At 67.9% G+C, this 111851-nt stretch carries 126 protein-coding genes and 1 pseudogene (1 of these 127 running past the window's edge); 105 read left to right on the top strand and 22 right to left on the bottom strand.

The window, feature by feature from the left end; genetic code table 11:
- Positions 1 to 1558 carry the 3' portion of a hypothetical protein gene (locus tag CSR00_RS03020; protein ID WP_141564248.1) on the top strand. The gene continues 245 nt to the left of window position 1, outside the view, so 1558 of the gene's 1803 nt are visible here — the last part of the coding sequence; the start codon falls outside the window, past its left edge; it ends in the stop codon at positions 1556 to 1558.
- A gap of 152 nt (positions 1559 to 1710) precedes the next feature.
- Here CSR00_RS03020 and CSR00_RS03015 read toward each other — a convergent pair whose 3' ends face one another.
- The 3 genes from CSR00_RS03015 to CSR00_RS03005 form a co-directional block, all read right to left on the bottom strand.
- Entirely contained in the window at positions 1711 to 2139 is a 429-nt protein-coding gene (locus tag CSR00_RS03015; protein WP_099020968.1) for a hypothetical protein, read from the bottom strand.
- A gap of 32 nt (positions 2140 to 2171) precedes the next feature.
- Positions 2172 to 2759 (bottom strand): nucleotidyltransferase domain-containing protein, encoded by a 588-nt coding sequence (locus tag CSR00_RS03010; RefSeq protein WP_218014408.1) that lies wholly within the window; start codon positions 2757 to 2759, stop codon positions 2172 to 2174.
- Positions 2760 to 2912: 153 nt separating this feature from the next.
- Positions 2913 to 3296, bottom strand: coding sequence for a hypothetical protein (locus CSR00_RS03005; RefSeq protein WP_099020921.1), 384 nt, complete (start codon positions 3294 to 3296; stop codon positions 2913 to 2915).
- Positions 3297 to 3432: 136 nt separating this feature from the next.
- Between CSR00_RS03005 and CSR00_RS03000 the strand changes: the two genes are divergently transcribed.
- From CSR00_RS03000 to CSR00_RS02985, 4 genes are all read left to right on the top strand, one after another.
- Positions 3433 to 3702, top strand: a complete 270-nt coding sequence (locus tag CSR00_RS03000) for a hypothetical protein (RefSeq protein ID WP_099020920.1) — start codon at positions 3433 to 3435, stop codon at positions 3700 to 3702.
- 118 nt (positions 3703 to 3820) lie between these two features.
- The gene (locus CSR00_RS02995) at positions 3821 to 4840 is read left to right on the top strand and encodes a hypothetical protein (RefSeq protein ID WP_099020919.1); all 1020 of its coding nucleotides are present in this window, start codon (positions 3821 to 3823) and stop codon (positions 4838 to 4840) included.
- Positions 4841 to 5001: 161 nt separating this feature from the next.
- Positions 5002 to 5868, top strand: coding sequence for a DUF2637 domain-containing protein (locus CSR00_RS02990; RefSeq protein ID WP_245905801.1), 867 nt, complete (start codon positions 5002 to 5004; stop codon positions 5866 to 5868).
- A 230-nt stretch (positions 5869 to 6098) separates the two neighbouring features.
- Positions 6099 to 6761: an HNH endonuclease family protein gene (locus tag CSR00_RS02985; protein WP_245905800.1), complete on the top strand. Its 663-nt coding sequence runs from the start codon at positions 6099 to 6101 to the stop codon at positions 6759 to 6761.
- Positions 6762 to 7187: 426 nt separating this feature from the next.
- Here CSR00_RS02985 and CSR00_RS02980 read toward each other — a convergent pair whose 3' ends face one another.
- Both CSR00_RS02980 and CSR00_RS02970 read right to left on the bottom strand, forming a co-directional pair.
- Entirely contained in the window at positions 7188 to 8222 is a 1035-nt protein-coding gene (locus CSR00_RS02980; RefSeq protein WP_141564247.1) for a hypothetical protein, read from the bottom strand.
- A 1515-nt stretch (positions 8223 to 9737) separates the two neighbouring features.
- Positions 9738 to 10370 carry a hypothetical protein gene (locus tag CSR00_RS02970; RefSeq protein ID WP_099020915.1) on the bottom strand — a complete coding sequence of 211 codons (633 nt, stop codon included), beginning with the start codon at positions 10368 to 10370 and terminating at the stop codon, positions 9738 to 9740.
- Between the two features lie 346 nt (positions 10371 to 10716).
- Between CSR00_RS02970 and CSR00_RS02965 the strand changes: the two genes are divergently transcribed.
- Positions 10717 to 11598, top strand: coding sequence for an MPT63 family protein (locus CSR00_RS02965; protein ID WP_099020914.1), 882 nt, complete (start codon positions 10717 to 10719; stop codon positions 11596 to 11598).
- Between the two features lie 57 nt (positions 11599 to 11655).
- Here CSR00_RS02965 and CSR00_RS02960 read toward each other — a convergent pair whose 3' ends face one another.
- Complete coding sequence (locus CSR00_RS02960; RefSeq protein WP_099020913.1) at positions 11656 to 12102, bottom strand: helix-turn-helix domain-containing protein; 447 nt, start codon at positions 12100 to 12102, stop codon at positions 11656 to 11658.
- Between the two features lie 371 nt (positions 12103 to 12473).
- Here CSR00_RS02960 and CSR00_RS02955 point away from each other — a divergent pair, with 371 nt between their 5' ends.
- The 11 genes from CSR00_RS02955 to CSR00_RS31520 all read left to right on the top strand — a co-directional run bounded on the left by CSR00_RS02955 (position 12474) and on the right by CSR00_RS31520 (position 17863).
- Entirely contained in the window at positions 12474 to 13688 is a 1215-nt protein-coding gene (locus CSR00_RS02955) for a PE-PPE domain-containing protein (RefSeq protein WP_176561873.1), read from the top strand.
- Positions 13689 to 13789: 101 nt separating this feature from the next.
- Positions 13790 to 14011: an antitoxin gene (locus CSR00_RS02950; RefSeq protein WP_099020911.1), complete on the top strand. Its 222-nt coding sequence runs from the start codon at positions 13790 to 13792 to the stop codon at positions 14009 to 14011.
- The gene (locus CSR00_RS02945) at positions 14008 to 14391 is read left to right on the top strand and encodes a type II toxin-antitoxin system VapC family toxin (RefSeq protein ID WP_099020910.1); all 384 of its coding nucleotides are present in this window, start codon (positions 14008 to 14010) and stop codon (positions 14389 to 14391) included. Before CSR00_RS02950 ends, CSR00_RS02945 begins: the two co-directional genes overlap by 4 nt.
- An 11-nt stretch (positions 14392 to 14402) precedes the next feature.
- A complete protein-coding gene (locus CSR00_RS02940; RefSeq protein ID WP_099020909.1) occupies positions 14403 to 14633 on the top strand; it encodes a hypothetical protein in 231 nt (76 codons plus the stop codon).
- Between the two features lie 35 nt (positions 14634 to 14668).
- Complete coding sequence (locus tag CSR00_RS02935; RefSeq protein ID WP_099020908.1) at positions 14669 to 14938, top strand: hypothetical protein; 270 nt, start codon at positions 14669 to 14671, stop codon at positions 14936 to 14938.
- Between the two features lie 264 nt (positions 14939 to 15202).
- Complete coding sequence (locus CSR00_RS31140; protein WP_245905799.1) at positions 15203 to 15694, top strand: hypothetical protein; 492 nt, start codon at positions 15203 to 15205, stop codon at positions 15692 to 15694.
- A gap of 2 nt (positions 15695 to 15696) precedes the next feature.
- The gene (locus CSR00_RS31135) at positions 15697 to 16383 is read left to right on the top strand and encodes a hypothetical protein (protein ID WP_245905798.1); all 687 of its coding nucleotides are present in this window, start codon (positions 15697 to 15699) and stop codon (positions 16381 to 16383) included.
- Positions 16384 to 16408: 25 nt separating this feature from the next.
- Positions 16409 to 16771, top strand: a complete 363-nt coding sequence (locus tag CSR00_RS02920) for a hypothetical protein (protein WP_099020907.1) — start codon at positions 16409 to 16411, stop codon at positions 16769 to 16771.
- Between the two features lie 27 nt (positions 16772 to 16798).
- The gene (locus CSR00_RS02915; RefSeq protein ID WP_141564246.1) at positions 16799 to 17089 is read left to right on the top strand and encodes a hypothetical protein; all 291 of its coding nucleotides are present in this window, start codon (positions 16799 to 16801) and stop codon (positions 17087 to 17089) included.
- A complete protein-coding gene (locus tag CSR00_RS31130) occupies positions 17082 to 17612 on the top strand; it encodes a hypothetical protein (protein ID WP_245905797.1) in 531 nt (176 codons plus the stop codon). Before CSR00_RS02915 ends, CSR00_RS31130 begins: the two co-directional genes overlap by 8 nt.
- Before the next feature lie 116 nt (positions 17613 to 17728).
- Entirely contained in the window at positions 17729 to 17863 is a 135-nt protein-coding gene (locus CSR00_RS31520; RefSeq protein ID WP_281259662.1) for a hypothetical protein, read from the top strand.
- Between the two features lie 162 nt (positions 17864 to 18025).
- Here CSR00_RS31520 and CSR00_RS02905 read toward each other — a convergent pair whose 3' ends face one another.
- The 6 genes from CSR00_RS02905 to CSR00_RS02880 all read right to left on the bottom strand — a co-directional run bounded on the left by CSR00_RS02905 (position 18026) and on the right by CSR00_RS02880 (position 23869).
- Positions 18026 to 18916 carry a hypothetical protein gene (locus CSR00_RS02905; RefSeq protein ID WP_141564245.1) on the bottom strand — a complete coding sequence of 297 codons (891 nt, stop codon included), beginning with the start codon at positions 18914 to 18916 and terminating at the stop codon, positions 18026 to 18028.
- Between the two features lie 704 nt (positions 18917 to 19620).
- Entirely contained in the window at positions 19621 to 20307 is a 687-nt protein-coding gene (locus tag CSR00_RS02900) for a Crp/Fnr family transcriptional regulator (RefSeq protein WP_099020904.1), read from the bottom strand.
- Between the two features lie 7 nt (positions 20308 to 20314).
- Complete coding sequence (locus CSR00_RS02895; RefSeq protein ID WP_099020903.1) at positions 20315 to 21718, bottom strand: cytochrome P450; 1404 nt, start codon at positions 21716 to 21718, stop codon at positions 20315 to 20317.
- Positions 21719 to 21720: 2 nt separating this feature from the next.
- The gene (locus CSR00_RS02890; RefSeq protein ID WP_099020902.1) at positions 21721 to 22917 is read right to left on the bottom strand and encodes a DUF6545 domain-containing protein; all 1197 of its coding nucleotides are present in this window, start codon (positions 22915 to 22917) and stop codon (positions 21721 to 21723) included.
- Positions 22914 to 23414 (bottom strand): hypothetical protein, encoded by a 501-nt coding sequence (locus tag CSR00_RS02885; RefSeq protein ID WP_099020901.1) that lies wholly within the window; start codon positions 23412 to 23414, stop codon positions 22914 to 22916. Before CSR00_RS02885 ends, CSR00_RS02890 begins: the two co-directional genes overlap by 4 nt.
- A gap of 5 nt (positions 23415 to 23419) precedes the next feature.
- Entirely contained in the window at positions 23420 to 23869 is a 450-nt protein-coding gene (locus CSR00_RS02880; RefSeq protein WP_407662391.1) for a helix-turn-helix domain-containing protein, read from the bottom strand.
- 208 nt (positions 23870 to 24077) lie between these two features.
- Between CSR00_RS02880 and CSR00_RS02875 the strand changes: the two genes are divergently transcribed.
- The 10 genes from CSR00_RS02875 (at position 24078) to CSR00_RS31710 (ending at position 30860) form a co-directional block, all read left to right on the top strand.
- Positions 24078 to 24353, top strand: a complete 276-nt coding sequence (locus CSR00_RS02875) for a hypothetical protein (RefSeq protein ID WP_099020899.1) — start codon at positions 24078 to 24080, stop codon at positions 24351 to 24353.
- Positions 24354 to 24675: 322 nt separating this feature from the next.
- Positions 24676 to 25224 (top strand): ASCH domain-containing protein, encoded by a 549-nt coding sequence (locus CSR00_RS02870; protein ID WP_099020898.1) that lies wholly within the window; start codon positions 24676 to 24678, stop codon positions 25222 to 25224.
- 8 nt (positions 25225 to 25232) lie between these two features.
- Entirely contained in the window at positions 25233 to 25754 is a 522-nt protein-coding gene (locus CSR00_RS02865) for a hypothetical protein (RefSeq protein ID WP_141564244.1), read from the top strand.
- The gene (locus CSR00_RS02860) at positions 25747 to 26493 is read left to right on the top strand and encodes a hypothetical protein (RefSeq protein ID WP_141564243.1); all 747 of its coding nucleotides are present in this window, start codon (positions 25747 to 25749) and stop codon (positions 26491 to 26493) included. The genes CSR00_RS02865 and CSR00_RS02860 overlap by 8 nt, the downstream gene beginning before the upstream one ends.
- The gene (locus tag CSR00_RS29955) at positions 26480 to 26725 is read left to right on the top strand and encodes a hypothetical protein (RefSeq protein ID WP_141564242.1); all 246 of its coding nucleotides are present in this window, start codon (positions 26480 to 26482) and stop codon (positions 26723 to 26725) included. Before CSR00_RS02860 ends, CSR00_RS29955 begins: the two co-directional genes overlap by 14 nt.
- On the top strand, positions 26725 to 27864 hold the full coding sequence (locus tag CSR00_RS02855) for a DUF5131 family protein (RefSeq protein WP_099020895.1): 1140 nt from the start codon (positions 26725 to 26727) through the stop codon (positions 27862 to 27864). Before CSR00_RS29955 ends, CSR00_RS02855 begins: the two co-directional genes overlap by 1 nt.
- Complete coding sequence (locus tag CSR00_RS02850) at positions 27861 to 28241, top strand: hypothetical protein (RefSeq protein WP_099020894.1); 381 nt, start codon at positions 27861 to 27863, stop codon at positions 28239 to 28241. Before CSR00_RS02855 ends, CSR00_RS02850 begins: the two co-directional genes overlap by 4 nt.
- A gap of 6 nt (positions 28242 to 28247) precedes the next feature.
- Complete coding sequence (locus tag CSR00_RS30505) at positions 28248 to 29147, top strand: hypothetical protein (RefSeq protein ID WP_176561872.1); 900 nt, start codon at positions 28248 to 28250, stop codon at positions 29145 to 29147.
- A gap of 58 nt (positions 29148 to 29205) precedes the next feature.
- Positions 29206 to 30126: an alpha/beta fold hydrolase gene (locus tag CSR00_RS02840; RefSeq protein WP_245905796.1), complete on the top strand. Its 921-nt coding sequence runs from the start codon at positions 29206 to 29208 to the stop codon at positions 30124 to 30126.
- Positions 30123 to 30860 carry a DUF4031 domain-containing protein gene (locus CSR00_RS31710; protein ID WP_099020893.1) on the top strand — a complete coding sequence of 246 codons (738 nt, stop codon included), beginning with the start codon at positions 30123 to 30125 and terminating at the stop codon, positions 30858 to 30860. Before CSR00_RS02840 ends, CSR00_RS31710 begins: the two co-directional genes overlap by 4 nt.
- Before the next feature lie 32 nt (positions 30861 to 30892).
- On the opposite strand, the gene CSR00_RS02830 is transcribed toward CSR00_RS31710, so the two are convergent.
- Together CSR00_RS02830 and CSR00_RS02825 are read right to left on the bottom strand one after the other, a co-directional pair.
- On the bottom strand, positions 30893 to 31387 hold the full coding sequence (locus tag CSR00_RS02830; RefSeq protein WP_099020892.1) for a type II toxin-antitoxin system VapC family toxin: 495 nt from the start codon (positions 31385 to 31387) through the stop codon (positions 30893 to 30895).
- Positions 31384 to 31668 (bottom strand): type II toxin-antitoxin system Phd/YefM family antitoxin, encoded by a 285-nt coding sequence (locus CSR00_RS02825; RefSeq protein ID WP_099020891.1) that lies wholly within the window; start codon positions 31666 to 31668, stop codon positions 31384 to 31386. Before CSR00_RS02825 ends, CSR00_RS02830 begins: the two co-directional genes overlap by 4 nt.
- Before the next feature lie 135 nt (positions 31669 to 31803).
- On the opposite strand from CSR00_RS02825, the gene CSR00_RS02820 reads away from it, so the two are divergent.
- From CSR00_RS02820 to CSR00_RS02805, 4 genes are all read left to right on the top strand, one after another.
- A complete protein-coding gene (locus tag CSR00_RS02820; protein ID WP_099020963.1) occupies positions 31804 to 32019 on the top strand; it encodes a hypothetical protein in 216 nt (71 codons plus the stop codon).
- 17 nt (positions 32020 to 32036) lie between these two features.
- The gene (locus tag CSR00_RS02815; RefSeq protein ID WP_099020890.1) at positions 32037 to 32339 is read left to right on the top strand and encodes a hypothetical protein; all 303 of its coding nucleotides are present in this window, start codon (positions 32037 to 32039) and stop codon (positions 32337 to 32339) included.
- Positions 32340 to 32624: 285 nt separating this feature from the next.
- Positions 32625 to 34790: an ADP-ribosyltransferase gene (locus CSR00_RS02810; RefSeq protein WP_099020889.1), complete on the top strand. Its 2166-nt coding sequence runs from the start codon at positions 32625 to 32627 to the stop codon at positions 34788 to 34790.
- An 88-nt stretch (positions 34791 to 34878) separates the two neighbouring features.
- The gene (locus CSR00_RS02805; protein ID WP_046361146.1) at positions 34879 to 35064 is read left to right on the top strand and encodes a helix-turn-helix domain-containing protein; all 186 of its coding nucleotides are present in this window, start codon (positions 34879 to 34881) and stop codon (positions 35062 to 35064) included.
- Positions 35065 to 35108: 44 nt separating this feature from the next.
- Here CSR00_RS02805 and CSR00_RS02800 read toward each other — a convergent pair whose 3' ends face one another.
- Complete coding sequence (locus CSR00_RS02800) at positions 35109 to 35492, bottom strand: hypothetical protein (protein ID WP_141564241.1); 384 nt, start codon at positions 35490 to 35492, stop codon at positions 35109 to 35111.
- Between the two features lie 318 nt (positions 35493 to 35810).
- Here CSR00_RS02800 and CSR00_RS02795 point away from each other — a divergent pair, with 318 nt between their 5' ends.
- The 13 genes from CSR00_RS02795 (at position 35811) to eccE (ending at position 54578) form a co-directional block, all read left to right on the top strand.
- Positions 35811 to 36569, top strand: coding sequence for a hypothetical protein (locus tag CSR00_RS02795; RefSeq protein WP_099020887.1), 759 nt, complete (start codon positions 35811 to 35813; stop codon positions 36567 to 36569).
- 62 nt (positions 36570 to 36631) lie between these two features.
- On the top strand, positions 36632 to 38488 hold the full coding sequence (locus CSR00_RS02790) for an AAA family ATPase (RefSeq protein WP_099020886.1): 1857 nt from the start codon (positions 36632 to 36634) through the stop codon (positions 38486 to 38488).
- Positions 38489 to 38502: 14 nt separating this feature from the next.
- Entirely contained in the window at positions 38503 to 40086 is a 1584-nt protein-coding gene (eccB, locus tag CSR00_RS02785) for a type VII secretion protein EccB (protein WP_176561871.1), read from the top strand.
- Positions 40086 to 44267: a type VII secretion protein EccCa gene (gene eccCa, locus CSR00_RS02780; protein WP_176561870.1), complete on the top strand. Its 4182-nt coding sequence runs from the start codon at positions 40086 to 40088 to the stop codon at positions 44265 to 44267. The genes eccB and eccCa overlap by 1 nt, the downstream gene beginning before the upstream one ends.
- Before the next feature lie 146 nt (positions 44268 to 44413).
- Positions 44414 to 44710, top strand: a complete 297-nt coding sequence (locus CSR00_RS02775; protein WP_141564238.1) for a PE domain-containing protein — start codon at positions 44414 to 44416, stop codon at positions 44708 to 44710.
- Between the two features lie 69 nt (positions 44711 to 44779).
- Positions 44780 to 46099, top strand: coding sequence for a PPE domain-containing protein (locus CSR00_RS02770; RefSeq protein ID WP_099020882.1), 1320 nt, complete (start codon positions 44780 to 44782; stop codon positions 46097 to 46099).
- A gap of 111 nt (positions 46100 to 46210) precedes the next feature.
- Complete coding sequence (locus CSR00_RS02765; protein ID WP_176561869.1) at positions 46211 to 46540, top strand: hypothetical protein; 330 nt, start codon at positions 46211 to 46213, stop codon at positions 46538 to 46540.
- Between the two features lie 48 nt (positions 46541 to 46588).
- Positions 46589 to 46885: a WXG100 family type VII secretion target gene (locus CSR00_RS02760; protein ID WP_099020880.1), complete on the top strand. Its 297-nt coding sequence runs from the start codon at positions 46589 to 46591 to the stop codon at positions 46883 to 46885.
- 145 nt (positions 46886 to 47030) lie between these two features.
- Entirely contained in the window at positions 47031 to 47885 is an 855-nt protein-coding gene (locus CSR00_RS02755) for an ESX secretion-associated protein EspG (protein WP_099020879.1), read from the top strand.
- A 182-nt stretch (positions 47886 to 48067) separates the two neighbouring features.
- Entirely contained in the window at positions 48068 to 49618 is a 1551-nt protein-coding gene (locus tag CSR00_RS02750; protein WP_099020878.1) for a CpaE/TadZ family protein, read from the top strand.
- Positions 49619 to 49636: 18 nt separating this feature from the next.
- Complete coding sequence (eccD, locus tag CSR00_RS02745) at positions 49637 to 51196, top strand: type VII secretion integral membrane protein EccD (RefSeq protein ID WP_099020877.1); 1560 nt, start codon at positions 49637 to 49639, stop codon at positions 51194 to 51196.
- The gene (gene mycP / locus CSR00_RS02740; protein WP_099020876.1) at positions 51193 to 52620 is read left to right on the top strand and encodes a type VII secretion-associated serine protease mycosin; all 1428 of its coding nucleotides are present in this window, start codon (positions 51193 to 51195) and stop codon (positions 52618 to 52620) included. Before eccD ends, mycP begins: the two co-directional genes overlap by 4 nt.
- The gene (eccE, locus tag CSR00_RS02735) at positions 52620 to 54578 is read left to right on the top strand and encodes a type VII secretion protein EccE (RefSeq protein WP_099020875.1); all 1959 of its coding nucleotides are present in this window, start codon (positions 52620 to 52622) and stop codon (positions 54576 to 54578) included. Before mycP ends, eccE begins: the two co-directional genes overlap by 1 nt.
- Before the next feature lie 79 nt (positions 54579 to 54657).
- On the opposite strand, the gene CSR00_RS02730 is transcribed toward eccE, so the two are convergent.
- A complete protein-coding gene (locus tag CSR00_RS02730) occupies positions 54658 to 54945 on the bottom strand; it encodes a hypothetical protein (RefSeq protein WP_099020874.1) in 288 nt (95 codons plus the stop codon).
- Between the two features lie 351 nt (positions 54946 to 55296).
- On the opposite strand from CSR00_RS02730, the gene CSR00_RS02720 reads away from it, so the two are divergent.
- From CSR00_RS02720 to CSR00_RS02670, 11 genes and pseudogenes are all read left to right on the top strand, one after another.
- A complete protein-coding gene (locus CSR00_RS02720) occupies positions 55297 to 56148 on the top strand; it encodes a ParA family protein (protein WP_099020872.1) in 852 nt (283 codons plus the stop codon).
- A 55-nt stretch (positions 56149 to 56203) separates the two neighbouring features.
- Positions 56204 to 56566, top strand: coding sequence for a hypothetical protein (locus CSR00_RS02715; RefSeq protein ID WP_141564236.1), 363 nt, complete (start codon positions 56204 to 56206; stop codon positions 56564 to 56566).
- A gap of 69 nt (positions 56567 to 56635) precedes the next feature.
- A complete protein-coding gene (locus tag CSR00_RS31120) occupies positions 56636 to 57031 on the top strand; it encodes a helix-turn-helix domain-containing protein (RefSeq protein ID WP_245905794.1) in 396 nt (131 codons plus the stop codon).
- A gap of 231 nt (positions 57032 to 57262) precedes the next feature.
- On the top strand, positions 57263 to 58291 hold the full coding sequence (locus CSR00_RS02705; RefSeq protein ID WP_099020870.1) for a hypothetical protein: 1029 nt from the start codon (positions 57263 to 57265) through the stop codon (positions 58289 to 58291).
- A gap of 316 nt (positions 58292 to 58607) precedes the next feature.
- A pseudogene (locus tag CSR00_RS02700) lies at positions 58608 to 58883 on the top strand (WhiB family transcriptional regulator); the annotation flags it as partial.
- Between the two features lie 83 nt (positions 58884 to 58966).
- A complete protein-coding gene (locus CSR00_RS02695) occupies positions 58967 to 59695 on the top strand; it encodes a hypothetical protein (RefSeq protein WP_099020868.1) in 729 nt (242 codons plus the stop codon).
- The gene (locus tag CSR00_RS02690) at positions 59692 to 60045 is read left to right on the top strand and encodes a hypothetical protein (protein ID WP_099020867.1); all 354 of its coding nucleotides are present in this window, start codon (positions 59692 to 59694) and stop codon (positions 60043 to 60045) included. Before CSR00_RS02695 ends, CSR00_RS02690 begins: the two co-directional genes overlap by 4 nt.
- Positions 60042 to 60308 carry a Fur family transcriptional regulator gene (locus CSR00_RS02685; protein ID WP_099020866.1) on the top strand — a complete coding sequence of 89 codons (267 nt, stop codon included), beginning with the start codon at positions 60042 to 60044 and terminating at the stop codon, positions 60306 to 60308. Before CSR00_RS02690 ends, CSR00_RS02685 begins: the two co-directional genes overlap by 4 nt.
- Entirely contained in the window at positions 60305 to 61195 is an 891-nt protein-coding gene (locus tag CSR00_RS02680; protein WP_099020865.1) for a DUF6551 family protein, read from the top strand. The genes CSR00_RS02685 and CSR00_RS02680 overlap by 4 nt, the downstream gene beginning before the upstream one ends.
- Positions 61196 to 61306: 111 nt before the next feature.
- Complete coding sequence (gene dnaB, locus CSR00_RS02675; RefSeq protein ID WP_099020864.1) at positions 61307 to 63415, top strand: replicative DNA helicase; 2109 nt, start codon at positions 61307 to 61309, stop codon at positions 63413 to 63415.
- Positions 63416 to 63497: 82 nt separating this feature from the next.
- The gene (locus tag CSR00_RS02670) at positions 63498 to 64244 is read left to right on the top strand and encodes a hypothetical protein (protein ID WP_099020863.1); all 747 of its coding nucleotides are present in this window, start codon (positions 63498 to 63500) and stop codon (positions 64242 to 64244) included.
- A 983-nt stretch (positions 64245 to 65227) separates the two neighbouring features.
- On the opposite strand, the gene CSR00_RS02660 is transcribed toward CSR00_RS02670, so the two are convergent.
- Positions 65228 to 66178 carry a hypothetical protein gene (locus CSR00_RS02660; RefSeq protein WP_099020961.1) on the bottom strand — a complete coding sequence of 317 codons (951 nt, stop codon included), beginning with the start codon at positions 66176 to 66178 and terminating at the stop codon, positions 65228 to 65230.
- A 141-nt stretch (positions 66179 to 66319) separates the two neighbouring features.
- Positions 66320 to 71011: a DUF8437 domain-containing protein gene (locus CSR00_RS02655; protein ID WP_099020861.1), complete on the bottom strand. Its 4692-nt coding sequence runs from the start codon at positions 71009 to 71011 to the stop codon at positions 66320 to 66322.
- A gap of 283 nt (positions 71012 to 71294) precedes the next feature.
- Here CSR00_RS02655 and CSR00_RS02650 point away from each other — a divergent pair, with 283 nt between their 5' ends.
- The 26 genes from CSR00_RS02650 (at position 71295) to CSR00_RS02525 (ending at position 92039) form a co-directional block, all read left to right on the top strand.
- Positions 71295 to 71597 carry a hypothetical protein gene (locus tag CSR00_RS02650; RefSeq protein WP_099020860.1) on the top strand — a complete coding sequence of 101 codons (303 nt, stop codon included), beginning with the start codon at positions 71295 to 71297 and terminating at the stop codon, positions 71595 to 71597.
- Positions 71594 to 73426 carry a hypothetical protein gene (locus tag CSR00_RS02645; RefSeq protein ID WP_099020859.1) on the top strand — a complete coding sequence of 611 codons (1833 nt, stop codon included), beginning with the start codon at positions 71594 to 71596 and terminating at the stop codon, positions 73424 to 73426. Before CSR00_RS02650 ends, CSR00_RS02645 begins: the two co-directional genes overlap by 4 nt.
- Positions 73423 to 74187, top strand: a complete 765-nt coding sequence (locus tag CSR00_RS02640; RefSeq protein ID WP_141564235.1) for a hypothetical protein — start codon at positions 73423 to 73425, stop codon at positions 74185 to 74187. The genes CSR00_RS02645 and CSR00_RS02640 overlap by 4 nt, the downstream gene beginning before the upstream one ends.
- A gap of 107 nt (positions 74188 to 74294) precedes the next feature.
- Positions 74295 to 74495 carry a hypothetical protein gene (locus tag CSR00_RS02635; protein ID WP_099020857.1) on the top strand — a complete coding sequence of 67 codons (201 nt, stop codon included), beginning with the start codon at positions 74295 to 74297 and terminating at the stop codon, positions 74493 to 74495.
- Between the two features lie 131 nt (positions 74496 to 74626).
- Positions 74627 to 75004: a hypothetical protein gene (locus CSR00_RS02630; RefSeq protein WP_099020856.1), complete on the top strand. Its 378-nt coding sequence runs from the start codon at positions 74627 to 74629 to the stop codon at positions 75002 to 75004.
- Positions 75005 to 75122: 118 nt separating this feature from the next.
- Positions 75123 to 75758: a hypothetical protein gene (locus CSR00_RS02625; RefSeq protein WP_099020855.1), complete on the top strand. Its 636-nt coding sequence runs from the start codon at positions 75123 to 75125 to the stop codon at positions 75756 to 75758.
- A gap of 216 nt (positions 75759 to 75974) precedes the next feature.
- Positions 75975 to 76229, top strand: a complete 255-nt coding sequence (locus CSR00_RS02620) for a hypothetical protein (protein ID WP_245905793.1) — start codon at positions 75975 to 75977, stop codon at positions 76227 to 76229.
- Between the two features lie 132 nt (positions 76230 to 76361).
- A complete protein-coding gene (locus tag CSR00_RS02615; protein WP_141564234.1) occupies positions 76362 to 76682 on the top strand; it encodes a hypothetical protein in 321 nt (106 codons plus the stop codon).
- A 128-nt stretch (positions 76683 to 76810) separates the two neighbouring features.
- Positions 76811 to 77911 carry an AAA family ATPase gene (locus CSR00_RS02610; protein WP_328514682.1) on the top strand — a complete coding sequence of 367 codons (1101 nt, stop codon included), beginning with the start codon at positions 76811 to 76813 and terminating at the stop codon, positions 77909 to 77911.
- Positions 77908 to 79179 carry a vWA domain-containing protein gene (locus CSR00_RS02605; RefSeq protein WP_099020851.1) on the top strand — a complete coding sequence of 424 codons (1272 nt, stop codon included), beginning with the start codon at positions 77908 to 77910 and terminating at the stop codon, positions 79177 to 79179. Before CSR00_RS02610 ends, CSR00_RS02605 begins: the two co-directional genes overlap by 4 nt.
- A gap of 123 nt (positions 79180 to 79302) precedes the next feature.
- A complete protein-coding gene (locus tag CSR00_RS02600) occupies positions 79303 to 79491 on the top strand; it encodes a hypothetical protein (protein ID WP_099020850.1) in 189 nt (62 codons plus the stop codon).
- Positions 79488 to 80651, top strand: coding sequence for a hypothetical protein (locus CSR00_RS02595; RefSeq protein ID WP_099020849.1), 1164 nt, complete (start codon positions 79488 to 79490; stop codon positions 80649 to 80651). Before CSR00_RS02600 ends, CSR00_RS02595 begins: the two co-directional genes overlap by 4 nt.
- 4 nt (positions 80652 to 80655) lie before the next feature.
- Positions 80656 to 81978, top strand: a complete 1323-nt coding sequence (locus CSR00_RS02590) for an AAA family ATPase (protein WP_099020848.1) — start codon at positions 80656 to 80658, stop codon at positions 81976 to 81978.
- 206 nt (positions 81979 to 82184) lie between these two features.
- Positions 82185 to 82436, top strand: coding sequence for a hypothetical protein (locus tag CSR00_RS02585; protein ID WP_141564233.1), 252 nt, complete (start codon positions 82185 to 82187; stop codon positions 82434 to 82436).
- Positions 82436 to 82657 carry a hypothetical protein gene (locus CSR00_RS02580; protein WP_099020846.1) on the top strand — a complete coding sequence of 74 codons (222 nt, stop codon included), beginning with the start codon at positions 82436 to 82438 and terminating at the stop codon, positions 82655 to 82657. The genes CSR00_RS02585 and CSR00_RS02580 overlap by 1 nt, the downstream gene beginning before the upstream one ends.
- Entirely contained in the window at positions 82654 to 83205 is a 552-nt protein-coding gene (locus tag CSR00_RS02575; RefSeq protein ID WP_099020845.1) for a hypothetical protein, read from the top strand. Before CSR00_RS02580 ends, CSR00_RS02575 begins: the two co-directional genes overlap by 4 nt.
- A 65-nt stretch (positions 83206 to 83270) precedes the next feature.
- Complete coding sequence (locus CSR00_RS02570; RefSeq protein ID WP_099020844.1) at positions 83271 to 83600, top strand: hypothetical protein; 330 nt, start codon at positions 83271 to 83273, stop codon at positions 83598 to 83600.
- A 106-nt stretch (positions 83601 to 83706) separates the two neighbouring features.
- Positions 83707 to 84012 (top strand): KOW domain-containing RNA-binding protein, encoded by a 306-nt coding sequence (locus CSR00_RS02565; protein WP_099020843.1) that lies wholly within the window; start codon positions 83707 to 83709, stop codon positions 84010 to 84012.
- A complete protein-coding gene (locus CSR00_RS02560) occupies positions 84009 to 84494 on the top strand; it encodes a DUF6884 domain-containing protein (RefSeq protein ID WP_141564232.1) in 486 nt (161 codons plus the stop codon). Before CSR00_RS02565 ends, CSR00_RS02560 begins: the two co-directional genes overlap by 4 nt.
- Before the next feature lie 111 nt (positions 84495 to 84605).
- Positions 84606 to 84854: a hypothetical protein gene (locus CSR00_RS02555; RefSeq protein WP_141564231.1), complete on the top strand. Its 249-nt coding sequence runs from the start codon at positions 84606 to 84608 to the stop codon at positions 84852 to 84854.
- 209 nt (positions 84855 to 85063) lie between these two features.
- Positions 85064 to 86815, top strand: a complete 1752-nt coding sequence (locus tag CSR00_RS02550; protein ID WP_141564230.1) for a helicase HerA domain-containing protein — start codon at positions 85064 to 85066, stop codon at positions 86813 to 86815.
- Between the two features lie 149 nt (positions 86816 to 86964).
- Complete coding sequence (locus CSR00_RS02545) at positions 86965 to 87153, top strand: DUF4236 domain-containing protein (protein WP_114739608.1); 189 nt, start codon at positions 86965 to 86967, stop codon at positions 87151 to 87153.
- 98 nt (positions 87154 to 87251) lie between these two features.
- On the top strand, positions 87252 to 88304 hold the full coding sequence (locus CSR00_RS02540) for a DNA cytosine methyltransferase (RefSeq protein WP_141564229.1): 1053 nt from the start codon (positions 87252 to 87254) through the stop codon (positions 88302 to 88304).
- Positions 88305 to 88480: 176 nt separating this feature from the next.
- The gene (locus tag CSR00_RS02535; protein ID WP_099020838.1) at positions 88481 to 88777 is read left to right on the top strand and encodes a hypothetical protein; all 297 of its coding nucleotides are present in this window, start codon (positions 88481 to 88483) and stop codon (positions 88775 to 88777) included.
- Positions 88778 to 88902: 125 nt separating this feature from the next.
- Entirely contained in the window at positions 88903 to 90771 is a 1869-nt protein-coding gene (locus CSR00_RS02530; protein ID WP_141564228.1) for a hypothetical protein, read from the top strand.
- A gap of 587 nt (positions 90772 to 91358) precedes the next feature.
- Positions 91359 to 92039, top strand: coding sequence for a hypothetical protein (locus tag CSR00_RS02525; RefSeq protein WP_099020836.1), 681 nt, complete (start codon positions 91359 to 91361; stop codon positions 92037 to 92039).
- Positions 92040 to 92051: 12 nt separating this feature from the next.
- Here CSR00_RS02525 and CSR00_RS02520 read toward each other — a convergent pair whose 3' ends face one another.
- Entirely contained in the window at positions 92052 to 92696 is a 645-nt protein-coding gene (locus CSR00_RS02520) for a 3'-5' exonuclease (protein WP_176561868.1), read from the bottom strand.
- Positions 92697 to 92993: 297 nt separating this feature from the next.
- On the opposite strand from CSR00_RS02520, the gene CSR00_RS02515 reads away from it, so the two are divergent.
- From CSR00_RS02515 to CSR00_RS02460, 13 genes are all read left to right on the top strand, one after another.
- Positions 92994 to 93557, top strand: a complete 564-nt coding sequence (locus CSR00_RS02515) for a hypothetical protein (RefSeq protein WP_099020834.1) — start codon at positions 92994 to 92996, stop codon at positions 93555 to 93557.
- 140 nt (positions 93558 to 93697) lie between these two features.
- Positions 93698 to 94273, top strand: a complete 576-nt coding sequence (locus CSR00_RS02510) for a hypothetical protein (RefSeq protein ID WP_099020833.1) — start codon at positions 93698 to 93700, stop codon at positions 94271 to 94273.
- Between the two features lie 130 nt (positions 94274 to 94403).
- A complete protein-coding gene (locus CSR00_RS02505; protein ID WP_141564226.1) occupies positions 94404 to 94946 on the top strand; it encodes a DUF6927 domain-containing protein in 543 nt (180 codons plus the stop codon).
- Positions 94947 to 95015: 69 nt separating this feature from the next.
- Complete coding sequence (locus CSR00_RS02500) at positions 95016 to 95315, top strand: hypothetical protein (RefSeq protein ID WP_099020831.1); 300 nt, start codon at positions 95016 to 95018, stop codon at positions 95313 to 95315.
- On the top strand, positions 95308 to 95814 hold the full coding sequence (locus CSR00_RS02495) for a hypothetical protein (protein ID WP_099020830.1): 507 nt from the start codon (positions 95308 to 95310) through the stop codon (positions 95812 to 95814). The genes CSR00_RS02500 and CSR00_RS02495 overlap by 8 nt, the downstream gene beginning before the upstream one ends.
- Before the next feature lie 107 nt (positions 95815 to 95921).
- A complete protein-coding gene (locus CSR00_RS02490; protein WP_099020829.1) occupies positions 95922 to 96317 on the top strand; it encodes a hypothetical protein in 396 nt (131 codons plus the stop codon).
- Entirely contained in the window at positions 96314 to 96799 is a 486-nt protein-coding gene (locus tag CSR00_RS02485) for a hypothetical protein (protein WP_099020828.1), read from the top strand. Before CSR00_RS02490 ends, CSR00_RS02485 begins: the two co-directional genes overlap by 4 nt.
- A 146-nt stretch (positions 96800 to 96945) precedes the next feature.
- Entirely contained in the window at positions 96946 to 97131 is a 186-nt protein-coding gene (locus CSR00_RS29945; protein WP_141564225.1) for a hypothetical protein, read from the top strand.
- Entirely contained in the window at positions 97128 to 97571 is a 444-nt protein-coding gene (locus tag CSR00_RS02480; protein ID WP_099020827.1) for a DUF4262 domain-containing protein, read from the top strand. The genes CSR00_RS29945 and CSR00_RS02480 overlap by 4 nt, the downstream gene beginning before the upstream one ends.
- Positions 97568 to 99280: a ribonuclease H-like domain-containing protein gene (locus tag CSR00_RS02475; protein WP_099020826.1), complete on the top strand. Its 1713-nt coding sequence runs from the start codon at positions 97568 to 97570 to the stop codon at positions 99278 to 99280. Before CSR00_RS02480 ends, CSR00_RS02475 begins: the two co-directional genes overlap by 4 nt.
- Positions 99281 to 99363: 83 nt before the next feature.
- On the top strand, positions 99364 to 99789 hold the full coding sequence (locus CSR00_RS02470) for a hypothetical protein (RefSeq protein WP_099020825.1): 426 nt from the start codon (positions 99364 to 99366) through the stop codon (positions 99787 to 99789).
- Between the two features lie 125 nt (positions 99790 to 99914).
- Positions 99915 to 100424: a DUF3846 domain-containing protein gene (locus CSR00_RS02465; protein ID WP_099020824.1), complete on the top strand. Its 510-nt coding sequence runs from the start codon at positions 99915 to 99917 to the stop codon at positions 100422 to 100424.
- Positions 100425 to 100568: 144 nt separating this feature from the next.
- The gene (locus CSR00_RS02460) at positions 100569 to 101642 is read left to right on the top strand and encodes an ATP-dependent DNA ligase (RefSeq protein ID WP_099020823.1); all 1074 of its coding nucleotides are present in this window, start codon (positions 100569 to 100571) and stop codon (positions 101640 to 101642) included.
- A 116-nt stretch (positions 101643 to 101758) separates the two neighbouring features.
- Here CSR00_RS02460 and CSR00_RS02455 read toward each other — a convergent pair whose 3' ends face one another.
- A complete protein-coding gene (locus CSR00_RS02455; protein WP_099020822.1) occupies positions 101759 to 102310 on the bottom strand; it encodes an Imm61 family immunity protein in 552 nt (183 codons plus the stop codon).
- Positions 102311 to 102466: 156 nt separating this feature from the next.
- On the opposite strand from CSR00_RS02455, the gene CSR00_RS02450 reads away from it, so the two are divergent.
- Positions 102467 to 102712: a hypothetical protein gene (locus CSR00_RS02450; protein ID WP_245905792.1), complete on the top strand. Its 246-nt coding sequence runs from the start codon at positions 102467 to 102469 to the stop codon at positions 102710 to 102712.
- A gap of 541 nt (positions 102713 to 103253) precedes the next feature.
- Positions 103254 to 103778, top strand: a complete 525-nt coding sequence (locus CSR00_RS02445) for a hypothetical protein (RefSeq protein WP_099020821.1) — start codon at positions 103254 to 103256, stop codon at positions 103776 to 103778.
- A gap of 34 nt (positions 103779 to 103812) precedes the next feature.
- On the opposite strand, the gene CSR00_RS31115 is transcribed toward CSR00_RS02445, so the two are convergent.
- On the bottom strand, positions 103813 to 104889 hold the full coding sequence (locus CSR00_RS31115) for a C40 family peptidase (RefSeq protein ID WP_245905791.1): 1077 nt from the start codon (positions 104887 to 104889) through the stop codon (positions 103813 to 103815).
- A 331-nt stretch (positions 104890 to 105220) separates the two neighbouring features.
- Between CSR00_RS31115 and whiA the strand changes: the two genes are divergently transcribed.
- The 4 genes from whiA (at position 105221) to CSR00_RS02420 (ending at position 108449) form a co-directional block, all read left to right on the top strand.
- A complete protein-coding gene (gene whiA, locus CSR00_RS02435) occupies positions 105221 to 106222 on the top strand; it encodes a DNA-binding protein WhiA (RefSeq protein ID WP_099020820.1) in 1002 nt (333 codons plus the stop codon).
- Positions 106223 to 106410: 188 nt separating this feature from the next.
- Positions 106411 to 106581 (top strand): hypothetical protein, encoded by a 171-nt coding sequence (locus CSR00_RS30500; RefSeq protein WP_176561867.1) that lies wholly within the window; start codon positions 106411 to 106413, stop codon positions 106579 to 106581.
- Positions 106582 to 106702: 121 nt separating this feature from the next.
- Positions 106703 to 107377, top strand: coding sequence for a hypothetical protein (locus CSR00_RS02425; RefSeq protein WP_245905790.1), 675 nt, complete (start codon positions 106703 to 106705; stop codon positions 107375 to 107377).
- Positions 107378 to 107462: 85 nt separating this feature from the next.
- A complete protein-coding gene (locus tag CSR00_RS02420; protein ID WP_099020818.1) occupies positions 107463 to 108449 on the top strand; it encodes a hypothetical protein in 987 nt (328 codons plus the stop codon).
- 28 nt (positions 108450 to 108477) lie between these two features.
- On the opposite strand, the gene CSR00_RS02415 is transcribed toward CSR00_RS02420, so the two are convergent.
- On the bottom strand, positions 108478 to 108717 hold the full coding sequence (locus tag CSR00_RS02415) for a hypothetical protein (RefSeq protein ID WP_099020817.1): 240 nt from the start codon (positions 108715 to 108717) through the stop codon (positions 108478 to 108480).
- A 197-nt stretch (positions 108718 to 108914) separates the two neighbouring features.
- Between CSR00_RS02415 and CSR00_RS29935 the strand changes: the two genes are divergently transcribed.
- The 5 genes from CSR00_RS29935 to CSR00_RS31515 all read left to right on the top strand — a co-directional run bounded on the left by CSR00_RS29935 (position 108915) and on the right by CSR00_RS31515 (position 111687).
- Complete coding sequence (locus tag CSR00_RS29935) at positions 108915 to 109295, top strand: hypothetical protein (RefSeq protein ID WP_141564223.1); 381 nt, start codon at positions 108915 to 108917, stop codon at positions 109293 to 109295.
- Positions 109292 to 109573, top strand: coding sequence for a hypothetical protein (locus tag CSR00_RS02410; protein ID WP_141564222.1), 282 nt, complete (start codon positions 109292 to 109294; stop codon positions 109571 to 109573). The genes CSR00_RS29935 and CSR00_RS02410 overlap by 4 nt, the downstream gene beginning before the upstream one ends.
- 257 nt (positions 109574 to 109830) lie before the next feature.
- Positions 109831 to 110505 (top strand): sensor domain-containing protein, encoded by a 675-nt coding sequence (locus CSR00_RS02405; RefSeq protein ID WP_245905789.1) that lies wholly within the window; start codon positions 109831 to 109833, stop codon positions 110503 to 110505.
- A gap of 288 nt (positions 110506 to 110793) precedes the next feature.
- Complete coding sequence (locus CSR00_RS29930; protein WP_141564221.1) at positions 110794 to 111111, top strand: hypothetical protein; 318 nt, start codon at positions 110794 to 110796, stop codon at positions 111109 to 111111.
- 450 nt (positions 111112 to 111561) lie between these two features.
- A complete protein-coding gene (locus tag CSR00_RS31515) occupies positions 111562 to 111687 on the top strand; it encodes a hypothetical protein (protein WP_281259660.1) in 126 nt (41 codons plus the stop codon).
- Positions 111688 to 111851: the final 164 nt, after the last annotated feature.

Below are 111851 nucleotides of genomic sequence, written 5' to 3'. Positions count from 1 at the left end.
GCTTTCACGCCTCTCCGATTCCATCGACGCCGCCAACGGCACCATCGTGCTCACCAGCGGCCAGCTCGCCGACCTCCTGACCTCAACCCTCACCGGCTCCCTCGGCACCGCCCTGCACGCCGTCGCCACCGTCATCAACAACCCGCTCGCACTGCCCAGCTACACCGGCCTGATCAACGCACCCATCGACATCGCCGGCCTGCTCGTCACCCAAGGCATCGGCGCCGTCAACACCCTCGGCGCCAACGCCCTCACCGTCACCCACACCGTCGTCACCGGAGTCACCACCCAGGTCGACAACGCCCTCGACACCTTCAACGGCCTCCTCAACGCCGGAAAAACCCTCACCGACATCGACCTCATCAACGGCCTACTGACCGCCGTCCAAGGCATCGTCTCGGCCCCCGTCACAGCCGCGATCGCCGCCGTCAACGGCGCCTCCACCACCATCACCAACGCCGCCACCACCGTCCTCGACAAGCTCACCGAAGGGGCCTCCGACGCGATCGCCACCTGGATCGGCAACGGCACCCGCCCCGGCGCCATCCAGGACGTCATCAACACCATCGGCACCGCACCACTGAGCCCCGCCAGCTACACCAACGCCGTGTCCATCCTCGTCGGCGCCGGCATCACCACCGTCACCAAGATCGGCCACACCGCCGGCTCCCTGGCCTCCGTCCCGTTCAGCGCCGCCGCCGACATCACCAACGCATCAGCCAACGTCATCACCGCTCTCACAACAGGACTGGCCACCGCCGCCAGCGGCATCATGCAAGCCGCCGGACTGCCCTCCCTCGTCTACAACCTTCCCCACGCCATGGCCGCCACCGTCAACACCCTCGTCAACGCCGCAGCCTTCACCACAGCCGCCGGCCTACGCACCATCGCCGCTGCCCTCGACTTCGGCTCATCCATCACCGGCACCCTCACCGCGGCCGCCGCGCCCACCTCCAAGGCCGTCACCCTCACCCTCGCCGCCGACACCACGACGGCCAAGGACACCGAACCGACGGCAGGGGACACCGCCACCGAACACCCTGGCCGCAACACCGAAACCGCCGCCGCGTCAACCGAAACCCCCGCCGAAACGGGCGGCGAAACGGTCACAGCCAAACCCCCCTCGACCGCCGAGCTCGACGAAACCACCCACGTCGACGCCACCACACCCACCGCCGACACCCCGCCCGCTACGGCCACGCCCGACGCCGACACTGCGCCCACGCCACCCGAAGCCACGGAGACCAAGCCGGACACCACGAAGCCAGCGGCCGACACCAAGCCAGACACCGGGACTCCAGCAGCGGAGACCAAGCCCACCACCGGAAAGAAGCCCACTACGGGCGACGACTCCACGAACGCCGCCAACGGCAAACCGACCACCACACCCAAGAAGCCCCACGACCGCGACGCCGACAAGAACGACAACCCCACGCACTCCCCGGACCGCGACACCACCGCGGGCAGCTCGACCAACACACCCAAACACGCCTCCGCCACCTCCCCCCGCCACGCCGCGACAAGCACCGACACCCCCAAGCACGCCGCCGCGGCATAACCCGCACCGGCAAACAGCAGTGGCGGCCATGAACTCACCGTGGCCGCCACTGTCTCGAACCACTTGGTTTCGATCAGATGCCAACAGCCCGGCCGTCAACACGAAGGGCTGCCCAGGCAAACGTTGCGACGCAACGGGATACCGCGCAAGCCTTAGAACGGGTTCATCTGGTCAAGCACCCTCCCGGCGGCGTCGACGACGGCCTGAGCCTTCACGACGTCCTCACGAACGTCCTCCGCCGTGGGCGCCCCCTGGGTCGCCGCGCTGTACTCGACGGCGTTCCTACGGCGGCGCATCCGATCGAACGGCTGCAGCGTGCGCCCCATCGGCGGATCCAGCTGCGCACGCACCGCGTTGTAGCAAGCGACGTGACCGCCGCGGCTAGTTGCACGCAGCCCCTCGTTCTCCAACACCGCCGCCAGTCCCTTGCGGGCTGCGTCGTACACCAGCGAGTACGCCCCTGCGGCATCGGTGTCGGCGATGATAGCCGCCGAAGCGAGATGCGCACCCGCCTCGGCCAACATCCGATCAGCGGCGGCCCTGTCCGGGTGCACGCGCTCGATCTCACCGGAGTTGATCATCACCTCAATCTCGGCCCTGCCTTGATCCCACCTCACACACCCGCCTCCGCACCCAGATCGATGGCCACTCGGGGTTTGGACCGGACGTCCTCCAAGAAACCGTCGCGCTCGTCGCTATCCCAGCGCGCGGGGAGGACACGGGTGATATGGACGGGCCTGCGTAGCGTCCTCTCGGCGCGCCGGGCGGCCTCGTCGAGGTCGTCGAGGTCGGCAGTTCCGACGACCAGGACGTCGACGTCATCGGGCGGGGGTCCCGGCTCCCCGCCGTACCGACGCGCCCAGGACCCGAAGATGAAGGCCTCGCGGATCCCGTCGACGTCGGCGAGCTCGCTCGGCAGCACCGCGATCGGCCCGTACGTGAGTGCCAAGAGTTCGGTCAGAGGTGGCGTGAGGCGGGTGTCGGCGGCGCGGATCAGACGCAGGTTGCCGAGTCGCCGCTCCTGAATGAGCCCAGCGGTGACCAGTCGCTCGACTTCGGGGTGCACCGCGCGCACCGTTGCGCCGATTCCACGGGCGGCGTCGGTGAGGCTGTACTCGGCTTCGGGATGCAGGTAGAGCAAGGCGAGGAGGTCGCCCTGCATCTGCGACCGAAGAATCGGCAACAGCGTCGAGGTTTTCACAACAGGGAATATACATTCCCTGGCACGGAATATCGGGGGGCATGTCGAACCTATCGAGATGCGGGACGACATCCGCCACCTCGAACACCCCATCCACATCAGTCCATCTGGCCCCGCCGGTAGCGGCGCAGCATTAAATGAAACTTTGAAACATCAGCGACGGCGGACGATCGCGGCGTACCGAGGGTTCTGGTACAGCGCCTGCTGGGACACATTTAAGGCCTTGGCGATCGCCGCGGCCGTCACTCCTCGATCGCGGGCATCCTGCATAGCTGGGGTGGGATCCGCCACCGGTGCCAGGATTCGGATTACCAGGGTCGCCCAGGGCTTCTCGAATGCGCGCAACAGCTCGTAGCGGCTATCCGCGGAGTCGCGCGCGAGAAGGAGGTCCACTGCGGTGGCTGCGTCGCCGGCACCGGCCCCCGGCCCGCGGACGAGATGATCGGCGGCCAGGAGGCGCGCGGAGCGCAGGGCGTCGGCCGCGACACGGCTGGTGGCGAGCGCAAGGTCCTCGTCGGTGAGGTCGTCGAATGCCACGTGGGCAGACTAGCCGCTCCACTCAATTCCGATGGGCATCTGTTGACAACACTCCTTGAATGCTCGCTATAGTGACAACTAAGATTGATTAACAAGCACAACGAAAGTTGGCACAGTAAGACGGGCAGGAGCACAGATGGCAGACGCGCTCTCTCACCAGATCCAAGAGGCCTGCGACGACCTCTACTGCTCCCCGCTCGACCCCGTGGCCCAAGCCAACGCACGCGATCTGCTCCGACGCTCGACACCTGCTATGGACGAGCGGACCCTCGCCCGCCGGATCCGGATCGCCTGCGACGAACTCCACGACGACCCCGACGACTTCGACGCCCGCCACACCCTGTTGGCCCTGCTCGACCCGACATCCCCTGCGTCGAACCGCTCGATTGTCACGGTGCTGCCATAGTCGGCGCCGGCGTGGATAGGTGATCCCTCACCCGTCCGACGGTCTAACGCGTCGTCCGCTTAAAAGACGGTCGTAATCGGCACCCGCTGCTTGTTATTTCTGCAGATAAGCTGACCGTATGGAGCCGATGAGGTTTGAGATCCCGGCCTTCAAGGGTGGGTCCGATTCACTGGGGCAGCAGGGCCAGCAGGCGGGGTCCGACCTGCAGACCGGTGTGTCGTCGGCATTGTCCCCACCTGGGGCGTCGAGCCCGGTCGGTAATAAAATCTCGATGCTGACGGGCAGTCTTGAGGCTGGCCTGTCGCCGGCGGGCCCGGCACTGTCTAGCGGCGCGCAGGACCTCAACAACACCACGCAAGGCGCGATGTCGAGCATCGAGAACCAGGACGCCCAGAACGCTGCCGGCTTCCAGAACAACAGCGGCACCCCCGGCCAGGGGTTGGCTGGCTCTGATGTTCCGGGGCAGTTGGATCCGGAGTCGATCGACCAGGAAGCCAAGGACAAGGCCCAGGAGATGCTCGGCGGCGATCAGTCCCAGCAGATGATGCAGCAGGTCATGCAGATGGGCATGCAGACCGGCACGCAGATCGCGCAGCAGGTCTCGCAGCAGCTGTCGCAGATCGCCAGCAAGATGGGTGAGGCGGTCGGTAAGGCCGGCGAGCAGGTCGGGCAGCTCGTCGGGAAGGTCGCCGAGCAGGCCACGAAGTCCGCGGCCGAATCGGCGACGCCGGACCTCGGGCTCGATGGTCTCGGTGGTGGCGGTGGCGGATTCGGCGGTGGGGGCGGCGGCGGTATGGACCCCGGCACCACGATGCCGGCCGGTCTGGAGACCCCAGTCACCCCCATGAACACGTCGAGCGCGTTGCAGGGCAGTGCGCTGCAACCTCCTGGCGGCGGCACGGGTACCGGGGCCGCCGGCGCTCGTCCGATGATGCCGATGATGCCGATGCACGGTATGCACTGCGGCGGCAACAAGGGATCGGGGGAGAGCACCAAGCGCGATCCCGCGATTTTCCCCGAGGACAAGATCTACGACGCCCCCGGCGGAGTCGAGCAGACGTTCGGCGCGATCCCAGAGATCGAGTCCGAAGAGCCGCCGTTTGGAAACGCCGGCGGCTCGCACGCATCCGGTCACTAACCGGCCTGGGCACTGTCGTTTCCGGTGGTCGCCGCAGCCGGTCAGTCGGTGCAGGCGGTGTTAGGATTTGCGCAGAAGAATGAGCATCAGCGTTGCGCGCCAGCGGCATTCGGCTCATTCGCCGCGAATTGCACACGATCTCACAGAGCCCTGAGGACGCCATGACTGTCGTCGACGACGCCCCGCTGGACACCCACCCCGCCCGCAACGGCGCCGCGCTGCCGTCCCCCACGGCGCCGATCGCGACGATGCCCGGCCTGTCGGCGTCGGTGCCGCCTCGCGATGACGATCTGGTCTTCGCCGACGGCGAAGAGGTCCTGGCCGCGCCGGGATCGGCGAAGATGCTGCGCGCCACCCGCTTTGCCGCCGTGGCGATCACCGCTGTCATCGGCGTTGCGTCGTTCGTTCTCAGCTTCGCGTCGCTGACCGACCTCGCGATCCGGGCCGGCTACCCGCGCAACCTGGCGCCGCTGTGGCCGATCATCGTCGATGGGACGATTCTGGCGTCCACCATGGCCGTGCTCGCGCTGGGCGCGTACGGTGCGCAGCAGCGAGCGAATCGTCGGTTCTTCTGGACAGTGTTAGCCTTGTCCGCGATGGTCAGTGTCGGAGCCAACGCGCTGCACGCGACCATCGAGCCCGGCACCGGGCTCGCGCCCTGGCTCAAGGCGGCGATCGGTGTCGTGCCTCCTTTGTCGCTTCTCGCCGTCGCTCATGGCTCGGCGATCTTGTCGCGAGTGCGTCCGATGACCGTGAAAGCTGTTCGGCTGCAACAGGAAGTGCAACAGGTGCAGCAGGAAGAGGATCGTCGACGCTACTGGATCGAAGCCGCGCGTACGGTGCAGCAGCAGAACCCGGCGGTGAAGGCCATCGCCGAGCGGCCAGTCGAGCAGATCGCCGACGTGTTGGAGGCTACCCACCACGGGGCCTCGCAGCGGTCGATCGCCTCCAGCTCCGGGCTTCACCACGAGACTGTGCGCAGGATCCAGCAGGCCGGTGCGGCGTCGTTGTCGGGGGCGGTCGAGTGATGAGCGGACGTTGCCATGCCGTGGCGCGGTTCTATAACACGGTGTCGGGCGGGGGACGCGTCGTCAGTCGAGGTCACACCCGATAATCGCCTAAACACCTTATGCACCAGACTAATTCATGCGTCGGCGCAGCCGGAATTGTCGGAATGCGCGGATAGGCTGAGCGGGCAGAACACGGTATCGGGAGGCATGGCATGCGGTTCAAGCGGAGGAGCGGCGCAGTAGTCCTCATGGGTGCGGCGATCGCAATCGGGGCCTGGCTGAACCCGAGCTTCGACCTCGGCCACCGCGGTGACACCGTGGCGATCGCCGCCCCCGAGGCGACTGGAGATCTGGCCTCACTGCTCGATCAGGTCAAGGTAGTCGACCGTATCGACGACGTGCCCGGCTACGAGCGCAGCTGCAAGAAAGGTGACGCCTGTTCGTTCGGACCCGCGTGGAACGATCCCAGCGATTTTTCGGGTTGTGATACTCGGAACAGGGTAATTTCCAACCAATTACACGATGTGCGCTTTAAGCGCGGCACCCGAAACTGCAAAGTGATCGCGGGTTGGCTCCAAGACCCCTACAGCGGCGAGCGAGTCGACCTGAGCGACGTCCAAGTCGATCACACCGTGGCCCTTCACCACGTCTGGAATGCCGGTGCCTGGCAATGGGATTCACGCAAGCGTCAGATCTTCGCCAACGACCCCATCGAACTGCGCGCGCTGTCATCCCGAGTGAACCGCGACAAGAGCGACAAATCGTTGGACGAGTGGAGTCCCGAGCTACCACAAGCCCGGTGCCCCTTCGCCGTTGACTACCTGACCATCATGGTCAAGTACGAGCTGCCGATCACCGTCAGCGAGAAGAACGCCGCCGTCGCCGCTTGCGCCGCCGCGCCCTTGAGCTGAACTCGCGACACGCATACCCTGCACCCGCAGGACGTCCCGCACGGCATCCAAGAGGCCGGCAACGCAGCGTTCGCTGCAGGCGGCGGTGTCGATGAGCCCAAATGCGTAATCGTCTCGGCCCGACCAGAGTTCGATGATCCAGTCATCCGGCGCAACCGCTGGGCGAGCCAGCTTCCTCAGCCCGAACCCGCGGTGATCGGACACGTGCAGCAGGTGACCATCGCTGAGTCGGCATTCGATGACGTACCGTGCCGGCGGCGGGCCCGGCAGCTCGTCGGGGCCCAGCACCCGCGCAGGGTACGGCTCGTCCGCCTCGGCCGAACCGACGCGTACAACATCAGCGCCGCCCGTCTCCTCACGCAGGAGAGCCAGCAGCGAGGAGTACTTCGACGACAGCAGGGCGCACGTCAGCGCGGCACTGGCCACTTAACGTCCTGCGAGCTGCGGCGGCGCCGACGTCGGCTCAGCTGACTGGACATCGAGCAGCATGCTCCACGAGTAGGTCGCATCAGCCAACGCCCGTGGGGCGACAGGGTTCCGCATCGCCAGCGCAGCCTCTGTGGCATACGCCTGCGCCAGCAGCTGCCGGCACGCACCACCCTCGGTGTCCAGCTGCCCGAGCGGAATGTCACGGACGTCGACTCGGGCCGCGCGCTCCTGGACGCACAGATCGTGGTGCTCCTCTTCCAACTGCTCCCACGGCAACGACGACACCCAGCGGGGCTGATCGATCCGCCCGAGATTCGAGCTGCACAGCTGCAGCAGCTTGTGCCGAGTGGAGGATGAGCCGGCCTTCTCGTCGGCGCTGAACGCCAGCCACAGAACCTGTTCTCGTTGCTTGACCGGATCGACGATGTGCTTGACCGCTCGACGCCGCGCGTCGGACACCTGCAACTCGAACCGGGTGACCACCGGCCCGCTCAGAAGCTCCGGATGCGCGCTCACGGTGCCGTCCACGTAAGCCCATGGCAGGCCGGCGGTGACGGCCGGGGCGCTGGACATCGTGGACGCCAGGGCCGTCAGCTGTCCGCAGACCGCGGCGGCGTACTCGGCGATGACCCGCGCCGGATCCAGGGTGCCCTCCCAGCGGGAGGACTCCTCGTGTGACCACGGCATGACCACATCCGCGGGCAAGAAGGATTCAGCGGGGACCCAGCCGCGGCCGCGGTCCGACGTCACCACAACCTGCCGGCGGCCGCTCGTCACGACCATCCCGGCGGCCCAATGAACCGCCGACGCGCCGCCGGCAGCTTCGACGACATAGCGGACAGTGGCCAGATCCTGATCATCAGGCAGCACAAGGGGATTGACAGGGGCAGTGAAGATGGCCGGCGCGATCAACGGATCGGACGCGCTGAGCGGGGCGATGATAGGACCGCTGACACCGCCGCCTCCGACCGGACCAGCCGACGGCGGCACAGAAGGATCCGGATTCTGCTGCGACGACGAGTTATTGGTCACCGGCGTCGACGACGGCGGGGCCGTGTGTGCGCCGGGTGCAGGCCCAGAGCCCGGTCCGTGACTCGGTGCAGGAGAGGGAGCGGGAGCCGGTGCGGGGCCCGGCGTTGCGGTCGCCGGTACGCCAGCTGCCGGCGGAGGCGCCGCCATGGTCGGCGGTGGCGGGGGCACCGCGCCGGCAGGTGCTGCCGGCGACAGGGGAGCTAACGGCGTTGGCGGCGGCGCAGGAGGCGGCGCAGGGACGGCGCCCGCGGCTGCGGAAGCCAGAGGGGCGGCGGCCGACGCCAATGGTGCGGCCGACATCGGCGCAGCAGCAGCCGGAGCTGCCGCTGCCGGCGCGGCCGCCGCCGACACAGGACCAGCGACAGCTGCGGCAGGAGCCGCCTCTGTAGACGAGGCCGCCGCTGTGTGAACCGCCGGCGCAGCAGATGCGCCAGCCGACGTTTCACCAGGCGTCGTCGATGCCGAGGCCTGCGAAATCGGCTGTGCACCACCAGTGGTAGACGGAGCGCCCGAAGACGAACCGGCTGAGGACGCCCCCTCCGCTCCGGAGATATTCGGCGTGGCGGGCGTGCTTCCAGTCGATGGCGCAGCGCCAGTATTAGAAGGAGTGGCCGCCGAAGCCGCTGGTGAGGTGGTCATGGGCGCACCAGTAGCGGGCGCCGAACTTCCCCCACCGGCGGCGGACCCCGATGGCAATGAGCCGCTACCTGCCCCGGAAGATCCGGGACCTGTCGATGAGAGTCCCGCGGGAGATACGGCAGCCTGACCGGGCCCCGAGGCGGCGACGGTGCTGCCGCCGCCGGTGGCGTTGCCGGCGGGGGTAGCTTCGCCGGGCGCCGAGGCGCCGCTGCTCCCGCCGCCGGTGGCGTTGCCGGCGGGGGTAGCCTCGCCGGGCCCCGAGGCGCCGCTGCTGCCGCCGCCCGAGGTGTTGCCAAGGGGAGAGGCTTCGCCGGGTCCCAATGAGGAGGGGCTGCTTGAGGGAAGTGATCCGGGGCCGAGCTGGCTGGCCCAGCTCGGCACTGCAGATAGTGCGCCCGTGGCGGCCGCCGAAATGTTCCGGATCGCCTGCTGTGCCTCAGTTTTCACTTCATCAATAAGCTGCTGGACGTCATAGCCGAAGAACTCGAGAAGTGGACGGGCAGACTCCAGCATCGCTATTCGCGACTCCGCACCGGCGACTACAGCAGCCATACTCAAGTGCATCGTACCGAGAATCCCCGCCCACTGGGACAAGCACGCTGCCGCCTCGCCTACCTGGGCCGAGGTGATACCGACTTTCAAGAAGTACTCGACCCAGGAGGCGGAGATGACCTCAGCAAGGCCGCCTTGGCCGTAGTTGAGCAGCTGTACCGCACCCACTTGGCCGTCCTGGGATGCCGCCAGCAGACTTGCAGACAGCTTGGTCAGCTCGACCGATCGTCGCGTTAGATCTGCAGGCTCCAGCGACTCCTCCCACAGTCCCTGCAGGATCTCGGCCGCATTAGGCCCAGGTGGAATTGGTGTCACCGCACCGACCTAGCCTGTCGCGCAGAGCTGGTTCATCTCGGCCGAGGCGGCATTGACCGTGACGGCATCTGCGGACGTAAAGGTCTTATCGGCCAGCATCCGCACTTCGGTGCGCTTCGCCGTCACGTAGTTTCTGGCCGCAGCAGCCACATCCGGCGGAGTATCGGCGATCTTCGGCTCGAACAGGTCGAGCGCCTTTGTGATCGCAGCATTCCGATTGGAAACGTATGTGTCGATATTCGGCGTGTTCCAATCCCATCCTGCGGGCAGGGCGGGGATAGCGTCGAGCGCCGGCTTGGTCGTCCGCCACGCCTTGCAGGTCGAGGAAGACTCGGCCGCCACACCTTCTGCTGGCGCATTCTGAGCGGCGGTCGCCCCGATGCCGGCCGGTGCGGCGGTGTCGGGTCCGCGGCTCAGGAGTACAGCTGCGATGACGGCGGTAGCGATGATGATGGCCGCCACGATGATGGCGACGGGGAGCCACCGCCGTGCCGGCTTGGCAGGCGGGTAATAGGGCGGCCACTGGGGCGGGGGCCCGGGCGGCGCGGCGATCGGGCGATTTCCCTCCATGGGGGAATGGTAGCGCTCCGGGATCGCTGCGTCACTGGTGATCGGGGCGTCAAGCTGCGCATTTCGTGCCATGGCGTGCCCCCTTCCGTGCTAATTAGTCCGGTGCGGGAGTGGCCGGACTCCTGTCATATCTGTGTGATAGCACCATGCTAGCACAGTGCAACACAAGGCTTTGAGGCGATATTCCCGCTGCAAGCGGCACGTGCTGTGCCGGAGTGGCGACGTGTTGGGTCGAGCTTATGGCGAGGAAACGGGGTTACCGCGGCTTGTTGAGGGACGTGCCATCGGCCCTGATAGACCGCGTGTGTCTGTCGGTAATTTTCCCGAGCACGGTAAATTTCGTGCCGCGCGGCAGGCCGATTTCCCACCTCGCGCTGTTAGCTTGCTGAAGTAGCCCATGTCGAGTCAGGGGATTTGAATGCGGAATCGGAATCTGGTGGCCGCTTCGGCTGCTGTGGTGTGCCTTGGTCTGGTCGGGGCGCCGAGCGCGGCCGCGGATGACGCGGTAGTGCACACCTTCGGTCAGCCCGCTGAGCTGGTTAACGGCGATGTCGTGCAGGCCTGGACGGTCACGAATCTGAAGCCGAGCGCCGACGTCATCCCTTACCGGGTGGCCGGGACGCTGTGGGAGGCGACCGCCACCGATACAGCGGTCCGCGGGACTGTTCAGCCGATCGTGTCGAACCTGAACGCGCGGGCGCGTAGTGGCCAGACGTATCGGGTGTTGTTCGGGGTGGCGACGCCGCAGGGTGTGAACCCGGCTGCGCTCGCCCAAGGTGAGCAGACGTCGGGGAAGGTCTACTTCGATGTGGTCGGCCCCGCCCCGGAGACGGTGGTCTACAACTCGATGGGCACCGATCTCGCGCAATGGGTTGCCCCACCGCCGGCGCCGGCGGTGGGCTCACCCACAGGTAGCGGCCAGTGGAGCCCTCCAGCGGGCACCCAGGCCGCACCGTCGGTCTCGGCTGGGGCGGGCGGCGAAGATGCGGCCGAGACCCCACTTCTGGGCGCTGAGGGCGCCGCAGTCGCCGACGAACTGCCCACAGGTAGCCAGGGCACCCCGGTGGCAGCGACACCGGAGCCAGTAGCTGAGGGAAGTCAGGGCACCCCGCTGCCGACTACTGCCGGTAGCCAAGGGACCCCGTTGCCCGCGTCCGAGGGCAGTCAGGGCACCGCCCTCGGCGAGGCGACGGTCCCTGCCGCCCCAACGCAGCAGCCGGCTGCCGCTCCTGCCGAAAGTCCCGGAACGCCCACCACGGCGGTTCCGGCAACGACTGCGATCGAGCCGACCGCAAGTTGACCAGCGCCTTCCTCGCGACGGGGAAGGAGTCGATCTGGGGTCCCGGACGCGTCAGTGTTATGCGGTGGTGCCGGGCGGGCGCTGGCGGGCGTGTTCATAGGCTTGGCGGTACTCGGCGGTGGAGATGCCGAGGATCTGCGCGAGGGTTTCGGCGTTGGCGTCGGAGAGGCCTTTTTCGCCGCGTTCGATGCCGCGCAGGGTTGAGGTGGCGATACGTGCAGCGGCGGCCAGTTGTGGCTGTGTGAGGCCGCGGATGACGCGCCAGTCGCCTGGGTAGCGGTCAGCGGGATCGATGGTGACGACCTGGTCGATGGGGGTCTTCAGCGTGGCCATGATCCGCACGAGGAAGTCGATCTGCGGTGTCGCCTGGCCGGCTTCCCATTTGTGAAGCGCGGAAACGCTGATGCCTGTCAGTCGCGCGAGGTCGGCGACGCTGAGGTTCTTGGCGATGCGGGCCTGGGTGAGTTTGGCGCGGTCAAAGCCACGCATGACTTTCCGTGTCATGCGCGGCTTCCCTGGGGTGTCGTCCGCATTGCGAGACCAGCGTTGCTGATACCCAGGACTTCCCTCTAGCGAGAGGATCATAACGTAGGATCATAACGTAGACTCTGTGGTGCCCAACCCACCCGATCGGTAGGTGGTAGCAGCAGAGAGGGACCCGCTTCATGTCCACGAGAAGTCTGTTTGAGCGCCGCGTCGCGGTCACTCGAACCGCGGGTCAGCCAGGCCGTCGTTGCCGTTGGAGCCGATCGATTCCGGCGTCGGTCGCCGCAGCGATCTGTGTGGTGGCCTTGGCCGTGAGTGCTCCCGCGCCGCAGGCGTCAGGTCAGGTTGTCATCCCTGTGGGTCCGACGACCGTCTACACGCTAGAACCGTTGAACTACAACCGGTATGAGACCACGCGTTACTCGTTACAAGGGGCGCTGTGCGAGGCGCCCAGCACCTGCGTCCAGGTGGACTACCCGGCGGCGCTGGACTCCTCGCACATCGATGGCGTCTTCGGTGAGGATGGCTCGATCGCGGACGGGGCGGCCGCGCTGGACCGTGCTCTGACCAACGATCCTGGGGTCACGCTGGTCATGTCGCGTTCACAAGGCAGCCAGGCCGTCGGCTTCTGGCTACGTAACTACGCACCCACCACCACGGTCGACCCGGGGAGCACCTCGCTACTTCTCCTCGCCGACCCCGAGAACACCTACGGGGTGCCCTGGACCCCGAAAGTGCCCACCAACACCGGTTTTGACGTCACCGAACTTTGGATCCAATACGACGGGTGGGCCGACTTCCCGCAGCGGTGGTACCCGTTGGCGGTCGCCAACGCTGTCTACGGAATGTTCTCCATCCACTCCGAGGGCTACATGGACATCGACCCCGATGACCCAGCCATGATCGAGTGGTCAGCCGACGGAATCAACTACAAGATGGTGCCCACCCAGGAACTTCCCCTCCTCGATCCCCTGCGCGCCGTCGGGCTGGGCTGGGTCGCCGACATCCTCAACGACCCCCTCCGGCGACGAGTGGAAGCAGCCTACGACCGGCCATCGAGTCAGGAACAAGCCGATGCGCTGCCCCAGACGCAGGAGCCAGGGAACGAAGCCGCGGAAGCGGGGGCAGCGCCTGTCAGTGCAACTTCGCCCGAGCCGGCGCCTATAGCGCAGTCGACCGAACTCGACGAGAGTGCGGGTAGCGTCGAGACGGTCGGCACCGACACGATCGAGCACAACGAACTCAACGACGGCCCTGTCAGCGTTGGCGGCCACGCTCTCGACGAGGACGCCCCCGATGGGGAGAGCGCTGATGATGGGACTAGCCAGGAGGCTGCTACCGAGACCGCCGAGGGGATCGACCTAACAGCCGACGAGACGCCGACCGCCACTGACGAGGGAGCGTCGAGCCAGGTCGCAGACACCGACCCCGGCGCAGAGCGTCCAGAAGAGCACTCCTCTCGCGAACAGGGCGCGGCGGGTGCCGTTGGCGGCGAAGACACTGCCGCGCCAACGAGCACGAACACTGTTGGCGATGGTGAGCGACACAGACATGCCGCCGATCGCGGAGATGCCCGGCGAACAGCTACGGCAAGAGGGCGATGATGGGGACTGCTAGCGAGAAGCTCGGCTCCGCATGGTCAGGGGAGCGGGCGGTGGTGCCGCTCACCTAACAGTAGCGTTGCATTCTGCTAGCATTGTGCAACATGGCGACTGTTTACCTACGAGACGTCCCTCAAGACGTCGCAGACCGGCTCGCGCTCCTAGCGGCCCGAGAGCGCATCTCGGTGAACGCCTACGCCGCGCGGGAGCTGGCTGAATCGTCTCGACGTGCCGACAACGCCGACCTGCTGGCCGCGTTGCCGGACCTCGGTGTCGCCGCCGAGGAGATCATTGCCGCGGTCGATGAAGGTCGCGCGGGGACATGATCGTCATGGACGCTTCGGCGGCGGTGGCCGCTCTGCTCAACGACGGTCAGGCTCGTGAACGCCTGGCCGCCGAGCGGGTGTGGGCACCTGAGGTGATCGACGTCGAGGTGGTCAACGGCCTGCGAGGCTGTTTGGTTCATGGCCGAATCGACGAGGGTGCGGCGCAGGCCGCGTTCGTGGCGTGGCGGGGCCTGGGGGTCCGGCGCGTCAGCGGCCGTGGGCTGCTGACGCGGGTGTGGGAGCTACGGGAGGTCCTCGACACCGCCGCCGCGTCGTATGTGGCGCTAGCCGAAGCGCTCGACTGTGCGGTGGTCACCGCTGATGCGAAGCTCAGCGCGGTCACTGCGGCGCGCTGCCCGGTACTGCGTGTAGCGAACTAGATTGCAAGGAGGTGGAGAAGGTGTTGAACATACTGCAGCGCAACGTGATCCGGGGCTTCCTGGATGAGGGTATGGACCCGCAGGAGATCGCCGACTATCTGGGCCGACTAAATGACCTGGGGCCCCTGGAGATTGTCACGATCCGCTCGGCTGCCTACGACATGCTCAACGAAGAGCCCGCCGCGACGCCGGAGACGGTTGGGCGGCCGGCGCTGACACTGATCGCCGGCGGCGCAGCGTAAACGTCCGTGTTGGTGGAGAGAAGAGGGGACGAGGGATGGAGTTCTTAGAGGCGCTGGCCGCTCAGCAGCCGACGACGGGAACCGTTGTGCAACTTGCCGATGGGCGGTTCCTGTCGCTGGATTCCGACGCGGGTGAGTCGTATGTCATCGGGCAGGATGGCGCCGGGGTGTTGACGGTGACGATTGTCGTGAAGGATCGACTCGGCGAGCGGCAGCAGGTGTGGCGGTACAGCCCCGCTGCCTGGATCGGTGTGGTGGAGACCTCGGATCCAGCCCCTCCGGGCACAGCTCTCAAGTTCACGTAATCCCAGCATCCGCGCGCACTGTGCGCGCATGCGTAGGTGTGTGACCTGCAGTAACGGCGCGTCCCCCGATATTGACTGGGCGGCGGAACGGTGTCACCGCAAGTGCGGCGCCCATACTCGAACAAAGGCGAGGGGAAGGAGCTGTCATGGCCGACGGTGCCACACCGGTTTATGGAATGTCGTTGGAGCAGGCGCTCATTCACGTCTGGTACGACGGATTCACCTCGGGAGCGTCGACGGGCTGCAACCTCTTCCTGCCGGCCGATGCGGCCGACGCCAAAGGCCGACGAGCTGGTGGCGGCCGCGATCGAGTCGTCGGAGCTGCGGGCACAGGTGCAGGTCGAGGTGCGCGAGCGGATCACGTCGTTGATGCAGACGGTGATGGCCAAGGGGCCGCTTCCGGGGGTTTCTGCCGAGGACATTCGGCGCCAGACGATCGAGGCGTCGCCTGGACGTGTCGGCCCGTCGGCGGACAATCACGAACAACCTGAAGGAGTCGACATGGCGGACGAGGCATTGGTGGAGCAGACCCCGGCAGACGACGAGGAGTTCTTCCCCGACGATGCGCTGCCGATTCATCACCTCGACGAGGACCGCGATGGGCAGCAGCGCGGTGTGTGCCCGCACTCGGGTGGCGGCCGCACCGACGGTGGTGGCTGTCCCCGCGGGTGTGAGGGAGCTACCGAGCACTACTCGAACGATGGGCACCGGGGGTGCTACGACCCGGCACCGGTCCGGCCGCGGGCTGGAGCGTAGCGATGAGCGCGGGTACCGACCACGCAGACATCTGGGCCTACGAGTCGGCGGCGTGCGAGCCGACGGAGTGGGAGCGCTGGATCGATGCCGTCGAGTCGATCCTCGGTCACTCGGCGGACGGCGACGGAGAGGCCGACGGTTACTCGCTCGACGAGTTCTACGACACATGGAAGCAGGGACTGTCGCCGGATGCTGCAGCCGCGGGGATCCGGCACACCGTGACCCGCGATGGCCGTCAGTACTGGCTGCGGAAGTCGCCTGGCGGCGAGTTCTTCGTCAACCGGGCGAATCCTCCGAGTCCGGAGTGGTCGGGTGAGCCTCGGTGGACGCAGATCGGCGGGCCCTTCGTCACAAGGCATCTGGCGTGCGAGTGGCTCACGGCGACCGGCGGAACCATCACCGAGGCCGGAAGCGGTGACGGTGTTGGTCGTAGCGAGCACGAGGTCATCGACCTGGACCAGGATGCGATCCGGCCGCCGGATGACGCGACCGAATGCGGTTGCGGTGTCCGCCGAACGATCATGCGACACAACGCGATCTCACCGTGCGCCGGCCGCGCGTTGGCGAGGCTGAAGGCAGCTCACCCCGACGAGTACGCCGGATACCTCGCCGAGCAGAAGACGGAAGCGTTGGCGGAGTTCGAGGAGACGTGGCAGCGTCACCTCGCCGGCGACCACAACCCGCGGTAGACGACGGAGCAGCGACGGGAGAACGATGAGCGCCACAGTTGGATGGGCCGACAACGCAACGGTTTCCGCTGTCGCGCGGGCGATCTGCGCCGAGCGGTTCAAGGATCGCAAGCTGACCGGTGAGCCCACTGACGCCGACGTTGACCAAGTTCGCCACCTCGCCGAAGCGGCGCTGCGGGCAATCGAGGCTCTCAGGACCGTCGCGGACGCCGCCGACGTCCCGGTTCGCGCAGTGGCTTTCAACAAGGCCGACGGGTCGATCGTGGCGCGGTTCGACGAGGAGAACGGGGTCGTCTTCGGCGAGGACCGGCCGTTCCCCTGGAGCAGCAAGTACTTGCGCGGTCCGCTGGTCCTGCTGTGGCACCCGAATGGCGGGCTGTCCGCGTAACAGGCACGGGATGTGGGGATCGAGGTCATGAGGACGAGGCCGTTGAGCTGGTCGCAGCGCGTGACGATGCTCATGATCGCCGACGGCCGCTCACCCGCGGGCGGCGACAGCTACCTCGACACCACCGGTCTGGGGATCCCCGGCGCCACCATTCGCTCACTGAGGCAGCGCGGGCTCATCGAGCCGTACTCGTGGGGGCAGCCGCGCAGCTGGGTTCTCACCGCCGCCGGGGTGGCCGCGGTCAACAGCGGATCCTGCGATGAGCCAGACGCGGAGGACAACGGCAGCGTGGACTCCGTTCGGGACGGTCATGGGTAGGCCGTCGCCGCAGACCGTCGCCCTGCGGGAGCGGATCGTGGCGGCGCTGCGCGGCGAGGGGTCGACACCGGCCTCCACGCGCCGCGTGTGCGAACTGCTGGGCGCCCGCCGGTACGACGAGACCGGCTACCGGATCTACCCGCAGCTGTGCGCGCTTGATCGGCTGGGGGTGGTGGAGCGCATCCGCCCCGGCGGGGACTGTCAGGACGTGTTCTGGCGGCTCCTGGGTGATCCCACGGATGTGGAGATGGCCGCGGCCGTGGATCTCGACGCCGCGCAGACGGGTGACGTCGACGAGGAGTATCCGAGTTTTCCGATGGTGATGGCGCGCCTGGATGCGCTCGGGGCGGCGTTGGCGGCCACCCGGTCGATCCGCGACGTGGAGATCGCCGGCAGGGCATTGGATGCCAACCTCGTGGAACTCCGCGCGATCCGACGCCTACTCGATCACGCGGTTCGGGCTGAGGCGGCCTGCGCGCGTCCGGTGTCGTCGCGGTCGGCGAGATCGGCGGCGAGACAGTGACATCAGGCGTTCGGCGGCGCTTGGTGAGGAAGCTGTGTCCGGGCAGTGATGCGATTCCCCCGTCGGCTCCCGATTCGGCGGATCAGTGGTGTCCCGCGTGTGGCGCGGAGATCGGTGTGGGAGACAACGGGTGCATCGTCGCGCACCCGATGCGGTACGGAGCGATCGTGGAGCACATGGCGCACGTCGTGACCGAACTCGAGTGCGGGTGGTGGGAGCTGATCTGGGCGCAGCCCCAGCGGCCGCGCTGACGAATGTGAGGTGGGATCGGCTTTCGTGCGTGGCTTTCTTGGTGGCGTAGCTGGGAGGTCGAGATGATGCTTGCTCATCGCCGAGGTCGAGCGGTGAATGCGCTGCTTGCGCGGTCGAGGCATGATGGCAGGTGGGAGTTTGCTGGGGATAGCGCGTATGGGCTATCGCCGTCGTGATGGGTGGGCTTTGGTGATGGCGGCGTCGTGGATGTCGATGCTGTAGCAGATGGTGGCGATGTAGTCCTCGATCTCGTCGGCATCTTGGGCGCGGCTGCCTTCGATCTCGTTGAGTGGCCCGACGAAGGGGCGTTCGTATGCCTGGGGGACACGGGCGGTGGGTTGTGCTGCGTCTCTGTACGCCAGCGCGGTGGGCTGGCGCAGGTAGTAGGCGGAGCCTTCGGGGGTGATGACGTACGAGCGGTCCGCTGGGTCCAGGGGTTCGTTGTCGCAGTTGGTGATTGACGCGTTGGGTGATGGTTGGAGGAGCCATCCGATGGTCTCGATTCCGGCCAGCGGTTGTGCTTCGGGGTATTCGTCTAGTTCCAGGTCATCGAGATGGATGAAGGTTTGGCGGGTTGGTGCGATGTTGTCGTGGCGCATTCGATTGATGAAGCGGACGGTTTGTATGTCGGCGCGGTCGTCGAGGCTGGCGGCGCGGGCGTCCAGGTCGATGTAGGCCTCGGCTGCTTCGCGGATGCAGGAGTGCAGGACGTGGGTCCAGTCTTCGAGTGCCGGGTTGTCGGCGACGAGGGGCAGTTCGAGGTGCGGGACGCGGGGCACGGAGCCGTGGGCGAGGTCGCGGGGTTGTGTGAGGGGGAACGCGTGATTGTCGCGGGTTACGACGTAGCCCGGTGCTGGACCGATGTCGGTGGGGATGTACCAGCCGGTGGCGGTGACGTTGGGCATGGGTTCCAGGTAGAGGTGCGGATGGGTGCTGAAGTAGCCGAAGACGTGCCGCTGCTCTGCGATACCGGCTGATGTCATTTGGGCGATGAAGTCGGCGAGGAGGTCAGCGGTCTGTGCGTCGAGGGGGTGCATCGTCGGGGCGGTCATCGTGTCACCTTTGCTGGGATGGGTGTTGATGTGAAGAGTAGGGGTTCCCGACAGGCCGTTGGGTGACGTTGATGCTGGGCAACCCCGACTGAACAGCGTGTATGCCATGTCCCCGCTGTGGTGCAGCTATTGCGGAATCGGCTCGGCTAGTGCCGCGCGGTCTGGTCAAGGCACATGGGAGAGTTTGCTGATTGAATAAACTCTCTGGAGTTTTGCCGAAAAGTCGGTGGAATGGTTGCGGCTTTTCCCGGCGTGTGGGCGCCGAGTCCTCCAGGAGAGTGATGGCGACCTGGGCGGATGCCGCCGGCCGGTTGGTCGTCGGGGACATGACGGTGACACGTCCCCCCATCCATCCCCGCCCCGACCCCGGTTTGCGGGTGCTCGAACGCCTGGTCACGGGCGCTTTCCAGTTCGTGACCCATGCACCGCTGAATTCGGGTTCCATCAACGGGTCCGGTATCCGCCCTGCTCGGAGACGGTCACCCTGTGCGGTGGGGTGTCCAGTCGCGGGGAAGCGGAAGGGCAGCTTCCGACGAATGGCCAGGACAGCCTGGAGCAAACGGCAGAGAAGGGGCCGTGGTACACGAACAGCCGGACACCGGTGTTCGTAAAGTTTCTCCATCTATGGGCGTGTCGAATACGCGCGCGAGAGCGGCTGTGGAGTCGTTGAAGCGCGGGCGATCTCGGGTGGCCCTCGGGTGAAATCAGTGGTGGCGGGCCCGGCGCGCCAACTGCTCGGGGTCGACGATCAGGACGGTCTTGCCGGTGACGCGGATCCAGCCGCGGTCGGCGAAGGTGGACAGGGCCTTGTTGACGGTCTCGCGTGAGGAGCCGACGAGCTGGGCGATCTCGGACTGGGTGAGATCGTGGTCGATGCGCAGGGCGTCGCCGCCGCGGACGCCGAAACGTTGCGCGAGGTGCAGGAGTTGGCCGGCGACGCGGCCGGGGACGTCAGTGAAGATGATGCCGCACAGGATGTCGTTGGTGCGGCGTAGGCGGCGTGCCAGTACACGGAGGAGTTGCTCGCCGATCTCGGGGTGGGCTCGGGTCCAGTGGGTGAGTGCTGTGCGGTCGGCGGCGACGGCTTCGACGTCGGTTAGGGCTGTGACCGTGGAGGTGCGTGGGCCGGGGTCGAAGACGGCGAGTTCGCCGAACATGTCGGCGGGTCCCATGATGGCCAGGAGGCTTTCACGGCCGTCGGGTGTGCAGCAGCCGATCTTCACCTTGCCGTCGAGGATGACGTAGAGCCGGTCGCCGGGGTCGCCCTCGGCGAAAATCGTTCGCCCCTCAGGGAAGCGGATGGGGTCGAGTTGAGTGGCGAGGGTGACGATGATGTCGTGGGTGAGGCCTTGGAAGATGCCGGCTCGGGCGAGGACCTCGATGCCGTGCATGCTCGGGTTACCTCCGGTGGTGTAGGCGCAGTCGTAGCTCGTCGGGCTTGAGGGTAAGGGTCTCGGAGACCTTGAGTTGGTAGCCGCGCTCGGGTTCGAGGGTGAACTGGTGCAGGACGGCGGCCAGGGTCAGCATGATCTCGTGGAGGGCGAACTGGCGGCCGATGCAGGCGCGGGCGCCGGTGCCGAACGGCTTGTAGATGTGGGGCGGCAGGGCTCGGATGTTCTCTGGTAGGAAGCGGTCCGGGCGGAACCGGTCGGCGTCGGGGCCCCAGGTAGTGGTGTCGCGGTGGGCGGCGACCAGGAGAACGAAAACCCAGTCGCCCTTGGCGAAGTGGTACTTGCCGTCGCCGATGGTGGCGTCGGTTTTGGCTTGCCGGAAGTAGCCGGGGGCGACGGGCCACAGTCGTAGGGTCTCGTCGACGACGCGGCGGAGGTAACGCAGGCGCGCTACGTCGTCGAAGGCGATGTCGGGGAAGGACCGCTCGGGCCAGCGCCGGTCGATCTCGGCCTGGGCGGCGGCGGCGATGTCGGGGTTGTTGGCCAGGTAGTGCAGTGCGAAGCCGATGGCGTTGGCTGAGGTTTCGCTGCCGGCGACGAGCAGGGTCAGGATCTGGTTGGTGATGTTGGCGTCGTCGAGGGTTGCGCCGGTGGCCGGGTTGGCGGTGTTGAGCATGTGGTCGAGCATGTCGGCGGGCCCGGTGTGGGGGCCGGCGTTGCGGCGGTCGTTGATGATGGTCGCGATCTGCTCGCGCAGCCACTTCTTGTCCTGTTGGTGTTGCTCGCGTTGTCCCTTGCCGAAGAGCTTCTCGTAGAACGGGATCGCGTCGGTGCGGCGGTTGGCGTACTTGAGTTCGCGCAGCACCGTGGTGATGAAGGGGTCCTCGCTGGTGTCGTCGAGTTTGTTGAACGAGTGGCCGATGCCGGCGCGGGCGACGAGCTCGGTGGTGAGCCTGTTGGATTCGGCGGGGACGTCGATCCAGGTGTCGGTGTCGGCGCGGGTGCTCCAGGCGTCGATCAGTTCGGCGACGGTAGCGGTCATGGTGGGGTGGTAGGACTCCATCGCGGCCTTGGTGAACGCCGGCATGAGGATGGCGTGGGCGGTGGCCCAGTTCGGCTCGTCGTTGTAGGCGGTGAAGAGGCCGTCGCCGGCGACTGGGCGCAGCTTGCGCAGCGAGTGCCCGACGTGTTTCTCCCAGGTGCTCTCGTCGTTGACGTCGTTGACCAGGCCGGTGTCGGACAAGACGATGACGGGGAAGTCGAAGATGCGTTGCTCGACGATGCCGTTGTGGGCGGCGATGTCGCGGGCCAGGCCTTGGGTGGGCTTGGTGAGGTCGATGGTGAGCAGGTCGCCGATGATCGGGAGGCGCCAGCGGGGGTGGGGAAGGGTGGCAGAGGTGTTGGTGGGCATGGCTATTCGCTCATCTCCTTCGCCCAGTTGTGCTGGGCCTCTTGTCGGGCGTGGGACCACCACCGGGCTAGGCGGAGCAGCTCGGTGGTTTCCTGTTCGAGGTTGGTCGATCGGGACTGCAGGATGACGGCGGTGTCGACCGTGGTCGGGGAGGCGCCGGCTTGCTTGGCGTGGACGGCGTTGGCCAGCTGCAATGCTGACAGGGCGGCGTCGCGGTGGGTCGGGGCGATCGCGTAGCGCTGAAGGTAGGAGTCGGCCTGCGCCTGGTTGGTGTCCTGGAAGTAGGCGCGCAGTTGAAGGATGGCGTCGCGGATCTGCACCGTCGTCTGGTGTAGGTCCAGGGGCGTTTTCTGGCGGCGGCTGCTGGAGGTGTGCAGCTCGAATGCGATGGCGGGGACGGCGTGGATCATGTCCGCGCGCAGGGGTTGCAGCAGCCGCCAGTGGCGGCTGGTGGCGTCGAGTCCGATGCGTGCGGTGATGGCCTTGGCGGCGGGGACCGCGGCGATGAGGCTGACGCCGACGGTTTCCCAGAAGATGTTGGAGCCGTGCAGATTCAGTCGGAAGTCGACGGTGTGGAGCCATCCGAGTTGTTCGAGGGCGGCGAGGATGACGGCGTCGATGCTGGTGCTGCCGACGGCGATGCCGATGACGAAGCCGCCGGCGGCCAGCAGACGTTCACGGGGTTTGGCGTCGGGGCGGAGCAGCTCCTTGATGGCCATCTTGAGCAGTCGGTAGGCCAGGGCGATGAAGATGCCGGTGAGCAGTGCCCAGGCGGCGACGCTGTACCAGCCGCCGAACCGTTCGAGGGTCTGGCCGGCGCGGCGGGCGGGGGTGGCGGCGATCAGGAAGCCGATGGCCAGTACGGCCGCGGTGGCGCGGTGGTAGCGGTGCCGCCGGCGGGCCAGCTCGGAGGAGTGTGCGGTCCAGAGGGTGACGAAGCCCAGAAATTCGGCGGCGGCGAAGATCATGACCGCCAGTGAGAGTTGTTGGGCCGCAGTGATGGACACCGGGGTATGGTCGGCCAGCACGGTTTGGATGGCGTGTTCGCGCAGCAAGTTGGAGGTGACCATCAGCGCGAGCGTGTGGTTGAGGTAGATCTCGTACTGGCTGCTGTTGAAGAACGCGTAGCGGATCGCGACGACGACGACCATGAAGACCAGCAGAGGCCAGGTGAGGTAGGCCGCGACCGATGTGGTCATCTGGATCGGAAGAAGACGCTTCGCATCATCGACTGGTGGTCGGCGCGTTCGGCGGCGGCGATCATTAGGATGCTGGCGAACATCTCCGCGTCGCGTTCCTGGTCGCTGGCGAAGTCGGTGCGGCCCAGGACCGCGTGGACCGCGGCGGGGTCGATGGCAGGCATCACTTGGCGGCACATCTCGACCTCGCGGTCGCGGTCGGCGCCGAAGGCGCGGTTGCGGCCGTGGCCCAGGATCATGTGGCCGATTTCGTGGCAGACGATCTGGTCGATGTGGTAGTCGGAGGTGCCGATTTCGTGCAGGATGATGTCGTCGTGCTCGCGGGTGAGCCACAGTCCGCAGGGGCTTCCGGCCAGAGCCGCGGTGTCGGTGGGGATCAGGTGGATCGGCCGGCCGCGGTATTCGGCGAGGTTCGCGATGAAGGCGTCCCTGTCCCAGGGGACGGGGATGGGCAGCTCGCGCGCCATCACGAGCATGTCCTCATTGGATACCGCCATCGTGGCTATTCCCCCGAAGTGTTCACGGGCGGCAGCTGCTCCAACTGCCGCGCGTGATCGACCATAGCCCGCAGGCTGTTGAGGGCTTGTGGGGTGAGTCCTGAGGCGCGCATGGCGAGATCACGGACGCCAGCGTCGCGCATGGCCTGGAGCAGGTTGAGCTGGGCGTCGATCTCGGGGTCGATGCCGGGGTCGATGAGGTAGGAGGGGGTCACTCCGAAGAACTGTGCGATCGCGCGCAGATGGGTGACCGTGGGGTTGGTCTTCACTCCGCTGCGCAGCTGCCACAGGTAGGCGGCGCTGATGGAGACGCCGGTCTTGGCGGTGATGGCTTCGGCGGCCGCGACGTTGGACAGTGGCGGGTCGGACGGCTTGCGCATCGTGTCGAAGAGCTTGTTCAGCTTGATCGCCAATTCGGACGGTTCAGCGTTCTCAGACGCCGTTACGTCAGTCAATATACTCTCGTTTCATATGCCGACCCTAGTCGTGTACTGATATTAGACCAGAGGTCGTCGCTGCGCGTTGGTGCTGTTCAGGGGGTTTTTGTCGGCAGGGTGGTGTTCGCTGCGGCTGGCTTCAAGATCGTCGGAGTGTGCACTTGAGGGGAATCTGTTTACATGAGTACACGTTGCGGACATACAGAAGTATTGGTATGAATGCGGCATGGCTAGGAAGTCGCCCCGCATCACGTCCCTGACGGCGCTCGGATCCTCCCGCGACAAGCCCACCGCCACGCGCGTCGTGCAGCTGCCCACCGCCGACTCCGACATCGCCCTCGTGCGCGGGTACTCCCGCGAACTCAAGATCGCCTGCGACGAGCTGCACGACGATCCGTTCAACCCGACCGCGCGCCAAGAGCTGATCCGGCTGATCCTGCAGGACAGCAAGAGCGCCGATGCGGCCAAGGAACGCCTTCACGGCGTCGCCGCCGGGCAGTAAGAGCGTCACCCGCCCCTTATCGATCAGTGGCACGTGCCGCCTCGGCTGCTGGCCGGTGTGGCGGCCGACGGTGCCGGTGCTGAGCGTTCTCCGCAACGCGCGAGGCAACCTCGAAGTGACGTGAGCTCCCCCGCCTGAACCCGACGCGGCGGGCGGCGCGACTCAGGGACGTGCCGTCGCTGCTGGTAGGCCTGCCGCCAGAGTCGACAACATGCCCACCTGCGGGAAAGTGGATGACTCGTCGGGTAAAAAGACCAGTACGCAGCACCTAAATCCAGCTCGTGGCGTTGTTACGATTTGCGGCATCCAAGGAGGTGTCGCCATGCGCAACCGCAGTCCCAACGCGTGTTCACCGAGCGTGCCGCAGACCGCCGTCCGGGCCATCACGGTGCAGCAACCCTGGGCCTGGGCGATCGTGTCGGCAGGCAAGAACGTCGAAAACCGTACACAGGCGTGGGCGCATCGCGGCCGACTGTTGATCCACGCCGGCGGGCGCTGGTCCGAGCGTGGTGGCCAGTCGGAACTGGTCCGCACGCAGTGGGCGCGACAGCACCCCGGCAACAACGTCATCCAGCACGGAGCGCTGCCCGAGTGGCTGTTCGCGGCCGCCGCGGCGGAGAAGGTCGCGGGGGTAGCGGCGGGAGCGTTCGTCGGCGTCGTCGACCTCGTTGACGTCCACCCCGACATAGGGTGCTGCAAGCCCTGGGGCGAGTCGTCCTACACCGAGCACGGCGGACGGGAACGCCGCCGCGTCGCGCACCTGATTCTCGAGAACGCTCGCCCGCTGCCGGAGCCCGTTGCATGTCGCGGGTCGCAGGGGCTGTGGGTGCCGCCGCCGGACGTGGTGCAGCGCTGCGAGGTGGCTCAGTGAGTGTCGGTGTGAGTGTCGAGGCGCACCGCGGCGCGCTACGCAGCGGTTTGGCGTGGCTGTATGAGACCGAGCAGCCCGAGGCTGCGATCCTGCAGCATCACGGCGATGGTCTCGCCTCGCACGGCAACCGGAACATGCGGTTCATCCCGGCGGGCTGGGGTGGTCGCGTCGTGATCGTCGTCGACGTCACCAAGGTCGACTACGGGACCGGTCGCGGTGCGCGAGGTCCGCGCAATCCTTTGGCAGTCGACGAGCTCGACGCGTTCACCGTGCTTCTGGCTGACCTCGGTCACGCGGTGGTGCACAGGTGGAACGGTCACCCCGCCGCGACGGGCAGCCTCGCGCTCGCTGGGCCTGCCCACCCGTCGCTGCGCGCTGCGGTCACCCGGTATCACGCGGGCTGTCCCCGTCACCGTTCGGTGCTGTGCCGGTGCGGCTGGTACAGCGAGGGTTACCGCCACGTGATCGGTGTGCGCGCGGTGCACGCCCAGAACGAATCAACCGCTGCTGTGTTGGTTTTCGATGAGTGAGCAGCATGGGGTGGAAGGGGAGGCGGTGGCCGGATCCACGGACATGTCGTTGGCCGACAGGTTCGGTGTCGGGCCGGGGCGCGACCGCCGGCACGCCGTGGATCTGTTGGAGGCGCTTCCGGCGATCGACGCCGGGGTGCGCGCCGGGCGTCTCGCGCGTGATGTCGAGGTGTTCGGTGTGTGCGGGGAACGGGTGACACTGGCGCGCAAGTGGGGCCGGTTCGAGTACGGGAACCCGCAGCTGAACTCGCGGCGGTGCGAGCGGTGCGGGTGGATCGTGGCACTGTATCTGGGCAGCACGGGTCAGGAGATCGACTACTACCGTGCCGATCCCACCGATCGGGCACTGATCCTGGCCGGTGGCAACGATCCCGATCTGATGCCGAACATCCTGTCCGCGGTCCTGGCCAGGTATCAGGGCCAGGCTCCGGATCCGGAGCCTGGGTTCCTGTCGGATCTGCTGGCCCACATCTGCCGGCACCGGCCGATCGCGGTCATCTGCGAGCAGTGTTGGGATGGCGGCGCCGAGGAAGCGCACGGTCCGGGGGTCATGGTGTGTCCGGAGTCGGCCGTGGCGTGCTGGTCGTGCACCTTCATCGCGGGGGCGTGGGCCGGCGAGCACGAAGGCGGGATCGGCTCGTGTGAGTGCGTGGTGACCGCGCCGTGCTCAGTGCTCGCAGCAGTCGCCGCCCACCACGGAATCAGTGTCACGGCAGGAGGATTCGATGAACGACGTTGATCTGGGGTCTGAGCTGGAGGCCCGCGCCGGAGGTGTCGACACGACCGGTGTGGTGAGTGTGCTGGCGTTCCTCGGCTACCGCCGGCGCCAGGCCCGCTGCAGCTGCGGTTGGCGGGGTCCGGTGCGGTGGCTGCTACCGAAAGGGGCCGCGGTAGATGCGCTGACCCATGCCGCTGGCCGCGGGTGCGCCCCGGCCTATCCGTTGGTGTCGAGGGTCGAGGGAGTGCGCTGATGGGGGCTCGGAGCAAGATCGAATGGACCGACTCGACGTGGCCCGTCGTCACCGGGTGTGCACCCGTGTCGCCTGGTTGTGACAACTGCTACGCCGCTGCGCATGCCCGCCGATTCGCGGGAACCTCGGCGTGGCCCAACGGTTTCGACGTCACCTTGTGGCCGGATCGGCTCGACCAGCCGATGCGGTGGCGGGCGCCGCGCAAGGTGTTCGTCTGCTCCACGGGGGACCTTTTCCACGACGCCGTGCCCGACGAGTACATCGCCGAGGTGTTCGCGGTGATGCAGAGCTGCGCCACGCATACCTTCCAGGTGCTGACCAAGCGGCACGCCAGGATGCGGTCCCTGCTGAGAAGCCCGAAGTTCTGGACCACCGTGACGGTGTTCGGTGAGGACGTGATGGCTCGGCGGCCGTCGCGTGAGCAGTACTGGCCCAATCACGGGCAGCGGCAGGGGTTCCTGCCGAATGTGTGGCTAGGTGTGAGCGTTGAGAGCCAGTACTGGGCCAACCGGCGCATTCCGGCTCTGCTGGACACCCCGGCGGCCGTGCGCTACCTGTCGATGGAACCACTGCTCGAACACGTCGACCTGTGCGAGGCGTTCCGGAAATGGTCTCCGCCGCAGGATCATCCGGCCTGGGATGGGCGCCGCCTGCGGGTGCGTGAGGTCCTGCACTGGGTCATCGTCGGCGGCGAATCCGGGCCGAAAGCGCGTCCCCTGCATCCGGACTGGGCGCGTGGGGTGCGTGATCAGTGCCTGCAGGCCGACGTCGCGTTCCACTTCAAGCAGTACGGCGAATACCGGCCGGTCCCGGTCGTCGACGACGACACCCTCGCCTTCGGCCGCGCCTACGACCACCCTTGCGGCGGGCGGATGTCGCCGACGGTGCGCGTGCCTTCGCCGGGTGCGTCCGGGATGCGCGGTGCGCAGACTCGGCTGCTGGAGCCCGGAGAGTGCACCACCAACACCGCGATGCTCGACCGCGACACCATCGCGGTGCGGGTCGGCAAGCGGCGCGCCGGCCGTGACTTGGATGGGCGGACCTGGGATCAGTACCCGGCGGCGGTGACGGAAACAGGTGAGCGGGTCGGTACTAGCCCAGTGGAAGCACTCGCACACAGTCACGGAGGACCGTCATGACGACCGACACCATCACCAACGCCGAGCGCAGCGCGCAGGGGCTGTACTACCAGGTCGAGCCGATGCCGGCGGCGGCGATGGCCGTTGGGCAGCGGGTCAGGCTGGGTCGCGAGCGGCAATGGTGGTCGGTGCGTGGGGTGGCCGGTGAAGAGGTCGTCGTGCTCACCCGGCAGGCGCCGTTTCGGCGGCGCGGTGCGCTGGAGTACACGGTGCTGGATTGGCGCTCGGGGGTGCGTGGGCCGGTCAACGTCATCGGGCAGGGCTGGGGTGTGGACACCGACGAGCAGTGCCAGGAGCTCGCGGAGTTGGTTCGCGACGAGCGATGGCTCGTGTCGATGCGCAACTGGCTTCCGATCGACGTGACCGACGTGAGGTAGACGGCGATGGCAGGCAAGCGTGTTGGCTCGACGATGACGGCCGGTGAGCTGCTGGGCCGTCTGCGGCGCCACTACATCGAGCCGTCACGCCGGCTTCCCGGCGGGATCTTCGTTCCCGAGGTCGGGATGAACGGCGGCTACGGTGCGGGGCGCCGCTGCGATGCCATCTACGTCGGGTTCACCACCACCAGCGGCCGGCAGCTTGTCGGTCACGAGATCAAGGTGTCGCGGTCTGACTGGGTAGCCGAGCTGGGCCGCAAGACCGGTAAGGCCGACGCGTGGGCCGACCAGTGCCATCAGTGGTGGCTGGTGGTCTCCGATCCGGACATCGTGCGTGCCGGGGAGCTGCCGGAGGGCTGGGGGTTGATGTCGCCGGGGCGGTCGGTGACCCGGATGGCGATCCACCAGCCGGCGACGGTCAAGACCGATCACCACCCGGACTGGGACGCGGTGCGGTCGGTGTTCGCCCGGTACGACACGTTGCGCGCCGAAGCGGTGGACGCCGAGCAGAAGGCCGCGCGCGAGGTGGAGCAGCGGAAAGCGCGCGAGGAAGCCGACGCGCGGGTGGCGCGGCGCATCGCCGAGTTGCCCGATGCCACCGAGTTGGAGCGGCAGCTGGATCTGGTGCGTGAGGCGCTGGGGGCGCCCATCGACTTCACGTCGGTGGATCGGCCGCCGCGGCACGGCGCGATCGGGCTGCAGGCGCTGCGTGAGGTCGCCGCGATGGTGGCTGCGCACGGGAGCCTGGCTCGTGTTGCCCATCGGATCACCGAGGGGTACGCCAATCCGCTCACGTCGGCGCAGAAGGCCGTCGACGACCTCGCCGGTGCGTTATCCGCCGTGGAGGCTGCGGGGAGCCGTTCGGAAAGCCATTGCAGTGCAGAGGATGTCAGGGCGTCGGCGTAGGAGGCGATGGGTCGTGAACACGGACGGGGCGAGTGCGCGGCGGTGCCGCGAGGTCTCAGTGGTCGCGGATGACGGTGTGCGGCTGTCGGTGCGCGAGGTAGGGGGTCGCGCAGCCGGGCACACCGTGGTGTTCGTGCACGGGCTGTGCCTGTCTCAGTTGTGCTGGGCGGGTCAGATCGACGCTCTGGTGGACCGGTTCGGGGACGCGGTGCGGGTGATCAGTTACGACCACCGGGGCCACGGCAGGTCCGGTCAGGCGCCGATGTGCAGCTATCGCATCGAGCGCCTCGCCGAGGACCTCGCGCAGGTGTTGGTGGCGATGCAGGTCGGCGGGTCGGTGACGTTGGTGGGCCACTCCATGGGTGGGATGACCGCGCTGGGCTACCTCGGCTTGCCGGCGTGCCGACGGCCCGTGGATCCCGTCGGTCTGGTGTTGTTGGCGACCGCGGCCGGCAAGCTGCCGCAGAGGGGCATGGGGCGGCTGTTGGGGACCCCGGCGACCGCGGCGTTGTTCGGGATGGTCGACAGGGCTCCCGAGCAGGCGGTCAAGGCGCTGACCGGGCCGCTGTGCGCGACGCTGGGCCGGTGGCGGCGCGGTGCGGCGTCGGCGGCGACGGTGGCCGCGGTGGCCGCTGACGCGCTGGCTGCGGTGTCGGTGGCCACCGCAGTGGGTTTCCTGCCGGCGTTGCGGGACTACGACCAGTACCCGACGCTGGCCACGATCCGGGCTCGCACCGTGGTGGTCTCCGGCGGGGATGATCCGCTGACCCCCGCGATCCACTCCCGTGACCTGGCTGCGGGGATTCCCGGCGCTGAACACGTGCACGTGCCGAGGGCCGGGCACATGCTGCCGCAAGAGGCGGCAGCGGTCGTGCACCGGGCCATTCGGCGTGCGTCGGGTCTCGACGGGGCGCTGCGCCCGAGCTCAGAGGCCGCCGAGTCCGCGGCGGCGCCGGTTCTGGCAGGGGTGGCGTCGTGACGGTCTACGTCGATGATGCGCGGATCCCGGCCCGCGTGGGCCGCTTGAGCAGCACCTGGTCGCACCTGTTCGCCGACAGCCAAGACGAGCTGCACGCCTTCGCGGCCCGCCTTGAGTTGCGGCGCAGTTGGTTTCAGGACCCCACCAAGACCGGCAAGCCGTTCACGGCGAAGCCGGGGAGCCGTGCCGCGCAGAACTGGCACTACGACGTCACCGAGGGGAAGCGGCGCCAGGCGGTGGCCCTGGGCGCAGTCGAGGTGAGCAGTCGGCAGGCGGTGGCCATCATCGACGCCCGTCACCGGGCCGCCCTGGACGCCGTGCACGCCGGGGTCGGGATGAGTGACGGTGACGAGGCGTTCCGGGCGTGGCGCGAGGGTCTGCTCTCGCCGCGGGCGATCACTGCCGCTCTGGACGCCAGGGCGCTGTACGGACCCGAGGTGGACCGTGCATGCGGAGTGGAGGAGCCCGCGGTCGACCAGTGGGAGGCCGGGCAGCTGTATCCGAGTTGGGAGCAGGTGCAGGCGTTGTCGCGGCTGACCGGGGTCGGCGTGCAGTTCTTCACGCGCCCATTCGATGCTGAGGTCACCGGCGGGTTCCTGTGCCGGCGGCGTGGGCGTGGGCGTGGCTGTTCGCCGTTGTCGGGTGTTCGGGGACCGCGGGAGTTCCCCCGCCATGTCGTCGCCGCGACTCCCGGAACACGTTGGCACATCGTCGAACTCAGTGACCAGCGGTGACGGCACGTCCCCGCGATGCGATGCCGGTCGTGTCAGTTGGCGCCGGGGGAGGCGACCTCGATGCCGTGATGGGCGCAGGCTTCGATCAAGCGGTGGTCGTAGGCGCACACCGTCGACACGATCGATTGATTGGCCAGGACGGTGGCCAGGTGCACGGCATCGAGCGTGCGCAGGTCGGCCGGCGCGACCGTCTCGGCGAGCGTGCTGATCTCCGGAGTCATCAACAGGACGTCCACCCGTTCGAGGACCCGCCGTGCCGCCACCGCCGCGTCCGGCTCGGCAGTCGCCGCCTCCTGGGTCCCTCGGGCGATGGGTTGGGCGGTGTTTCCGACGCGCAGTGCCGCGCGCAGCAGTTCGATGCGTCCGATCTCGGCGGTGCAGCAGTCGGTGCGCGCCGGGCGGACTCCTCGCTGAGCGGACTCGACGAATTCGGAGTCGGTGAGGTCGTTGATCCAGTCGATGAGAGCTTCGGACTCATTCTCGCGGACAACGAGTTTCACCATGGCGGAGGTGTCGAGGTAGATCATCGGTCGCCTCGCTGCTGCTGGAGGACCTCCGAGATCGAGGGCGTGGTGTCGTCGTCGTGTTCGAGTAGATCGGCCGTGTCGAAGAGTCTGCCGCGCTTTGCAGCAGGGGAGAGGCGGCCGGCGGCGATCAGCGCTTCGCGGTCGGTGTCGGTGTCGCCGACCGGTACGAGGCGGGCGACGAGGCGGCCGTGGTTGGCGATCTCGATGGTCTCGCCGCTTTGGGCGCGAGCCACCCAGGCGCTGGCGTTCTGGCGCAGCTCGCGGATCCCGATCCGTTCCATACCCAGACGGTAGCACAAAATGTGCTACACAAATGTGGTGTGGGTGTGATCGTCGCACCGCCGCGGCTCCGCCACCCGTGACGAACACAAAGCAATGACGTATCAACGCATTTCGACTCTGGAATGAGGAAAGCCATGTCGTTCGACTCTCTGTTGGGTGATGGCACGCAGGCCAACCCGGTGCTGATGGTGGCGCTTGGCGCCGTCGGGGTGCTCGTGGCGATGTCGCTGCTGCGGCTGCTGCGCCGGGTCCGCCGCATGATCTGGACTGCGGCAGTATTGGCCGCGGCGGGTAGTACGGGGGCCGGCGGTGGCTGGGCTGTCCTCGACGCGCTGAAGACCTGGCACTGACGAGGAGGGCTGGAAGCGTGAGCGATGACGACACCCGCACGGGCTGGCCGTACGCGCGCGCCGGAGGGGCATTCACCACCGGGGCCCGCGTGCTCGTGCGCGAGCTCGCGGACATCACGACCTACGGCGGCCGCCGCGCGAACTTCGACGGCACGATCGGCTCCATCCGCGGCCTGGTGGCCGGCGCGGCCGTGGGCCTCGGGGTCGACGGGCGGGCGTCCTCGGTAGCCGGCCCGACCAAGCTCGTCCTGGTCGACGACTTCGGGCAGGAGCATCGGTTCGAGTTCGGTGCGCACGACTACGTGACGCTGCTCGACTGAACCGGTACGCGGGGACGTGTCATCGGCCCAGCGTGTAGCGAGTGAAGCCCTCGGACCTGGACGCGGTGCTCTGCTCGGGCCCCGCCGCCGCCGCGCAGCCTCCGGCCGAGCCCGCCGCGGAGACCGAATGGCCGCTGTGTAGCACCCGCCGCCCGCCGGGGACCTGCTATCGCCGCTGGTCACGCCATGGCCCGGCGGCAATTCATCCCTACTGCGACGGAAACCGCGCCGCGCGCCGGTACTTCCTGGGTGTACCTGCCAAAGACACCCTGAAGGAGGCGCGCGGTGTGCCGATCGACGAAGCATGGTGGGCGGCGCTGCCCCGGCTGCGGAAGCTACGGCGCCGCGGCCAAGGCCAACGGGAATCGCCGGCTGGGCCGGCTGGCCCGGAAGAAGGTCGTCGACCACCTCACCGAGCAGGGCCTGGTGGACACCGCGAAGGCGATCCTGGCCGCGCCGCCGAGCGTGCTGCCGGAGTTCATGAAGGCGATGGGCATCGAGGAGTCGGTGCTCGGTGACACCCCGATGCCCAGCACGCACGCCAATCCGCCGTCGGCTGGGCTGTTGATCGCCGCGGCGAAAGCCGAGCAGGCGGCGCTGGCCGGGCCGCAGATCTCGCCGGAGGAACAGGCCCTGGAGGACGCGCAGGAGGCGTTGGCCGCGGCCGAGAAGTCCGTCGACGACGCCCGCAAGGCGGTGCAGCGCGACCAGGCCCGTCGTCGCAAGCTCGTCAAGGAGATGGGTTCGGCCGAGGGCGACGACCTGTCGATGGAGCAGCTCGCCGAGTTGGCCGAGGCGGGGCAGAAGATCGACGCTGCGAAGGCGGCGTACGAGCAGGCCAAGCTCGCGGTCCCGGCGGCTGCCGATGACGTGGTGGCCGCCAGGTACGGAGTGGCCGCCACGCTGCCCGATGAGGAGCGAGATGCTTACTGCGCCAACCTCAGCAGCGAGGATGTCGAGGCGCTGGCTCGGTCGCTGAACCGGTCGGTGGCCGCTGAGGCGGCTGGGGCGCTGGACGCCGGGCCGCAGCCTGCGCTGATCGCCGGCGCGGTGCGCGACACCTCGGTGTACACGCCGGGCAAGTTCCTCATGGAGACCGGCTCGGGGGCGGTGGAGGTCGAGGGTCGGCTACTCGACGGTGGCACGGCGATCCACCGCCGCGGTTCCGGTGACTTCCTGATCCTGCAGAAGCGCGACGGGGTGTATCACGGTGTCGCCGCGGCCGGCGGGAAGTCCGCGGCGCTGAACAAGGCCAACCGCATCCCGATGCTCGACGAGCTGCCGCCGTTGCACGCGGGGGCCAGCGACACCGAAGCCCAGGCCCATCACATCAAGTCCCAAGTGCTGATGCAGCTGGCGGGCCAAGCGGCAGAACATCATTGGAACACCGAACAGCATCAGGGATTCCTCGACGACAAGATGGGCGAGGCCCGCGACAAGCTCGTCGACGCCGTGGGCGCCGGCCCGGTGCGCGCCGACATCTACGACGCGACCAAGCGGCACAAGAAACTGATGCGCGAGAAGGCGGCCGTAGCCGCTGGCGAGGCCGCGCGCGCCGAGGCGCTGGCCGCGGGCAAGGGCGCCGCGGCCGCGGCCGCGGCCTATGCGGCCGCCCATCGTCGCGCGCTGGGTACACCCACCCGCGGCGGCGGGGTCATTCCGCACTTCGATCACAAGATCCCGCCGGACAGTCTCGGCCAGGAGAAGCACAAGTCGTTGTGGCGCAGTGGTATCCGGGCGTGGGGTAAGGAGACCGCTGACGATTACGCGGTGATCTCCCAGCGTGCCGGCAACCTGAAGGCGTGGGGCTTCTCGACGAGTGGTCCGGGCGTGAAGACGTCGAGCATCAGTGATCTGACGTCGGTCAACTCGGCGTTCGTGCAGAAGGCGCTCGACGGCAAGGAGCGTTCCGCGCTGACGACCTATACCGGGGGGAGCTACACCGCGATCAACGCCGCCATCTGCGGACGTGATGGCGCCAAGCCGTCGGGGTCGATCAAGACGGTGGTCTCGGGTATCGAGTCGGCGTTCGACAAGTTCCGTGAGCACAACCCGAACATGGACCCAATGACGGTGGTGCGCGGCACCCGAGTGCCCAGTGGGTGGAAGGGGACGCCGGGTGAGTACATCGACGCGGTGTTCAGCGTGGGGGCGCGTATGGAGGTCGGGAAGGTGACCAGCACGACGACCAAGCAGTCCACGGCGTCGGCGTTCGCCGGGCATCCCCCGTACTACATGGTGGTGCGCACCCGTGAAGGGCTGCCGGTCAAGAGCATCTCGAACTTCTCCGGGGAGGACGAGGTGATCCTGCCGATGGGATCGCATCTGCGGTGCGTGCACGTCGAGCACAACGGCATCGCCGGTAAGCCGACGGTGTATCTGGTCGGTGAGGACCTGGTGGCCGAAGCCGAGGACACGCACGCCGGCGGCGACTGGAAGAAGGCAAGCTGATGATGGATGACAGGCTGGCAGTGACGATGAGGCTGAGCTGGGCTAATAGCATGTCCCCAGAGTTGGGCGGGTACGGAGAGGGGCGGTCATGGCGGCGTTGACCAGAGCGCAGATCGACGAGATCCAGCAGCGCCTGGACGAGGGGATGACTCCGGAGGCGGTCGCCGACTCGATCGGCCGGCTGGCCGATCTCGACGAACTCGAGGTCGTGGTGATCCGGTCGACTGCCTACGACCTGCTCAACGGCGAGCCGGTGCGCGCCTCCGACGACTAGCGTGCCCCGCCGCGGGCCGGGGGAGGACGTGTCGTCGCCGCTGCTCAGAAGGCGTGTGGTGAGCGATTGACGCGCCAGAAGCCGGGATCGAGACGTTCGGCCAGGGCGGCGAGGTCCTCGACGAAGGCATCAGCGGCGGGCCCTTGTACGCGGATGGTCAGGTAGTCGCTGCCGCCGCGGATGGACGTGGTTTCGGCGCCCGCCGCCGCCGTCCACGCTGCGGCAGTCAGGGCGTTGATCCGGGCCAGCTCGTCGTCGGTCTCGGGGTCACCGGTGGCGACCGAGAGGTAGCGCACGCCGCGGGTGAGGTCCTCGGCCTCGGCCAGCAGCGAGCTGACTGCCAGCTGTTCGAGGAGGCCGGCGCTCTCGCCGGCAGGAGGCGTGTTGTCGCCATCGGAGATGGGTGCGCTGCGGGACTCGTCGGTCATCGCGGTCTCCTTCACGCGTCGGTCGGTGTTAGCTCGATCCTGCCTGTCGACGACGCTGCAGTGGGGGTGGCGCGCCGAGCGATACATGCACTTCCCGCCATGACACACGTGGATCGCGTGAAAGTGCGCAAACAGGCTTACTAGCTGCCCTGACAGGCCCATATGGGTGTCGTCGACCCACGAAGAGGCGAATCAAAACTTACCAAGGGTGGTGAATTTTCCGGAATTGGGTTAGTCTGGCCGTGCCAAAGACACCTTCACCGGAAGGGAAGCCATGATTCGTCGTATTCCGTCCCGAGCGATTGCCGGGGCCCGCTGATGTGCCGCTCGCTGAAGAACGGGCAACGTCGCCGCTGCCCCAGCTGCACGAGCTATCCCGCCGCCGCCCGAGCCAACGGCAACCGCCGACAGGGCCGACTGGCCCGCCGCAAGGTCGTCGATCACCTCGAACGCATCGGCCTGACCGAGACCGCCGCCGCCGTCCTGGCGTCACCGCCCAGCGTGCTGGCCTCCTTCATGGCCGCCACCGACATCGACCCCGCCGTCCTGGGTGAGGTGCCCATGCCTGGGGCCGGACCCAACGGCGTCGACGTCACCGCCCTGGTCGAGAAGGCCACATCCGAACGCGCGCAACGCAAACGCGTCGTCTCCGTTGCTGCGGCGGCAAGGCCGACTACTGCAGTGACGGCGCCGCCGCGCGTGCCCGCCGCAGGCCCCGCGCCGACTTCGGTACACGCCGGCGCCGCTGCCCGGCTGGCCGCCGCGCTGGGCCGCCGCCGCGCCGTACGGCCAGGGGCGCCAGCGCCCGCGGCCAACGTGCCGAACTGCAAGAAGAACATCTCGGTGGTCATGGAGTGGGAGGACCGCGCCGAGCACGTCTTCGCCGCCGGGGCCTCCAAGGCGCAATGCCGCATTGCCTGCGCGGAGGCGGAGATGCTCTGCAAGGGCTGCCCGCTGATGGAATCCTGCGCTCAGGAAGCCAAGGTCACCCACTACACCGGCGTTGCCGGCGGCCGCATTTTCGTCAACGGTCGGCACCGGTTAACCCCCTCCGCCCCGGCTAGGATCGTCGCATAACCGCACTCCAGAGGGGTGCTGGTGCATGTGTGATCCGCTGCGGTGAGAAGGTTTGGTGAGCGATGACGGCAGGTGTCGGACTGAAGCCCCTCGATGTGTTCACGATGGGGTTGAGGTACCTGCGCAACAGTCAGACCGACGAGGCCCGTGAGGCCTTCCGTCAGGCCGTCGAGCGTGACCCCGAAATGTGTGATGCGTGGCTGGGGATGCTGGCCACCGGGTCCACGTCGGCCGACGTCACCGCCGGCGCCTACCGCTCAGTGGCCAATCTCGGCGGTGCCCTCAAAACCGCCGGGATGACCGTCGCCGATCTCAACGTGCAGACGTCGATGACGTTGGGATCGTTCGGGCTGAGGTTGCCCACCCACACCCGCCTGCACGTCGCAGTGGCCTATGCGGTGGCACTGGCCGAGGGGCAGCCTCCGCAGCTGGCCAAGGCCGATGAGGTGATCACGCGTGAAAGCCGCCTGCCGAACATGTCCGCGTTGGATCTGGACCTGCTCGACTACGTGCGACTGGGGTTGCTGGGTCTGGCGAGACGCTGGCCGGACGTGCTGAGCTTCGAGGGCAAGCAGAAGTGGCGCTCGCAGGACTCCAACCCCGAGTTCGTGAACTTCCTCAACGTCGGGATGCTGGTGTGGAAGGTCTGGGCACTGGTGGGGACCGGAAACCCCGTCGAAGCGCAGCGCTACGCCGAAAGCGGGCTGTCCACATCAGGACTGCCCAACGACGTCCACGCCCGGCTGCGCCTCGGCCGCGGGTACGCGATGCGGGCCCAGGGTCAGCGCGAGGAGGCGATGACGGCGTTCCGGGAACTGCAGGCCTGGGTCAACACTCCCGAGGTGCAGCAGGCGATCGAGGACCCGGAGAAGGTCATCGAGATCGTCACGGCGTCCTCGCTGGCGACCCGCAGCGACGTGTGGGATCCCGAGTCGGGCAGCTCGGCGGCCTCGCTGGAAGTCGAGGCCCGCGAGAAGCGTCGTGACGGTGTGCGCGCGGAGGCAATGGCGCTGCTGGACAAGCAGATCGGCATGCACGGGGTCAAGGAGCAGATCCGCCGGCTGGAAGCCAAGGCGATGATGGACCAGAAGCGTGCCGAGGTGGGGATCGAGAAGAAGGACGTCGGCGCTGCCTTCATCTTCACCGGTCCACCGGGCACCGGCAAGACCTCAATGGCGCGAGTTCTGGCCCTGCTGCTGTTCGGTCTGGGAGTGATCGCGCGTCCTGAGGTCGTCGAGGCCTCCCGTCCTCAGCTGGTGGACGAATACCTCGGCAAGACCGCGCAGAAGACCAACGCCGTGGTCGACAAGGCGTTGGGGGCTCTGTTCTTTCTTGACGAGGCGTATTCGCTGTACCAGAAGGGCTATTCCGACGGCGACGCCTACGGCCAGGAAGCGGTTGATACGTTGTTGGCGCGCATGGAGAACGAGCGTAAGACTGAAGACCCGAACAAGAAGCTCGTGATCGTCATTGCCGGGTATGAATCCGACATCGATCGTTTCCTTACGATGAACGAGGGTCTGGCGTCGAGGTTCACCACGCGCATCCGCTTCGAGTCCTACACGCCCGAGGACCTGGTGAAGATCGCCGATCTGATGGCGAGCTCCGAATCGGCGCTCTACTCGGCGCAGGCGCAGGACCTGTTGCTGCGCAACCTGCAGGTGCTGGAGCAGATGCGGGTCGATGACGTCGATTCGGCCGGTAACGCGCGCGTGGTCTCGGGTATCGACAAGGTTGGCAACGCACGCTTTGTGCGCAACGTGACCGAGAAGGCCACCGAGATCAGGGACTACCGGCTGTCGTCGAGCCCGGCGATCGATCTGTCGGTCAAGGAAGTGCTCGTCACGATCGAGGCCGAAGACGTCGCCTCGGCGTTCCGTGAAGTCTGCTCCGTGCAAGGAGTTGCGTTCCATGAATAGTCGAAAGGGTCGTCGTGGCTGAACTTGAGGGGCCCGAGCAGAGGCGCCGCCGCGGGTTCCGGCTCACGGCGAAGTATCAGGTCAGCGGGTGGCGGTTCCTGTACCGCAGGTTGCAGCACGCTCTGGTGCGCCGCGACACCCGCATGATCGACGACCCTCAGCGTGCGCAGGCATCCCCGCTGGTGCTCGGCATCGCACTGGGTGTCGTGGTGTGCATCGGCGCGGTGGTGTGGGGGTTGTTCTCTCCGGCCGGGCAGGTCAAGGACGCCAAGATCGTCGCGAACAAGGACACCGGTGCGTTGTACGTGCGCGTCGGGGACCGTCTGGATCCGGTGGCCAACCTGACGTCGGCGCGGCTGATCGTCGGGCAGCCCGAAGTTCCGGTGCGGGCCAGTGTCGCCGAGATTGACAAGTACCCGAAGGGATCGCTCGTCGGAATCATCGGTGCGCCCAACGACATTCGTGATGCACAGAATCCGTGGTCGGTGTGGACGGTGTGCGATTCGACGATGACCGGTGCGGCCGTGCCGTTGGATCCGGTCTCCGGTCTGCCCACCACCGCGCGCTCACCGGTCACAACCACCGCCATCGGAGGACCGCTGACCAAGGGGGCGGACACCGGGACCATGGGCGGCAATCAGGCTCGGCTGGTGGGATACGACAACCGCACGTGGCTGGTCTACTCGCGGCCCGACGGCGTGGTGGTCCGCTCGACGGTGGACATCACCGACCCGATCGTGGCCGACGCGTTGGGGCTGCGCGCCGACGATCTGGTGTTGCCGATCTCCCAGGGGCTGTTCAACGCCATCCCCGCCGAGCCGCCGCTGATCGCGCCGGCGATCGCCGGGGTGGGGGAGCGGCCGGCGTTCGCGCTGGATAAGCCGTTGACCGTGGGCACGATCCTCAGTGCACGGGATTTGGGCGGGCAGAAGACCTACTACGCGACGCTCGCCGATGGCGTGCAGGAGGTCAGTCTGACCGCGGCGACCATGATCCGGGCGGCCAACCCCCAGGTCAGCACCGAGCCTGTCGAGGTGGGTCCTGATGAGCTGGCGGCGTTCCCGAAGTCCACGCAGCTGGCGGTGTCGTTCTACCCCAAGGACACGGTGGCCCTCGTCGACGCCGACAACGAGCCGGTGACGTGCTGGTCGTGGTCGCACTTCGGTGACGAGCCGACCTCGCGGACCGAGGTGATCACCGGGCGGACCCTGCCGTTGGCACCCGAGCAGGTCAAGTCGCTGCTGCCGATGGTGTCGGCGGCGACGTCGCAGGGCATGACCGCCGATCAGGTGTACATGCCGTCGACGACCGGCCGGTTCGTTCAGGTCACCAGTGCGGCAACCGATTCCCGGCTGCGTGAGTCGTACTTCTGGGTGGCCGACAACGGTGTGCGGTTCGGGTTGGACACCTCCGATCAGCAAAGCGGTGACGTCACCCTGACGGCGCTGGCGCTGCATTACCCGGTGCCGGCACCATGGGTGGTGATCTCGCTGTTCGCCGCAGGGCCCACGTTGTCGCAGAAGGACGCGTTGATCCGCCACGACGGTGTTCCCCCCAACCCGACCGTCGCCGGCCTGGACGTCAAAGGAGCGAACTAGTGCGTACCAGCTTCAATCGGCCGTTCACACCGGTTGCGCCGCCGCGTATTTCGCGTGACGAGATCAACGTTCCCGCGCCCAAGGAGATCGAGGAGGGCGAGCCGGTATCGAAGCTGCGCACCATCGGTGTGCCGCTGCTGATGGTGGTGGTGCTGGGCGGCATGGTCGCGATGATGATGCGCACCGGGCGGTTCAACCCGATGTTCCTGATGTTCCCGCTGATCATGCTCATGGGGATGGGCACGATGATGTTCGGCCAGAGCGGCGGCGGCGGAACCTCGCGCGCCCAGCTGCTCTCGGACCGCAAGGCGCAGACGCGCGGGCTGGGCGTGACGCGGGAGAAGGTGTTCGACCGCGGCCTGAGCATGCACGAAGGGTTGCAGCACGCATTCCCCGATCCGACGTTGCTGCCGAGCCTGATTGGTACGGAACGCATGTGGGAGGTGACGCCCACCAACGACGGATTCACCGCGCTGCGTTACGGGCTCGGGGAGGTCGAGTTGGCCGCGCGCATCGTCGCTCCGGAGGCGCCGCCGGGGGAGTTCCTGGAGCCGGTCGGCTGGGTGCAGACGGTTCGCTTCCTGCGCCACCACTCCACGGTGTCGGGTATGCCGTTGGCGTTGGCGACGGCACGCTTTCCGGTCGTCGGGTTCGCCGGGGACCGGGAGGTGTCGCTGGGGACGCTGCGGGCGATGCTGCTGCACGCCGCGATCACCCACGGGCCCGACAACCTGGCGATGGTTGTGCTCACCGACGATCCGGACGGGCCGCAGTGGTCGTGGATGAAGTGGCTGCCGCACACCCAGCACCCCTTCAAGCTCGACCGGCTCGGCAGCGCGCGGATGATGTATTCGGACTGGTCGACGCTGACCGCCGACGTCGGCGGTGAGGATGAGGACGACCCCGCCAAGATCATCGACTTCATGATGAACTTCGACCCGCACGTCGAGTTCACCAACGACAAGTACCGGCACGTGCTGGTGGTCGTGGACTCCGCGGTCACCGACAAGCTCATCGACTCGGTGATCGAGCCGCGGGCCGGGGTGACGTGGCTGATGGTCAATCCGCCCGAGGACGCGCTGACCTCTCGGGAGGGCATCGTGTTGCGCTGCGACGCCGACCGCACGGTGTGGCGCACCGAGGCGGACAAGCCGCTGGCCGAACCGACGAAAGTCGCGGTAGCCGATCAGATCTCGCTGATCGACGCGCGCACCATGGCCCGCCAGCTCGCCAAGTTCGAGGTGGCGTCGTTGACGAGCCTGGGCCGGCAGGCCAAGCAGTCCGAGCGCGGCCGTGACTGGGGCACCCTGATGCGGGTTCGCGATCCCGGCGCGCTGGATCCGATGGATACCTGGAGCGCGATCAGCCGCTACGGCGACAAGCGGCGCCTGCGGATTCCGATCGGATTCCTCTCCAACGGTGACCGTTTGGACCTGGACCTCAAGCAGGCCGCCGACGGTGGCACCGGACCGCACGGGCAGCTGCTGGGCACGACGGGCTCGGGTAAGTCGGAGTTCCTGCGCAACCTGGTGGTCAACGGGTGCGTCTCGCACTCGCCGGACATGCTCAACATGCTGCTCGTCGACTTCAAGGGTGGCCCGACGTTCCTGGGAATGGGCGATCTGCCGCACGTCAGTGCGGTGATCACCAACATGGAGCAAGAGGCCCACTTGGTGACGCGCATGAGCGAGATGATCGAGGGTGAGATCGCGCGGCGCTTCCAGATCCTGCGTTCGGCCGACGAGTTGAGTAATCGCTACGACGTCAAGGACATTCGCGACTACGAGCAGCTGCGTGAGCGCGGCGTGGACCTGGCGCCGCTGCCGTCTTTGTTCGTCATCATCGACGAGTTCGCCGAGCTGCTCGCCGAGTACCCCGAATACGGCGATCTGTTCAAGCGCATCGGCCGGGTGGGGCGGTCGCTGGGCATCTACCTGCTGTTCGCATCGCAGAACCTCGACATCTCCGGGCGTACGAGCGGTCTGGAATCCAACATCGGCTACAAGATCGGCTTGAAGACCCAGACCGCGCAGGAGTCGCGGGCGCTGCTCGACAGCTCCGATGCCGCCTACCGACTGCCGGGGACCCCCGGTCACGGCATTCTGCTGGGCAGTGCCGGTGATCGCGCCGGTGAGCTGACCCAGTTCTACGCGGGGTTCACCGGCGCCGCATACTTCCCGCCGGCATCGGAAGTCATCGTGGAACGGACTCAAACACGTTCCGAAGAAGGCGGATTCGTCGGTCCGCAGGCGTTCACCGCGATCGAGGCGCCGCTGCCCAAGGATCCAGCCAACGCCGCCGAGGTGGTCAGCGAACCCGAGCGCACCGAAGAGGAACTCGAGAACGCGCCGACGATCTTCACCACCGTGGTCGAGCGGCTGCGCGCGGCCGATGCCTCGCAGGCGTACCGGATGTGGCTGCCGCCGCTGGAGGTCAAGACCCTCGATCAGGTCGAACCGGATCTGCAGCAGTGGTCGGTTCCGGCCAACACCGCGCTGCCCAAGCTGAGGGTGCCGATGGGTCTGTTCGACGACCCCGCCAAGCACACCCAGCCGGTGTGGACTCTGGACACCACCGACCAGAACATCCTCATCATCGGTGGTGCGCAGACCGGCAAGTCCACGGCCATCAAGACGCTGGCCTGCTCGCTGGCCTTGCACAACACGCCCGAGCAGGTGCAGATGTATCTGGTCGACTACGCCGGCGGCGGCCTGGGGCCGCTGGCCGAACTGCCGCACGTGGGTGGTGTGGCGGGCCGGTCCGAGCCGGACGCCATCAACCGCATGATCGCCCAGGTGCGGACCCTGATCAGCGATCGCGAGCGGATCTTCCGCGAGTACAAGATCGGCACCATGGCCGAATACCGCAAGCTGCGCACTAACCCCGACCACCCGTTGCTGCGCCAGGACCGCTACGGCGACGTCTACATCATGATCGACGGCTGGGACGCGGCCGTGGCCGAAGGGCAGGTGCTGCAGTTCCGCGGCAGTGAGATCGAGTCGCTGATCGTGGGTGCCCTCAACTACGGGGTGCACCTGGTCTTGTCGACGGCGCGCGTGGTGGAGATGCGCGGTATCGAACCCCACATGAAGGGGATCGTCGAGCTGCATTCGGACACGGAGTTCTCGCGGATCAGCAACGCGCTGTCGAAGAAGCGGCGCAAGGAGCCCGGCCACGTCCTGGTGGCGGGGTCGGAGCTGTACGGGTTGGTGGCTCTGCCGCGCGTCGACGGGATCGACGACCGCAGCACCATCAGCGAGGGTATGGGGGATCTGGTCGGCCAGATCGCCGAGCAGTTCGCCACCAGCTCGGCCGAGCGGCTGCGAACCCTGCCGACGTCGTTCACCCACGGGCAACTCGAAGCCTTGGTCGAAGAGGCCGACAAGAGGGCGATCGAGCAGAGCGGGCGCTGGGATCCGCGCCGGCAGATGCGCATCCCCTTCGGTATTCAAGAGGAGCGGCTCACGCCGGCGTACGCCGAGATGTGGCGGGAGCCGCACCTGTTGATCGTGGGCAACGCCAAATCCGGCAAGAGCGAGGCGGTCGGCTCGTTCTACGACGGTCTCACCCGCCGGTTCCCGCGGGGTGTGGACGAGGCGGCGGTGATCTTCGTCGACCCGCGCCGTAGGCACCTGGGCAAGATCAGTGACAACAACCTGTTCGCCTACGTCGCCACCGAGGACGAGTTCATCGCCGCGGTGTCCAGGTTGTGGGAGACCTACGACATCGCCGGGCGCGCGCTGCCGCCGAACATCGACGCCGAGACACGGGCTGCCCGGTCGTGGTGGAGCGGGCCGGACGTTTTCGTTGTCGTCGACGACTACCACCTGTTCGCCAACACCCGGAATCTGGCCGAGACGCCGAAGATTTTCAAGATGCTGCCGCAGGTCGAGAACGAGCCTCTGGCCCAGGGGTGGCACTTCGTGCTGGCGCGGGCAGCGGAGGACTTCTACATGGCGATCAACCGCGACCCGATCCTCAAGCGCATGATCAACGACGCCGTTCCGACCGTGATGCTCTCGGGCAACAAGCACGACGGGCAGATCGGGGACCATAAGTTCGAGAGCTTCGGCATCCCCGGCCGGGCCCGCTACGTCGAAGCGGCGGTAGCGCGCTCGGGGCGCATTCAATGCGCCTGGTCGGGAATCCGCTACAGCGACGACGACAATCTGGGCGACTGATGTCGGACCGTCCGCAGGGCTCGCGAGCAGGAAAAAGTGCGACACCAGTACTCACCGGTGGCGGTATGCTATTGGGGAGATTTACCATCACAGGTAATATTGCCGGCACAGCGCCACGTGCGGCATCGGGGAAGTGAGGTTTGCTAGTGATCACCAATGTTTCGTCATCGGTCATGATGGCCAGCGTCGCCGACGTGGTGAGTAACGCCGCCACCACCGCCGCCGTCATCGACGGGGGAGCCCCCGTCATCATGGCGCCCGCACCGGCGGGCACCGATGAGGCATCCGCGCTGGCCACCGCTAATACCAGTGCCCACGCGGCTGACCTGCTCGGCACGTCGATGCTCGGCTTCCTGGAGTTGGCGCGCTTCGCCGGGACCCTGGGCATCACCGATGCCAGCTACACCACCGTCGACGCCGCCAACAGCACGCAGTTCCTGTAACCGGGGCGGCGATCACGATCATGACCGAGGGCGTCAGAGAGGGGGCACGCTTTGTTCGGCCCTCCTGAGGTGATCACCGGCCGCCTGATGTCCGGGGCCGGTGCGGCCCCCATGACTGCCGCGTCGACGGAGTTCGCCGCCGCCGCGACCGCCTACGAGGTCTCCATCGACCGGCTCACCGCGATGTTGGCCTACCTGTCGGCGTCCTGGCAGGGCCCGGCGGCGCAGGCCATGCAGGCCACCGTCATGCGGTTCATCATCGTCAACCGACTCCTGCAGGCTCAGATCATCACCTCCGGGGCGAGGACCGCGGCGCAGGCCGCCGCGTTCACCGAGGCCTACACGACCATGGCGCAAATGGTCGAGATCGTGGAGAACCGCGTCACGACCGCTACGCTGCACGCCACCAACTTCCTGGGAATGAACACCATCCCGATCGGGGTCAAGGAAGGCCAGTACATCGAGATGTGGATGCGCGACATCGCGGTGCAGACCAACTATCTGGCGCAGACGGTGGCCAATACCAGCTACGACCCGTTCGCCAAGCTGCCCCCGCTGTCGATGCCGACGAGTTTCCCCTCGGTGATCAACCAGGCTATCGGCGCGGCCATGGCGGCCACAGATCGCGTGCGACTGCAGGCAGCGAAAGCGCAGAACCTGGCGTCGGTGATGAAAAGCAAACTCGGCATCGGGATGGCTCAGGCCGAAGCGATGGTGCAGCGAGTGGGACAGGGAGCGCAGAAGGCCGAGGCGCAGGCCGCCGTGACACGTTTCCGTGAAGGCAACGTGCAGCGTCAGATGGAAAACCAGATGGCTCAGCAGTTGGTTCAGCAGATCCCCCAGCAGGCCGCGCAGGCCGGGCAGCAGGTGATGCAGATCCCCCAGCAGGCCGCGCAGCAGGCCCAGCAGATGGGTCAGCAGTTCGGATCGCAGATCGGCAACCTGATGAGCCAAGTGTCCCCCGAGCACCGCCTCGACAATCCGGGATTCTTCGACACCCAAGCCTCCTCGTCGACCCTGGACCGGCTCGCCGGCAGTACCGGCGGCGGCGCCGGCCTGGCCAGTGCGATTCGAGTGCCGAATCTGGCGGGATTGTCCGGTGCCTCAACGGGATTCCGGTTTCCGAGTGGATGGGACGGCGCCATGCCAGGGTCGGCGCCGCCGCAGGCGCCGGCATCGCCCAGTGGCGGCGCCGCAGCGCGTCCCGGCGGATCGGGCATGCCGATGCACGGTGCGCGCCGTCGCGACGACGAGAAGTCCGCGACCGTCAAACGACCCGACACCGAACTCATTCCGATGTGGGGCAACGTCCCCGCGGATGAGGAAACGGTGACAGCCGGCGCGCTGGTCGCCGGACGAGAGACTGATGACGAGAAGGAGGCCAGCTGATGGCGGGCTTCCCCCCACACTTGCGCTCAAGGCTGTTCGGAGCGCGGCGCGCCACGGTGGCGTGTGAGTCCAGGAGCGGCATGTCTACCACCAACAGAAATGGAGATACTCATGGCCGGTAGTGGCTCACCGTTCAGCATGGACATGGCCGTTCAGGCCGCCCAGACAGCCAGCTTCCAGGGGCTCGTCGACTCGGCCCAGGCGAACAACAAGCAGTTGATGACCATCGCGGACTCGGCGATGGCCGCCAACCGCGGCCAGATGAGCCAGTCGTTCCAGGTCTGGCTCAGCGACATCCATCAGACCGCGGTCACCAACAACCAAGTGCTGGACTCGATCCGTGAGGCGCTGCACTTCGGCATCGGCTCGACCGACGCGCAGGAAGCCTCGGCCGCCGCCGACTTCCAGCAGATCACCGGCGTGGTCAACCCGTTCCACTGATCGCCTCCCGACCGCCTGAAACCCACTGAACCGCAAGGAGATAAGAAAATGCCCGGAGCTGACGACGTTTACTACAACTATCCGCTGATGGAGTCCATCGCCCAGCAGATTCAGCAGTGCGGCACCGTCGCACAGAGTCTGCTCGACGCAGGGGTCGCCAACAAGCAGACCCTGCTGGGCAGCTTCACCGGTGACACCGCCATGGTGTTCGAAGAGAGCTTCACCAAGTTCCAGCACACCCAGCAGGACACCATCGAGGTCACCAGCCGCGGTGGTCTGGCCTACAGCCGCGGAGCCTCGGAGATGGGGACCAACGAGCTCCAGATGATGAAGCAGTACCCCTAAGCGCCTCGCCTCCGCGCGCGAGGGCGCCCCGAGTCCACTGCTGGTGGGGTCGGGGCGCCTTGCTGTATCTAACCCGGATGGATGGCGTCGAAAAGGTCTGCTGTGCAAGGATAGTGAGGCCGCCCGGCCGGTAGCATTCGCGGTTATGGCACGCGACATTCTGGCTGCAGCGCACTTGAGCGTCGACTCGGCGCTGTTCGTCAAGCGGTTGATGGACATCGACAGCCTGCCGCCGGTGCTGGCCCTGATGAACAATGTCTACTATCCCGAGGACCAGGCCCGCGTCGACGACGAGACCGTTCCTCTGCTCGTCGAGTCGGGGCTGATCGATCTCGACGGCGACGTAGATCCCACGCTGGCGTCGTGGATGCGGGTGCTGGAGCGCCCCGACATGGAGGTCACGCTGCGGGGGATGCAGAACGATCGCATGCGCCGCGCGGTGGTCGCCCGTCGCGGCGAGACGCACGTGATGGCGATGCGCCGCAACGACGAACTGGTCGTGCAGGCGGTGTGGTCGACCACGAACTCTCTCGACGACGTGGTGTCGACCCCGATCTGGTCTGCGATGCGCGAGTCCCCCGAAGTGCTGGCGCCGCAGCCCGCGGAGTTCGAGCCGGTGACGTTCCCCCTGGATCAGGTCGCCGAACTGTCGGCGGCCTCGACTCCGGGAGACATGCTGCGCACCCTGCGCGGGGAGCTGGGCGTCGACGTGCAGACCGCGAAGATCCTCAACGAGGTGTCGGCCTACAGCGGGCAGCGCTGCGAGATCGTCATGCGGGAGAACCGGGGCATCCAAACCGTCGACACCAAAGCCGGTGTGATGGTGGCCGACACCTCGTTCGGGCGGGTGGTGTCCGCGGTGGGCGGGCACGGGCCACGTTCCCGCCTGTGGGTGACTTTCGGTCCCGGAACCTTCACGCGATTCCGCGCTGCCATGGCCGATCTGGTGCAGCTGACCCCGAGTAGAGACTGGTTCGCTGCCCGTAGTGACCAGGACTGACAGGCCGGTGCATCAGTGCAGGAAAATGAGGGTCTTCGGCCACGAGTTCGGCCGATTTAGTGCGCTAGTGTGCTGGTGAACGCTAGGACAATGGTCTTGCAGAGAACCCAAGGCGTCAGCAGTCAAACGACCGGAACACTGCCCGGTCACACCGTCAGATTTTGCGGGGAGAGGTGAGCCGAATGGCCGAGAACGTGGAAACCGGTAACGGCCGGCACTGGTCGGAGCCCGAGGGTGCTGAAGAACCTACGCAGTCCGCACCATCGGAACCCGCCGCCCCGCCGCAGGAACTGCCCGGCCCGCCAGCCACCAGCATCACGCCCGCGAGCACCTCCGAATGGGGTGCGCGGCCCAGCGTTCCGCCGGCGCCCCCAGCCCCGCCGGCGCCCGCCGGTGAGCGCGGCTTCAACGGCGAGCGCGCAGCGTCGACGTCGCAGCCCCCGTGGGGTGCGCCGGCCACGCCGACGCGTGCCACCAACGGTGCGTCGCAGCAGCCCGATCAGCGTTTCACCAACGCCGGCCAGCAGTGGGGTGCCTCGCCGGGGCAGCCCTGGGGGCAGCCCTCCGCGGCGCCCCAGGGTCAACATCAGGGCCCGCAGATGGCCCCGCGGCGTCCGCAGCAACCCCAGGCCGAGCAGTACCAGGCGCCCGACGTCACCCAGCAGATCCCGGTCACCTCCGACCAGGGTCGGGTACGTCAGGCGGTGCCCGATCGCGAGGCTGCCACGGGCCGTGGCGTCGAGGCGGATCAGTACCGCCGTCCCAGCGCGCCGATTCAGGCTGCCTCAGCCGGCATTCGGCAGGACCTCATCCAGACCGCCAACGAGGAGCGCACGCCGGTGGCCAACACCGGATGGCGCGGGGCGCTGAACAAGAGCGGGTTCAAGCTCAAACCGGGCAAGAAGGAGAGTCGGCGCCGGGAGGTCTACAAGCGCATCCGCGCCCCGAAGGACTCGATGTACGCCGTCGCCGTGCTCACGCTCAAGGGCGGTGCCGGCAAGACCACGGTGACCGCCACGTTGGGGCAGGTGTTCTCCTCGATCCGCGCCGATGGAGTCATCGCCGTGGATGCCGATCCCGATGCCGGCGATCTGCCGCTGCGGACTGCGGTGCATCCGCGGAACCTGTCGATGATGGAGATGCTCGACACCGAATCCAACGATCTGCGTCAGCACGACCAGGTGCAGCGGTTCCTGTCGACGACCGAGACCGATCTGCACGTGCTGGCCAACGGCTGGCGGCCCGACGGTGAGCGGGTGCTGGTGCCCGAGGACATCCGCGACGTCTACGAGATCGCCTCGCACTACTACAGCATGCTGCTGTGGGACGGGGACAAGGCGCTGAACTCGCATGTGGTCCGCGAGATGCTGGACAAGTCCAATGCCCTTGCGCTGCTTGTGGAAGCGTCTGCGCCGGGGGCGTTCAAGGCCGGCCAGGCCATCGACTGGCTGCGCAATCACGGTTACGAGGGATTGCTGGCGCGCACGGTGCTGGTGGTCAACGAGACGACGGCCAACACGCGGCTGGACATGAAGGCGCTGACGACGGTGCTGGCCCGGCAGCAGCTCAAGCTGCATCACATCCCGTTCGATCCGCACCTCGACGAGGGTCTCAGCGTCGACCTGGACAAGCTGAAGAAGAAGACCCGCCGAGACTTCGAGGACCTCGCGGCGACGCTGGCCGACGACTTCTCGGTGCCCCAGCCGCCGGCCCCGGTAGCCGTCGCGAGCTAAGGTCAAGGGAGACAACACATGTCAGTCGTCTTACCGGTCGAGTCGCTGCCGGTCGATCCCGGTCGGCAGCCCGAGAGCGCGGGTGCACCGGTCCAGGCCGTCCCCGAGCAGATCCGGGTCGCCATCCACGTCGGCAACTACAACGTCGACACGTCGCTGGCCGCGCATGCGCCGCTGTCGATCGTCATGGAGGGCCTGGTTCCCTTTCTGGTTGAGACGCTGCGCAGCGAAGGTCTCAACGTCGACTTCACCACCACCGGTGTGTACACCCTGGCCGTTGAAGGAGGCATGCCGTTCGCGCGCACACTGTCGCTGGCCGAGGCCGGTGTCCTCGACGGTGCGCGGCTGCTGCTGCGCGAGGTGCACTCCAACGAGGTCTTCAAGCCGATCATCGAAGACGGCAGCGATGCCCTGGCGGAGTTCAACGCCGTCAAATTCGCGTCGTTCACCGCCGACACCGCCCGCGCTCTGGGGCTGATCGCGATCGTTGGAGGCGCTGCGCTGACCGGGGCGCTGACGATCGCGGCCTGGTGGTCCACGCCGTCGAGCCTGTGGTGGGCGCCTCCCGCGGGTGCGCTGACCCTGCTGGCGATTCTCGGCGCGGTCGTGGCGTCGCGGCGCTCGATCACGCAGGTGTCCTACGCCGCCGGCATCGCCGCGCTTCCCCTGGCGTTCTCGTTGGGGTGGGTGGCCGTGCCGGCCTACGAGAACACCCCCGGCCACTGGACGGCGGCCAACGTCTTCGCCGCCGCCTTCGCCACCGCCGCGGTGTCGTTGATCGTGTTGTGGCTGACCGGAATCGGGATCAGCGTGCACACCACGGTGGTGACGATGGCGGTGATCGGCGCAGCCGCGGCGGGAGTGCGCACCTACACCGGGTTCGACATGCGCCAGATCGGCACGGTCGCCGTCGTCGTCGGCATGATCCTGGTGGCCGTGGCGCCAGGTCTGGCGTTGTCGCTGGCGGGGGTCAAACCTCCGAGCCTGCCGGTTCCTGGCGAGGACATCGACCGCGCCGAGCTCGACGAAGCCGCGATGGTCGTCGAGGTGTTCGACGACGGCAACGACGTACGGACCGTGGCGCTGTCGGAGGACGAGGACGCCCAGCTCGAACGCCGGGCGCGGGTGTCCAACAAGTACCTCACCGGTCTGTTCGTCGCTGCGGTGACGACCATCGTGGCGGGTGCGATCGTGGCCACCGAGCCTGCGACCCACTACTTCTGGGGTGAAGTCGCCGTCGCGGTCCTATCGATCCTGGTGCTGGTGCTGCGTGGTCGGTCGCTTCCCGATCGGGTCCACGCGGTGACGTTCTTCGTCGGTGCGTTCGTGCTGCTCGCCGGCTTCACCCTCACCGTGATCGCCGGCACCGCCACCGCCGTCGCCGAGATCAGTGTCATCGGCGGGGTGGCGCTGGTGACGGTGCTGGCCGCGCTGGCCGGAATGCTGCTGCCGGGACGGATCAAATCGCCGATTCCCCTGCGGCGCATCGAGTATCTGGAGTTCTTCGCCAACTTCGCGGTGGCCATGTTGGCGTTCTGGATCGTCGGCGCGTTCAACTTCTTCCGGAACCTGCTATGACCGTGGGATCGATGATGCTCGCGGCGCGTACCGCTGCCGTCTTGGCGGCGGTCACCGCCCTGGTCGCGATCGCTCCGCTGGGAACGGCGGGTGCGGTCACCCCGCCCACTCCGGATGTCGCAGCCGCCCCGCCGGACGGCCCGCCTGGACCCGAGGGCCCCATGCGCAAGAACGGCGGTTGCGTCGTCGGAGGTGTGCTGCCGAACTCCGATCTGTCCAAGACGCCGCCACCGCTGACCGCGCTGCAGATCGAGCAGGCGCACAAGTTCTCCACCGGCGCCGGGGTCATCGTGGCCGTCATCGACACCGGTGTGCGGCCCCAGCCGCGGCTGCCCGGCATGATCGCCGGCGGCGACTACGTGGACCCCGCGGCCAACGGGTTCGACGACTGTGAGGGACACGGCACGATCGTGGCCGGGATCATCGGCGCCGCGCCCGCGCCGACCGACGGGCTGATCGGTGTGGCTCCCAACGCGCAAATCCTGGCGATCCGGCAAACCTCGTTGGCCTACATGCCACAGGATCAGTCCTCGAATCCCGACGACCCCAACCAATCTCGCACCGCCGGTGACATTCGCACGCTGGCGCGGGCCATCGTGCACGCGGCCAACATGGGTGCGCGGGTCATCAACATCTCCGTGGTGTCGTGTGTGAAGGTGTCGACACCGATCGACCAGGCCATGCTCGGTGGCGCGCTCAAGTACGCGGTGGAAGTCAAGGACGCGCTCGTCGTCGCCGCCGCGGGGAACGTCAACTCGAGCGTCGACAGCGGGGCGGGCAACCAGAACTGCAAGAGCAACCCCGACGCCGACCCGACCCGACCTTCGGATCCGCGCAACTGGGGTGGGGTCACCGTGGTGTCCACCCCGTCGTGGTTCGACGACCTGGTGCTGTCGGTCGGGTTCGTCTCCCCGGAAGGGGCCCGCGCGGAGAACACCATGTCCGGGCCGTGGGTCGACGTGGCCGCACCGGGGTCGGGCATCGTGTCGCTGTCGTCGAGCGGCGAGGGTGTGATCAACGGCGTCCCCGGCGAGGAAGGCGGGCTCGTGCCGATCGCGGGCACGTCGTTCGCGGCGGCCTACGTCTCCGGAACCGCGGCGCTGCTGCGTTCACGATTCCCGCAGATGACCGCCCGCGAGGTCGCCACCCGCATCATCACCACCGCCCACGCGCCGGCGCGCGGTGTGGACAACGCGGTCGGACGCGGACTGATCGACCCGGTGGCGGCGCTGACCTACGACATCCCCGTCAACGGGGCCCCGGAGGTGACCGTGCAGGCCGCAGAGCTGTCGCTGCCGGCGCCCCCGCCTCCGCCTGACTCGGCGCCGAAGTGGACCGCGGCGATCGTGATCGGGACGGTCACAGCTGCGGTCGTGGCTGTGCTGATCGTCGTGACCGCGACCGGCGCGCGAAGGAGGCAGTGATGGCGGGCCCGAAACGCGCACGGGGGCGGTGGATCCGCGTTCCCATGATCTCGGCGCTGGTGTACGGCGTCGCGGTTTGGGTGACCGTCGCCTTCACCGTGAACAAGGCGCTTCCGGTGTGGGCCGCCGCGACGATCCTGGTCGCTGCGGCGATCGCCTTGTTCATCCCGATCCGGGGGCGGGTTCTGCTTGTCGAATGGCTCGCCGTGGCGTGGTCGTTCCTACGGCAACGTCGCCGGCCGCTGCCCCCCGAACTGCCGCCGGCGACCGACGTCAACGTCATCTCCGGCACTGCCGGTGTGCGGTGGGACGGCAAGACCCTGGTGGCCGTGGTCGAGGTGGCCCCGCAGCTGGCGCTGACCACCGAAACCGGCGGACGCACAGTCAGTGGCAGCGAATTGCCGCTGTCGCTGGTTGTTTCGCTGATGACGCAGTACGGGCTCAACATCGACATCGACGTCATCGAGGCGGGCTGCCACGTCCCACCGGGCACGGCCTACCGCACGGTGTACTCCCAGTTCGTGGGGCCGCGTCACGTGGTGGGTGAGCGGCGAACCTGGCTGGTGTTGCGGCTGAACTCCTTTGACAATCTCGACCGGATCATCGAGCGAGGCCCGTCACGCACCGCCGGGCCCAAGGCGTTGGCCGCCGCCGCGCACCGCGCCGTACAGCGGTTGCAGCAGGAGCAAATCCCGGCCTACGCGCTCTCGGCGGAGGATCTCGACACGATGGGGGACGTGCTGTTGGCCCCGGTCGGGCCAGCGGACAACCAGGAGAAGTGGTCCTACATCCGATCCGGACCGAACTTCATCACCACCTACGTCGGCAACCCCGAGCTGCTCGCGCAAGGCCAACTGGATCGCTGGTGGTCCTGGCGCACCGAGGAGACGATGACGGTGATCCGGCTGACCGGCGCCGGCGGCGGCGCCGAGATTCAGGTCGGCGTGCTCATCCGGTACGTCCACCACGGCAAGGCCTACAAGCCTCTGGCCGAGGCGAAGCTGGCCCGGCCCACCGGAATTCAGCGCCAGATGCTCGATGCCGGCATTCCGGCCGGCGACCGCGCCCTGCGTGCCACCATGCCGACCATCGCGTTCTCCGCCGTGCGCGACGTCCGGGTGCCCATCGGGCCGTCCGGGCAGATCCTCGGCCAGCTCGACGAGGGCACGCTGGCGGTGGTGCCGCTGTGGGATCAGTCGGGCTCGCCCAAACGACGCCGCGTCGACGCACGCGTCGGCGTGGAAGTGGCCCGCCAACTCGTCCTGCGCGCCGTCGTCACCGGCGCCGTGGTGGCCATCCACACCGACGACCGGCAGCGCTGGGACGGGCTGGTCGCCACGGTCAACGACGAGCGGCGGCTGTTCTACGCCACCGCCGGCGCCCGCACGAGCGACGTCGCGGTGTTCGACGGCCGCACGGTCACCACCGTGCCGACGCGCACCGTGCTGCGACTTCTGGGCCCCGACACCGCCAGTGGCGGCGCGGACATGACCATCGTCGAAGGGCCCGGCCAGGTCCTGGAAGTCAGCATCGGCGATGCCGACCCCATCACCGTGTGGACGATCCGGACGCGGGAAGAGGATCGCTATCTCGGGTTGGGCCACAACGACATTCCTCAGCCGCGGCGGATGGTGTCCACGGCTCCGGTCCTGTCGCGCACCGGGCGCCGATCGGCGGCCGCAGCGCCGGCGCCCACGCGGCGGCGTGCCCCGGCTGAACCGTCGCCGGCCGCGACGCCGCCTGCGGTAGCTCCGGCCGCCGCAGCGCCGGCCCCCAGCCGCGATCGTGTGCGGGCCAACGGCAACGCGGCCAACGGCAACGCGGCCAACGGCGATGGTGGTGGTCGACACCGCGACTTGGGTGGCCCGCAACGGATTCCGCGCAGTCAGCGCTCCAGCGAGCCGACCCCGCCGCCACCGCCGCGGCGGCCGCCGCGCGACTATCGACCCAAGGAATGACGGGTCGGACACCGTGAAAGGCACTGTGCCCCGCCACCGAAGTGGCGGGGCACAGAGCTGTGCGGTGCGGTGCACGCGGTTACGGTTCGGCGGGAGGCCGCAGTCCCCAGCGGTCGCGCAGCCGGTCATGGCGCGCCTTGGTGTCCTCGTCCATGTCGAGGGCGAGCTTGAGGTAGCGGGATGCTTCGGCGCGCTGGTCGTCGCTGCTGGAGGGGTGCCAGAACGCCTCGGCAGCGTAATCGGCGGCGGTACGTGCGAACTGCCAACGCCGCCACGGTTCGTCTTCGGCTGAGGCTTCGCAGATGGCGTCCAACGCGGCGCTGAGCGCGCCGGCCGGAGAGGCGAGGTCCTCGGCATGGGGGCTCATCGGCTAATGGTATTGCCGCGTGACCGGTGCTACCCGGTGCGCGGAGGGGGCGATTTGCACGGAATCGGTGCGGTGGTGTCGCGGCGTGTCGACGCCGGGTTCTCGGGTCGGGGCGGTGAGATGAGCAGTGGCGAGACGGTCTGCGGTCGGATGACCAGGGGTGACGCCGCCACGTTGGACGTGATTCGTCCGTGAATCCGCTCTCCATGGTTCGTGAACGCAGCCCCGCGTGTCGCGCACAAGCATTGTGAATTATGCTTTGACCTGCAAGGACAGTATGGCCCCTGGTCGGTGACAGTTTTTTCCCGCAGCAGTGGCATTCCCCCAGTTTTGGAAGGTTATGATTTGCGCATGCCAAAGACTCCGAAGCTGGTCCGGGCCCTGAATTCCCCGCCCGTGGTCATTGCGGTCGCCATGCGTAAGGGCGGTGTGGGTAAGACCACCACCGCGGTGAACCTCAGCTACGAACTGACTCGCCTGGAGGTGTTCGATGAGGCCGAGCAGCAGACTCGTCCGATCCGCGTGCTGCTCATCGACATGGATCCGCAGGGCAACGCCACCTCCGGCCTGGGCTTGGACATTCCGCCCGACGGTGACCCGACGCCGACCATGTTCAACGTGCTGCATCCGGAGAAGCACCGCAGGTTGCCGCTCAACGACGTCATTCAGGGAACCGATTTCGGGGTCGACGTCGCGCCGTCGAGGGAGGCGCTCGACGAACTCGACAAGGGTCTGGGGCCCGGAGGTCAGATGAGGCTGCGCCGGGAGGTGGAGACGCTGCCGGCCTACGACTACATCATCATCGACTGCCGGCCGACGCTCAACGAACTTGCCTCCGCGGCACTTTCGGCAGCGACGTGGGTTTTGGCGACCGTGGGCACCGGCCCCGACGAGGTGGCCGCGCTGGCGTCTCTGGACGCGGCGGTGGAGAACGTGGACCTCAACAACCCCGGCATCAAGATCACCCACGTGTTGCTGACGAACTACATGAGCGGCTCGCGAGCGACCAAGACCATCCGGCGTGCCGTCGAGGACGCGTGGTCCAAGGAGTACCTGGGCTACATCTCGCGCACGGTGCGTGTCACCGAAGCCAAGGCGCACAGTCAGCCGATCTCGGTGTACGACCCGACCTGTACCGCCGCTGAGGACTATCAGCGCGTCGCGATTCGCATCGCGGAGGAAGGATTGATCCCCAATGGCTAAGGACATGCCACTGCCGACCGCTCGCGGGCGGGCGGTGTCTCAGGACGCTGCCCGGATGCGAGGTGTTCCCTCCGGCACCGCGGCGGCCACGCCGGCGGCCACGCCGACCGCTGCCGGCCACCAGGTGTCCGACCTGGTGGCCCACGATCCGGCGCTGGAGCAGCTGCGCAGTCGCAAGGTCAAGCGCACGGGGATCAACGTGCACATCAACACCAACGTGCACAACGCGTTTGCTGCATTCGTCGACGAGTACGACTTGCCCAAAGGGGACGCAGCGTCGCTGGCGATCCAGGAGTTCCTCGAACGCCGCGGCGTGCACATTCCCGGCGTGGCTCGGGCGTTACCGCCGCCGGTAGCAGGTGTCCCGAGTGTGACGGATGGGCATCCCGCTGGTGGAGATTCGACGTCTACTGGATAGGCTGGAATCGTTGCTGGTAAACAAGTCGGGGGATCGGCCGATTGGCATCGACGCAGGATTGGGTGACGGGTGACCAACCACATGGACAACATTGCCGACATCGCGGCCGAAGACGACGATAAGCCCGAAGGTGGCACGCACGAACTGATACGCGCCGAACAACGCGGCAAGGCTGCTATCGACCCTCCGCACGTCGCGACCGAATTCTTCGCCAAGAAGTTCCAGGAATTAGCTGGAAGCATGAACGTGCGCATGCTCGAAACCGACAGGGTGCGGAAGCTCACGCCGCTGCGCATCCAGCGGATGCTCAAGGAGCAAGCACCGGATCTGCCGGTTTCCCAGACGCAGATCTACCGCTACTTCCACGGCGAGGCGCCCCCACGTCTGGACGTCGTGTACGAACTGGCGCGCCTGTTCGGCGTCCCCCCGTCGTACTTCATGCCCGACGATTTCCTGCCCGAATAGGGGCCTGACGCGAGCTCACTGCGCGCCGGTGGATGTTGTGAAAAGCAACCCCTGTGCGGCAGGCGATTCGAGCTGATCGAGCCAATAGACTGAGGCTCGCAACTCCGGCACGGTGCCTAACAGGGGTCTTTGGCAAGAGGTTTCCCGGTAGCGGTGCGGCAACGTGCCCCGTGCCGGAGTTGCATTCTCCGAGGGGGATTTTCGCTCCCCGGAACGGGAGAAGGACCTGAGGTGGACAGCGAACACGGCGACGACGGCACCGCGGCCGTCGGCACGGCGCTCAAGGCCCACATTCGGATGCGGCTGGCGTTCTGGCAAGCCCAGGACCGCCGCAGTATCACCGTTGACGGACCCGCCTGGCTGTGGCGTGGGCGGTACCTCGCGCCGCTGCGCCTGGCGGATCTCAGCACCCCGACAGCCGAACTGATCGTGCGCCGGCGAGCCAGTGGCATGCATCCCGCCGCGCTCTACGGCACCCCTGGGCCGCGCCGCCGTCGACTCCCGCGATGGATCTCCCCACGGGGCGCCGTGTGCTGGGTCGCCGCGGCGGTGATGCTCGCCTTCGTCGCGGCCCTGAGCCTGCGCGCCCCCGACGATGACGCCGGCATCGGTGCGTGGGCCGCCTGGGGCGCCGCGGCCTGCGGCGGCGCGGCGCTGGTCGTCGCGTCGCTGCTGCTGTGGGCCAACCGTGACCCACTCAAGCTCACCAGATCCCAGGCCGCGGAGGTCCACGTCGCTCAGCGAACTCTGGACTGGAATCCCCTCGCCGGTGCCGGCCCGGTCTCGGCCGGCGGCGCCTTCCTTCTCGAAGGGTTCACCATCGTGAGCCTGCTCGATCAGAGTCCGGCCTGGGACTTGCCGGGGCTCACCCTCGTTCGAACACGTTTCGACGCGGACGAGGAGATCTTTCAGATCGCCCGCGCCGCTTGTGTTCTCGATCAACACGAGATCAACCGTGTTCGGGTCGGGCACCTGGTCACCGGCGCGTGGGCGGCCGCGCTGCGTGGGGAAACCAGGCATCTCACCGAGGCTCTCCTGGGTCGGCTGATGGTGCTGCATCAATGCGTGGCGACTCTCGACAGTCTGTACCAGCGTGCACAGCGGGCCGGTGTCGTCGCCGAGGTCGCCGACAGCACATTCTGGGCCGCCGCGGCCGAGAACGAGCTCGCCGCAGCCTCCCTCGACGAACTCAACACCGACCTCCTGGCGATGTTCGAATTCGACTACAGCGAAGTCGGGTCGACGCTCCGACCGGCCTAGCTACGCTCCAGCGCCGCTGCCAGCGCAAATGACAGTGCCCCCGAGTGGCGGCCTCACCGAGGTCGCCACCGGCCGTTGGCGACCACTCAATCAGGGACGTGACATCGCCGCAGGCCACGGCAACCAACCCGTCGACGTGCACACAGCGCTCACAACCCGCTCACGACAAAATCACCTACAGAGATAAAGTTACCGATAGCGGGAAGCGTATTTGCCCTAGTCAATCGCTAATCTAGGCCCACGGATGTGCAAATCATAACGGGTTGGATTTGCACACTCGGGACCGCGAAAGCGACTGACCCAAGGAGGTAGCGCGATGTCTGAAGCCGCCGTGATCGAGTTGACCGCCATGCTGGAGAGCCAGCCACCGCAACCGTCGGACGAGGAGTGGTACGAGCGGGCGTTGTGCCCGCAGACCGACCCCGATGCGTTCTTCCCGGAGAAAGGCGGATCAACAAGGGAAGCCAAGAAGATCTGCCTCGGCTGCCCGGTACGGGACCAGTGCCTGAAATGGGCGCTCGACAACGACGAGCGTTTCGGCATCTGGGGCGGACTCTCCGAACGCGAGCGACGTCGGCTCAAGCGCGGTATCGACATCCATCCCGCGCAAGACGACCACCATGTCGCGGCGATCGCCGCCACCACCGACGACGACCACGACGTGAGGTTGGCGGGATGACCCGGCCCGCGCAGCGCTCCGGGCGCCGCCAGATCCCCGGATTCGGTGATGACCAGCCGCCCGCCGAGGTGGTCGACGCCTACTGGACCGCAGTGGATCTCGCGGCTTACGGCTGGCACGCCAAGCGCCTCGAATTCGACGCCCACACCGCCACCGCCTTCGTCACCGCCCACACCCCGACACGGCGCACCGTCACCGTGAGCTGGGACCTACGCGGCAACCGCCCAGCACGCCAACAGGTTCCGGGCAACGCGCCCGCACACCGGCTGCTCGAACTGGCAAGGGCGGTCGCCAGTCTGGGCCAGAACGACGCCGAGACCGGCGATGAATGGCTCACCCAACTGTGCTGGCTGGTGCAATCGCAGGTCGGCTCCCCGCACCGCCATCACCGCAACTGGCGACGCGGCGAAGCGCTGCCCACCGTGCCCGCCGGCCAACAACCCCTGACGCGGGCGCGCACCGCAGCATGGCTGCTCGCGCGACTGGTCGGCAAGTACGGCTGGACCGTCCGCCACCTCGGCGAGGACATCGCCGGCGGCGGCTTCATCGCCGACATCCCCGGTGACGTGACGGCGATCTTCCCGGCCGCCATGGAGTACGACGGTACCGCCGCGGCGGCGCTGGCCCGGATGCTGCCGTCGCTGCCCGCCCAGGATCTGCACCTGCTGGCCCGCCTGGACTACCAGGCGCTGTGGGTGGCCGGACGAACCGGCGGACGGCGATGACCTCGCCCGCCAGCGTCATCGCCACCCCGGCGTCCTGGGTTCCGGACTACTACCTGCACGGCTCCCTACGGCACTGGGATCCACCCCACGGCCAGCGCTGCGGCTGCCGGCGGCGCTACGAGGGCACACAGGTCATCCACTGCGTCGGGCGTGTGCAGCACCTCCTCGACGTCGCGTTCGGGCGGCCGCCGCGCTCCCGGTGCGGAGTGCGCCTCATCCAAGCCGCGCCGAGCGCACTACTCAAGGACGGCGCACCGCTGTGCCCGGCATGCGCGGCCATCACCGGCCCCCCGGCGCCGCAGGTCGAGATCTTCAACCACCGCGCCGACGAACCGGTCGTGGCGCGGTGAGCGCACAGCACCCGGATCCCGAACTCGTCCGCAAGCACCTGCTCAACGTCCTGTCCGAGGCCGGCGGCGACCTGACCACCGCCGAGCTGCGCCAGCTGTTGGCGCGCTGGGCGCCGGGACTGGTCAACGAGACCGTCTACCGCAACCTGCTCGTCCTCGAACACCGCGGCGAGGTCCGGCGCCTGCGCCGTCCGGGGCGCCGCCACGTCGCCTGGGCCCTCGTCACCCCCGCCCACGTACCCGCGAAGGAGGCACACCGATGACCACACCCCACCCGCTGGCCCCCTACGTCCTGGCCATCCCCGTCACCGAGTTATTCGTCGACCACACCTACCAACGGCCCCTGGATCCGCAGCGCGTGCGCACCATGACCAACTCCTTCGAGCCGAAGCTGCTCGGAGTCATCGAGGTCTCCGACCGGGGACCCGACCACAACCCGCGCTACGCGGTGATCGAAGGCCAACACCGTTGGGCCACAGTAAATGCCATCAATCCGGCCGCATCCATCGCCGCCCGCGTCCACAGCGGCCTGTCGGTCGCCGAAGAGGCCCAGCTGTTCCACGGCATCGACGTCCACCGCCGCCGGTTGAGCACCTGGGACAGGTGGAAAGCGCGACGCGCGCAGAAAGACCCCGACGTCGCCGCGATCGAGGCCACCGTGGCGCGGGTCGGACTGCGTGTCGACGACGCACCCAAGGACGGGCACATCAGGTGCACCGCCATGCTGGAGAAGATCGTCGGCAGCCGCGGCGGACATCCCCTGCTGCGCGACAGCCTCAGAATGCTGCACGACACATGGGGACCCCAGCAGAACGCCTTCGACGCACCCATGGTCGGCGGGATGGCGGTCATGCTCGACGCGTTCGGCACCGACGCGCAGTTCGACTGCGACACCCTCGTCGACGCGCTGATCGACCTGACCCCCGAGCGGGTCGGCGCCCTGGCGCGCGCCAAAAAGGCCAACGGCAAGCACGGCACCGGTGCACTCCCCAAATTCGTGGCGCTCACCCTGCACGAGCGCTACAACCTGCACCGGCCCGCCGGCTCCCGTCTGGCCACGCCGGACGGCTTCCGCGGCGTCCTGCGCTCAGCCTCGGCCACCCCCCGGACCACCGCCAACGCCGGCGGCATCGCGCCTGCCGCCGCCTGACGCGGGGACCTGCCGTCACCGCAGATCACGGGCACGGATCCAGCCTGCGGTGACGGAAACGGATCGGCCCGGCGGTACTCACCACACGACGGCACAGGAAGGAGACCGGAGATGACCGCCCTCGATCACCGATCCGCAGCGGTCAGCGAACGCTCCGACGACAGCGACTACGGCAGGCTGCCCCCACACGACGACAGCGCCGAGCAGTCCGTGCTCGGGGCGATGCTGTTGAGCAAGGACGCGATCGCCGACGTCTTGGAAGCTCTGCGGCCGGGTGACTTCTACAAGCCGCGTCACCAGAGCATCTTCGACGTCATCCTGGACCTCTACGGCCGCGGTGAACCCGCCGACGCGGTGACCGTCGCCGCCGAGCTCGACCGCCGTGGCACTCTGCGCCGCGTTGGTGGGGCGCCCTATCTGCACACCCTGCTGGCGACGGTTCCCACCGCGGCCAACGCCGGCTACTACGGGCGGATCGTGGCCGAGAAGGCGACGCTGCGCCGTCTCGTCGAGGCGGGCACCCGCGTCGTCCAGTACGGCTACGCGGGGGCAGAAGGCGCCGACGTCGCCGATGTCGTCGACCGCGCTCAAGCCGAGGTCTACGACGTCACCAATCGAGATCGCCGCGAGGACTACGTGGCGCTGGCCGATCTGCTGCAGCCGGCGATGGACGAACTCGACGAGCTGAGCACCAACGGCGGCCTGGCCCGCGGTGTGCCCACCGGGTTCATCGAACTCGACGAACTGACCAACGGGCTGCACCCCGGCCAGATGATCACCGTCGCGGCGCGCCCCGGCGTCGGGAAGGCGCTGGCGCTCAACACCGCTCTGCCCACACCGACCGGCTGGACCACCATGGATGAGGTCCGGGTCGGAGACGAACTGCTCGGCGCCGACGGCCGCCCCACCCGTGTCGTCGCGGCGACAGAGGTCCTCCACGGCCGGCCCTGCTACGACATCGAATTCTCCGACGGCACGGTGATCACCGCCGACGAACAGCACCAGTGGGCGACTCGACGCGGCATCGCGATCACCGCCGAACTGCGGGTGGGCGACACCATCCCCACCGCCGCCGCCGTCGAGCTGCCCGCGATCGCCACCCAGCGCGACGACCCGTACACGGTCGGCCGCTTCCTGGCCGGCGACCGCAGCGTTGCGCTCGCCGGATACGACTCGGTGATGTCGCGGTACCTGCGCGGGTCACTGGAGCAGCGACGAGCCATGCTGCGCGGGCTCCTGCACGCCAGCACCGTCACCGGCGGGCCCGGTGACAGCTTCACCATCGAGGCGCCCTGGCGCCTGGCCGAGAACCGCACCCTGGCCGTCGAGCTGCTCAGCACCCTCGGGTACGTCGTGGCCCCAGGCTGGCCCGGCGAAGCGATCCACGTCGTGGCCGGCGAGCGCACCGTCACCTCCATCCGCGCTCGGCACAGCGTGGCCGTGCGGTGCGTACAGGTCGACAACGACGACCACCTGTACCTCGCCGGCAGCGGCATGGTGCCCACCCACAACTCCACGCTGGCACTGGATTTCATGCGATCGTGCTCGATTCAACATCGGATGGCCAGCGTCATCTTCTCCCTGGAAATGAGCAAGTCCGAGATCGTGATGCGGCTGCTGTCGGCCGAGGCGAAGATCAAACTGGCCAGCATGCGCTCCGGGAAGATGAGCGACGACGACTGGACCCGGCTGGCCAAGAAGATGAGCGACATCAGCGAGGCGCCGCTCTACATCGACGACTCACCCAACCTGACGATGATGGAGATCCGGGCCAAGGCCCGCCGTCTGGCGCAGAAGACGGATCTGAAACTCGTTGTGGTGGACTACATGCAGCTGATGACCTCCGGAAAGAAGGTCGAGAGCCGTCAGCAGGAGGTCTCGGAATTCTCCCGGACACTCAAGCTGCTGGCTAAGGAACTCGACGTTCCCGTCGTCGCCATCAGCCAGCTCAACCGCGGCCCCGAACAGCGAACGGACAAGCGGCCCATGGTGTCTGACCTTCGCGAGTCGGGCAGCATCGAGCAGGATAGCGACGTCGTGATGCTGCTGCATCGACCCGACGCCTTCGAACGCGATCATCCGCAAGCGGGAGAAGCCGAGATCATCATCGGCAAGCACCGCGCGGGACCCTGCCGATCCGTAACCGTCGCCAGCCAACTTCACATGTCCCGCTTCGCGAACATGGCAAGAGGCGGCTACGGACCCGAAAATGGTTACTAGACAGTCACGTTATCGACAATGAGCGCTGTTGACCAGCAAGTCAAGACTAGAGTACAGCAAACATGAGGAAAGGGGAAGGTGTATGGGGTTCTACGACACCGCCTGCCTGATCACCGGGGTGAATGTGACCAGCGTCGACGCGACCGCGGTGCTGCTGCGACGCGATCCGGAGGGGTACTACTACCCGATCTCGCTCGGCGTGCAGGGGGCTTACGACGGGTACGGAAGCCTCGACACCATCACCGCCAGCTACCGCAACGCAGCTCTAACGTCGTTCTTCTCCAACGCCTTTCGGTCGGGCCGATTCCATGCGCACGACTACACCCACGCCGGGGATCCCCTCTGGTTCGATCCCGACATCGCCATCGAATCGCTGCTCTACCTCATCGAGCGCACGACCACCTGTTCGAACCTCTACGGAGGCATCTATCCGCCTTGCACCGTGCTCGACGGCGATGCGGTGGTCATGGCCATGATCGCCCAACCCGTCTGGGATGCCATCGCCGACGCGCGCCACCCAGGTCGACGCAACCTCGCGCCAATGGCGTTCGGCGCCGGCCTACCGACGGCTGCCGAGATCTACGGGCCGGGGCTGCACGGGCTGCAGGATCCGCTGCGCCAACTCGCGGTGATCTCACATTTCATTGCCACCCACCCGCCGCTGAGGTGGGCTCCGCCCGGCGAACCCGCGCAGCGCTATCCGCGCGGCGCCGGCCGCCAGTTCAGCGCCGAGGACAATCGCCAATTCGTAGACGAGGCGCGCCGCGATTACCGGGGGAGCAGCGTCATTCAACGCGCGCTCGACATCTACGTCCAAGCCGTGGACTGACGCGCGCTTGCTTCAGCTGACCAGGTAGGGCGCATAGTCCCGGCCGTCAACGGGTGGCACATGCGGCCACTGCCCGGTGATGCGTCCTATCGCCCAATGGTTCTGTGTAGCAGTGTGTCTGGAAGACAATCGCTGTTCAAGGTAGAGGAGGTGGCTTGCGGCGGGACGCGCCTGGAGCGTGTCGGCGCTACCTCCGGGAGAGTTCCTCCGACCCTGACGATCCCCAGCCCGATGCCGCCGCCTGGTGCTGATGGTCGGATCTGATCGCCACATCGCAACTTGGATGGGTGTGGAACTGGCTGGCGGCCTGAGCTGTTGATGTGGGGCAGCGATCTCGGCGAGGTTGTCAAGCCTGCACCAACTTTCTAGACGGCACACCAAACGTCACCGCCCATTAGAGTTGACTGCAGGTGCATATCACGGCCGAGCAGCCGCTTGGCGCGGATGCGCCGCAACGGAAAGGCAGTCGACATGACTGAGCACCGATGTCCGAAGCCTTCGGGGGCAACCCCGAAGGCGCCCCGCGAGATTCCCTCCCTGGTCCAGCGAGCCGGCCTCTATGTCGTCCGGCAGCTGATCGGATGGGGAATTACGGAACTGCTGGATGAGTACGGCCGGCCGTTCGTGCATACGACTCTGATCCCCAAGGTGTCGGAGTTCGTGACCAACTTCCCGTACCCGCCATATTGGTGAATGAATTGCCTCATTAGAGAGGGCGCCCGGCTCCGGCCGCGGCGCCCTCAATCTTTTGCCCCCGCTTCGCCGCCACGCGCGTTGGATGAACCGGCCCGCCGGTGGTCCTTGAAACTCCTCGGTGGCGAACAACGCCCACCCGCCGCTCAGCCTCTCACCGCCCGACATCCTTACCCAGCGCGTGCTCCAGATGTGCGCCACGCGCCCCAAACGCGCGGCGCCACTCAAAGCAGCGATTACGGTCTGCTCGACGAGGAGTTGGTGGTGGCCGATCGCGTTGAACCTCCTTCCTACCGGCGCCAGACATGAACACGGTCGGTTTTGAGAGGTGCTCCCTCGGGGCCCTTCACATACGGGGCGATCCACTTCGGCCGCCGGTCGGCGTGGTTGGGGCCACACGCCTGCTGGCGCCAGTGTCCGCCGACCCACCACCGAGTGCGGTACTGGCGCTCGCTGGACTCACCGTCGTGTTCGCGAGGCGGGCTCATGGGGCGGCGCAACTCGATGATGCTCACCCGGTCCGGATTGCTTGTCGCCGGTTCGGGGGCCTGCGTTCGTGCTCGCGGGGCGTCGTCGAAGACGCGGGTCGCAGTGACCGTGGGCTGGCCCATGAGCAGCCAGGCGGCTCCCACGACGCTGACCAGGGGAGAGGCGTCGGCTGCGTGCGCCGCCTCGGCGGTGCGCGGAACGAGCGGATCCAGCAGCAGTGTCGGGTTCGTCGCCCACAGCGGTGAGGTCACCTGATAGGGGCTGAGGAGATCCGGGTGCTTGGCCAGACGCGACAGCGGTTGCAGCTGGAGTTGCCCGTCGGGTCGAGACCGCCACCACAGGCCGTCCCACGTGACCTCGGTGGGATCGGTTGGGCTCAACGCATTCCACGGTACGTTGCCGGCGGGCCTGGCCCAGCAGAGCAACCCGGTGGGCGAGGGTGCGGCGATCGCCGGTGTCCACTCCGGCAGGGAGTCGGCGGCGTCGAGGGCGACGTCCACCATGTCGCGGGATACCCAGAACAGCTCAGCGCTGTTGCGTATCACGTCGGACTCCGCGCTCATTTGGCTCAGCGACTCGGCCAACTTGGCTTGCAGCCGCTGCAGCCGTAGCTCGCCCGCACCCGAGGTGTTGGACGGTTCGGTCAGGGCGGTGGACTGGTGCTCGACGAGCTTGTCCAGAGCGTTGCACCATTGTCGGCGGATGTCGGGCACGCAGTTGGGTGCCCACGGCAGACTCTTGCGCTTCACCATGGCGTGTTTCCCCGCGCGCACCCCGGCAGCCTCACAGCGCCGAGTTTAACCGGCCGCGGTCGCCCGCCAGGGCTGGGGACGTGGCATTGGCGCAGGCCCAGGCGGTGTGAGGCTGCACCGGCGCAGCCCCACACCGCACGGTCAGGCGGCCTGCTCGCCGCGAGGACCGGACTCGGCGTTGAGGATCTCAGCCTGAATGGCGGCGCTGACATCGGCCAGCTCGGCCTCCGCTGCGACCAGCTCGGCCGGTGCGGACAGGTCGGTGCCGACAGCCGCCGCGCGCGACTGCTCAGCCCGATCGCGGGCGTGCTGCGCCCGTGCCGCCACGTCCGCGGCCTCACCGGTTGCGCAGTCGAGCCACGCACTGACCAGCTGGTGAGACCAGGCCGCAAGTGCTTCGGCGCCGCGGCGATGCACCTTGGCGGGCACCAGCTGCGTCCACAGTGTCCGATAGCCGAAGCCGACCTTGACGTGCTGGTCACCGTGCTCGGAGATGATCTCCACCTGCAGTGGGCCGCTGGACCAGCGTGCGCGGTGTCCGTTGCCGTTCACCGCGGCCTCGGCGCAGCGCGACAGATCCAGCGGTGGCAACTGGGGGCGGTACTCGACCAGCTCGTGCAAACGCTCGGCGCGCGCCTGCAGAGCGTCGGCGTGGCGCTCGGCCTCGGCGGCAGCGTCCAGGGCGGCGTTGACGTTCTGGCGTGCGGTCATGTGCTTCAGGCGTAGCTTGCGGACGGTGACCTGCAGTTCGTGCTGGCGCAGCAGTAGCGAGTTGCCGGCGGCCGCGGCCTTGAGCTCGCCGAAGGTCAGGGTTCCGTCCCCGCCGAGGTCTTCGATCTCGCGCACCTCGCTGTCGGCGCGGTAGAGCTGTTCGAAGCCGCGGCTCTTACGCTCGGCCAGCTGGAACATGTAGGCGTCGAAGGAGCCCTGTACGGCGTAGCAGTAGATGTCGATGTGGTCGTGCTGGTTGCCGGTTCGCACACCGCGGCCGTTGCGCTGATCCCAGTCCCGCGCAGTCCAGGTGGGGTCCACGTGGTGCATGGCCGCCATGCGATTCTGAATGTTGGTTCCCACACCGACTTTCGGTGTGGAGCCGAACAATACCGACACGCGGCCGTCTCGGCAGGCGGCGAACAGTGCCTCGCGTGCCTTCGAACTGGTCGCCTCGTGGATGAAGCGGATCCGGTCGGCCGGCACGCCGCGGGCGATCAACCCGGCGCGGATCCTGCCGTAGCTCTGCGCATCGCCGGGGTGCGGCGTTCCCAGATCGCACAAGACCAGCTGAAAGGCCCCCGGCACAGGCGAATTGGCGTAGAGGGTATCGCGGGTGCGGTGATAGATCGAGGCCACGTTGTCGGCGACCGCCTCCAGTTTCGGGGCGACCTCGCAGAACCCGACCAGGTTGGGATCCAGGGCCACCTTGCGGCCGTCCCCGCAGATCGCCAACATGTTGTCCGCGTCGGGCTGGACGCGGCGGGCACGCAGGTCGTCCGCGCGCTTGACCAGGCCGGCCATGAAGGCGCGGGTGTTGTCCGTGGGCTGCACGACGAGGGTGTGCTGATGCGGTGTCGGCAGCTTCAAGTCCGTCATCGAGCTGCGGACCATCGACATGAACGCCCCGATCATCGTGCGCAACTCGGGGACGTTCTGGATGACCACGGGGCGGCGGCGGCTGCGGAAGCCCGAGCCGTCCGGGCTGACCTCGATCAGGGTTTCGTAGCGCACGAACTGCGCCGCCCACGCGTCGAAGTGACCCAAGCCGGATGCGATGAGGCGGTCCGGGTCGCAGAAGCGTTGCCACACATATGCTTCGGCGAGCGTGTTGGTGTAGGGGGTTCCGGTAAAGAGGCTCGCGTACGGGCGAGAGGAGTCGGCGCGGCGCAGCATCGAGAGCTTCAGCAGCAGGTCGGTGGCGCGCTTGCTGGCCCCCATGCTGAACCCCTCGGCGCGTGTGGTGATCGGCAGCCGGCGGAACCGGTCGGCCTCGTCGACGGCCAGGTAGTCGATGCCGAGCATGTCGAAGGTGATCGCCTCGGCGTCGGTGGCGACGTCGCGTAGCCGCTCGATGCGGCCCTCCAGCGAGCGCACGGCCGCGGCGATGCGCTTGCCGTTGTCGCCCTGGCTGCGCTTGTAGTCCTCCAACTCGGCGAGCTGGTCGTCGAGCCATTCGCGTTCCACCTCGGTCGGGACCGGCATGGAGGCGAACGTCTCGTGGGTCATGATCACCATGTCCCAGTCGCCGGTGGCGCAGCGCGCGGCGAACAGGCGTCGGCCGTAGCGGGTCAGGTCCTCGCGGGTGACGACGAGGATCTTGCCCGCGGGTGCGGTCTGCAAGGCCTCGCGTTGGGCCTGCTCGATGAGGTGGTTGGGGACGATGTAGAGGGGCCGGTTGGCAATTCCGAACTGCCGTAATGTCATGCACAGCGCAATCGCTGTACGGGTCTTGCCCAATCCGACACTGTGGGCGGCGAAGGCGACCGGGACGGACAGGGCGCGATCGACGAAATCGCGCTGCCAGGACCACAACTGCAGATCATCGGCGAGGCCGGGGAATGTCAGGTACGAGCCGTCATCGCGGCGCAGCACGTGGGAGTTCATCGCGTGGTTGTAGCGATCGAGGAGACGTTCTTCGCGCTGCGGCGACTCCCACACCCACAGCGAGAACCGCTGCTCGATCGCGGCCAGCGCCGCCAGCGCGGCCTCCGACTCGTCGGCGTTGCGGACCCGGCGGGTCGTCCGGGCAGCGTGGTCGTACACCTCGTCGTAGACGGTGGGCGAGGTGCTGTTCAACCCGGCCTGCAGCAGGTCGAACGCCGACTTGCGGGTGGTGGTGTAGGTGATCTTGGCGTCGGGGGAGATGTTGTGCGCGTTGCCCTCGACCTCCCACGCCGCCAGCGGGGCGATGTGATGGACCCGAACCCAGGACGCTTCGAACACCTCACGGCAGAAGTCCTCGATGTCGCCGGCACTCACCCACGGAGAGCCCAACTCGATGCGCACCTCGTCTCGGCCCAGCCAGCGTGGCTGTACCTGTTGCAGCGCAGTCACATTGCGCTCGTAGGCGGGATTGGTTGCCGCTGCGGCCAAAGCATCCTGCAACTTGGCGCGGACGTCGCCACACAGGTAGTCGCGTGCGGTCTGCACACGACCGGTGGCGGGGTCGCGGTAGGCCAGATCTCCAAGGGCAGCGAAAGCGGCGGCGGCGGTGGGTAGCTCCAGAAGATCGGCGACGCGGGTCAGGTCCAAGCCGCGGCCCTCGCCGAGGGACACGGCCATCGCCTCGCCGGCCGTGCCTGCCCGCGTGACCGGAACGGGGCGCCGGTTGACGCGACGTTGCAGGATCGCCGCGGGCGCGGCGTCACCGGTCTCCTGATCGAAGCGCTCCAACGCGAACACCAGAGCGGCATCCGGGTCCCCCCTGAAGCCGGACATGGTGGGTGTGCGCCAGCTGAGCTTGGGCAGACCGGTGTCGGGGTCGGTCTTGCCCTCGACGAGGGTGCCGCGGTTGAGCGGGCCGAAGCGCTCGACATAGGCCAGATAGGACTCACGGCAACGGATTCGCAGCGGATCAAGAGCCGCATCGGGGGTGCTCCAATCGGCCTCGGCGGTCACGAGGTCAACCGTGGCGTCGCGGAGGGCGACCAGGGCGTGTAACTCCTTGCTCGGTCGTGTGACGGGCTGCAGCTGGCCGTCGAGGACGCGGGTCATCGCGCCGTCGACGAGGTGGAACGAACCCTCTTTGCGGCCGTCGGCGTCGGTGAGCGTGACGTCGGAGAAGTCGACAGTGGTCGCGGCGTCGCTCGGGTAGGGCAGCAGCATACGGTCGGCGGCGGCGAAGGCGGCGGCGACCGCTGCGTGCGGGTCGTCGGCGTCGATGGTGACCGGGTTCTGATGGAACCCGGTCAGTCGCATCGTGCCGGCGACCAGCTCGGGGTGTGCCGCCCAGAAACCGCTCACTCGAGCTGAGTCGGTACGGCCCCGCCCATCGGGGCCGGTCACGTAGTGGTGGGGCTGGCGGGTGTCCCACCCCTGCCGCGCCTCGTCGGCGGCGCGGACCCGCAGCACCAGGACGTCGGCCACCACATCGGTACCCTCGCCGGCGAAGTAGCCCGCCGGCAGGCGGATGGCCGCCAACAGATCGGCGTGCTTGCGCAACGAATGGGACAGTCCGGTGGCCGCATCCATGGAGTGCCGTGAGGTCACCATCACCACGTAGCCACCCGGCCGCACCGCGCGCGCTGCCCGCACCAGAAAGTACTCGTGCAAGGGGCCGTAGAAGGCGATCGCGGAATCGGAGACGTTGGCGGCCGAGAAGGGGACGTTGCCCACGGCGGCGTCAAAGCGGTTGTTGGGCAATGACACCTGCTGCAGGCGGTCCTGCAGGATCCTGGCGTCGGGGTGTAGGACGGCGGCGATGCGCGCGGCGGTCGGGTCCACCTCGACTCCGGTGTAGCTGATGGGCAGGTCGGCCGGAGCGTGGCGGAGGAAGCGGCCGTTGCCGCACCCGAGGTCCACGACGTCGCCGCCGTAGAAGCCGGCGCGCTGCAGCAGCCGGTAGATGTGCTCGATCAACGTCGGAGGGGTGTAGAACGACGTGTCGACCACGCGGGCGGCGGCCTTCATCGCCGCCGGGTCCGCATCGTCGAGGGCGTCGGCCAGCGCGGCCCACGACGCGGCGGGCCGGGGGTCGAACAGAGGAGAGGCCGCGCCCCAACCGGGGAACTGCTCCAAGCAGGCGCGTTGCGCAGCGTCGGGGGCAGCGCCGTGGGGCAGAGTCTTGAGGACGTGCACGGCGCGGACTGCGGAGCGGCCAGCGGAAAGAGTGGGAGCCATGGGGCACCTTTCGGTTCGGTGACCGGCCCCTCAAGGCCAGCCGTTTCGTAGCGCCAGAACGTGTTCCGGCGTTCGTCGAGCACTGTAGCGGCGGGCTCCGACAACATGGTCGACGACGCCCAGCGCGGCGTTGCGCACAAGAATACCTCTCAGGCTTACTGACTTCTATACCTGAGGGCTGATAGGCTCTGCGCGACGGCAACCCAGGGAAGGGGAAACCACCGATGGGGCACACGCCATCACCACCCGCAACCGCTCCCCAGGCGTGCGTGGCGGTTTTCGCGTGAGCACCGCCTACGACGGCGACGGTGGATTCGCCGAGGGGCGCCGCCAGGAGCGGCGACGCTACATCGAAGGGCGCGCGGCGCGTACCGCGGTGCCGGGCCGCGCCAAGAACGTCAAGAAGCCGTGGACCGTCGACGAAGCCAAGATCGCGCTGAATCTGGCACTGACCGTGCCCGAGGCGGCGGTGCAGATCGGGCGGACGGCCAGTGCCGTTGAATCGCTTCGCCAGCGCTGGAGAAAGGGCCGGCTGCCGGACGCCCTTTCCGTTCACATTCCGGCGCCCCGGAAGGAGCAGCGATGACCGAGGCGAATGATCCCGTCAGCTATCTGCTGACAGTCGGTGGACGCACGTACCGCATCGACGCGGACGCCGAAACCCACGACATCTTCCAGTGGTACATCGAGGCCAAGGGCACACCCACCGACCTCGCCGGCCTGTCCCGCCAACAGGTGGTGGCCCGGCTGGGCCGCAGCGCCCTGCCCACCGACTTCCCCGCCTCCGACATGACGATCGGTGACAGTGCCCGCGAGGCCGGTTTCTGGCGAGGATGGTTCGAATCGACCGTCCGCGACTACGAGGAGCGGATTCTCGACACCGCCGCCGACACCGAGAGCGCGGGTGAGAAACAGACCGAGACCAGCGACGACGGCACGTCCCCCTGGGCGCCGAAGACCCGGCAGTGGACCGACGTCCCGATCGTCGCCGACGGCCGCGTCGCGATCGTCACCAGCCGAGGCATCGTCAAGCCCTCCGGCGCGGTCGTCGCCGGCCCCATGCCCGCAGGAGACGCGCTGCACAAGTTCCTGGTCTGGAACTGGGGCCCCAAGCCGAAAGAACAGCCGCAGGTGTGGTTCACCTACGAAGCACTCATCGGGCTCGGCGTTCCCATGGACAACCTGCCGCCCGATGATCTCGCCGGCCTGGTGGCCAAGACGTTCCACTGCGAAGTCACGTGGAGCCAATCCGGCTGGTTCACATGCCGATTCGAGGACCACGACGGTACGACACGCAAAGCGCAAATCGTGCTGGTTCCGCTGCTGTACCTGGACCCGCCACCGCAACAACCGGGTGACATGGGCGTCGCGGGGAAGGAGGGGACACCCACCGAACTGCCCGAGGACGAGGCTGAGGCCGTCAAGCTCCTCGCCGACCGCATCGCATGGCTCGCCGGTATCGGGGACGCCGGCCTCGTGCCGTCCTCGCGGTGGGCCAACGTCGGCGCGCAGCTGCTCGACCGCAAGCGGCAATCGGGCCGTACCAAGGCAATCGAAGTCTGCCCCCTTCCCACCGAAGTCAGCGTCGAAGCCGGCGCCGATCTGGAGCCCACGCTGCCGGTGAAGTGGGATAACCGTCCGCATCGAGGCCGAGAGGACGCCGTGGACGTGCAGGTGGACCAGCGCGCGGCCTACCTCGCCTCCGCAGGGCAGGTCGAACTCGGCTTCGGCAAGCCCAAGGAGCTGCAACAGATCAAGGTCGACGTCTTCAACCAACAACGCCCCCCGTTCGGTCTGTGGCGGCTGCACCTCCCGCCAGCCGAACAGATGGACGGGCTGACCACCAAACTGCCGCTGCCGCACCCCAGCATGCACTGGAAGGAGCCCACCACCTTGTGGGTCACCACCCGCAGCATCCAGCACCTCACAGCGCCGGTGGAATCCGGCGGGGCCGGGCTGGGCGTCGAGGAACTCGACATCGACACCGCATGGGTCTGGCCCGAGCAGTCCCGGCTGCTCCGTGGATGGGCCGACGCCCTGCGCGGCAAGCTCCAGGAAGCCCGCGACGCCGAACGGCTCGACTACCAGCAGATGATCAAGGCCATCTACACGACCTACCTGGGGCGTATGGGCAGCGGTAAGTGGCCGCCCTTTCACAGCGAGCACCAGCAACCCGCCTGGTACGCCGCGATCCGCGCCGACACCCGGTTCCGCGCCATGCGCTACGCCGCCGGCATCGCCACCCAACACGGGCTCTACCCGATCGCCGCCGAACTCGACGCGTGGATCTACCGGCTGCCCGCCGGGACCGATCCGCAGATCCTCGACGAGAAGTCCACTGCCAACGGCAAATACCGCGTCAAGTGGACTAGCGCCGACAAGGCGGGTACCGCAACCGAGGGTGCGGGCCAGTGAAGAAGGGCCGCTTTGCCACCTCCCCGCAGACGCCGCCCCCCACGCCGCCGTCCTCCTTGGCGCCTGCGGCCACCCCGCCGCCGAGCAGCAGCCAAGCGGGACAGCCGTCGTCAACCGGCGGCAAGGGCTTCGGCGCGTCGGTGCGCGCGCTCGTTGAACGAAAGTTCCGCGAACTCAGCAACACGCAACGCTGGCAGGGAGTCTCGGAAGCCAAGAGGCGGGCCGAGGCGCGCCGTCGCGGCACCGATGAGATGCGCAAGCGTCTCGAACGCGAGACCGGGAAGCGGCCGGCGGCGAGCACCGTGACTCGCAACGCGTCGAAGGGGAGAACCCCGCAGGGTGCAGACCAACAGCGCCTCGACCGCCAGGCCGCCATCGACCGTGCTGGCGGACTGAAGCAGTTCGCGTCCAAGGCGAAGATCAGCTCACACCAGGCGCGCCGGTGGCGGAACTCCGGCGGTCCCATCCACACCTCGGAAACCATCGTCGTCGACTTCGACGTCACCGGGGACCTGCAGCACGGGCAGCGCACCGAGGGTGAGCCCGAGACTCTCGACGTCGGCAAGCACCTGACCGGCGAGGTGACGCTCGATGGTGTTGACGCCGACGACTTCATCGAGGCCTTCGCCACAGGTGACATCGAGACACAGAAGGAGATTCTCGGTGTGCGGATCGCGCAGACGATTCTGATCGGCTGGGACGGCAACATCACTCGCACCTACACGGTGCAGTCGATCACCACGTTGAGCATCCGCGACTGACGGGCCGACGACTTGTCGGCCCCCACGACTAGACTCATCACCGTCACCAGTTCCACAATCCGGCCCGACACGCGTGTCAGGTCATCTACCGAAAGAGGATGTGCCCCATGGACACAACACACACACGATCCGCGCCCACCGACGCCGCAGTGATCCCTCCGGAGCCACCGCTGCCGGAACCGGCCGGCACGATCTGGGTCGACTTCGGAGACGGCGGGTCGGCCCGCTGGGCGGGGCTGAGCACGACCACCCTCGACCAGGTGTGCGCACATCTGGAAACCGTCAAGAAGCCCGACACCCTGACCTGACGAACACCCGGCAGCACAGTTCGTCCTGCCCAGTACAGTTGAACGACAACGAGGCCCCCGTGGCCGCGCCCCACAACAGCAACCGGCCGGGTATGCGTACCCAGTCTCACAACCCCGATGGGAACCACCACATGCAGCTCACAGAGGACGAGATGGCGAGCCGCGTCGGCCTGCCCGGCCCCGTCATCGCCGAACTTCTCCAGCCTCCCAACGGCGCTTCCACCACTGCCTGCTTCGCCGACATCGACGTTCTCCGCGCCCAGATCGCCGCGCTGATGCTGTCCTACGGAGTGCGCTGGCAGTGGGTGCAGACGGCGATGCGCGAGTCCTCGCCGAACCCCGAGTCCCTTCGGGCCGCACTGGAGTTCTGGAGCCGCATCGCTCCTCACCCCGCCCACCCGCGGCACTGGCCGCATGCGGCCACTGCGCTGGCGACCGCCCTCATGGTCCTGTCCCTGCTGACGGGCATCATCCTCGGGCTGCACCTGAGCCCTCAGGGGCTGCTATGACCGAAAGCCAACGCCCCCACACGGGGGGACGCGGCATCGCCGCAGCTAGCACCCATCAACCGCAAAGCGAAAGCCGGCAGCGCCGGCCCGACCCACCCATACCGAAGGAGTCCTGATCATGACCGACAGCCGCGTGTACACGCCGGCGCAACCCTGGTTCCCGCCGGCAACGCCGGTGGAGTTCCCCGAGGGTCGCCTCACACCGGCCTGGGTGGGCAAGGTCGCCAAGTCCAAGCACGGCGATGTCGTGATCCGCTCCCACCTCGTCCCGCGCCACCCGCAGGACAAGCGGTACATGGGCGCGTTCCGAACGTTCTGGCGAGCACTGGCCTTCGCCGACCGCCGAGGCGTCTACGCGATGCTGGAACGCTGGCTGGCCGATGCCGATGCCGAACTGGCGGGCACCGCACTCAGTGAGGAGGACGTCGCCGTGCTGCGCCGCTTCCGCGGCGACGTCGACGGCGCGCTCAACCGGCTCAAGCGCGCCGATGACGAGCCCATGGCGTGGGCTGGGGCCGAGTTCTCCAAGTACGCGCCCGAGGAGCGCGTCATGCTCGAAGCCCTCATAGGCGCCATCTCCCTGCACCGCGCCGGCGATCTGGCCGACGACGAGCTGTACGCCATCCTGGGCAGCCTCGACGTCGACCCCGCCGACCGCGACACCGGCATCACCGACGCGGCCCTGGCCAAGATCCGCACCGCCGCACGAACCGGGGAACCGCTCGAACTCGAGTCCACCTATCGGCGCTCCTGAGGCAGACCGGCGCGAATTTTCTCCGGCCGCCTTGATCCCGTCGTCCGCCTCACCGTGAAAGGGTGCTGTCGGGTCGGGGCGATGACCGCGGAACCGTGGTTGTCGGTGGTGCCCGATAGCATCTCCCCGTACAGCGCGAAAGCGATTGCTGGAACTATGAATCGGCCGTCTCTGCGGGGATCGGTCACCGACGGAGGGGCACACACCATGACCGACGTGAACACCACTTACGGCACCGCTTCGGACTGCCTGGATGGCCCTCGCGGCTGCCAGGGAGATGCCATCCCCCGCGCCGCGCTGTCGGGAAGCGGGGAGTGCTACACCCGCTGCGACCATCACTGGAACGCCTACTACGAGCGCACGGCCCCGAGGATGGCTGAGATCCGCGCCCGCTACCCGGAGACCCCGCCGCTCGACTTCGACCCCCTCGCTGCGGGCGAGCGGTGGTCGTATGACGACCCCTGGCCGTGACACACGACCGGCTTGTCGGTACCCGCCGGTAGAATCATCTGCAACACGAATCGCCCAGTGCGATAGCCTAATCGGCCCCACCCGAGGGTGGCGCCACCCAACCCCGAAGGGGCGATGACAATGAACGATGCCATGGGATCTGCGCGCTTCGTCGGCCCGGCCGCCGGCGTCGTCCACGACGGCCAACGGGTGGTCGAGTGGTTCGGCGACGCCGGTCTGTACGTCCTGGATCCGCCGCTGCGCGGGTACGGCACCGTCGTCGCCTCCACGCTGGACCGCGCCCCGCGCATCGCCGCCTCCGGCGGTGCCGAGTACGGCGTCGAGACGTTCCTGTGGGGTGTCACCGGGGAGGACCTCCATCGCGGGTTAGACGCCGAGGAGCTGCCCGGCAGCGGCTGGGGCAACACCCTGGCCGACGCGCTGGCCGAGGCGGGCTACACGTTGATCCCGTAACCGGTCGGGGTTTGCGTGTCGGTGCCCACCGATAGAATCATTCCGCAGGACAAAACCAATGTCCTGCACCACAAACGGCCATCCCCGCGGGGGCGGTCACCAACCGAAGGGTCAATGCAATGGCTGATATGAACACCACCGTCACCGTGATCGACGCGTGCGGCATGGCGAAGGTCCCGGCGCTACTGCTGAGCCGCCCCGGAAAGGGCAAGTCGAGCCTGATTCGCGGGCTCGCTGCCGCCCAGACCATCCCGTGCGAGGTCGTCCTGGGCTCGCAGTACGAACCCGCCGAGATCGGTGGACTGCCCTATCTCGACCCCAACGGCAACGGCGTACAGCGGGAGGCCCCCGCGTGGGCCAAGCGGCTCGTCGAGGCGGGCGCGGGCATCGTGTTCCTCGACGAGCTGACCACCGTGCCCGAAAGCGTCCAGGGGCCGATGCTGACGGTCGTCCTCGATCGCGTCGTCGGTGACCTCAAGCTCCCCGAGGACGTTCGCGTCGTCGCCGGCGCGAACCCACCCGATATGGCGGCGGGCGGCTACGATCTCGCGCCGCCGATGGCAAACCGGTTCTGCCACATCAGCTATGAGCCGACCGTCGATGACTGGCTGCACGGCATGAGCACCCGGTGGCGCACCCTGCCGGTGTCGCGCGCGGTGGTCGCCAGCACCGAACGCGTCTCCGCGACGGTATCGGCGGTAATGGGCTTCATCCATCATCGTCCCGACCTGCTCGACAAGTTCCCGGAATCCCCGGAGGAACGCGGCCGCGCCTACCCCTCGGAGCGCAGCTGGGACATGCTCGCCCGTGCACTGGCCTACGTACGCGCCGACGACCAGCCCGCGATCCAAACCCTGGCAATGGGATTGGTCGGCGAAGGGGCCGGCATGGAATTCGTGCAGTGGTTGCAGCACGCCGACCTACCGGACCCCGAGGCCGTGACCGCCGACCCCTCGCTGGTCGACTGGGCGCATGAGCGGCCCGATCGCGTGTGGGCTGTCCTGAACGGCGTGGTGACCCTGGCCGCTGAACGCGGCACCGTCGAGGCGTTCCGCAAGGCGTGGAAGCCACTCGGTGCAGCCGCGGATGCCGGTGTGAAGGACTTCGCCGCGGCCGCGGCGCGCACCCTGGCCAGCTTCCGCCCGCCGAACGCGAAGATCCCGGTCGAGATGCGCAAGTTCGAAGCGCTGCTCAAGAGCGCCGGGCTGCTGAGCGAGGACGCGGCATGAGCCTCGCGACCGGCACCGAGGCTCGCGCTCTGACCGCTGAGGAACGCGAGGCGTTCCGAGTGGTGCGGCTGGTGGCGTTTCAGCAGATGCCCTACTACGCCGCCGGGCTGTTCAGCCTCATTCCCGTAGCACTGCCCGGCTTGGGTACGTGGGCGGTAGACCGTTGGTGGCGCGTGTATCTCGACCCCGAACTGTTGGTGGGGGAGAACGCGTGGCCGGTGCGCGAATCCGGCGGAGTGCTGTGCCACGAACTCAACCACGTGCTGCGCGTGCACGCTGAGCGGGCCACGGCGCTGCCGCAGCCGTACAGCCATGACGCATGGAACCTCGCCGCCGACGCCGAGATCAACGACGACCTGCTCGACGCGGGTGTGGAGCTGCCCGACGGGGTGGTCACACCGAAGGCCATCGGGTGTGACGACCACGGCATGGCCGAGGACTACTACGCGCATGTGGTCGACGACGACCCCGGCGGCGGAGGTGGCAGCGGCCCCGCTGAGGACGGGGAGCCGGGATGCGGATCCGGGGCGGGACTCGCACCGGTTCCGGGGGAGTTGGCACCGGCCCACGCCGTCGACGGGCAGACCGGCGTCGACGAGGCGACCGGCGGACTGATCCGCCGGCAGATCGCCGAGGCGGTGCGCGAGGCCGCCGGGAAGGGCCGCGGGACCGTGCCCGCCGGTTTGCAACGGTGGGCCAACGGCGTGCTCAGCCCGCCCAAGGTGCCCTGGCAACGGGTGCTGCGGTCCGTGACGCGGCAGGCCGTCGTCGAGGCGGCTGGCCGGGTGCAGTTCACCTACACGCGGCCGTCCCGCCGGCAGAGCCCCGGCCTGATCCTGCCGTCCATGCGCGGACCCAAGGTGCGGGTCGCCATCGTGCTGGACACCTCGGCGTCCATGACCACCGCCGATCTGCTCGCCGGTATGGCGGAGATCCGGGGCGTGCTCAAGTCGACGGGTATCAGCGGCGATCGCGTCACCCTGCTCACCTGCGACGCCGCCAACGGAACCCCGCAGCGGATCAGCCGGGTGGACAGCGCCGTGTTGACCGGGGGCGGGGGAACCGACATGCGGGTCGGGATCGCCGCCGCTGACGCCCTGAGGCCGCCACCTCACGTCACCATCGTCATCTCCGATGGCGACACTCCGTGGCCCGATCACCCGCCCCGGTCGAAGCTGGTGTGCGTCATCGTCGGGAACGAGCACGCCGCTTCTCGCACACCGGGGTTCGCGCTGACGGCCAGGGTGCCGAGCGGCGCTGGCTCTTGACGGTGGTGGTCCACGTGTCGGTAGGTCGCGCTACAGTTCTCATGTAGCGCGACCCCCACGGGTTGCCCAGAGACGGCCAGGCTTGCGAGCCCGGTCACCGAGCCTCGATAGGCGGTACCCACCATGGCTGAGAACAGCGACCATCCCGGCGGCGCACTGCACGCTTACGCCCACCAGGTGTTGGCCGGCACGGGCCTGACCGAGACCGACGCGTACGCCATCCCGTCCGATGACGACGAGGGATCAGCGGTGCACGCGTTGCAGCACGGATGGGAGCTGGCGTGCCGCGCAGCGAAGGTGGCGGCGCAGTGACCGTCGAGTTCTACGACCTCGCGCAACGGCTCGCCGCCGAGAAAGCGGGCAAGCCCGTCCTGCGGGTCGCCCAGGCACTCTTCACGCTGACCCCCGCGGCGGTGTTCGTCGAAGCCCACATCACCGAGAAGGGCGTCATCCGAGCCACTCTCACACCGCCGGCCGGAACGCCCACCACCTGCACGGGGGGTGCAGTGCTGCGCGCTCTGGCGCGCGCCGGGACACAGATGGACCCCGCGCAGCCGCCCGCGCAGCTCGTCATGCCGGATGGGGCCACCCTGGCCGCGCTCGCGTCCATCGCGCGCAGCCACCACAAAGACGGCGACCCGAGCATCCGTGCTGCCTCGGCGGTCATCGGATGGTGGATCGACCGAGCGGGCTATCCGGGCACCAACGCGGTCGTCAACCTGCTGGCCCACTCTCGTCAGAGGTTCATCACCGCAGCGCCACCCGACGCCGAACGCCACACGGCTCATTGGCGATCCGCGCTAGCCGTACCCGGTCTGCCGCAATGGGCTCAGCGCGTCGGAGCCGGGGTACCTCTGGACGCGTTGACCCCGATCCGGGAGGACGACGCCTACAGCTTCACCCAGGCGTGCGCGCGGTTCGACAAGGGCTACAGCTGGACTGCACCGGAACCGCCACCGGTCGCGGCCATGGGGCTGCGCGCCCGGTGCGACACCGCAGACCTTTGGGAGGCGGCGCTGCTGTCGGATCGGCTCTGGCGACACCGCGCCGTGCACACGGGCCACGTGACCGGCGGTGAAGTCGTCGCGACGACCAAGGCCACCTTCACCGTGCGCTGCCGCCGACTCGACGCCCGGCTACGCAGCGGAGCAGCTGTTCTGGGCTGGGCCGGCGGGCTGGACTCCTACGACCGGTCCACCCACTTCTACGGCGACGTACACGAAGCAACGGCGCACAAGGGTGCCCTGCTGCTCACCGTCGCACGGGTGGCCGCAGCACACCGCCCAACGACCGGGCAGTGGGTCTCTCTGATGCCCGCGCCGCCCAATCCGCGCACCGTGAGCATGGGCCGATCCAAGTACCGCCGGTTGCAGTTCCGCGCCGACTCGTGGATCGCCTCGGGTAAAACCCCCGGCCTACGCCGCCGCGACGTGCCTCTCGATGTCCTCTGTGCCGCAGCAGAAACGGAGTAACACCATGCGGATCCTCAAGCCGCGCAACACCGTCACCGAGCACGACGGCGCGACCTCACCGCCGGCACCCGTCGCCGCACCGGCGGCCAAACCCAAGCCCAAGGCGGTCACCTGGCCGGGAATGGAACTGCTCAACGACCCGATCAGCGCCCAAGTGCTCATGTCGGTGTGGAGCGGAGATCTCGTCGTCAACGTTCCCAGCCCGCCGGGAGCCGGCAAGACCCGCCTCACGGTCCTGCTGGCCGCGGCGCTGTCACACCGCGCCGGCCTGCGGGTCGGTATCGCCGCCCAAACCCGCGCACAGGCCGTCGACATCGCCCGGCGGCTGTCGGACGTATGTGAGCATCCGAAGATCGGATTGCTCTGGGGCCGAGGCACTGTCAAGCCTGACGCCCACGGATGTCCCGTCCTCGACGGGTCGACCAAGATGTGGCCCAACAGCGGAGGGGCCGTCCGCGTCGCCACCAAAGCGCGGTGGCTGTTCTCCGAGCCCTCAAAAACCAAGGCCGACATTCTGATCGTCGATGAGGCGTACCAGTGCACCTACGCCGACCTCGGCGCGCTCGGATCGATGGCGGCGCAGGTGGTCTGCGTCGGAGACCCCGGCCAGATCGACCCCGTGGTCACCGGTGACGTCACGCGGTGGGCCAACTCGCCCACCGGCCCGCACGTCCCCGCCCCACACGCGCTCGCCGCCGCCCACCCCGAGATCGTCAACACCGTCGCACTGCCCTACACCTGGCGGCTGGGACCCGACACCACCCATCTCGTGCAATCCGCGTTCTACCCCGAGCTGCCCTTCACCTCACGACGCCTACCCGAGCACATCGCCGTCGACGGCCAGCCGCTACCGGAACTGACCCACCGGGCGATCACCGTCGCCAACGGCAGCACCGATACCGCCCTGATCGCCGCCGCGGTGACGCGGGTCCGCGAGCTGCTCGACGGCGCGCAACTCTGCGACGCCGCCGGCGCGCGCCCGGTCACCGAGGACGACCTGGCCGTCGTCGTGCCTCACGTGCCGCAGGCCGCGGCGGTACGCGCCATGCTGGCGGATCACCCACGGCTGCTCTGCGGGACCGCCGATGCCCTGCAGGGCCTCGAACGGCCCGCCGTCGTCGCCGTGCACCCGATGGCCGGTAAACGCACCGCCGATGAGTTCTCCCTGACGACGGGCCGACTGTGCGTCATGCTGTCCCGTCACCGCAGCCACCTGTCGCTACTCGTCGACGAGCAGACCCGCGACGTGCTGCACCAGGCCGACTCCGAGGCTGCCGCCGCCGCGGCCACCGTCATGGACCGGCTGCTCGCGACCGAAGAATTCTGAGTGCCGCGGCGACGGAATCGGGCCGCGGCGGCGGTACTTCTCCGGCGTGGATGCCAAAGACCCCTACCGGAACCGACCGCCCAGCCCGCCACCGGAAGATGTCGGAGCGTCGCGATACACTGATGGCAGCGACTCACACCGAGAGCGCACACCAACCGGCCAGGCCCGCGGGCCCGGTCACAGAGCCCCGAAGGGTGGCACCACCGATGTATTGCGTTGACGGCGAGGACATTCCCCTCGAAATGCTCACCGCGGACCAAGCCCGCACCGTTCTGCACGACCTCCACGCGCAGGCCGCCGCGAATACCACTCACGACCGTGCCCTGGCCGCCCGGATCGACGACGTGACCGGCTGGCTGGAGACATTGGCCGACGAAGCGGCCGCCGTCGCCGCGGACGAGGCCGCGGCCGAACACGCCGCCGACATCTACGCCGACCAACTGGCCGGGATCTACTGATGACCGCCACGGACACCGCTGACAGCGCAGAGGTCGACGTCGACACCGACGACATCTGCTGCGACCCGTACGAGGAAGGCTGCACAGCCTCGCTGGACGACGGCGAAGGATGGAACGGAGCGTGCGGCAACTGCGCTGACCGCCAGTACGCCGAGGAGGAAGGCGACTGGTGGCTCGACGACGCCGACGACGCACCTCGGTGTGAGGGGGACCGGCAATGAACCGCCCCGAACCGGCGCTTCCGGCCGCCCTGGCAGCGCGGCCACACGACCGCCGCCGCGGCCTACCCATCCCCTTCGTCAACGAAACCCCGGACGGCGAGGTCGATTTCGCGGCCATTCAGGCGAGCCAGGTGCTGCGCTGCGCCCGTGAGCGACTGTGCGGCTCCTGCGGGCAACCCCTGGCGTGGTGGGTGGCGTTCCTCGGAGGCCCCGAATCAGCGACGCAGCGGGCGTATCTCGATCCTGGGATGCACCCGGACTGCGCGGAGGCGGCTCTGACCCTGTGCCCCCATATCGCTCGGCGCCACCATCGACGCGCCCCAGAACACCGGCTCGCCGCCGGCGTCATCACCCCCGACACGATGACCGAGACCAAGCCGCAGCGCTGGGTCATGGGAATTTGCCGCGACTACGAAGCCAGGATCGTCGCGCCTCGCAGCGCGCAGGCGCACGTGCTGTTCCTGCCCAGGCCCTTCCACCGCACCCGCACCTGGAGCTACACCGCCGCAGGGCACCTCACCGAGGACACACCCCCACGGCGCCGCTGACCAGCGGGGACGGCACGTCCCCGCAACACACGGACGATCACACGCCCAGCCAGGAGGAGACAACCATGCGCGCACTCCGCATCAGCGCCAACGGATGGTGGCAGACCATCGACATCGAGCCCGCCGTAACGAACCGGCACCGCAGCGCCACCCTCGGTCTACGACACAACATCGCACTCCGGTACTGCGCCGACACCATCACGGACGCCGAACCCAACATGGCCGCCATGGCCCTCCTGCCGGCGGTCAGCGACCTCGAACCCGAAGCCGTGCCGATGATCTACGGCGACGCCGTTGTGATGGGGGTCGACCCGGACACGGGTGAACCCGCCCCGATGAACGCCCAGCAGTACCACGCCATCAGCTACGCCCTCCTGTCCTCGCTGGCCGCCTGAGGCCGAGCGGCCACACCGGGCAGCGGCACGCAGTGGCCGTGGCCCCTCACCTACACGGCCGGCCCCGAGAGGCCGGTCACCAACCCCCGAACGGTGGGAGACCGTGATGCCGATCGACGACTGCTACTACACCCCAGTCCAAGACCCGGCCAACGCCGAGTTGACCTGGGCGACCTCGCTGGGCGACTTCCAGCTGGCCGACCGCGTGGCCCTTCGACCCGAGTCGCACTGGCACAGCGCAGGCGAGCGCACCGGGATGGTCGTCGGCGTCCCCGGCGGCTGGGTCCGGGTGCTACTGGACACCTCCGGCCGCAAGGTCAAGATCCGCTGCCGGGACCTGGCCGTCATCGCCATCCCCATCCGGTGCAGAGCCGTCACCAAGGCGATCATCGAATCCAAGGACTTCCGGTGAGTGGGCACGTGCTGATCCTGGTGGCCTGTGGCGCAGCCAAACTGAGCCATCCAGCTGCCGCCGAAAACCTCTACACCAGTGGACACTTCGCCCTCATGCTGGCAGCCGCCCGCAGCGAAGCAGCCGACACGGTGCGCGTCTGCGGCGGCACCGCCAGCGTCGCCATCCTCTCGGCGCTGCACGGGCTCATCGACCCCGCAACCGTCCTGGAGCCCTACGACCTCAAGATGGGCCAGCCCGGCTCGATCACCGCCGCGCAGGTCGCCGCCCAACTCGTCCACACCCCGCCCGACGAGATCGTCGCCATGCTGCCGACGGCCTACCTGCTGGTGCTCGCCGAGGCCGTGGACACGCTCAACGACGCGACCCTGACCGACATCACCGTCCACAACGCTTTCGAAGCCGCCCCCGGTATCGGATACCAACGCGGTGTCGCCGCATCGCTGCTACGCACCGCAGGCCGCATCGGCAACGAGTATTGAGTAGCAGCAAATGGCAGTGCGCCACAATACAATTAGAATGCGCCGCAGATCGTGACGCACCAAACGGCCCGGCCTGCTGGCCCGGTCGCCCACCTCCGAAGGGACGCCTACATGACAATGCGCACCGTGCTCATCCAGTGGACGGAGATCTCGCAACACACGGCCCGCGTGCAGGTACCGGTCGACAGCGACACCGAGGAACTGGACCTGGAGAACCGTCTGGCCGAACTCGACGATGACGGCTTCCAAGGCCTCGAACGCGAGATCCAGTCCGTCGTCGCCGTCGAGCACGATCCCAACGCCGAAGTCCTCGTACCCCTCGACGAGACGACTGCTCGGCGGGCGAGGATGCGCCGCTGATCGGTGCTCGACCCTACGCCGGGGACCTGCCGTCGTGCCTGCTCAGCCGTTCACGCCGAGCGGGTCCGACGCCCCGGACTCGACGCCGCCCCGGCGCGTGCGACGGCTCGCGGCGACATGAGGGCTGATCACAACCGCCCGCGCACCCTCAGATCGGCACTCGCCGGGTGCATACTCGAACGACACCACATCAGAGCAGGTCAACGGGGATGACAAGGAACATGCACGTCACCGAGCAGGGCGACGCGCCCGCGCCGCGGATCGCGCTGTCCGCAGACTTCACCATGCCCGTGGACGCCGTAACCGCCACCTACGCCATCCTCGGCAAGAAGGGCCGCGGAAAGACCTACACCGCCTCGGTGCTCGCCGAAGAACTGATGGACGCCGGCTGCCTGATCTGCGTTATCGACCCCACCGGAGTCTGGCACGGCCTGCGGTCCTCCGCCGACGGACGCGAGGCCGGTTATCCCGTCGTCATCCTGGGCGGAGACCACGCCGACATCGCGCTGCGCCCCGACCAAGGCGCGGCCATCGCCGAACTGATCGCCCAACAGCGCTTCCCCGCCGTCCTCGATCTGTCCCTGATGCGCAAAGCCGAGCGCCGCGCCTTCGCCGCCGACTTCCTCGAAACCCTGTACTGGCGCAACCGTGAACCGCTGCACCTCATCATCGACGAGGCTGACGAATTCGCACCGCAGCGGGCCCCAGCGGGCATCGAGCGGCTACTCGGAGCAACAGAGGACATCGTGCGCCGCGGCCGCGTTCGCGGGCTCGGGGTGACGTTGTGCACCCAACGCGCTGCTGCCCTGCACAAAACCGTTCTTTCGCAGATCGATTCGTTGATCGCACTCGGAGTGACCGCGCCGCAGGACGTCAACACCATCAGCGAATGGGTCGCCCAGCACGCCGAGGAAGGCCAAGCGCGCGAAGTCCGGCAGTCCCTTCCGTCACTGCCGGTGGGGCAAGCCTGGGTCTGGTCACCCGAGTGGCTCGGGGTCACCCAACGCATCAGTGTGCGCCGCCGCCGGACCTTCGACTCCAGCTCCACCCCGAAAGCGGGAGCGCGCCGGCACACCGCCATCACGTGGGCTCCGGTCGACGTCGACGGCCTGCGCCGACAGCTCGACGACACCACCGAGGACCAGCAGGCGCCCCCCGGCGCGAGAGACCAGCAGGCCCAGGCCGAGATCGACCGCTTACGCCGACAGCTGGCCGCCGAGCAGGCGCGCGTCGCCCAGGTGCAGCGCGTCGAAGTACCGGTGCTCTCGGGCGAGGACATGCAGGCACTGACCGAAGCAGTGACCCGCCTGCGCGACGTCGGCGAACAGATCATCGCCGCGGCGACCACCGTCGAACGCGCCCTCGCCGCAAGACACCCCGCCATGACCAGCGCACCCGCCACGTCCCCGAACCGCAAGCCTCCACCTGGCCCTCCGGACTCGAAGTCCCCCGTCGCCGCAACGGCGGGGGAGGGGACCGGTGACGGGCGCCTCGGTCTGGCCCACCGCCAGATCCTCACCGTGCTCGCTCAGCACGGCCAGCGGACCACCAACCAGGTCGCCTTGCTGACCGGCCGCAGCCACAAGGGCGGTGGCTACCGCAACGCCCTGTCGACACTGCGCAGCAGCGGTCTGATCGAAGGCCGCGGCGACATCCGCATCACCGACGCCGGCCGGCACGCGCTCGGCAGCTGGGAGCCTCTGCCCCCGCCAGGGCCTGGGCTCATCGCCTGGTGGGCCCAGCAGCTCGACAAGGCGCCCCGCCTGATCTTGCAGTACTTGGCGATCAACGCCCACCGCGACGTTCCCATCGCCGAGATCGCGGAAGCCACGGACTACAGCTCCGCCGGCGGCGGCTTCCGCAACGCCGTATCCCGGCTGCGCTCCCTGGGCCTGGCCACCGGACGTGGCGAGCTTCGCATCAACCCCGACCTGCTCGCGGCCGGCGACAGCACGGCCTAACGCTGCGGCCCCGGACGGGCGTGGCCGGGGACCTGTCGTAGCCGCAGGCCACGGGTGCGCCGAGGGCAGCATGCGCCCGAGCGTGACGGAAATCAGCTCCGCGGCCGGTACTACCACCACGACACCCACACGCAACCCGGAGGACCATCGTGCAGTTCCGCAAGACCAAGACCCTGGGCCCCTTCCGCTTCACCCTGACGCAGCGAGGCCTGTCAGTCAGCGCCGGAGCAGGCCCCCTGCGCTTCAGCCGAGCGGCCGACGGCACCGTGCGCCGCACACTTCGGCTGCCCGGCACGGGCATCTGGGATACGAAAGTTGTCCGGCGCCAACGACGCTGACGAAAGCCGCCTGTCGCACCGCTCCGATAGGATCACATTCGAACAACCAGAACACGGCCGACGCTCGCGAGTGCGGTCCCCACGCCCAGGAGGGCTTAATGAGCACACCCGCGTTCGAGCAGCACCCGCCGTCCCCGACGATCCTCGACGCGTTCGCCGGCCCAGGCGGATGGGATGTCGGCGCCGCCATCATCGGCATCGACCCCTCCGAGATCCTCGGCGTCGAGATCAACGCCGCCGCCGCGGCCGCGGCCACCGCCGCGGGCCACCGACGCGTCCTGGTCGACATCCTCGACATCAACCCAGCCCACTACCCGAACACCACCGGATTCATCTGCTCAAGCCCCTGCCCGACGTTCTCGCCGGCAGGGCTTCGCAGCGGTACCGAGGATCTCCAGATCATCCTCGACGCCATCACCCATGCCGGCAGCGTGGACTGCGACTGCCCCTGGGAAGACATCGCAGAAGAACTCACCGACGCCAGCGACCCACGAACAGCGCTGGCTGCGCAGACCATTCGCTTCGCCCTCGGGCTGCCCAACCTCGAGTGGCTCGCCTTGGAACAGGTCGCCACGGACGCCACGACGATGATGTTCGAGGACATCGCAGCGGAACTCATGGAGGACTTCGCCGGCGTGAACGTCTTCACCGTCGACTCCGCCCAATTCGGCATGCCGATGCGCCGCAAACGAGTGTTCCTCGTGGCCAACCGATACGAGCCGACCGGGCTCCGAGACCACTATCCGGCGACTGTCCACTGGCCCGAACGCACGATGGGCCAAGTGCTGGGATGGCCGGACGGCGAGATGGTCCGGACACGCGGCAACAGACGCGCCACGGGAGGGAATCTGTTCGCCGCCAACAAGGTCGGATGGTGCCTAACCGAGAAGGCGCGCTCGTGGACACGGGAGAGTACCGGTGAACGACTGACCGAAGCCGAAGCCGGATACCTGCAGGGGTTCCCACGTGACTATCCCTGGCAGGGAAGCCGCACCGCCCGCTTCCACCAACTCGCCGATGTCGTCGTACCACCCGTCGCAGCGGCGGTCCTGGGCACAGCGGCCAACCGGCCATGGAGTGCCGCGACCCTCCAGTACCTCGCCGACCTCTACGACCATCCCACTGACGCGACCGACGCGCTGGCGGGGTGAACGGCACGCGACAGCCCCCGCCCAGCACCACGGAAATCGGGGGTTGTCGAGACGCTGAAGCGGCCAAACCCGCAGCTAACCTAGACACCACGCGCCACCAGCGACCACGCGAGGACCAGGACCTCAGCAGCGCCGGGACCGGTGCTCACGAGAAGACCGAGGGGAGATCACCGCCGATGACCGCTCGCGGAACCGACCGTCCGCCGGTGCCCAGCGCACCGCCCGCGGCGCCGACCGAGGTCATCGTGGTGCACGACCTCCAAGAAGGCGACTACCTGCCCGACTACGGCAGCACGGTGAGCAACGTCGAGATCCGCACCGAACGCCTCGGCGTCGAATGGGTCGACCTCCTGCTTGCCGACCAGCGCCACCTCACCCTCGACGGCCACGACGACATCGCTGCCGTCCCCGCGGCGGCCGAGTTCGCGCCCGTGTCGGTGAAGGGAGGTACTGCCCTGTGTCACGGTTTGTGATCAGCAGCCTCCGCGAAGGCCCTGAAGAGCTACGACGCCAGCTCCCGCTCAGCGCAGAGACCGTCGAGATCCGGACGGGCCCCGACGGCCAGGCGTACTTCTCGGCGCGCCTCGACGAGCAGGTCATGCACCGCCTCAACCCGAGCGACAACGCGACGGCCCTGCCGGCGGAACACCTCGGCGCCGACGACGCCGGACCCTTCCTGTGGGTGCGCGACATCGTGATGCGCCCCAGCCGCCCAGGCGACGCCCCGCACTACGGCATGCAGCGATTCCCCGTCGACATCGCCTACGTCTTGGATCTCAGCTACCACGACGACCAGGTTGTCGACTTCACCAAACTCCAGCCCGTCGCGGCCGTCGACATCGACGACCTCCCCGACGACCAGGAGGCCACCGCCCACGGCGATCAGCTCGCCGCGCCGCCGCCGTCACCGATTCCCGAGGACCTCGACGTCGAACGGACGACCCCCGTCGAGACGGCCGATCAGCTCACCACCCCGCCACTGGCGGCGGCGACCACCGAGGATCTCGCCGCCCCGGCCGAGCCCGAGAACCTCGTCGACGCGACGGCACCGCCGGGCACCGACAGCGGCCCGGACATCGACGACCTGCCCGATGACGAGGAGACCACCGCCCGCGGCGATCAGCTCGCCGCGCCGCCGCCGTCACCGATTCCCGAGGACCTCGACGTCGAACGGACGGCCCCCGTCGAGACGGGCGGCCACGGCGGTCAGCTCGCCGCCCCGCCGCCGGTGTTTCCCACCGAGGACCTCGACGCCGCCCCGGCCGAGCCCGAGGACCTCGGCGCCGCGACGGCACCGCCGCGTGCCGACAGCGGCCCGGACATCGATGTCGAACGGACGATCTTCATCGAGCTCGATCACCGGGCTGAGGACAGTCCGTTCAGCAGCGACATCGCGGTTAGATCCGATCAGACGCCGGTAGCGCCGCCCGCGGCAGTACAGCCGGAACACCAGGAACCCGCGCAGTCGGGTCCTCTCACGCCGGTAGCGGCAGAACCGGTCGCCAACGGTCACAGGGAACCGCTCGATCCCGTCCCCAGCGCTACCGGTGCGCTGAGCGCGGCTATACCGGCGGCGCCCGCTCCCGGCGACGGAGAGATCACCGGACCCCTCCCAACAGAGGCAACGGCACGTCCCTCCGACGCGTCCGTCGCCGAGACCGGGGCTATCGCGAGAGCGCAGCGGCGGCCCAGCGGCCCTCCGTCGGCACCACCGTCGCCCAGCATGCCGTTCGGGCCCGCTGCAGCCCCTCCCGCGCGGCCACCTCGCTTCGGAGGGCCGCCCGTACAGACTTCGACATGGCCGCACGGCGCACGCCCCCCGCACTCAGCCCCCGAGCGGCCGGCGCTGCCGTGGAACGGCACGCCGCCGCCGGTCATCCCGGTCAATCGCGGCAGGCGCACACCGTCGGCGAGGGCACTGGCGATCGGCGCCGCTGTGCTCGCCGCCCTGATCCTCGTCGTGCTCGCGGTCTGGAGCGTCGCGCGATCCGACACCGACACCGGCCAGCCGAGCGCCCCCATGAGTACTCAAGCCAAGCTCGACGCCGAAACCCTCAAGCGACTCAATGCTGCGCTGCCCAAAGGATATTCGGAGAGCAGCTGCTCGCCGGACGAGGCTGCGGCCGATGCCACGGTCACCTGTGGACGCAACACCGATCCCGGCGGTCCGGTGAAAGCGACGTACACGCTTTACGCCGACAAGCGGACCCTCACCCGAGCCTTCACCGAGACCATCGGCAAATTCGAGCAGGTTACCTGCCCCGGAAACATTCAGTCCCCCGGTCCGTGGCGACGCAACGCCGCCCCGGACACCGTGGCAGGAACGCTGTTCTGCGGCATTCAGGCAGGCCAGGCTGTGGTCGTGTGGACCAGCGACGCGCAATTACTTCTTAACGTCGTCGAATCAGGTGCACAGGGCCCTTCCTCCCTCGACCAGCTCTATACCTGGTGGGGCACCCACTCCTGACAGCGCGGCAGGCGGCGCGCGCCGGAACCCGTACGTGCCCGTGCGGGCGGTCCATCTGTCGGAGCCGGTGAGTACACTCAACGCTGCATCACCGCAGCACAATCCGGCCCGGCATGAGTGCCCGGTCACCAGCGCGAAAGGCACACCGCCATGCCCAACCACGACATCGCACGCGAGATCCACCGACTGCCGCACCATCTACTGCTAGCTGCCCTGCCCGATCTGCGCGCCACAGACGTATTGCACGACCTACGAACCGAATTCGCCAGATGGGCCGTGAGTCAGCCCGAGCAGTTCGGTTCCTGGCGGCAAGCGTGGAGCCGCTGGACGCACGCATCAGCACACCGGCCCGGCGCGATCACGCTGACGGTGACTTGCCCGGAATGCCGAGGACGCCTCTTCAGCACCAAGCGAGGCATCCCCGGTCCCTGCACCACGTGCCATGGTCGCCGACGGTCCACAGTGCGCAGTAGAGCGATCTGGCAAGCCGACACCGAGCCGGCGGCGCCGTAACGCCTTTCTGCACCTCGACCGCTCATCCGGCCCGGCATGCGAGCCCGGCCACCAACCCGGCAAGGACGACCGACATGACCGACCTCGATCTCCTCATGCAGCGGCAAGAATCGCTCGACAACGAACTGCAGGGCTACCTAGTGGACTCGATCCTGGGGCCCGTCATCAAACACCCCCTGGTGTTCTCCATCCCGCACAGCCCACAGCTCAACGCCATGGCCAACGCGCGGCTACGTGCCAAACAGGCCGAATGCCGGATCGCTGCAGAGCGCCGAGACTGGACCCAGTACTTATTCCTGCACGAGCGGCCCTTCAGAGTGCACGCGTTCACCCGCATCTCGGCCCAGCTCGGCGACGTCGACTATTGGACCCGGCTCGCCGACCTGTGGGTCGACGCCGAGAACATCTACGAGCACGAACACCTGTGGGTGACGCTCCTGCAGGACGAATCCCGCACCCCGCGCAGGCACCTGATGATGACCGAAGCGGAGCGACGCAATCTGGCCCGGAACCCCGAAACCGTCTCCATTCACAGGGGTTTCACCGTCGATGGACGGCACGCGGGTATGAGCTGGACCCTGAACTTCTCGATTGCCCGCAACTTCGCGCTCCGCTTCGGAGGCCACGGGCCTCCCCGAGTGGCATCGGGAACGGTCCGCACCGCAGCGGTCATCGCCTATCTACGGGGACGTGGTGAACACGAAATCGTCGTCATGCCAGATGATGTCACCAACGTGAGTGTGGCCGAGGTCTAACCGCCTGGTGGCTTACGGGCCCGCTGCCATCGTCAGCAGATGACGGCGGGTCAGCTCGACATCTCCGAGGGCGCGGTGACCGCCGCCGTTGCGCAGCCGGCGTGACGTGCCCTCGAAGTCGCTGCGCGGAGCCATCACGTCGGCCCACCAATGAGCGTGCGAGATCAACCCGGAGGCGTCCACGCCGCAGCGGCGACAGTCATCGGCGACCACCCTGCGGTCGTAGTCGGCGTTGTACGCCAGAACCACCTTGCCGTCGACGAGTTGCGCGAACCGTCGATGCACCGCCGCCCACGACGGCACATGCGGGCCGGTAACCTCGCGCTCGGTGATCCCGTGGACGGCCTGAGCCGCCGGCGTCATCGGACACCCCGGATTGACCAACGTGTTCAGCAGCGTCCTACCCGTATGCGCGTCCACCACTGCGATCTCGCAGATCGGGCCGCCCATCGACACCGTTTCGGTGTCGACGACGACCGCGACCCCCTCCCGTAGAACGGCGCGCGCGAACCGCGTCGCCGCGACACGAGGGGACGCCGCCGCCGCATCGGCGAGGTACTGCCGGCGCAGTTCGACAGCGCGGCCCCAGTCAGGCCGGACGTCATGTGGAGCGGCCGTCGTGATCAGGGCATCCCTACAGCGCTCCAGCTGCGCCACGGCGCCCATCGAGGACGCGAGAGCACGGCGAGCGTCACCGCTGCAGCGCTGCGGGCCGCCGGGCTCGTGACTGGCCTTGCACACTGTGCCCTCATTCCGCCGCATCGCATCGTCTTGTCCGCCAGTGCCGACGACCACGACACGGCCCCGTCGACAGGTCCCAGATCGGTAGTACCGGCCGCCGCCGACATTTCCGTCAGCCGCGCCAGGACCAGATAGTCCGCGCAGCCGCGACGGAAACAGGGCAAGACGCCGGTACTACCACTACGAACACGTCCGCAGAGCCCTGGAGGAACCATGTGCAAAGGCAGCCACGAGCCCGGCGGCCCGCAGCGATGCAGCGGCGACTGCCGCGCCAAGGCCGCCCGGTCGGCGGCCGAAGTGACGGCGCTGGAGACCCGCCAGCGTGCACTGCACGCACGCATCGCCGAGACCTCCGCGCCCGCCGTCGAGGCCTGGGGACCGCACATCGGCCCTCCGCCGTTCACGCCGCCGTACGCGCCGGACTTCGACGAGTGGTATGCCGCGCACCGCGTCACGAACCCGGACTACCGCCGCGAGAACGCCTACAGCCACTTCTACAACCTGGCCGGCGACTGCACCGGCCAGCCGGGCTACTCCGATCAGACACCCGAGCAGGCCGAGCGCGCCGCACAACGGGAACGCGACCAGAAGGTGCGCAGCGACCGCGAACGGGACGCAGCAACCCTTGGATACGGCATGCGGTCCACCGCGGCCTATGTCGACGCTCAGCCCCCGGCGGACTTCTCGAGTTGGTCCCCGGAGCAGATGAACGACCCCCTCGGCCGCCGCGGCGGCGAGCCGCTGCCAGGAGCCGTCGATCACCGGCGGCGCGGCTGACGGCGCGGCCGGCTTCGAGGCAGCGCGCACCCGTCTCTGTCGGTGCGATCCATTAGAATCGAGGTCAGTCGAGCAGCACGTCGACACACACCTCCGGCCGGACACGAGTGCCCGGTCCCACACCTCTCAGGGAGACACCCATGACCACCTCCACCGCCACCGCACCCGCGTTCACCGTGACCCTCACCGCCGCTCAGATCACACTGTTCAGCATCGACGACGACGCCTTCGACCGCTGGTGTGAGGCCAAGGGCGACGAGCTGGAGTGCGATGTGCCCGAGTGGACGGAGCCGACCGCCGGCGCCACCCTGTCCCAGTTCTTCTACGAGGCACAACAGGCCGGCGTGGTCATCGGCGACGCCAGCTTCGACCTGCAGGTCAACGGTGACGACGACACCGAACTCAGCGGCTTCTACGCCGTGCTCAAGAACGCGGCCGGAGACCAACGCCTCGTCGGCCTCACAAGCGGATGGACCGAGGTCGCTCGCGTCGAGAAGGGCACCGACGTCCGGGAGAGTGCCCGCGAGCATCTCGACGAGATCTGCAACGTCGCCAACAGCGTCCTGCGCACCTTCGCCGCCTCACCGGACACCAGCAGCGCGCACCGCCACTTTGGCTACTGGATCAACCGCCAAGCGTGCACCGCGCGCTGCTACGAGTGCCAATACCAGTTCGTCGGCACGGAGGACACCGCCGAGGAGTGGAACCAGGCGTGACCCGCCGAGGGTACCGGCGGGTGTCAGAACCCACCGGTACCCTCAGAAACGTTGAGACGCAACACGGCACGACACCCATACGGCCAAGTGCGCGCACTTGGTCACCGACACCACAAGGGAGACCGGCACCATGGGATCAATCAGCTACGCCATCCCCCGAGGAAGCTCGGCCCTCGCCGAAGTCGCACAGTACGTGCGCGGCACCCGCGCCGAAGTGATCGCATCCAACAGCGCCCCCGGCGACGGATGCGAATGGGGCGGAATGTACTTCGCGGCCCACCGAGAAGAATCCGGCCAGGTGTGGGCCTCCATCACCCTGTTCGCCCAGCATCGCGGCGACGTCGTGATCAAGATGATGGACGAGACCATGGGGCCGACAGCGGTCGGCGTCGGCGCGACCGTCCTGGCAGCATTGACCGACCCACCCGAGGGTGAGTACGCCCGACAGTGGCGCCGCGAAGCCGCCCACTACCAACAGAAGCGCGCCGCCGCGCTCGCCGCCCGTGGCCAGTGGATCACACTGGCCGCCCCCGTGCCCCTGCGCAACGGAACCCGCATCGACACCGTGCGCGTGGAGACCCTGCGGTTGTGGAAAGCGGAGTCCGGGTTGCGGATTCGACCGCACTGGGACTGGTTCATGGCCAACTGGACGACCGCGCCACCCCGCAGCTGAACCCCCACTCGCCATCGCCCGCCGCCGGGCGCGCTTGCTCGACAGCGGACAGCCGAAAGGACACACGCCATGACCATGACACCTCACCACGTCCCCGTCGCCGGGGAGACCGCCGACGAGCACCGCCGACGCGGCCTATCGCTGAGCTACCGCACGGCCCACAGCCGCGGCGCCTACCGCGTGCGTTGGGACGCCTACGACCTCACCCTGCTCTACCTGAGCACCAACCGGGCGCACCTGGCCACGCCAAAACGCATCCACGCCCAGATCAACGGCGGCCGGTGCGCGTTCGCCCCCGTGCGGGCCGCGATCGCCGACGCCCGCCGGGACTGGACCACCGCACCGGCAGAACGAGGACACCATGGCTGACCCGCGCGACACCACCACGTGCACCGTCCACGGCACCATCGTGCTCGCCGGAGAGATGACCGACGCTCAGCGCGCCGAACTCGACGGGTACCTCGTGCGAGGCACGGAGTACCGCCCCGCGATCCTGGAGCTGGTCGGGCTGGAGATGAACCGCATCGACGACGAGTGGTTCGACATGTTCCTGAACGATATGACCGTCGAGGACACCGACCGGCTGGCCTGGGACGGTGAACTCGACGAACATCCAACGGTGTCGATCGTGGACTTCATCGCAGCGTTCAAGGCCGCCGCAGAACGCCACTGGCGGCTGCACGGCACCCTGCACGTCGAGATCGACGCCAGCGCCGAGCACGGCTGGCGGGGGACCGCCTCAGCACTGAAGGCCGTGATCGCCCGCGTCGAGGAACAACTCGCCCGCGGAGAGCTGCGCGAGCTCGCCTTCACCGCGGTGCCCAACCAGGACGGCCACCCCATCGGCAGGGTGTGGGTGACCGACTAGCAACGCACGCGTCATACCCAGGCGATACGAGTAGCACAGCCGCACAACACAAGTCGGCACACCAACGGCCAGGCACGCGAGCCCGGTCCACCACGAAGGAGACACCCGTGACTGATACAGACCCACTGCTTTCGGCGCTGCTGGGCCACCGAGACGCGCTCGACCGGGCGATCGCGCTGCGCTCGACCGAGATCGTTCGCGCATGGATGCTCAAGACCGGCCGCGCCAGCCTGTGCATCGACGAGGAACACCGCAGCCTGGCACTCACCTACGACCGCTCCGCACTGCTGGACGAACGCGCCGAGGCGCACGACCACGGGTTCAGCTTCGACGGACTCAACGACGCGATCGGCAACCTCCCACGTGAGCTGATCCGCTGGGAGCAGACTGCACCCAGCGGCTACACCGTCATCCTCGCCGACCTCAACACCCACCTGGGCCGCGTGCGCGACGATCGCAACGCCAACCCGATCGCCTCGACCGACCCCTGGGAGAAGCCGTGAACACCGCCGCCGCGCACGCGAGCACCGACCTGGTGACGGTGGCCTACCACGGCGCCCGAGCCGTCCAGACGGGCTTTCGCGCCTCCACCGACGACTGGCAGCCGATGCTGTTCTTCACCACCGCCGACGGTCGGCGGCACATCACCGCCGTCGCACACACCAATCAACAGAAGGACGCAACCGCCAACGCCGTCACCGCTCTGCTGCAGCGGCACCGCGCCGTGGAAGCCCTCTGGCTGGCCTCGGCATGGGAAGTCACCCCCGACGCCACCGACAGCGACCCCGCTGCCATCAGGCCCTCCCGCGACCCCCGGCGCCGCGAGATCCTGTTCCTGGTCCACGTCGGGAAGGACTTCGCCGCCGCACACCGTGCACCCATCCGACGGCACCGCAAGGGCGCCCCGACACTCGGTGACCTCACCGAGTCGCACTGGCACATCGACGGATTGATGAGCACGGCGCTACGCCGCGGCATCGGGTGAGGCCACCGGCGCGGGCACGCTGTCCAGCGGGCCCGCGCCGAGTGTCACAGCCGACCGATACACTCACCGAAACGGGTCGCAGCAGCATCGCGGCCCACCACCGGCACGGCCCGAGGGCCCTGTCATCGACCGATGAGGAGACAGCGATGCACTCCACTGCAGACGATCTCGCCGCACACGCGGATCACCAGGAGAAGATGCGCCGACGCGCCCGCGTTGAGCAGCGACGCTCCCCGGCCCAGCTGACGCCGCGCAGCCGAAACAAAGCCCGGATGCACAAACGTCCCGGCAAAGGCCACCGTCACGCCTGGCGACGTGAGGTCACCGCGTGAACACCGCAGACCGATACGGCGACACCCGCCGCTTGATCGACACCCACGGGTGGGCCGTGATCGGCGTCTTCCCGACCAGCGCCGAGGACGGCCCCCCGTTCAGCTACACCGTCGGACTCACCGACCGGGGACTGCCCGAGCTGGCGATCTACGGACTACCACCGCACACCGCCCACGGTGTGCTCAACGCCGCCGCCCGCAAGGCCCTCGACCACGGACAGCTTCCGTGCGGCGAACCGCTGTCCGAAGTGCTCGCTGGGGGACTGACCGTCGTCGCGCTCACCATGGACGACACCGACGACCTGACCACCGTGCGGGCACTCTACGGCGCCGTGCTCGCCGCACAGCAGATCCTCTGGCCGGATGCGCACGGCCGGATGCCCTGGCAAGACTGGGATCTCGGAGACATTCAGCCACTCCATGGTGGAGTGCCCACGTGAGCGCCGACACCGGTGGGGCGGTGCTGCTCGGCGGCTACGCGGCCAAACAGTGCCCCGTGCGCACCCAGCACGACTTCGGCCCCCACCCGCAGACATGGGTGCCCGACGACGAGGACCAGGCGCGACTGAACGCCGGCATCGCCTACGAAGCCGAGATCTTCGCCGCCCTGACCGAGGCGCACCCCGGCGCCGTCGTCATCGACAAGCGGCTACGACACGACGAGGCGGTCGCAGCGACTCTTGCCGCCATGGACGCCGCAGCGCCGCTCATCCTCGGCGGATGGCTGCCCGACGACCGCCCCGGTGCCCGCAAGGGCAAACCCGACCTCCTGATCCGAGTCGACGGTGGGTACCTGCCCGGAGACGTCAAACACCACCGCACCCTGGAAGCCAAGAAGACGAAAACCGCCCAGGTGTCGCGCTTTCCGAGCCCGCATCTGCGCCACACGGAGCCGGGCTGGACGTCGGCGACGACGCATCGTCTCCACGACGGAATGCAGCTGGCCCACTACACCCGGATGCTGGAGGCCTGCGGGCGGCACCCCGGCCCGGATCACCTGTGGGCCGCCATCATCGGCACCAGCACCCTGCCTGGTGCCGCCGGCGAGGAGCGGGTGCTGGTGTGGCATGACCTGACCGAGCCGCTGGGCCACACGTACTCCCGAAGCCGCGGCAAGGCCGCCCGCACTCTGCTGCAGCGATACGACCACGAGCACCGGTTCCGGGTGGCGGTCGCCGCCGCCGCGGCCGCCGGCGACCTGCTCGTCGAGCCCGTCCGGCAACCCGAATGCCGAAGCTGCCCCTACGAGCGGGTTTGTGCGCAGACGATGGGGGCCGACGACGCCTCCCGAGCACTGACGGTGGGCAGCCTCGACACCCGCGAGTGGCTGACGCTTCGCCGACTGGGCATCAGCACCACCGCCGCGCTGGCCGCCGTCGACGCCGACGACGATCGGTTCCTCGACGCCTACTACGCCGAAACCTCCCACAGGGGCCGCGAACACGTGCGGTCCCGGTTGCGCGGCGCCGTGGCGAGAGCGCAGATGATCGCCACCGGTACCGCACTGTCCCTCATCCACGGTGAACCGGTCGACGTGCCCACCGCCGCGGTGGAAGTCGACCTCGACATCGAATGGGACGCCGACGGCAAGGTCTACCTGTGGGGAGCCAGGGTGCGACGCGGCGGCGACGAGACCACCGCGCGGTTCCACGCCTTCGCCGACTGGAGCATCGACGACGACGCCCAGGAGCGGGCACTGGCCCGTCGTTTCGTGGGCTGGCTGCGGGACCTGCACCGCCACACCGTCGCGGCAGGGGACACGTTGCGGGTGTTCCACTGGTCGCCAGCCGAACCGTCTCGGCTCCGACGCATCCTCGGTGGCGACGTCGCCGACCTGCTCGACCCCGAGAACGGGGTGTTCACCGACCTGGAGCGCGTGTTCAAAGAACAGTTCCTCACCGTGCACGGCACGAGCATCAAGGTCGTCGCGCCGCTGTTCGGGTTTCGCTGGCAGGCTGTCGACGCCGGCGGCGCCCAGTCCCAGAGCCGCCACGACGAGGCGCGGGACGGGAACCCCCACGCCGAGGTGGCCCGGCAGTGGCTGCTGGGCTACAACGCCGACGACACCGCGGCCATGGCCGCCATCCGCGACGGTATGCGAGCGTGGGACGCGCGGTCGGCAGCCGAGAATGTCGGTGCCCTGCAATAGAATCGAGGTAGTCACTTACCAGTGGCGCATACGGCCGAGTGCGGGACGCTCGGTCACCGACACGTACGGCAGGGAGAAACGCAATGGCCGATTACTACGGCAAGGGCCGCACCAACGTCTTCAAGGTCAAGGACATCGACGCGCTCACGACCGCTTTGGCGGGCGCTGACTTCATCGTCGACACCCGGCCCGATCGAGGAGCAGACGCGGTGTTCATCCGCGTCTCCGATGACGACGCCTCCGGCAGCTGGGGCCAGCTCGTCTACACCGACGACGACGCCGAGCCCACCCAGTTGAGCGTCCCGGACATGATCGCCGAGCACCTCCAACACGATCAGGTAGCCGTGTTCGTTCACGTCGGGTCGGAGAAGCTGCGCTACCTCAGCGCCTACAGCATCGCCGTACACGCCGACGGTCGCCAAGTGCGCGTCGACATCGATGACATCTACCAGCGCGCCGCCTCGGAATTCGGTGTCACTATCGGCGAAATCGACTGGGCCATGTACTGATCGAGCCGCACACGGCAAGGACTCCGCCGACACCAACGGTGTCGGTGGCCCGCGATACAGTCAGGACGAACCACCCACCCGGCCGAGCGCGCAGCGCCCGGTCCACGACGGCCAAGGAGGCCCACATGATCGCCAACACCCAGCCCGACGCTCTGCTCCGCTCCGATGACATCACCAACGACCACCGGCCCGGCCCGGCCGTCGGCATCGGCCAGGCGCTCCGCATCGGCACCGACGCCAGCATCGAGACCATCGACCTCACTCCGTGCGACACCGGCAGGTTCGGGGCCACCATCCGTCAGGCCATCGGATGCCGGCTCTACACCGTCACTGACGCTACCGAGCGCATCGACATGTGGACCGACGACGAAGGGATGCCCGACCTGGGCGACGTCGAGCTCGTCGCCGCGACGCTTAACCCACTGGCGACTCTGCTGCTGGCCGAGTACCGCGCCGTCTACCAGCCCTACTTCGGGGTCGCCCTCTTCACCGGCCGCAGCGGCGAACACACCGCCGGCCTGCACCCCGCGCAGTTGACCGACCTGCGCGGCCGCGCCGAAGCGCTCGCCGCCCGGCCCTCGCAGCTTGAAGTGTTCCGTCGGCGAATCATCGCCGCCGCCGCCCGCCACGGCTGACCCCTGCACAGGTGGCCGACCGCGACCAGACAGCCGAGGGCGCGGTCGGCGCGCTCTGAATGTCAGTGCCGCACCGTAGAATTAGCAGTGTCCAACCAAACGGGCAGGCGTGCGCGTCTGCTCACCTACGAAGGGAACGTCAGCATGGACAACCAGACAGATTCGGTGACCCTGTACTTCACGTCGGGTACCAGCGACAAGGTGTACCACGCTCGAATCGAGGCGGCCGCGGAGGGCGGATACGTCGTCAACGTCGCCTACGGTCGGCGGGGAGGAACCATGTCCACCGGAACCAAGACCAAGACGCCGGTCGACTACGCAGCGGCGCGGCGCAACTTCGAGAAGGTGTTGGCCGAGAAGCGATCCAAGGGATACACCGACGGCGAAGCCGGTACGCCCTACCTTCAAAGCGAGAACGCGGGCCGAGTCAGTGGGTTGCTTCCGCAACTGCTCAACGTCGTCGCCGACGCCGACATCAGCCGCGTCGTGGCCGACCCGCTCTGGATCATGCAGGAGAAGTTCGACGGCCGTCGGCTGCTGCTGCGCAAGGTCGGTGGCGACGTCGAGGGGATCAACAAACTCGGTCTGGGCGTCAGCGTGGCGGCCCCCATCATCGCTGCCGCCGCGGCCATTCCGGGTGACGTCGTGCTCGACGGCGAAGTCATCGGGGATCGCTTCCACGTGTTCGACATGCTGTCGCACCACGGGATCGACCTACGCGAGCACCCCTACGGTGTGCGCTACAGCGCTCTGACCGACCTGCTCGACGCCGCAGGCGAGACGGCGCACCTCGGATACGTGGACTGTTGGACTGACGCCGCGGACAAGGCTGACCGGCTCGCCGAACTCCGCGAGCGCAACGCGGAGGGGGTGGTGTTCAAGCGCTCCGATTCGCCCTACCGGCCGGGTCGGCCCAACAGCGGCGGCACCCAACTCAAGCTCAAGTTCGTGGCCACGGCGTCGGCGGTGGTCACCACGATCAATCAACAGCGCAGCGTGGGTGTGAGCCTGCTGGATGGGAGCCATTGGCAGAGCGTCGGTAATGTGACGGTGCCTGCTAACCAACACATCCCGTGCGTCGGAGATGTGGTCGAGGTTCGCTACCTCTACGCCGCGCAGGTCGGCGGTGCGCTGTATCAACCCGTGTTGCTGGGTGTTCGTGATGACGTGGACCCCACCGAGTGTGTGGTGGCCCAACTCAAGTACAAGGCGGGCTGACCCCAGAACCGCACGCCCCCGCAGAGGCTCTACACCTCTGCGGGGGCGGCGGTCGGAGCAACTTCGGGCAGGCCGCCCAGGTCTGGTCCTCGGAGCAGTGGGGCGCCGGCGCCCGGCTACGGAGTGCGGCGCGGCGGGGTGCCGGTGGAGTAGGCGCCGTCGGTGAGCAGCGGTGCGCCGTTCTCGGCCAGGAACGCCGCCCTCAACGCCGCGGCGGTCATTCCGAGGAAGTGAGACAGCGGGACCAGGGCCAGCAAGCTGAGGGTGGGATCTGGTGCCGCGGCCAGGGGAACTCCGCCGCGGCGCAGCGTCCGGTACCCGCGCTCCACTTCGCCGAGGGTGTATCCGGCGGCCAGATCGTCAGCAGTCCAGGGCAATTCAAGGTAGGGAAGGCCCAGATCATCACGGATGTCATCCCCGAACACGCCGTACAGGAACCGTTCCAGCACCTCCCGATCCGCGGCGAACAGCATGTGTCGTTCCTCGGTGTCGTCCTCGGTCTGAGTAGTCAGCCGTAGTCGGTCGCGAACCTGGCGGATGTGATACCGCGTCGGTGGCCCCATCTGCGATCGCAACACCACGGTCTCGGTCGAGTCGTCCGTACTGCATCCGTAGCCGGCGGCGCGAGCCCAGCCGAGACAGTCGGGGCTGAGAACCGGCGCCGCCATGGTGAGCAAATGTATCCCGCCGCCCCACCGCCGCAGCCGGTGCCTGTGTCGCGGACCACGCTCGGGCCGACTGAGGCGGGGGACATGCCACCGGGGCTGGTCAGTGACCCGAAGTGGTGTGCGGACCGAGCGTCGCGGCGATCTAATGTGGACACCATGGCCGACAACGTGCTGCCAATGCACCGTCCTGGTCGAGGCCGCCGCACCGCTGACCCCGGTCCGCTGTTCACCGTCAAGGACGTCTCCGACGCAAGCGGGCTCCCGCAGCCCGCCATCAGCCAACTCGTCGGAAGCACGTGGACTGACCAGGGGCGGATGTTCACTGCCGACCAGATGCAGATGGCCGTCGACATCGCCGCAGAACAGCGCCGGCAGGCCTCGGCCGACGAAGCGGATACCTAGACACTCATGCTGTTGGCCGCCGAAGATCCCCACCGTCGAGCTGAGTGACGGAAAGGCCGGGATCTGCAGGTACTCCTTGGGTAGAACAGTCCTACCCGCAGGGAGTCCCACCGCATGCCCCACTCACTGAGCCGTTCACCAGCGCCGCCGCAACCAGTTCCTCCGAAGCGCGGCCTCGCTGTCCGCATCGCCGCCGCCCAGGCCGCAGTCACAGCAAGCAAGTGCACCGGCCGTCCGGTAGACCCACGAGTCGAGCAACTCGCGCAAGTCGCATCCGACCCCGCCGGTGAGCCCACGCGGTCGCGGACGACTCGGGCAGCCATCCCCGAGCGGGGCTGCGCGCCGCTCGGGGATTGACGCACGGTGGCCGACCGCGACAGACCATGGTCCCCGCTGCGACCCGCCGCGCCGGCCGAGCCGAGTGTCCATGTGCAAAGCAGCTGACGAACCCGGCGGGCCGCGCCGGTGCGCCGCAGAAGCGCGATCGCACTTCCAACGGTCGACACAACGTGTCGCCGAGCTGGAGCGTGAGCGCGCCCGCTTGACCGCCCGAATCAATGCCCTCACCGCCCAGCGCGAGTCCGTGGTGGAGGGCATCGGGGAGCAGGGGGCCCTGCTATTCGAGCAGCTCAACGGGCATCGCCCCGTGACCATCGCCAACACTCTCGGCCACGAAATCACCGCCAGCTACACCATCGGCGAGCACACCCCGAGCGTCCATCTGCGATGGGCCGGCCAACTGAAGTGGGGTTCGTGGAATCAGGCAGCCGAGCTCGATGCACCGATCGCTTACGCGCTGGCTGTCGCCCTGGAAGGCGGCCAGTGGAGGAACAGTGACCGACTGGAGCGAATTGCGCTGCCGCACAGTAACAAAGAGGTCAGCCTCGGAGCCAGTGACAAGATCAAGAACGGCGCCTCGTTCATCGTCATCGATCGAAGGGAGACCGACGAGTATCGCGGCTCAACCAGTTTCCTAGAACTCGATGGCAAAGCCGCCAAACGGCTGGCCGCCGAACTCAAAGCCGGCAGTCAGCAGTTACTCAACCTGGCGCCGGAACCCTCATAAAACGTTGGCGGACAGGCGATGTCCGCATTGAGGATCAGACTATTCGTTTGACCACGACGTCGGTGGGCATCGCGGCGATGCGCACCACGTCGCCGCGTTGCGGGGCGTGCACCACCTGACCCCCGCCGAGAGCTATCTGCACGTGCTCGGGTCCGCGGCTGCTGAACCGGGAGAACACGAGGTCACCCGGTTGAGCGTCGGCGGGGTTGATGCGCGTGCCCAGTTGGATCTGGTCGTAGGTCGTGCGAGGTAAGGACTCGCCGGTCGCCTGAGCGTAGGCCCACTGCGTCAGCCCCGAGCAGTCGAATCCGCCGCCCGTGGGGCCACTGGTGCCGCCGCCGCCCCACACGTACGGCAGCCCCTTCGCGGCCAGCGCCTTCTCCGCCACCCGGCGCCCGGCCTCACTGCCACCACGGCCGGACGGCAGTGCGGACGCCGATCGCTGCTCACCCGGAGACCCGTCCTTCGCCGAGGAGGACGGCGAGAACGCAGACGCCAAGCTCGCCGCCGGTGAGGCCAGCGCACTTAACGGAGAACCCCCACCACCGCCGCCGCCCGGCATGCCACCGCCGCCCGGCATCCCGCCACCGGCGCCCGGCATCCCGCCACCGGCGCCCTGCATCGCCGCCTTGGCCTGCTCGTAGTAGCGCTGCGCGAGGCGGTCAACGAGGACTCGGCGCAGATCCGCCGGCGGCATCTGCGCGCGCACGGTGTTGGCGCCATTGCCGACGGCATCAGCCTTGGCTTGCAGCACGCCCAACTGTCCCATCGGAGTGCCCTCTACCGGGGCCAACTGGTCGCGGCGATCGGCGTAGGTGTCCTGGGTGCCGTTCAGTTCGTCGCGAGCGGCGGTCACGTTGGCCCCGGATTCGTCGACGACCGGCACCAGCGAGGGGTCGACCTCAGCCAGGGCGGCGCTGATCTCGGCCTGGCTCTTGCGCTCGTCGATCAACTTGTCGATGAAGACGCCTAGCCCGCCAGGCAGGGCGTTGAGGCGCTGCTGGATCTGAGCGGGGACCTGCGACGGTAGCGGGGCCGTGACCGGCGTGCCCTCACCCAGCAACCCCCGCAGCTGGTTGAGGATCTGGGTCACCTCGTCGCCGGTGCTCACCGTCGAGTCGTCCCGACGGCGCACAGGACGAGCGCCAGGCGCGCTCGATCAGCGATGTCAGTCACGCGGTGCTCCCTCCTGTATCGAGATCAATATTCCCACGACTGGGGATGAAGTCGGGGTTATCGCACGTCACGTCTTCCTGTGGGTGTGGTTCGATTCGCCGCATCGACCGCGGCGCAGCTATCGAGACGCTTCCGGAATTCATGCCGGGCGAGGGGCCGGTTCGGCACACAACCTGGGGCATCATGAGGCGAACACGGTCGGCCGGATCGGCCTCACGCACCCGGCTCGGCTCGCCGCGGCAAGCACACGTGAAGGGGAACCCACGATGACGGCAACAGTCGATGCGAAAGCAGAGCTGAGCCAGCTGGTGGTGCGCTCGCCCTCGGCACGCAGAGCCGAAGTCTCGGCGCTGCTCAGATTCGGCGGCGGGTTGCAGATCGTCAACTCCCGGCTGGCCGTCGTGGCCGAAGTCGATCAGCTCGGAATCGCCCGGCGACTGTGCAGAGACATCCACGACCTGTACGGGCAGACCCCCGCGATCAGGCCGCTCGCGCCCGCCGCCGGCCGCGGCGAGAGGTTCCTGATCCGCGTCACCGACAGCGCCGAGGCGCTCGCGCGACAGACCGGACTGCTCAACCAACGCGGCCAGCCGGTGCGCGGCATGCCCGCCCACGTGGTGACTGGACAACTTCCCGACCTGGAGGCGGCCTGGCGCGGCGCTTTCCTCGCACGGGGAGCACTGGTCGAGAACGGGCGAACCCGCGGCATGGAAGTGACCTGTCCCGGCCCCGAGGCGGCACTGGCGCTCGTCGGAGCCGCGCGACGTCTGGCAGTGCCGGCGAAAATGAACGAGATCCGGGGCGTCGATCGCGTCGTGGTGCGCGACCCCGAACGGGCCGGGGAGATGCTGTTGCGCATCGGCGCAGTCACGACGCACCAAGCGTGGGTAGAGCGCCGTCAGCGCAGCGTCGAACGGATGCCGGTCGACCGGTCCGCCGGTTTCGACGACGCCAACCGGAGACGCTCAGAAGCGGCCGGTGCAGAAACCGCGGCCAGAGTGTCCCGAGCGCTCGACATCCTCGGTGCGACCGCACCCGACCACCTCGCAAAGGTTGGACGCCTCAGGATCGCGCATCCCGCTGTGTCGCTGGAGGAGCTGGGCCGCCTCGCCGAGGAGCCGATGAGCAAGGACGCCATCGCGGGCCGTCTACGGCGGCTCCTGGCCACCGCCGATCGCACCGCACGCCGGGCCGGCGTCCCCGACACCTCAGAGCACGCGCTGACCGACAGCCCCGGCGATGACCTCACCGCACGACGGTCTGGATGACGGCACCGCTCACTCGGTCGCGGTGTCCGCCGGAAGCCGACAACGCCCAGGTCGGGGCCGGTAATCGACCGCCGAAAATTGGTGCACCGGCCCGCCCCCACGTCGTGTGAGGATCTATGTAGCAACCAATGAGGTCCCCCGTGTGGCGCGGTGACCGGTCGCTACGAGTGAAGGGAACGGTCACGCCCATGGACGCTGCGACGGGGATGTCGGCAACCAACGACCCGGACTGGACCGTGGTGCGGGACTTCGTTCGCGAACTCAAGATCGCCTGCGATGACCTGCACGCCGAGCCATTCAACCCCGAGGCCCGCCAGATGGTGCTCAGGCTCATTCAAAGCGACAGTCCTGCAGCCTGATTCCGCGCTGGAGCGCGTCGCCAAGACGCGTGAGAACCCTGACACGGGTCACCTCCGGCTGCTCACCGATCGCTGACCGCAGCTGGTCGATGACCGTGGCGTACCTTTGCTAGGAGCAACGGTGACGACCAGGGGGGTGAGCATGGATCGCGGTCGCAGACGGCAGGTCCGGATGGTGTGCGGTCCGGTAGGCGTGGTCGCCGTCGTAGCCGCCGGTTGCGGAAGCGCTCCCGATACGTCGACGGCCTCGTCCTCGACCAGCCCGGAGCTCACGGTCAGCACGTCAGTGAGCATGCCGGTCTCCACCACCGATTCGCCCACGACGGCCGCACCCGCCGCCCCGCCGGCAGTGCCGCCAGGCAAGGTACTGGCCGGCCCGCAGTCGGCGTGCACATCGGCGGTCTCGGCAACACCGATCGACCTCACCGGGGTCGAGGTCAAGGTCGGTGAGATGGCCGGACGCGCCGGCACCAGCGCGCAGGTGACGATGACCTACACCGGGGACGTGCCCACCACCGGCACCGTGCTCTGGTCGCTGCTGGCCACCAACCCGGCCGGGGAGAGCGTGCAGCTCGGATACAAGACCCTCGACGGGCAGAAGGTCGGCTACTTCTACTTTCCGTTCGCCGAGGGCACCCAGCACAACATGGACGGCTTCGCCGACACCGACACCCCCGGTGAGATCGGCATGGTGCTGCCCCAGGCGGGCCTGGATGCCCTCGGTCCGGTGTGGTGGTGGTCTGCCACGGTCAACGTCGACGGCAAGGACATCGACTTCTGTCCCGACCCCGCGTGACGCCTGCGCCCAGACGCGACGACAGGTCCCCGACCGATGGCCGGCCACCGTGGCATTACCGGCGGAGCGTGGGAGGGGATACGGCGTGGCTTCCCTGACGCGGTACGGAACCGAGGTGGGATCGGCGTTCAGCCTGCTCGGCCAGAACGAGAACGACCTGACTGCAGCACTCGGGTTCACTCTTGCGCGCTGTCGGGCACTCAGCGACGCCGTGCTCACCCGCGTCTGGCCGGGACTCGGTGACGGTGAAGACGTCGACTTCGCGCTGGAAGTGCGCGCCGAGGTCGGCCGCACGGATCTTGAGGTGCGGTTGCCGGCTAGCTCGGCGCTGCTGATCTTCGAAGCCAAGCGGGACTGGCTGCTTCCCACGACGATGCAACTGGCGCAATACGTCTCGCGCATCCACCGGTACGGTTCGGGGGCGCTGGTGTCACTGTCGCAGGCCTCTACCGCTCTCGCCGAGACCCAACTGCCGACGCAGATCGAAGGCGTCCCAGTGGTGCACCTGCCGTGGCGCGACGTCCTCGCCGACATCACGGAGGCGCGAGCGAAATGTCGCGGGCGAGAGCGTATCTGGATTGACGAGCTGCACACCTACCTGATGGAAGTGATACGCATGCGCACAGTGGCCGACAGCCTGGTCTACAGCGTGGTGCTCAGCGAAGACCGCCCCGGCGGCGAGGGCACCCCGACGTTCCGCGAGTTCGTCACCGATCAGCTCTGCTACTTCCACCCCTACGGCGTCGGTGGATGGCCCACCGACCCGCCCAACTTCATGGCCTTCCGGTGGGGCGGCGCCGTGCAGCGCATCCACCGGATCATGCACACCGATGTCGTTCCCACCATCCGCGACCGGTTCCCCTACCTGCCCGAGAACGACGCCAGCGACCGACCGCACGCTGTGTACGACCTGGGGCCCAGAATCCCCCCGCTCGAACCCATCCCCAACGGCGCCGGCGTCTACCCGTCCTCTCGGCTCTGGGTCCTGCTCGACCAGCTGCAGATCGCACCGACACTCAAGGACGCCATCGCGGCGACACGAGCGCTCCAGGAGGGGTGGGTGCGCGGCTGACCTCTCTCCAGGACCGGCCCGAGATGCCCTATGTCTGATCGTCGCCATCGGTCTCGATGAATCCGTAGGTGATGGCGCCCGGCAACTCGGCACTGAGCGGTCGTGCAAAGGAGAGCTCTTGGGCGCGGTCGCGGAGGGCGTCGATGATGCGATCGATGGTGGGCAAATCGAGAAGGTCGAGTGGCCTTGTGAACTGCGTCCCGGATAGGAACTCTGCGACGCGGCTGATGCTCTCGACGAGCGTGTGGAGGTCGTCCTCGGCGATCAAGAACTCGAGGCGTTGTACGACGGCAGCTGACCAAGCCGTAGTGGTGCCGAGACGACGCTTCGCTTGGGCTTTGACGTTTCCGACCGTGCGCGAAAAGTGTCGGTGCGCCGCGGTAAAATCATGGTGTTGGACAACAGAGTTCAACACAATCCGGCTGGACGTGCGCGTTCGGTCACTGGACCCGCAAAGGGAGCATGATGCTGAAATCATCCGCAAACAATGAGGCCGCCGACAACGGCGTCGACGACACGCCGCCAATCGACAACGAAGCTGCTGCTGCCAGTAGCACCGCCTCCCAGGAGCGAGAGGCGATCGCCAACGCCATCGAGCGGCTAGAGGAACTCGGAATCGGCGCAGTGGCAGCAGTTTACGTTGACGACGAGAATCGACTGCCCTCTTATGTGCGACACGTCGGTAACGCGAGTGGTGGGCAAGCGTTGGACGACGCCGAGCTGGATTACGCCATCGGCTGGCTCCCCGCCGAGGCGTTCCTCAACGATGACTCGCCCTGGCCGGGGTCATACAACCCGTACATCACCCTGGCGCACCTGCGCACGATCGCGGAGGCGGGCAAGTGAGCGGCGGGACGTTGATGATCAACGACGTCGTGGTCGAGGCCAGCGAGTTCGCCTACGACGGCTGCCACAAGGTCTACCTGATCGTCTGGGGTGGCGACCGGGAGCTGATGCTCGATTGCGGCTACACCGCTGACGACATCCACCCGATCGAGCAGCTGCCCGAAGTGTGGGAGGAGACGTGCCCGCTGCGGTTCATCAGCAGCGCGGACCTCAGCGAGCGGTACGTCGAACAGTGCGAGACGGCGTGCGTGAGGTGGGAGCCCGCCGCGACCAGCTGAGCGCTGCGGCCCCAGACGGCCCGGAGCGGTGCCTGAGAGCGCCCTCCGGGCCCCGGCAGAGGAGATGGCAACGGATCATCGCAGCCGCGGCTCGGCGCCACAGGAGCAGGGGCGCCGGCCCCACAGGGGAGGACGTCGAGAGCGGCCGCCGGATTCGTTGACGGCGTGACGACGGAACGGGCCGTCCAGGCCGGTACTTCCCCCGCAGAGACACGTTCCGACACACACGACGCGGGAGGGCGGAGATGGGTTTCCGGATGAGCACAGCGTGCTGCGCAGCGATGCTGAGCGTGCTGACGGCCGGCTGCACGGTCAGCACCGACGGGACCGTCGTCGCGGCCCCGACCATGGGGCATGCACCACGGCCCATATCCACCGCGGCGCTGTCCCAGCTGTTGCTCAGCAGCCGAGAAGTGGGGGCGGTGATGGGCGCCTCCCTGAGCGTCACCAGCTCCAGCCACGGGCTGTACGAGAACGAACCGTTGGACGACGGGTGTCTGGTGTGGGCCGAAGCTCAACGCCACACCTATGAGGGAAGCGGTTGGACCGCTGTCCGCGTCGAGGAACTGCGCGACAGCCCTGACAACGCCGACCACATCGTCTACCAGTCGGTTGTGTCCTTCCCCGACGCGGCCAGCGCCCAGGAGCTATTCACCGCCCAGAAGGCTGAGTGGGCCAGGTGCGACGACCGGCGCGTCGCCCTGAACGACCCCGGACAACCAGCGCACTACTGGTCACTCAATACCGCGACCGACGACCAGGGCGTGCTCACCATCACCCGGTCAGAACAGGACCTCCCAGGCTGGTCCTGCCAGCGTGCGATGACTGTGCAGAACAACGTGGTCGTCGACCTGTCCGCGTGCGCCATGAACATCGACGACCGCGGTGCAGAACTTGCCCGACGCATCGCCCACAAGATCGACGATCAATAGCGCAATGGAGCGCGCATAACCACCAACACTTGCGGATCGGGGCCGGGAAACCTCGGAAACCATGGCACCCAGGTATCGCAGTCGCATCCGGTCAGGGCGTTGTAGGGTGCTGCCATGCTGAGCGGGGGTCGGGCGAGGACGTATCGGCTTGCTGTCGCGGCTCTCGCATGTACCGCGTTAGCTGCTGCGTGCGGGGCGCAGGAAACTGCTGGGCCGCAGACGGCCAGCAGCGCCACCGCCCAACCCACGAAACTGTCCGGCCTGCAGGAGTACCCATCGATCCAGGCGATGGCAGACGAACTGAACCGGTTCGGGCAGTCGTGCACCGTCAAGCCGCTCGGTGGCGGCGTCTACCCCGTCGACACCGGATCGTGTGAGGCGTATGGCCGGACCGTCGTGCTCGCCATCTACGCGAGCCAGGAGAGGCTGGACGAGCAGGTCAAGACGTTTGATCTCTTCCGCCAGGCGGGACTGGACTACGGGATCCTGGCGGGCAAGAACTGGACGATCGACTGCGGGACCCGGCCGGTGTGCGACAAGATCCACGACGACATGGGCGGGAGCATCTCTGCCGCGCTGCCAGTGACGCCCACGCCCACCTCCTAACCGCTGGACGGGGCTATTCAGGCCCCTATGACGGCGGTGCGATCGCCGAGGCCGAGCTCTACGCCACGAAGGACTGATCACACCCCAAGGGGACGTGCGCGGTGGAGATAGCGGGGCAGGGCATCGGGAACTCTGACCCTCAGGTATTGCAGTTTAAGCAAATGGGCAGCTATGTGGAGCGTCGACGCCGACGTCGCCCCACCACGGTCATCCAGGCCATGAGTGGCACGGGGGAAGCGCCGTAGGCGTGCAGTGACGTATCGCCGAATACTGCTGCCACACAATGCAAATGGGCTTTGAGGGCGGAGCCCGGACGTGATTCGAGATGCCAAGGCGCACAACGACCTCAAGTCGGGGCCGCCGGCCGGGCGCCCGCAGCTCCACCACACCAGTCGAGGCGAAGCCGAGACGACATACCCGAAACACACTGCAATACAGTATGATTAAGACATGACCAATGGCGAAGCCATCACCACCCACGCGATTCCAAAACTGTTGCACTACAACGATAAACGACCGAAAGCGATGGCCGCAGGCCATCCCGCCCAACCCAACACCTCGAAACCCGTTGTATAACAACCACACTCAACCACGCACATAGGCGCCGCCAGGCGCCGGCCTCGATGCTGTCTCTTATGCACATCTCCGAGCCCACGAGACCCAGGCTGACCTCGTATGCCGCCTCCTGCTTGACACGAAAAAAAAGACGACACGAACACAGTCCTTCACTCCACACCACT

The sequence above is a fragment of the Mycolicibacterium palauense genome (assembly GCF_002592005.1).
GTDB lineage: Bacteria > Actinomycetota > Actinomycetes > Mycobacteriales > Mycobacteriaceae > Mycobacterium > Mycobacterium palauense.
The sequence above is the reverse complement of the archived record's forward strand: the minus strand, read 5'-3'. Positions and strand labels throughout refer to the sequence as shown.

Excerpts from the sequence above, each read along its gene's own strand:
- CSR00_RS03015 (WP_099020968.1), bottom strand. The coding sequence starts at position 2,139 with ATGATCAACTCCGGTGAGATCGAGCGCGTGCACCCGGACAGGGCCGCC.
- CSR00_RS03000 (WP_099020920.1), top strand. The coding sequence starts at position 3,433 with ATGGCAGACGCGCTCTCTCACCAGATCCAAGAGGCCTGCGACGACCTC.
- CSR00_RS02995 (WP_099020919.1), top strand. The coding sequence starts at position 3,821 with ATGGAGCCGATGAGGTTTGAGATCCCGGCCTTCAAGGGTGGGTCCGAT.
- CSR00_RS02990 (WP_245905801.1), top strand. The coding sequence starts at position 5,002 with ATGACTGTCGTCGACGACGCCCCGCTGGACACCCACCCCGCCCGCAAC.
- CSR00_RS02985 (WP_245905800.1), top strand. The coding sequence starts at position 6,099 with ATGGGTGCGGCGATCGCAATCGGGGCCTGGCTGAACCCGAGCTTCGAC.
- CSR00_RS02970 (WP_099020915.1), bottom strand. The coding sequence starts at position 10,370 with ATGGCACGAAATGCGCAGCTTGACGCCCCGATCACCAGTGACGCAGCG.
- CSR00_RS02965 (WP_099020914.1), top strand. The coding sequence starts at position 10,717 with ATGCGGAATCGGAATCTGGTGGCCGCTTCGGCTGCTGTGGTGTGCCTT.
- CSR00_RS02960 (WP_099020913.1), bottom strand. The coding sequence starts at position 12,102 with ATGACACGGAAAGTCATGCGTGGCTTTGACCGCGCCAAACTCACCCAG.
- CSR00_RS02950 (WP_099020911.1), top strand. The coding sequence starts at position 13,790 with ATGGCGACTGTTTACCTACGAGACGTCCCTCAAGACGTCGCAGACCGG.
- CSR00_RS02945 (WP_099020910.1), top strand. The coding sequence starts at position 14,008 with ATGATCGTCATGGACGCTTCGGCGGCGGTGGCCGCTCTGCTCAACGAC.
- CSR00_RS02935 (WP_099020908.1), top strand. The coding sequence starts at position 14,669 with ATGGAGTTCTTAGAGGCGCTGGCCGCTCAGCAGCCGACGACGGGAACC.
- CSR00_RS31140 (WP_245905799.1), top strand. The coding sequence starts at position 15,203 with ATGCGGCCGACGCCAAAGGCCGACGAGCTGGTGGCGGCCGCGATCGAG.
- CSR00_RS31135 (WP_245905798.1), top strand. The coding sequence starts at position 15,697 with ATGAGCGCGGGTACCGACCACGCAGACATCTGGGCCTACGAGTCGGCG.
- CSR00_RS02920 (WP_099020907.1), top strand. The coding sequence starts at position 16,409 with ATGAGCGCCACAGTTGGATGGGCCGACAACGCAACGGTTTCCGCTGTC.
- CSR00_RS02915 (WP_141564246.1), top strand. The coding sequence starts at position 16,799 with ATGAGGACGAGGCCGTTGAGCTGGTCGCAGCGCGTGACGATGCTCATG.
- CSR00_RS31130 (WP_245905797.1), top strand. The coding sequence starts at position 17,082 with ATGGGTAGGCCGTCGCCGCAGACCGTCGCCCTGCGGGAGCGGATCGTG.
- CSR00_RS02905 (WP_141564245.1), bottom strand. The coding sequence starts at position 18,916 with ATGACCGCCCCGACGATGCACCCCCTCGACGCACAGACCGCTGACCTC.
- CSR00_RS02900 (WP_099020904.1), bottom strand. The coding sequence starts at position 20,307 with ATGCACGGCATCGAGGTCCTCGCCCGAGCCGGCATCTTCCAAGGCCTC.
- CSR00_RS02895 (WP_099020903.1), bottom strand. The coding sequence starts at position 21,718 with ATGCCCACCAACACCTCTGCCACCCTTCCCCACCCCCGCTGGCGCCTC.
- CSR00_RS02890 (WP_099020902.1), bottom strand. The coding sequence starts at position 22,917 with ATGACCACATCGGTCGCGGCCTACCTCACCTGGCCTCTGCTGGTCTTC.
- CSR00_RS02885 (WP_099020901.1), bottom strand. The coding sequence starts at position 23,414 with ATGGCGGTATCCAATGAGGACATGCTCGTGATGGCGCGCGAGCTGCCC.
- CSR00_RS02875 (WP_099020899.1), top strand. The coding sequence starts at position 24,078 with ATGGCTAGGAAGTCGCCCCGCATCACGTCCCTGACGGCGCTCGGATCC.
- CSR00_RS02870 (WP_099020898.1), top strand. The coding sequence starts at position 24,676 with ATGCGCAACCGCAGTCCCAACGCGTGTTCACCGAGCGTGCCGCAGACC.
- CSR00_RS02860 (WP_141564243.1), top strand. The coding sequence starts at position 25,747 with ATGAGTGAGCAGCATGGGGTGGAAGGGGAGGCGGTGGCCGGATCCACG.
- CSR00_RS29955 (WP_141564242.1), top strand. The coding sequence starts at position 26,480 with ATGAACGACGTTGATCTGGGGTCTGAGCTGGAGGCCCGCGCCGGAGGT.
- CSR00_RS02855 (WP_099020895.1), top strand. The coding sequence starts at position 26,725 with ATGGGGGCTCGGAGCAAGATCGAATGGACCGACTCGACGTGGCCCGTC.
- CSR00_RS02850 (WP_099020894.1), top strand. The coding sequence starts at position 27,861 with ATGACGACCGACACCATCACCAACGCCGAGCGCAGCGCGCAGGGGCTG.
- CSR00_RS30505 (WP_176561872.1), top strand. The coding sequence starts at position 28,248 with ATGGCAGGCAAGCGTGTTGGCTCGACGATGACGGCCGGTGAGCTGCTG.
- CSR00_RS02830 (WP_099020892.1), bottom strand. The coding sequence starts at position 31,387 with ATGATCTACCTCGACACCTCCGCCATGGTGAAACTCGTTGTCCGCGAG.
- CSR00_RS02825 (WP_099020891.1), bottom strand. The coding sequence starts at position 31,668 with ATGGAACGGATCGGGATCCGCGAGCTGCGCCAGAACGCCAGCGCCTGG.
- CSR00_RS02820 (WP_099020963.1), top strand. The coding sequence starts at position 31,804 with ATGTCGTTCGACTCTCTGTTGGGTGATGGCACGCAGGCCAACCCGGTG.
- CSR00_RS02805 (WP_046361146.1), top strand. The coding sequence starts at position 34,879 with ATGGCGGCGTTGACCAGAGCGCAGATCGACGAGATCCAGCAGCGCCTG.
- CSR00_RS02800 (WP_141564241.1), bottom strand. The coding sequence starts at position 35,492 with ATGACCGACGAGTCCCGCAGCGCACCCATCTCCGATGGCGACAACACG.
- CSR00_RS02795 (WP_099020887.1), top strand. The coding sequence starts at position 35,811 with ATGTGCCGCTCGCTGAAGAACGGGCAACGTCGCCGCTGCCCCAGCTGC.
- CSR00_RS02790 (WP_099020886.1), top strand. The coding sequence starts at position 36,632 with ATGACGGCAGGTGTCGGACTGAAGCCCCTCGATGTGTTCACGATGGGG.
- CSR00_RS02765 (WP_176561869.1), top strand. The coding sequence starts at position 46,211 with ATGGCCGGTAGTGGCTCACCGTTCAGCATGGACATGGCCGTTCAGGCC.
- CSR00_RS02760 (WP_099020880.1), top strand. The coding sequence starts at position 46,589 with ATGCCCGGAGCTGACGACGTTTACTACAACTATCCGCTGATGGAGTCC.
- CSR00_RS02755 (WP_099020879.1), top strand. The coding sequence starts at position 47,031 with ATGGCACGCGACATTCTGGCTGCAGCGCACTTGAGCGTCGACTCGGCG.
- CSR00_RS02750 (WP_099020878.1), top strand. The coding sequence starts at position 48,068 with ATGGCCGAGAACGTGGAAACCGGTAACGGCCGGCACTGGTCGGAGCCC.
- eccD (WP_099020877.1), top strand. The coding sequence starts at position 49,637 with ATGTCAGTCGTCTTACCGGTCGAGTCGCTGCCGGTCGATCCCGGTCGG.
- mycP (WP_099020876.1), top strand. The coding sequence starts at position 51,193 with ATGACCGTGGGATCGATGATGCTCGCGGCGCGTACCGCTGCCGTCTTG.
- eccE (WP_099020875.1), top strand. The coding sequence starts at position 52,620 with ATGGCGGGCCCGAAACGCGCACGGGGGCGGTGGATCCGCGTTCCCATG.
- CSR00_RS02730 (WP_099020874.1), bottom strand. The coding sequence starts at position 54,945 with ATGAGCCCCCATGCCGAGGACCTCGCCTCTCCGGCCGGCGCGCTCAGC.
- CSR00_RS02720 (WP_099020872.1), top strand. The coding sequence starts at position 55,297 with ATGCCAAAGACTCCGAAGCTGGTCCGGGCCCTGAATTCCCCGCCCGTG.
- CSR00_RS02715 (WP_141564236.1), top strand. The coding sequence starts at position 56,204 with ATGCGAGGTGTTCCCTCCGGCACCGCGGCGGCCACGCCGGCGGCCACG.
- CSR00_RS02695 (WP_099020868.1), top strand. The coding sequence starts at position 58,967 with ATGACCCGGCCCGCGCAGCGCTCCGGGCGCCGCCAGATCCCCGGATTC.
- CSR00_RS02690 (WP_099020867.1), top strand. The coding sequence starts at position 59,692 with ATGACCTCGCCCGCCAGCGTCATCGCCACCCCGGCGTCCTGGGTTCCG.
- CSR00_RS02680 (WP_099020865.1), top strand. The coding sequence starts at position 60,305 with ATGACCACACCCCACCCGCTGGCCCCCTACGTCCTGGCCATCCCCGTC.
- dnaB (WP_099020864.1), top strand. The coding sequence starts at position 61,307 with ATGACCGCCCTCGATCACCGATCCGCAGCGGTCAGCGAACGCTCCGAC.
- CSR00_RS02670 (WP_099020863.1), top strand. The coding sequence starts at position 63,498 with ATGGGGTTCTACGACACCGCCTGCCTGATCACCGGGGTGAATGTGACC.
- CSR00_RS02660 (WP_099020961.1), bottom strand. The coding sequence starts at position 66,178 with ATGGTGAAGCGCAAGAGTCTGCCGTGGGCACCCAACTGCGTGCCCGAC.
- CSR00_RS02655 (WP_099020861.1), bottom strand. The coding sequence starts at position 71,011 with ATGGCTCCCACTCTTTCCGCTGGCCGCTCCGCAGTCCGCGCCGTGCAC.
- CSR00_RS02645 (WP_099020859.1), top strand. The coding sequence starts at position 71,594 with ATGACCGAGGCGAATGATCCCGTCAGCTATCTGCTGACAGTCGGTGGA.
- CSR00_RS02635 (WP_099020857.1), top strand. The coding sequence starts at position 74,295 with ATGGACACAACACACACACGATCCGCGCCCACCGACGCCGCAGTGATC.
- CSR00_RS02630 (WP_099020856.1), top strand. The coding sequence starts at position 74,627 with ATGCAGCTCACAGAGGACGAGATGGCGAGCCGCGTCGGCCTGCCCGGC.
- CSR00_RS02625 (WP_099020855.1), top strand. The coding sequence starts at position 75,123 with ATGACCGACAGCCGCGTGTACACGCCGGCGCAACCCTGGTTCCCGCCG.
- CSR00_RS02615 (WP_141564234.1), top strand. The coding sequence starts at position 76,362 with ATGGGATCTGCGCGCTTCGTCGGCCCGGCCGCCGGCGTCGTCCACGAC.
- CSR00_RS02610 (WP_328514682.1), top strand. The coding sequence starts at position 76,811 with ATGAACACCACCGTCACCGTGATCGACGCGTGCGGCATGGCGAAGGTC.
- CSR00_RS02605 (WP_099020851.1), top strand. The coding sequence starts at position 77,908 with ATGAGCCTCGCGACCGGCACCGAGGCTCGCGCTCTGACCGCTGAGGAA.
- CSR00_RS02600 (WP_099020850.1), top strand. The coding sequence starts at position 79,303 with ATGGCTGAGAACAGCGACCATCCCGGCGGCGCACTGCACGCTTACGCC.
- CSR00_RS02590 (WP_099020848.1), top strand. The coding sequence starts at position 80,656 with ATGCGGATCCTCAAGCCGCGCAACACCGTCACCGAGCACGACGGCGCG.
- CSR00_RS02585 (WP_141564233.1), top strand. The coding sequence starts at position 82,185 with ATGTATTGCGTTGACGGCGAGGACATTCCCCTCGAAATGCTCACCGCG.
- CSR00_RS02580 (WP_099020846.1), top strand. The coding sequence starts at position 82,436 with ATGACCGCCACGGACACCGCTGACAGCGCAGAGGTCGACGTCGACACC.
- CSR00_RS02575 (WP_099020845.1), top strand. The coding sequence starts at position 82,654 with ATGAACCGCCCCGAACCGGCGCTTCCGGCCGCCCTGGCAGCGCGGCCA.
- CSR00_RS02570 (WP_099020844.1), top strand. The coding sequence starts at position 83,271 with ATGCGCGCACTCCGCATCAGCGCCAACGGATGGTGGCAGACCATCGAC.
- CSR00_RS02565 (WP_099020843.1), top strand. The coding sequence starts at position 83,707 with ATGCCGATCGACGACTGCTACTACACCCCAGTCCAAGACCCGGCCAAC.
- CSR00_RS02555 (WP_141564231.1), top strand. The coding sequence starts at position 84,606 with ATGACAATGCGCACCGTGCTCATCCAGTGGACGGAGATCTCGCAACAC.
- CSR00_RS02550 (WP_141564230.1), top strand. The coding sequence starts at position 85,064 with ATGACAAGGAACATGCACGTCACCGAGCAGGGCGACGCGCCCGCGCCG.
- CSR00_RS02540 (WP_141564229.1), top strand. The coding sequence starts at position 87,252 with ATGAGCACACCCGCGTTCGAGCAGCACCCGCCGTCCCCGACGATCCTC.
- CSR00_RS02535 (WP_099020838.1), top strand. The coding sequence starts at position 88,481 with ATGACCGCTCGCGGAACCGACCGTCCGCCGGTGCCCAGCGCACCGCCC.
- CSR00_RS02530 (WP_141564228.1), top strand. The coding sequence starts at position 88,903 with ATGCACCGCCTCAACCCGAGCGACAACGCGACGGCCCTGCCGGCGGAA.
- CSR00_RS02525 (WP_099020836.1), top strand. The coding sequence starts at position 91,359 with ATGACCGACCTCGATCTCCTCATGCAGCGGCAAGAATCGCTCGACAAC.
- CSR00_RS02515 (WP_099020834.1), top strand. The coding sequence starts at position 92,994 with ATGTGCAAAGGCAGCCACGAGCCCGGCGGCCCGCAGCGATGCAGCGGC.
- CSR00_RS02510 (WP_099020833.1), top strand. The coding sequence starts at position 93,698 with ATGACCACCTCCACCGCCACCGCACCCGCGTTCACCGTGACCCTCACC.
- CSR00_RS02505 (WP_141564226.1), top strand. The coding sequence starts at position 94,404 with ATGGGATCAATCAGCTACGCCATCCCCCGAGGAAGCTCGGCCCTCGCC.
- CSR00_RS02500 (WP_099020831.1), top strand. The coding sequence starts at position 95,016 with ATGACCATGACACCTCACCACGTCCCCGTCGCCGGGGAGACCGCCGAC.
- CSR00_RS02495 (WP_099020830.1), top strand. The coding sequence starts at position 95,308 with ATGGCTGACCCGCGCGACACCACCACGTGCACCGTCCACGGCACCATC.
- CSR00_RS29945 (WP_141564225.1), top strand. The coding sequence starts at position 96,946 with ATGCACTCCACTGCAGACGATCTCGCCGCACACGCGGATCACCAGGAG.
- CSR00_RS02470 (WP_099020825.1), top strand. The coding sequence starts at position 99,364 with ATGGCCGATTACTACGGCAAGGGCCGCACCAACGTCTTCAAGGTCAAG.
- CSR00_RS02465 (WP_099020824.1), top strand. The coding sequence starts at position 99,915 with ATGATCGCCAACACCCAGCCCGACGCTCTGCTCCGCTCCGATGACATC.
- CSR00_RS02460 (WP_099020823.1), top strand. The coding sequence starts at position 100,569 with ATGGACAACCAGACAGATTCGGTGACCCTGTACTTCACGTCGGGTACC.
- CSR00_RS02455 (WP_099020822.1), bottom strand. The coding sequence starts at position 102,310 with ATGGCGGCGCCGGTTCTCAGCCCCGACTGTCTCGGCTGGGCTCGCGCC.
- CSR00_RS02450 (WP_245905792.1), top strand. The coding sequence starts at position 102,467 with ATGGCCGACAACGTGCTGCCAATGCACCGTCCTGGTCGAGGCCGCCGC.
- whiA (WP_099020820.1), top strand. The coding sequence starts at position 105,221 with ATGACGGCAACAGTCGATGCGAAAGCAGAGCTGAGCCAGCTGGTGGTG.
- CSR00_RS30500 (WP_176561867.1), top strand. The coding sequence starts at position 106,411 with ATGGACGCTGCGACGGGGATGTCGGCAACCAACGACCCGGACTGGACC.
- CSR00_RS29935 (WP_141564223.1), top strand. The coding sequence starts at position 108,915 with ATGCTGAAATCATCCGCAAACAATGAGGCCGCCGACAACGGCGTCGAC.
- CSR00_RS02405 (WP_245905789.1), top strand. The coding sequence starts at position 109,831 with ATGAGCACAGCGTGCTGCGCAGCGATGCTGAGCGTGCTGACGGCCGGC.
- CSR00_RS29930 (WP_141564221.1), top strand. The coding sequence starts at position 110,794 with ATGGCAGACGAACTGAACCGGTTCGGGCAGTCGTGCACCGTCAAGCCG.
- CSR00_RS31515 (WP_281259660.1), top strand. The coding sequence starts at position 111,562 with ATGACCAATGGCGAAGCCATCACCACCCACGCGATTCCAAAACTGTTG.